The organism is Streptomyces drozdowiczii (assembly GCF_026167665.1).
Taxonomy (GTDB): Bacteria; Actinomycetota; Actinomycetes; order Streptomycetales; family Streptomycetaceae; genus Streptomyces; species Streptomyces drozdowiczii_A.
This window is the reverse complement of the sequence record NZ_CP098740.1, coordinates 5037961-5153303: the sequence shown is the minus strand read 5'-3', so window position 1 is coordinate 5153303 and position 115343 is coordinate 5037961. Positions and strand designations below refer to the sequence as shown.

Below are 115343 nucleotides of genomic sequence, written 5' to 3'. Positions count from 1 at the left end.
CATCATGTGCACGAACATGCCGGCCAGGAAGATGACCGCGGCCCAGTGGTGGATCTGCCGGACCAGCAGACCACCGCGGACGTCGAAGCTGATGTCCAGCGTCGAGGCGTACGCCTCCGACATCCGGATGCCCTGCATGGGCTCGTACGGGCCGTGGTAGACGACCTCGTTCATGCTCGGGTGGAAGAACAGCGTCAGGTACACACCCGTGAGGATGATGATGATGAAGCTGTAGAGGCAGATCTCACCGAGCATGAAGGACCAGTGGTCCGGGAAGATCTTGCGCATGTTGGCCTTGGCGAGGGAGTAGATCCCCAGCCGGCCGTCCGCCCAGTCGGCCACCCGCTCACCGGCGGGCGCCTTGCGGTTGCCCGGCGCCGCTGCGCCGGGTGTGTTCGTCGCAGTACTCATCCGCGCTCCCAGAATGCAGGACCGACGGGCTCTTCGAAGTCACCGAGCGCCTGGAGGTTGCCCTCGCTGTTCACGCCGATCCGCAGCTGCGGGAGGGCGTGGCCGGCCGGACCGAAGATGACGCGGGCGCCGTCGGAGAGGTCGAAGGTGGACTGGTGGCACGGGCAGAGCACGTGGTGCGTCTGCTGCTCGTACAGGCTGATCGGGCAGCCGACGTGCGTGCAGATCTTCGAGAAGGCGACGATGCCCTCGTGCGCCCACTCGCGCTCGCGCTTGTCCTTGATGTCGTCCGGCTCGATGCGGATGATCATCAGGGCGGCCTTGGCGATCTGCGTCTGGAAGTCCTCGTCGTGCTCCTCCAGGCCCTCGGGCATGGCGAAGGTCAGCGAACCGACGACCACGTCCTCGGGACGCAGCGGCTCCATCGTGTTCATGTTGACGAGCTGCTTGCCCTCGGCCCACAGGGTCTTGCGGAGCTTCTTCTCCGGCAGCGGACCGAGGTCGCGCAGCAGCATCACGCCGGAGAGCGGCACCAGGGCCAGCGCGCCGAACATGGTGTTGCGGATCAGCTTGCGACGGCCGAGCGCGGACTCCCGGGCGCCGTCCGCGAAGTCCGACAGGACCTTCGCCTTGACCTCGGGCGTCGCCTCGATGGCGTGCCGGTCGTCGGCGACCTCGACGTCGGACATCAGGGTGCGCGCCCAGTGGACGGCGCCCGCGCCGATCAGGAAGAGCGCCAGCCCCAGAGTCAGACCCAGGGAGAAGTTGAGCGCGCTGACATGACCGAACGGGAAGATGAAGACGATCTTGTCGACCGGGAAGATGACGTAGGAGGCGATGAAGCCCACCGTCGCCAGCATGGACAACAGGAACATGGTCGCGACGGTGCGCTCGGAGCGCTTCGCGGCCCGCTCGTCGATGTCCTGGATGCGCGGCTTGTGGGCCGGCAGCCCCGGGTCGGCGAACGGGTCGTCGTGCGCCGGTTCTACCGCGCCGTGCGCGGCGGCCTGCTCGTCGGGCAGGTTCTCTTCTGGAATCTCTTGGCTACTCATGACTTCTTGGCCTTAGCGGTGTGGGCCGCGACCCAAATGGCAACTGCGATCAGACCGCCCAGACCGAAGATCCAGCCGAACAGGCCCTCGCTGACCGGACCCAGGCCGCCGAGAGCGAGGCCGCCGGGGGACTCGGCTTCGGAGCCGTTCACGGTCTTGACGTAGGCGATGATGTCCCGCTTCTGCTTCTCGGGCATCGTCGAGTCGGGGAAGGACGGCATGCTCTGCGGGCCGGTCAGCATGGCCTCGTAGATGTGCTTCGGGCTCACGCCGTCCAGGTCCGGCGCGTACTTGCCGTTCGTCAGCGCGCCGCCCTTGCCGGTGAAGTTGTGGCACTGCGCGCAGTTGGTACGGAACAGGTCGCCACCCTTGGCGATGTCCGCACCCTCAGGGCTGACCTGGCTCTTGGTCGGGACGACCGGACCGGCGCCGAGCGACGCGACGTAGGCCGCGAGCTGGTCGATCTCGGCCTGGCTGTAGATGACCTTCTTCTTCGGTACCTGGGCGCCCGGCTGCTGCGCGGGCATGCGGCCCGTACCGACCTGGAAGTCCACGGCGGCGGAGCCCACGCCGACAAGCTGCGGCCCGTCGGAGGTGCCCTGACCGCCGGTTCCGTGGCAGCTGGCGCAACCGACGGAGTACAGCTTCTTGCCCTCGTTGATGGCGAGGGACTGGGCGGTGTCGTCGGCCTGCGCCTTACTCGCGGGCGCGAACGCGGCGTACAGCCCCCCGGTGGCCGCCAGCGCGAGGAGTAGTACGACGACCGCCGCCAACGGATGGCGTCGTCGTGCGGAGAGCTTTTTCACGGATTACCCCGGTGTCAGGATCTTCTGCGTCGATGCTGGATGTGGTTCGGGCTCGGGCCCGGTTACTTGATCATGTAGATCGTGGCGAAGAGGCCGATCCACACGACATCGACGAAGTGCCAGTAATAGGACACGACGATGGCGGCGGTCGCCTGTTCATGGGTGAACCTCTTGGCCGCGTACGTCCTGCCCAGAACGAGCAGGAAGGCGATGAGACCGCCCGTCACATGCAGACCGTGGAAGCCGGTGGTCAGGTAGAACACCGAGCCGTACGGGTCGGAGGACAGCGAGAGGCCGTCCTTCTTCACCAGCTCGGTGTACTCGAAGACCTGGCCTCCGATGAAGATCGAACCCATCACGAAAGTGATCACGAACCACGCACGGAGCTTCTTCACATCGCCCCGCTCCGCGGCGAAGACGCCGAGCTGGCAGGTGAGTGAGGAGAGCACCAGGATCGTGGTGTTCGTCGCCGAGAACGGGAAGTTCAGGGCGGACGCCATTTCCTTCCAGTGTTCCGGTCCGGTCACCGATCGCAGGGTGAAGTACATCGCGAAGAGGGCCGCGAAGAACATCAGCTCGGAGCTCAACCAGATGATGGTTCCGACGCTGGTGAGGTTCGGCCGATTGACCGACGGGTGCGCGTGCCCGGTTTCTACTGTCGTTGCTGTCGCCACGACCGACATTATGTCGGTCGCTTATCCCGCCCTCACTCCGGGGGGTGCCGTTCGGTGTGTCAGAGGGGTGTGTCCTGCCCGAACGGCCCATGGAAGGGCTGTGCGAACCGGTACTGACACGCTGTCGGGCGGAGTACGATCCGCGCATCGGACGGCTCCCGTTCCCCGGGGGCCCCGAGTGCCCCGAAGACACGGATGTCACGGAGGAACCATGCAGCCGACCGCCACGGTCCTGGTCTACAGCGACAACGCGCACACCCGTGAGCAGGTGAGGCTGGCAGCAGGGCGCAGGCCCGCTGCGGACGTGCCGCCGGTGGAGTTCCTGGAGTGCGCCACCCTGCCGGCCGTCCTGGACGCCCTGGAGCACGGGGGGATCGACGTCTGCGTGCTGGACGGCGAGACCGCTCCGGCGGGCGGTATGGGCGTCTGCCGGCAGATCAAGGACGAGATCTTCCGCTGCCCGCCGGTCCTGGTCCTCATCGGGCGCCCGCAGGACGCCTGGCTGGCCACCTGGAGCCGTGCGGACGCCGCGGTGACGCTGCCGGTGGAGCCGGTGGAGTTCGCGGACTCCCTGGCCGCCCTGCTGCGTACGCGGCTGTCCGTGGGGGCCTGAGCCCCCACGGACGGGTCGCACGGTCAGACCTGGGGGCGCAGCCGCGCCGTGCTGACCTTGTCGACCTTCGGTGCGGTGGTGTCGTTGTTCAGCGCGCTGCCCTGCTGCCACTTGGCCCAGGACAGGTTCCAGTCGCCGTAGCCGTTGTCGAAGGGCGTCATCGTCTCGCCGTCGCTGCCGACGACGCTGACGATGTCGCCCTCGCGCACGGTGTTGAAGAACCACTCGGCCTCGCTGGTGCTCATGCCGGTGCAGCCGTGGCTGACGTTGGCGTACCCCTGCGAGCCGGTGGACCAGGGCGCCGCGTGCACGTATTCGCCGCTCCATGTCACCCGGGTGGCCCAGTAGACGTCGAGGTCGTACGAGTCGGAGGAGCCGGCGGCGATCCCGATGGATTCCCCGCGCATACGTACGTACTGTTCCTTCCCGAGCACCACCTTGACGCCGTTGCGCGTGTCGAACCCGGGTTTGCCCGTGGTGACTGGGATGGTGTTGATCACCTCACCGTTGCGGAGCACCGTCATGGAGTGTTCCGAGGCGTCCGTGATGGCCTCGATGCGGTCCCCCGTGGTGATCTTGAGCGCCTTGGCGGGCGCCCCGTAGAGCGAGTTGGTGACCTTTATGCCGGTCAGGTTGGAGCTGACTTCGATGTCGGCCTTCGCCGGCCAGTACTCCTTGGGCCGGTAGTGCAGCGTCTTGTCGTCGACCCAGTACCAGGAGCCGGTGACCGAGGGCGTGGAGCGGACGCGCAGGCCGCGCTCGACGGTGGCGCGTGAGGCGTTGTCCGTGACGGGGGCGCTGAGCGTGGCCACGAGGGGCTGGCCGACGCCGTAGGTGCCCGCCTGGGGGCCGAAGGTGACCTTGAGGAACTTGGTGGCCTTGGCGGTGTCGAAGGACATCGTGCGGGTGCCGGGGGCCCCGTCGTCGTCCTCCATACGGACCTTGACGGTGTAACGGGTCCCTGCGGCCAGCGGGGCGGTGGAGTGCCACCGGTGTCCGTCGGCGTCGAGTTCGCCCGCCAGATGGCGCCCTGCGGCGTCCACGGCCGATACGTCGGTGATCCGGCCGTCGTCGGCGTCGACCCGGACCTCCAGGGGCTTGTCGGGGTCGACCTTCTTGCCGCCGTCGGGCGTGTTGAAGGAGACCTCGTCGGCGGCGTCGAACGGCTGGGCCGACAGGGGGTGACCATCGGAGTCCCCGCAGGCTGCCGCCCCGGCGACCAAGGTCGCGGCCAGCAGAGTGCAGCTCACTACGGGACGGAAGCGCGGCGTCTGGTTCATGGACTCACGCTAAGAACATTCGTCCGTTTCAGCGCGCGGGACGACTGCAAACGGGGGCCGACCACTTCGTGTCGAAGTGTCGGCCCCCTTCAGGTGGAGCGGTGTGCTACCGGCGGACCGGTCTCACTGGGTGCGGTTCTCACCGCGGTAGTACTCGAATACCCAGCCGAACAGGCCGACCAGGAGGAGCGGCGCCGAGAAGAACAGCAGCCACCAGCCGAAGACGACGCCCATGAAGGCGAAGGCACCGCCGATCGCCAGCGAGAGCGGCTGCCAGCTGTGCGGGGAGAAGAACCCCACCTCGCCGGCCTCGTCCGCGACGTCGGCCTCCTTGTTGTCCTGCGCCATCGCGTCGACCCGCCGGGCCGTGAAGGCCAGGTAGAAGCCGATCATCACGCTCAGGCCGAAGGCCAGGAGCAGCGCGGTGGTGCCGACGGGCTCCTTCGACCACACGCCGTACGTGATGGCCATGATCAGGATGAACACCGCCAGACCGAGGAACATCTTGCCCTGGATCTTCACTTGCCGGCCTCCTTGCCGCCGGCGAGGGCCTTGTCACCCTCGGCGGCGTGGTCCAGCTGCTCCAGCGCGGTGATCTCCGGGTGGTGCAGGTCGAACGCCGGGGATTCCGAGCGGATACGGGGCAGCGTGAGGAAGTTGTGCCGGGGCGGCGGGCAGGAGGTCGCCCACTCCAGCGAACGGCCGTAGCCCCACGGGTCGTCCACCTCGATCTTCTTGCCGTACTTGGCGGTCTTCCAGACGTTGTAGAAGAACGGCAGGATCGACAGGCCGAGCAGGAACGACGAGATGGTCGAGATGGTGTTCAGCGCGGTGAAGCCGTCCGCGGCGAGGTAGTCCGCGTAACGCCGCGGCATGCCCTCCGCGCCCAGCCAGTGCTGCACCAGGAACGTGCCGTGGAAGCCCACGAACAGCGTCCAGAAGGTGATCTTGCCGAGCCGCTCGTCCAGCATCTTGCCGGTGAACTTCGGCCACCAGAAGTGGAAGCCGGAGAACATCGCGAACACCACGGTGCCGAAGACGACGTAGTGGAAGTGCGCGACCACGAAGTACGAGTCGGAGACGTGGAAGTCCATCGGCGGCGAGGCCAGGATGACGCCGGTCAGACCACCGAAGGTGAAGGTGATCAGGAAGCCGATCGCCCAGAGCATCGGTGTCTCGAAGGACAACGAGCCCTTCCACATCGTGCCGATCCAGTTGAAGAACTTCACCCCGGTGGGCACCGCGATGAGGAACGTCATGAAGGAGAAGAACGGCAGGAGCACACCGCCGGTGACGTACATGTGGTGGGCCCACACGGTCACCGAGAGGCCGGCGATGGAGATCGTCGCGGCCACCAGGCCGATGTAACCGAACATCGGCTTGCGGCTGAAGACAGGGATCACTTCGGAAATGATCCCGAAGAACGGCAAGGCGATGATGTACACCTCTGGATGCCCGAAGAACCAGAAGAGGTGTTGCCATAGCAACGCGCCGCCGTTGGCCGCGTCGAATACATGGGCACCGAACTTGCGGTCCGCCTCCAGGGCGAACAGCGCGGCCGCCAGGACCGGGAAGGCCAGCAGGACCAGCACACCGGTCAGCAGGACGTTCCAGGTGAAGATCGGCATGCGGAACATCGTCATGCCGGGCGCGCGCATGCAGATGATCGTGGTGATGAAGTTGACCGACCCGAGGATCGTGCCGAAGCCGGAGAAGGCCAGACCCATGATCCACATGTCGGCGCCGACACCCGGCGAACGGACGGCGTCCGAGAGCGGGGAGTAGGCGAACCAGCCGAAGTCGGCAGCACCCTGCGGGGTGATGAAGCCGGCCACCGCGATGATCGAGCCGAAGAGGTACAGCCAGTACGCGAACATGTTCAGCCGCGGGAACGCCACGTCGGGCGCGCCGATCTGCAGCGGCATGATCCAGTTCGCGAAACCGGCGAACAGCGGCGTCGCGAACATCAGCAGCATGATCGTGCCGTGCATCGTGAACGCCTGGTTGAACTGCTCGTTCGACATGATCTGCGTGCCCGGCCGGGCCAGCTCGGCGCGCATGAAGAGCGCCATCAGGCCGCCGATGCAGAAGAAGGCGAACGATGTGACCAGGTACATCGTGCCGATCGTCTTGTGGTCAGTGGTGGTCAGCCACTTGATGACGACGTTTCCCGGCTGCTTGCGCCGGACCGGCAGCTCGTCCTCGTACGAGTCGTCTGCTGCCGCGGCACCCTGAGGTTCGTTGAGGATGCTCACAGTTTGTTCGTCTCCGCATTCCTGGCCGGGTCAGTCTGCTCGATGCCGGCCGGCACGTAACCCGTCTGGCCCTTCTTCGCCAGCTCCTTGAGGTGCGCCTGATACTGCGCCGGGGAGACGACCTTGACGTTGAAGAGCATGCGGGAGTGGTCGACGCCGCAGAGCTCGGCGCACTTGCCGAGGAAGGTGCCCTCCTCGGTGGGGGTCACCTCGAAGGCGTTGGTGTGGCCCGGAATGACGTCCTGCTTCATGAGGAACGGCACCACCCAGAAGGAGTGGATGACGTCACGGGAAGTCAGGATGAAACGGACCTTCTCCCCCTTGGGCAGCCACAGGGTGGGACCCGGGTTACCGGTGTCCACGTCCTTGTCGCCCGGGATGCCGACGTCGTAGACGCCGTCCGCACCCTTGGGGAAGTCCTTGCGGAACCTGTTCGGGATGGCGTCGAGCTCCTTGGGGACCTCGTTGCCCGTGGCGGCGGAGCCGTCCACGTTCTCGATGTAGTTGAAGCCCCAGCTCCACTGGTAGCCGACCACGTTGATGGTGTGGGCGGGCTTCGGGGAGAGCGTGAGGAGCTTCGTCTCGTCCCGGGCGGTGAAGTAGAACAGCACCGAGACGATGATCAGGGGGACCACGGTGTACAGCGCCTCGATGGGCATGTTGTACCGGGTCTGCGGAGGTACCTCCACCTTGGTGCGGCTGCGCCGGTGGAAGATGACGCTCCACAGGATCAGGCCCCAGACCAGGACGCCCGTGGCGAGCGCTGCCGCCCACGAGCCCTGCCAGAGGGAAAGGATCCGTGGGGCCTCTTCCGTTACCGGCTTGGGCATACCAAGGCGGGGGAAGTCCTTGTACGTGCAACCGGTGGCGGTCGCCAGGATCAGGCCCGCAGTCAGCACCTGCGGCAGCTTCCGCCGCATCGGGCGCCGCGACGAGCGGTCGGAGCCGTTGGGACTCACGTAGCGCCTTCCCGAGAGTCTCGCCCGCACGGTCGGCGCGGCCGTCTCGCTGGTCGGTCGCCGCCCTGTACGGGCAGGGGTTTGGATGTTTATGCGGACCAAACCCTACTGGACGCTATTTGGGGTCGCGCGGGGAGGGTGCCCAACGCGCCGCCCGACTCCCCGAAGGGGTGGAATTCGCGCCTCCGGCCGCCATCTGACGCCCCCTCCACCGGGAGGCGCGGCCGGTGGGGGCGGCGGGGGCGCTCCGGGCTAGCGTGGCCGGGTGCCTTACTTCGACGCGGCGTCCGCCGCCCCCCTGCACCCCGTCGCCCGCCAGGCGCTGCTTGCCGCGCTGGACGAGGGCTGGGCCGACCCGGCCCGGCTGTACCGCGAGGGGCGGCGCGCCCGGCTGCTCCTCGACGCGGCCCGGGAGGCGGCGGCCGAGGGCGTCGGGTGCCGTCCCGACGAGCTGACCTTCACCTCCTCGGGGACCCGGGCGGTGCATTCCGGAATTTCCGGCGCGCTCGCCGGGCGTCGGCGTGTCGGACGCCGTCTGGTGGTGTCGGCGGTCGAACACTCGTCGGTCCTCCACGCGGCGGCGGACCACGAGGACCGGGGCGGCGCCGTCCACCAGGTCCCGGTGGAGCGGACCGGCGCGGTGGACGCGGGGACGTTCGGGCGGGCGCTCACCGAGGACACCGCGCTCGCCTGCCTCCAGTCCGCCAGCCACGAGGTGGGCACCGAGCAGCCGGTGGCCGAGGTGGCCGGGCTGTGCCGGGCGGCCGGGGTGCCGCTGCTGGTGGACGCCGCGCAGTCGCTGGCCTGGGGCCCGGTGCCGGAGGGCTGGTCGCTGCTGGCGGGCAGCGCGCACAAGTGGGGCGGGCCCGCCGGGGTCGGGCTGCTCGCGGTGCGCAAGGGGGTCCGGTTCGCGCCCCAGGGGCCCCGGGACGAGCGGGAGTCGGGGCGGGCGCCGGGGTTCGAGAACCTGCCGGCGATCGTCGCGGCGGCCGCGTCCCTGCGCGCGGTGCGGGCGGAGGCGGAAGCGGAGGGGGCCCGGCTGCGGGCGCTGGTGGACCGGATCCGGGCCCGGGTGCCCGCACTGGTGCCCGATGTGGAGGTGGTCGGCGACCCGGTGCGGCGGCTGCCGCATCTGGTGACCTTCTCCTGTCTCTATGTCGACGGGGAGACTTTGCTCGGGGAGCTGGACCGGGCCGGTTTCTCCGTGTCGTCCGGTTCGTCCTGTACGAGCAGCACGCTGACGCCGAGCCATGTGCTCAAGGCGATGGGCGTCCTGTCGGAGGGGAACGTCCGCGTGTCGCTGCCCCGGGGCACCGCGGAGGAGGACGTCGACCGCTTCCTGGAGGTGCTGCCGGGCCTGGTCGCCGGGGTCCGCGAGAAGCTGGGCGCGCCGGTGGCCGCGGCCTCCTCCCCCGCTCCGGACGACTCGCTGGTGGTCGACGCGCTGGGCAAGCGGTGCCCGATCCCGGTGATCGAGCTCGCAAAGGTGATCGGAGGGGTGCCGGTGGGCGCCACGGTGACGGTGCTCTCCGACGACGAGGCGGCCCGGCTGGACATCCCGGCGTGGTGCGCGATGCGCGAGCAGGAGTACGTGGGCGAGGAGCCGGCGGACCGGGGCGCGGCCTATGTGGTCCGCCGGCTCTCCTGACGGGGCGCTCAGGCGAGGTGCGCGTGGACCTCGGCGGCGGCCTCGTGGCCGTACGCCTTGGTGAAGCGGTCCATGAAGTGGGCGCGGTGCAGGGTGTACTCCTGGGTGCCCACGGTCTCGATGACGAGCGTGGCGAGCATGCAGCCGACCTGGGCGGCGCGCTCCAGGCCGACGCCCCAGGCGAGGCCGGAGAGGAATCCGGCGCGGAAGGCGTCGCCGACGCCGGTCGGGTCGGCCTTGACGTTCTCCTCGGGGCAGCCGACCTCGATCGGCTCCTCGCCGGCCCGCTCGATGCGCACGCCCTGGGCGCCGAGCGTGGTGACCCGGTGGCCGACCTTGCCGAGGATCTCCTCGTCGGTCCAGCCGGTCTTGGACTCGATGAGCCCCTTCTCGTACTCGTTGGAGAAGAGGTACGTGGCGCCGTCGAGGAGGATGCGGATCTCGTCGCCGTCCATGCGGGCGATCTGCTGCGAGAAGTCCGCGGCGAACGGGATGCCGCGGGTCCGGCACTCCTCGGTGTGGCGGAGCATGCCCTCCGGGTCGTCGGCGCCGATGGAGACCAGGTCGAGGCCGCCCACGCGGTCGGCGACGGCCTTGAGCTCGATGAGGCGGGCCTCGCTCATGGCGCCGGTGTAGAAGGAGCCGATCTGGTTGTGGTCGGCGTCCGTCGTGCAGACGAAGCGGGCGGTGTGCAGGACCTCGGAGATCCGCACACCGCTGGTGTCGACGCCGTGCCGTTCGAGCCAGGCGCGGTACTCGTCGAAGTCGGAGCCGGCCGCGCCGACCAGGATCGGCTTGGTGCCGAGCAGGCCCATGCCGAAGCAGATGTTGGCGGCGACCCCTCCCCGGCGTACGTCGAGGTTGTCGACCAGGAAGGAGAGCGAGACCGTGTGCAGCTGGTCGGCGACCAGCTGGTCGGCGAAGCGGCCGGGGAAGGTCATGAGGTGGTCGGTGGCGATGGAGCCGGTGACTGCGATACGCACGGGGAGACGTCTCCTGCGGAGGTCGAGGGGAACGGATGTCCGCGTCCCAGGGGTGACGTGACAGTTCACGCTACCCGCTCGCGCGTGCGCCGAAGCGGAAAAACTACCCGATAGTAGGGCTTTCTTCGCGGGCTCGGTGGTGCCTACGGTGCCGTTATGTCGAACCACATCGCCCCGCGCGAGTCCGAGACCGGTCTGGCCGAGCTGCGCGGAGACTGCGCACGGATGGCTCCGCACTGGGTGGTCCCCACGAGGATCACTCCTACCCGCGTCGCCCCCGCCCTGATCCACGGGGTCACCGTGCCGCCCGCCTCGGCCCGGCTGCTCGACGCGATGGAGGACCGGCCCTAGGGACCCCGGGGGAACCAGCTGCCTCGCTGATCCGTCCCAGCCCTGTCCGCCCCACACGGCGGGCCGTGCGCCGGCCGGGCGCACGACGGCGATGCAGGCGAAGGAGCGATCCGGTGAGCACCGAGCGACCCGACAACGACGTGACCACCACCCGGCGGCGTTCCCCGCTGGTCGCGGCCTCGGTGGCGGCCGCCGTCCTGCTGGCCGGTGGCGGCGGAGCGTACTGGGCCGCGACCGCGGCGGACGGCGGCGACGACACACCGAGCACGGCGTCCGGCGGTGGCTCCACTCCCCCGCCCCTGGCCCTGGACGACGCCGGAACCCCGACCGCCCCGTCCCGCGAGGGCATCGCCCCCGGCGAGCCCGATCCGCACGGCGGCCGGCTGGTCTACCGCGCGTCCGGGAAGCTGCCGGACGGGCCGGAGAAGGCCGCCGTCCAGCGCGCCGGGGGCACGGTCACGGCCGCCGAGGTCACCCGGCTGGCGAAGGCGCTCGGCCTCTCGGGCACCCCGCAGGCGGAGGCCACCTCCTGGAAGGTCGGCTCCGACGGGGACGGCTCGGGTCCGGTGCTGCGGGTGAACAAGCAGGCGCCGGGGAGCTGGACCTTCACCCGGTACGGCTCCGGTGGCACGGACAACTGCAAGAAGGGGGCCGTCTGCGCGGTGGCCCCGGGCGGCTCCGGGCAGCCGGTGGACGAGAAGACGGCGAAGGCCGCCGCCGCGCCGGTGCTGAAGGCGGCGGGCCAGGACGACGCGGCGCTCGACGCGCACCAGCTGATGGGCTCGGCCCGGGTGGTCAACGCCGATCCGGTGGTGGACGGGCTCCCCACGTACGGCTGGGCGACCGGCATCCAGGTCGGCCCCGATGGCCAGGTGACCGGGGGCTCCGGAAAGCTGAAGGGTCTGGAGAAGGGCGACGCCTATCCGGTGATCGGGGCGGCCGAGGCGCTGAAGCGGCTCAACGCGGCGCAGCCGCCGGCCGGGGAGATCGGCGGGTGCGCCTCGCCGGCCCCGCTGTCGGACGGGGTGAGCTGCGGGGCGAAGACCGGTGCGGAGCGGCCCGCGACGACGGTGACGGTGGAGAAGGCGGTGTTCGGCCTGGCGGTGCACACGGCGGGCGGCAAGCAGTTGCTCGTACCGTCGTGGATCTTCTCGGTGAAGCCGGCCGGTGGCGCCGGTGACACGGTCACGCAGGTGGCGGTGGACCCGGAGTACCTGAAGCGGGAGCCGGTGCCGGGCACGTCCCCGTCCCCGGACGGCGACGGCACGGCGAAGGCCCGGGCGGTCCAGTCGTACAGCGCGGACGGGCGGACGCTCGCGGTGACGTTCTGGGGCGGCGCGTGCAGTACGTACACGGCGAGCGCGCGCGAGGACGGGGACGCGGTCCGGGTGACCGTGGCGGAGAAGAAGGCCGAGCCGGGCAAGGTCTGCGTGATGATCGCGAAGGAGCTGACCCGTACGGTCACGCTGGAACGGCCGCTGGACGGCCGGAAGGTCGTGGACGAGGCGTCGGGCTCCCTGGTGCCGCGCGCCTGAGCCGCCCCCTACGTACAACAACGGCGGCGGCCCCGGGACCGAAGTCCCGGGGCCGCCGCCTCGACGCTGTGGTGCGACTCAGCTGAAGGAGTCGCCGCAGGCGCAGGAACCCGTGGCGTTCGGGTTGTCGATGGTGAAGCCCTGCTTCTCGATGGTGTCGACGAAGTCGACCGAGGCGCCGCCCAGGTACGGGGCGCTCATGCGGTCGGTGACGACCTTGACACCGTCGAAGTCCTTGACGACGTCACCGTCGAGCGAGCGCTCGTCGAAGAAGAGCTGGTAGCGCAGGCCGGAGCAGCCGCCGGGCTGAACGGCGACGCGAAGCGCCAGGTCGTCACGGCCTTCCTGCTCCAGCAGGGCCTTGACCTTGGCTGCGGCGGCGTCGGACAGGAGGATGCCGTCGCTCACGGTGGTGGTCTCGTCCGATACGGACATCTGCTTCTCTCCCGGGTTGTACGGAGACTGCTTGCCGACGTTGCAACCGTCGGGGCCGCGGATTCATTCCGGGCCGAGCGCTTGCCTGTTCCCTTCATGCTCGCACACCCGTCCTGTGGGCGGATGCGTCACATTGACACTTTCAGCATCGTCAAAGTGACGTGAAGCGGCTATGATAGATAGCGTCAATTAGACGAAAAGGCTTTCTCCACAGAGAAGTCCGCAGAAGAAAGGGTGCGTGACGTGACCACGGCCCACCCCGTCCAGGATCTCGATGTTCAGCCGACGCCGCTCGCCCTGCTCCTGCTGGGCCGCGACGCCGACCCCAGGAGCGAGCGCGGTGTCGAGTGTCCCGGCGACCTGCCCTCCCCGTCCGACCCGGACCTGGTGGCCCGCGCCCGCGCGGCCAAGGAGAAGCTGGGCGAGAAGGTCTTCGTCCTGGGGCACCACTACCAGCGCGACGAGGTCATCCAGTTCGCGGACGTGACCGGGGACTCCTTCAAGCTCGCCCGGGACGCCGCGGCCCGCCCGGAGGCGGAGTACATCGTCTTCTGCGGTGTGCACTTCATGGCCGAGTCGGCGGACATCCTCACCACCGACGACCAGAAGGTCGTGCTGCCGGACCTGGCGGCGGGCTGCTCGATGGCCGACATGGCCACCGCCGAGCAGGTCGCGGAGTGCTGGGACGTGCTGACCGAGGCGGGTGTCGCCGAGCAGGTCGTGCCCGTCTCGTACATGAACTCCTCCGCGGACATCAAGGCGTTCACCGGCCGCCACGGCGGCACGATCTGCACCTCGTCCAACGCCGAGCGGGCCCTGGAGTGGGCCTTCGAGCAGGGCGAGAAGGTGCTCTTCCTGCCGGACCAGCACCTGGGCCGCAACACCGCCGTGCGGGACATGGGCATGTCCCTGGAGGACTGCGTCCTCTACAACCCGCACAAGCCGAACGGCGGTCTGACCGCCGAGGAGCTGCGGAACGCGAAGATGATCCTGTGGCGCGGCCACTGCTCGGTGCACGGCCGCTTCTCGGTCGACTCCGTCAACGACGTGCGCGCGCGCATCCCCGGCGTCAACGTGCTGGTGCACCCCGAGTGCAAGCACGAGGTCGTGGCCGCCGCGGACTACGTCGGCTCGACGGAGTACATCATCAAGGCCCTGGAGGCGGCCCCGGCCGGCTCGAAGTGGGCGATCGGCACCGAGCTGAACCTCGTCCGCCGCCTGGCGAACCGTTTCGCCCCCGAGGGCAAGGAGATCGTCTTCCTCGACAAGACGGTCTGCTTCTGCTCCACGATGAACCGGATCGACCTGCCGCACCTGGTCTGGACCCTGGAGTCCCTGGCCGAGGGCAAGGAGGTCAACCGGATCGTGGTGGACCCGGAGACGGAGAAGTACGCGAAGCTGGCGCTGGAGCGGATGCTGGCGCTGCCGTAGCGGCTGCGCGCGCTACCGGCACCGGCTTTACACGGAAGGTCCGGACGCGGCCGATTTTGTCCGGACCGGCCCGGAACCCCGTCCCCCGTATCTACGCTGCTGTCCTCATTCGGCGGCGTGGATACGGGGGACAGTCATATGGGGCAGCGCAGCAGGGCCGAGGACCTGGTGGTCGTCGTACCGGGAATCCTCGGCAGCACGCTCGCGGACGCGGACGGGCACGAGGTCTGGGGGGCCTCCGGGAAGGCCCTGGTGCGGGGCATCCGCACGTTCGGGGGTTCGGTCAAGGGCCTGACGCTCCCGGCCGGCCTGGGCGACGAGCACCCCGGCGACGGCGTACGGCCCACCGGGCTGATGTCCGATGTGCACGCGCTGCCGGGTGTGTGGAAGCCCGTGGACGGGTACACCGCCCTGCTGAACTGGCTGGAAGGCAACTTCACTCTCCAACGCCGCCTGCCGGGCGAGGCGGCCGACGTCCCGGCCAACCTGGTCGGCTTCGCGTACGACTGGCGGCTGTCCTGCCGCTACAACGCGGAACGGCTGGCCGAGCGCGTGGACGAGGAGCTGGGCCGCTGGCGCGCCTCGCGGCCCGACCGGCGGGACGCGAAGGTGGTCTTCCTCTGCCACTCGATGGGCGGCCTGGTCACCCGGAGCTACGTCGAGCAGTGCGGGGGCGCGGAGGTCACGCGCCGGGTGGTCACGCTGGGGACGCCGTACCGGGGGTCGCTGGACGCGCTGGTGTACCTGGTCAACGGGATGCGTTACGGGATCGGCCCGGTGGGCCTCGACCTCACGCCCTTCGCCCGGAGCCTGCCGTCGCTGCACCAGCTCACGCCGGATTACGCGTGCCTGGCGGCGGGTGGGGGGTCGGGGCTGCGGTACGCGCGTGAGGTCACGGGGCTGCCCGGGGTGGATGAGGAGCTGCTCCGCCAGGCGGGCCTGTTCCATGCGGATCTGCGGGCCTCGGAGGCGGGTGCGCGGTACGGGGTGGAGTACGTCCCGGTGGGCGGGGTGCGGCAGCCGACGCCGACGACGGCCGAGGTGGAGGGCGAGACGCTGCGGGCGCTACTCACCATCGACGGGGTGGACGAGGGGGGCGACGGACGGGTGCCCGACCTCTCCAGCCGCGCGGCGGGGGCGGGGCGGCATGCGTACACCCCGTGGGAGAAGCACGGCTCCCTCCAGAACAACAAGGCCGTCCGCCAGGCCCTCTACAACTGGCTCACCCCGGAGCCGCCGGTGCACCGGGGCTCGGAGGACGAGGATGTGCCGCTCTCGGTGGAGGCGCCGGAGATCCTGGTGGAGGGGAGGCGTACGAGATCCGGGCCACGGTGCCTGCGGATGTGCGGGGGCACGACCGGGTCGCGGTCTTCGCGGGGGTGGAGGGCGGTCCGGTGCGGACTATGACGAACCGGGGTGGCGGGGTGTACACCCTCCGGATCAACGGCCTGCCGGCGGGCGGGCATCGGGTGCGGATCGGGACGCGTGTTTCGGCCAATGTCGTGATGACCGCGTTGGTGCTGGTTCTGGAGCGGGGCTGACGATGACGGGTGCGGCGGCGGGGACGGCGCTTTGTGTGGTGTGCGAGGAGTACGCGGACGGGGGGAAGTTTCCCCGGCTCGTGGGGGCGGTGACCCAGATGGACGAGATCGTGGGGCTGCTGGAGGGGCTGGGGTACGAGGCGCGGAAGGTGGGGGTGGGAATCCGTCGTCGGCCGCGTTTCGGGCGGAGAGCGAGGAGTGGTCCGAGGGGTGGGTGGCCACGGGTGACGCCAAACCGGCGCTGGTCATCTGGTCGGGGCACGGGGTGCGGGTCGATGGTCAGACGCGGCTTGTGCTCTCGGACCTGAAGCCGGTCGACGACCCCGGCCAGTGGAAGGCACGGGTGACGCGGCACGGCGTCAGCGCCGACGACCTGGTCAGCGAGGCCGTGGGTTCCGGCGCCGAACACGTCCTGGTGATCATCGATACCTGTTACGCGGGTGGCGGCGCGGTCCCGGCCCTGAGGCTGGCTCTTGGGCGCTGGGAGGAGGAGTCCGCGCCACCCGGCCACGCCAAGTGGCTAGGCTTTCTCGCGAGTTGCCAGAGCCATGAGACCTCGGACGGCAGCGGGCCGCTGCTGACCGCCTTGACGAAGGTCCTGAGAGAAGGTCCGGCGGGCGACGAATACCGCTCCGCGTGGAGCGCCCACAACGCGCTCGTCAGCGGCCCGGACCTGCTGGCCGCCATCGCCACGCGGTGGGAGGGCGAGGGCCAGACACCGGTCCCCGCCACCCTCGGCGAGTGGCGCCCCGCCTTCCCCAACCCCCTCCACTCCCCCGAGGCCCCGGCCCGGCTGGTGGAGCACCTGGTGCAGGCCGCACGCGGGGTCGGCCATCGGGAGGAGGGCTGGTTCTTCACCGGCCGTACGAGGGTGCTGGGCCGGATCGTGGAGTGGCTGGACGAGGACGCGCCCGGCCTGTTCCTGGTGACCGGGCCCGCCGGTTGCGGGAAGTCCGCCGTGTTGGGCCGTATCGCCACGCTCGCGGACCCGGAGCAGCGGGAGCGGGCTGTCGCGAGCGGCGCACTGCGCGACGGTGACCCGGACCCGGGCGTCCGCGCGGAACGCACCCTCGCGGCGGTGCACCTGCGCGACCTGACCCCGTTGCAGGCGGCGGAACGGCTGGCCCATGCCCTGGGGCTGCGCCGGCCACGCAGCACGGACGCCTTCCGGGCCGAGGTCCGGGAGTTGTCGCCTCAGCCGGTCCTGGTCATGGACGGCCTGGACGAGGTGCCGGCCGAGCACACGCAGAGCGTGATCGAGGAGCTGGTGTTCCCGCTGAGCCGGTCGGTGCCGGTGCTGCTCGGGTCGCGAGAGCGGGTGTTCCGCAGTCAGAAGGAGAACCGCGAGACCCTGCCCGAGACTCTGGCCCGTCTTGTCGGGGCGGACGTGACGACCGTCGACCTCGAAGACGAACCGCACACGCGGGAGGACATCGGCGAGTACGTGCGGCGCCGGTGCGAGGCGGCGGGGATGGCGGAGGACCCGGCCAGGGAGGCCGGCGCGGCGATCGCGGAGCGGGCCACGGACATCGGCGGCGGCTTCCTGTTCGCCCGCCTGGTCAGCAGTACGGTCCTGGCACGGGCCGCGTCAGGGGAGGACGGGTCCCTGCTGACGGATCTGCCCGACTCCATCGACGCCGCGTTCGAGAACGAGCTGCGGGCGGCCCCGGTGCGCGTACGGGATGACGGCACCGAACTCCCCTCGGCGGCCTGGGACCTGCTGGCTGCGCTCGCCTGGACGGTGGGTCAGGGGATGCCTGCGGGCGGGGTGTGGGAGGCGGTGGCCGGGGCGCTGGGCGGGGGCGTCGAGTACGACGAGACCGACGTGGACTGGGCGCTGTCCGCCTTCGGCCGCTACATCGTGGAGGACGCGGAGGAGGGGCAGGCGGTGTATCGCCTGTATCACCGGGAGTTCGTGGCCCATCTCCGGCGGCGGGAGGGGCCGGGCGGGGCGGCGGCGGGTGAGGTGGTGGTGCGGACGCTGGTGGAGTTGGTCAAGCGGCAGGGGCGGGTGGGCGACTGGTCGGGGGTGGATCCGTATGTGACGCGAGGGCTGGTGCGGCATGCGGTGCAGTGTGGTGGGGCGGGGATGGAGGTGCTGCGAGGGGTAGCGGCTTGGGATGAGGAATGTGGAGTGCCTCACCTGGCCGAAGGGCTGCACGGATTGTGCTTCATTCTGTCGAACGCAGGACTACGGGACGAGGCCCTGACGTACGCGCGCGCGGCAGTCGGACTTTACAAAAAGCTCAACGAGAGCGATCCGAACACCTACCGCCCCGACCTGGCCGACTCCCTCAACAGCCTCGCGATCTGTTTCGCAGAGACCGGAGACCGGCAGGACGCACTCGCCGCCGCGCACGAGGCCGTACGCATCCGACGCACCCTCGCCGAACAACACCCCGCCACCCACACCGCCGACCTCGCCGTCGGCCTCGGCAACCTCGCCGGCCGCCTGGCCGCCGCAGGAGACCGTCAAGGCGCACTGGCACCGGCGCTCGAAGCCACCAATCTCTTGCGCGCCCTCGCCGAACAACACCCCACCACCAACGTCCCCAACCTCGCCACCTCCCTCAGTAACCTCGCCAATCACCTCGCCGACACCGGCGAACACCCAAGCGCACTGGTCGCCGCACACGAAGCCGTACGCATCCGACGCACCCTCGCCGAACAACACCCCGCCACCCACACCGCCGACCTCGCCAGCGCCCTCAACAACCTCGCCAACCACCTCACGGCTGCAGGAGACCGTCAGGGCGCACTGGCACCGGCGCGCGAAGCCGCCCATCTCTTGCGCGCCCTCGCCGAACAACACCCCACCACCAACGCGCCCAACCTCGCCACCTCCCTCGATACCCTCGCCATCTGTCTCGCAGAGACCGGAGACCGGCAGGACGCACTCACCGCCGCGCACGAGGCCGTTCGCATCCGACGCACCCTCGCCGAACAACACCCCGCCATCCACACCCCCAACCTCGCCAAGGCCCTCAACAACCTCGCCAACCACCTCATCGACGCCGGTGACCCGCGAGGCGCACTCACCGCCGCTCGCGAAGCCGCCGGCCTCTTCCGCAGCCTCGCCGAACAGGACGCCGCAGCCTTCACCCCCGATCTGGCCACCGCCCTCAACAACCTCGCCATCCGCCTCACCAGCGCCGGAGACCACCGGCGGGCCCTCGCCGCCGCCCGCGAAGCCACCGGCCTCTTCCACACTCTGGCTGAGCTAGCCGCCGCAGTCTTCACCCCCGATTTCGCCAGCTCCCTCAACATCCTTGCCATCTGCCTCGCCAACGCCGGAGAGCGGCAGGACGCACTCGCTCCCGCCCACGAAGCCGTACGCATCCGACGCACCCTCGCCGAACAACACCCCGCCACCCACACCCCCAACCTCGCCGGCGCCCTCAACAACCTCGCCATTCGTCTCTCGGAGACCGGAGACCACCAAGGGGCACTCGCCCCCGCCCACGAGGCCGTACGCATCCGACGCACCCTCGCCGAACAACACCCCGCCATCCACGCTGCCGACCTCGCAGGCTCCCTCGACAACCTCGCCAGCCACCTCGCCAACACCAAAGACCACCAGGGGGCACTCGCCGCCGCTCGCGAAGCCACCGGCCTCTTCCGCACCCTCGCCGAACAGGACGCCGCAGCCTTCACCCCCGGCCTCGCCACCTCCCTCAGCAACCTCGCTGTCCGACTCTCCATCACCGGAGACGACCAAGGCGCACTCGCCCTTGCGCGCGAAGCCGTAGACATCCGGCGCACCCTCGCCGAACAACACCCCGCCGCCTACACCCCCAACCTCGCCACCTCCCTCAACACCCTCGCCATCTGTCTCGCGGAAACCGGAGACCAGCACCACGCGCTCACCACTGCCCACGAAGCCACGAACCTCTTCCGTACCCTCGCCAAACAACACCCCGGCGCCTACCTCCCTAACCTCGCCACGTCACTGAGCAACCTCGCCAACCACTACGCCGGCGCCGGAGATCCCTCCGCCGCGGTCCGGATGTACGAGCGAGTCATCGCCGATCTCAGCACCGAGCGCCCGGCAGCCGGCCGAACTCTCGCTCTCGGGCTGGCTGAGTTCCTGATGCGGAGACAGGAGTGTTCCACCACGGCGGGCCTCCGACGTCTCGCTCAACTGGCGAACATCCCGGCCTCCGAAGCCTCGGACGAAGTGACGTTCCAAGCCCGGAACGCCCTCCGCTCGTACGTGCGGGAGCACGTCGAACACCGCGAGGAAGTCGCAGCGGTCTGGCAAGAGGAATTCTCCGTGGCGCCCCCTGCCTGGCTGACGCTCTCCCCTCAGGCGCTGGCTTCGGCCGCCGCATGGCTGTACACGTCCACCTGGGCCGACTCGTACGCCCAGTGGACCCAACACGCCGAGCTTCTGAGCAGCCCCGAAGGCGCGGTAGCCCTCACCGAGTACGCACTCCTCGGCCCCGATTCCGCAGCCGACCACGAGGCGCTCCGCCAGGAGATCCTTGCCCAAGGCGCGTACGCCGCCTATCGCCCCCGCATCCTCGGCGAGCAATTCGCCGACTGGGCAGAGGTCGACACCTGGGAGGAGTCCGAGCAGTACCTCCAAGCCCACCCCGACCTCCTCCACCTCACCCCGCCCCACTCCACCCCCGCCGCCCTCCTCCACGCAGCCCGCGCCCATGACATCCCCACGGCCTACGCCCTCGTACGCGACCGCACCGCCCTCCAGCAGTACGTCGACAACGCCCTCACCACCGGTGACTCCGAAGCCCTCCGCCACGCGGCCTCCATCGAGGACGAGGTGTACGACGACCAGCTCTCCGCCCGCACCCACCACCAGGCCGCGCTGCTCCTCGCGGGCACCCCCGAGGACGCCGACCCGGACAGCCTCGTCCCCTCGTCGCCGACGCCCCGCCCGATGTACGACACCGGCTGATCTCCGAGACCGCCGCCCTGAGCGCGGCCCACGCGACCCAGCACGCCGCGCACTGGGTGCGGATCATTCAGGCACTGGCCACCACCGGGTGACCGCTGCCGCCTCGCCCACGCTGCATGAGGAGCACCGGGGCGTGCAGCTCAGCGTGACGCACGCCCGGTTCGGGCACCTGTTGCGGCTCGACGTCCTTCCGGCCGCCCGGGCCGAGAACCTGGTGCAGTACCTGGCGGCCACGGTCCCCCACGCGCACGCGTGTGCGTACACCCGGGTCTTCTACCGCAACCTCACCGAAGGCGGCTCCGTGCTGCACAGCGCCCCGGGTCACCTCCCCGAAGCCCACTTCCTCATCGCCGCCGCCGACCGTCCCGTCCCGCCGGGCAAGCCGCTCAAGCCTCGCTGGTACCGGCCAGGGGGCCCGCCCCGCAAGCCGTGGTTTCCCCGGCTTCCGCATGCGTAAGGACGGCGGGAGCCAACCGATATCCCCGGCTCTCCGCGATCCGCAACGCGTCCTGCAACGACTCCGCCAGGCGGACCCCGGTGAACCTCAACTCGCGCGTGCCCACACCCGTTTCGGCCAACAGCGACCGCGCTTCGCGCAACACGTACTGGGCCGAGTCCAGCAGGTCCGTCTCCACCTCGTCGGCCAGCCGTGACATCCGGCTGCCCGGGTCGTCGCTGCTCAGGTAGCACGGGGTGCCGCTCTCGCCGACCCAGGGGAGCAGTCGCATCGCGTTCCCTTGCGCGTCGAACATCATGTCGCCTCCGCCTCCGTTCGGGGAGCGCTCTGGTCCCCGGTCGTACCCGCTGGTTACGGTGTGTGCCCCCATCGTCGCGCTGTGGCGGATCTCCCCAACAGGGCCGCCGCGTCCCGACGTTCCACACGGGACACACGGAAGGCCCGCTCCATGACGTTCAGGCCCCAGCCGCTTTCCCCCTTCGCCTCCACGCGCCACTACTTCGGCTCGGAGTTACGCCGCCACCGCGAGCGGGCGAACCTCTCCCTCGTACAGCTGGCGGACATCGTCAACTCCAGCAAGAGCACGCTCGCCCGCATCGAGACGGCCGAACTGATGCCACCGCCGGACATGCCCAGCTGTCTGGACATCGCCTTCGGGACGGACCAGTACTTCACGGGCCTCTACGAACTCGCCAAGCAGGACATCCATCCCGACAAGTACAAGCGGTACATGAATTTCGAGGCCCGGGCCGAGGTCATAGAGCAGTACGGCGCGCAGGCGCTGCCCGGCTTGTTCCAGACCGAGCAGTACGCCCGTGAGTTGCTCCGTCGTCAGGAACACCTGACCGCCGAGATGGTCGATGAGCGCGTCACCGCCCGCATGTCCCGACAGGAGCGGCAACAATCGTCGAATCCGCCGTTCCGGTGGGCGATCATCGACGAGTCCGTACTGCGGCGGCAGGTGGGCAGCCGGTCCTGCATGCACCAGCAACTGGCCTCGCTGTTGGAGCAGGTGGATACTCCGAACAGTAAGGTTCAGGTGATGCCGTTCAGTGCGGGGCCGCACTCGCTGCTGGGTGGCGCGCTGACTCTGCTGACCCTGCCGGACGGCACCTCGGTGGCGTACGAGGAGAGCATCGAGGCCGGTCACCTCTACGAGGACCCGGACGCGGTGAAGAAGTGGCGGCGGCAGTACGACGTACTCCGCGCCAACTCGCACTCCCTGGCCGAGTCGGCGGCAATGATCCGTACCGCGATGGAGGACTACCGACCATGACTCACTCCCTCGAGCTGAGTTCCGCCCGTTGGCGCCGCAGCAGCTACAGCAACACCAACGGGGGCGAATGCGTCGAGATCACCGACGACTTCCCCGGCCTCGTCCCCGTACGCGACAGCAAGAACCCCACCGGGCCCTCGCTCGTCGTCAACGCCGCCGCCTGGGGCGAGTTCGTCTCGTCGTTGAAGTAGGGCAGCGCCAACGGCCCGTCCCACACGCGTGTGTGGGACAGGCCGTTTCCTTATCACCCGGGGACCGGAAAGGGTCGAGTTTGTCCGGACCGGCCCTCCGCGTCCCATCCGTGCATACGCTGCTGTCCACTTCAGCGGCGTATGTACGGGAAGGCGGAGCGCCCGATGGCGGATGAGGCGGATGTGGTGGGCGGCGACGCCGTGGGGACCGCGCTGTGCGTGGTGTGTGAGACGTACGCCGACGAGCGGACCTTCCCGCGGCTGACCGGTGCGACGGCCCAGATGGAGGGGATCGTCAACCGCCTTGAGGCGCTGGGGATCGCGACCCGCATGGCCGGCGGCGGCAACCCCTCCTGGGCGGACTTCGACCGGGACCTCACCGCCTGGAGCGCGTCCGGCGCCGGGAAGCCCGCGATCATCGTGTGGTCCGGGCACGGCGTGCTGGTGGACGACGAACTCCGGTTGGCGCTGAGCGACTTGGACCTCGACGTCGAGCAAGTGGCCCGGGACGCGCGCGCCCTGCGGCACGGGGTCTCGCCCGAGACGCTGGTCAACGAGGCCGTGGCGTCCGGCGCCGACCAGATCCTGGTGCTCATCGACGCCTGCCATGCCGGGGACGCCGTGGGCCGAGGGCTGGAGAAGGCCCTGCGGCGCTGGGAGACCACCTCCGCGCCGCCCGGGCGGGTGCAGTGGTTCGGGATCATGACGAGCTGCCGGCGCGGCGAGACCTCGGACGGGGCCGGGCCGCTGCTCGACGCGCTGGCCGAGGTGCTGCGGGAGGGCCCGGCCACCAGCGAGTACCGCTCCGCGTGGAGCGCCCACAACGCCTGGGTCAGCGGGCCGGACGTGCTCGCCGCGCTCGGCGAGCGGTGGCGCGGCGAGGGGCAGACGCCGGTCCCCGCCGCCCTCGGCACCGGGCGGCCGGTCTTCCCGAACCCGCGCCATGTGCCCGGGGCGCCCGCGCGGCTGGTGGAGCACCTGGTGCTCGCGGCCCGGGGCGTCGGGTTCCGCGAGGAGGGCTCGTTCTTCACGGGCCGGAAGCGGGTCCTGCGCCGGATCACCGACTGGATCGAGGCGGACGAGGCCGGGCTCTTCCTGGTGACCGGCCCGGCCGGCTGCGGCAAGTCGGCGGTGCTGGGCCGGATCGCCACGCTCACCGACCCGGAGCGCCGCGCGGAGACCGAGGCGCAGGGCGGCCTGCGGGAGGGCGACCCCGGCCCCGGCCCCGGGCACCCGCTCGCGGCGGTGCACCTGCGGGGCCTCAGTCCGGTTCAGGCCGCCGGGGAGCTGGCCCTGCGGCTCGGGCTGCCGGAGCCGCGCAACCCGGACGACTTCCGGGGCGAGCTGCGCGAGCTGGACCGGCGTCCGGTGCTGGTCCTGGACGGCCTGGACGAAGTGCCCGTCGAGCATCTGCAGGCCATGATCGAGGAGCTGGTCTTCCCGCTCAGCCGGGCGGTCCCGGTCCTGCTCGGGTCGCGCGAGCGGGCGTTCCGCGCCCGGCTGGCGGACGACGGGCACCCGGACGAGACCCTGCCGGACGCGCTGGCCCGGCTGATCGGGGCGGCCGTCACCACCGCGGACCTGGAGGAGGAGCCGGGCACCGAGGAGGACATCGCCGCGTATGTGGCCCGCCGGTGCGAGGCGGGCGGCTTCCCGGCGGACCGGGCGCGGGAGGCGGGTGAGGCGGTCGCCGCGCGCGCCACGGCGGTGGACGGCGGGTTCCTGTTCGCCCGGCTGGTCACCGGCTCGCTGCTGGCGGAGGGGCAGGCCGCCGGGGACGACGCCTGGCAGGCCGGTCTGCCGGAGTCCATCGGGGCCGCGTTCGAGGACGACCTGCGGGCGGGCCCGGTCCGGGTCCTGGCGGACGGCACCGAACTCCCGTCCGCCGCACGGGACCTGCTGACCGCGCTGGCGTGGACGGCCGGGCGCGGGATGCCCGCCGGGGGCGTCTGGGAGGAGGTCGCCGGAGCGCTGGGCGGCCGGGCGACGCCGTACGACGAGAGCGACGTGGACTGGGTGCTGTCCGCGTACGGGCGCTACATCGTGGAGTGCGCGGAGGACGGGCAGGCGGTGTACCGCCTGTACCACCGGGAGTTCGTCTCGCACCTGGAGGCCCGGCCGGTGGCGGGCGGCGCCGAGGCCGCGGAGGTGGTGCTCGCCGCGCTCGTCGCGCATGCCGAGCGGCGCGCGGCGGACGGCGGCTGGGCGGCGGTGAACCCGTACGTGAGGCGGAGTCTCGCGCGGCACGCGTGCTGGGCGGGCGCGCCGGGGATCGAGGCGCTGCGGAAGTTCGTCAAGCGGCTCGGGCCGGACGCGGTGCCGGTCCTGGGCCATGCGCTGCACCGCTACTCGGAGCAGCTGGGGCAGGAAGGGGACCCGGCCGAGGCGTTGCGGGCGGCGCAGGAGGCGGCGGACCTCTTCCGGACGTTGGAGGAGGCCGCCCCCGGGTCCCGTACGACGGAACTCGTCCGCAGCCTGGTCAACGTCGCCAACCGGTGCGCCGACGTCGGGGACCGCGAGGGGTCGCTCCTCCCGGCGCGCGAGGCGGTCGCGCTCCTGCGGAGCCGCTCCGAGGCTGGGGACAGCGCGTCCCTGGCCGACCTCGCGCTGGCCCTCGCCACGCTCGGCAGGCGGGTCCACGAGATCGGTGACCTGGAGGGTGCGCTCGTCCTCACCGGGGACGCCGTCGTCATCTTCCGGGAGCTGTCCGAGAAGGAGCCGGCTGTCTTCCGCCCCCAGCTCGCCTCCGCGCTGAACGGCCTGGCGGTGGTGCTGACGGCACTCGGGGAGCGCCGGGCCTCCGTCTCCCCCGCGCAGGAGGCGGTGGAGATCTTCACCGACCTCGCCGCCGCGCGCCCCGACGAGCACCTGGGCCCCCTCGCCTCCTCCCTGGCGGGCCTGGCCCACGCCCTCAGGGCCGTCGGACGTCACGCGGACGCGCTGCCGCAGGCGGAGAAGGCGGTCGAGGTCAACCGGAGGGTGATCAAGCGCCATCCGGCCGCCCTGCGGGCCTCCCTGGCGGGTTCCCTGGCCAATCTGTCCGTGCACAGGGCGGACGTGGGCGACACCGCGAGGGCGCTGGCCCCCGCGAGGGAGTCCGTGGAGATCTGCCGGGAGCTCGTCGAGCGTCACCCGGACACGTTCCGGGAGCAACTGGCCGCGGCACTGCACAACCTCGCGGACCGGCTCTCCGCCGTCGGGGACCACGAGGGGGCGCTCGCGTCCGCTCGGGAAGCCGCGCGGGTGTTCGCCGGGCTCGCCAACGAGCACATGGAGGTCTTCCAGCCGGATCTCGCCCGGGCCGTGACGTCCCTGGCCAACAAGACCGCCGCCGCCGGGGACCGCGCTTCGGCGGTGCTGCTCGCGCGCCAGGCCCTGCAGCTCCAGCGCGATCTGGTCAAGCACCGGCCGACGGCCTCCCTCCCCGGGCTGGCCGGGATGCTGAACAACCTCGCGATGCACCTGACCGCCGACGGCCAACCGGCGGAGGCCCTGGCACACGTCGAGGAGGCGGCCACGCTCTACGGGCGTCTCGCAGGCGAGGACCCGGAGGCGTTCCTCCCCGAGTACGCGCTGGTCCTCAACAACGTAGCCAATCACCGTGCGGTCCTGGGCGATCTGTCGGGGGCGCTCGCGGCGGGCCGGGAGTCGGTCGCGATCCGCCGGGAACTCGCCGCGGAACAGCCCGCCGTCCACCGGCGGGAGCTGGCCGTCTCGCTCGCCAACCTCGCCGCCCATCTGAACCCGGCCGGCGAGCCGGAGGAAGGACTGTCCGTCGCGACAGAGGCCATCGCGCTCCTGCGTGAACTCGTCCCCGACGCGCCCGTCCTGCGCTCCCCGCTCGCGAGGGCCCTCGGCGCCCTGGCCGCGAACCTCAACAGCACCGGCAGCCCGAAGGAAGCCCTGGCGGCGGCCGACGAAAGTGTCGTCCTGTTGCGCCGGCTCGTGGACGAGCACAGCGGAGCGCACCGTGCCGACCTGGCGCTCGCCCTGCGGAACTTCGGCAAGCTGCGGGGGATGAACGGGGACCCCGAAGGAGCCGTGAGTACGGCCCGGGAAGCGCTGTCCGTCTGCCGCGCCCTGGCCCTGGAGAACCCGCGCGCCTTCGAGGACGATCTGGTGCAGGGGCTCGGGGAGCTGGCCCGCGCGCTCGCCCGTACCGGCGACCACGCCTCGGCGGTCGAGGCGCACGAGGAGTGCGCGGCGGAGTTCGCCGAAGCCCACCCGTCGACCGCCCGGCGCGTCGGCGTCGAGCGGAGCATCTTCCTGCTGGACTGCCCCGATCCGCTGCCCTCGGAGGGCGTACGCGCGCTCGTGTCGTTCCTCGGGCGGGACGCCGGTCTCGAACCGGAGGACGGCCCCGACCTGGTGACCGTACGGGCACGGCGTGCGCTGCGCGCCCACGGCGACCGGCAGGAGGTGCGCGAGGCGTGGGAGGCGGAGACCCACGGCCCGGCGCCCGACTGGCTCTCGCTCTCGGCGGCCACGCTGGAAGCCGTGGGCACCTGGATGTTCGCGCCCGGCTGGACCACGTCGCGCGACCTCTGGTCCCGGTACGCCGACACGCTCGCCGGGGAGGAGGCCGCGACGGCGCTCGAAGAGCTGGCGCTCCTGGACCCGGCCACCGCACAACAGCACGCCGCGCTCCGCGAGTTCGTACTCGACCACGGCGTGACCTCCGCCTACGATCCGCTGATCCTCTCGGGGCAGCTGGCGGAGTGGGTGGGCTGCGAGTCCTGGGCCGAGTCGCGGGCCTACCTCCAGGACCACCCGCGCCTCCTCCAGGTCCGGCCGTCCCCGGACACCCCGCTCTCGCACGTCGCCGTCCTGGACGTCTCCCGTGCGGAGGGGATGGACGCGGCCTACGCGCTGGTGGAGGACCGGGACGCGCTCCAGGCTTACGTGGAACGGGCGTTGGAGGACGGAGACGGCACCTCCCTGATGCACGCTGCCGCCATCGAGGGCCAGGTCTTCGAGGACCGGCTGTCCTCCTTCGCCCATGCCCAGGTGAGCATGGTCCTCTCGGGGGCCGCCCAGGGCGTCGAACCGGAGGAGCTGGCCGACCTGATCCCGCGCGCCCCGGAGGAGGTCCGGGCCCGGCTGCTGCGGGAGATCGCGGGGCTCAGCGTCCGGTACGCGGAGCCGTACGGGGAGGTGTGGCTCCGCATGATCAAGGCGCTCAGCGGGGCCGCCTGACGGTCATCCGTACACGCGAAGGGGCCCGGTCCGCACGAGCGTGCGGGCCGGGCCCCTGTGTGGGATACCGGCTGGATCAGGCCCGCGTCGGCTCCGGTTCGCCGGACTCCCGCGCCTCCGCCGGGGCCGGGGCGCCGGTCTGCGCGGACCGCTTGGCGGCCTTCTTGTTCCGGCGGCGCTCCTTGCGGAGCTCCACCATCGCGTACAGCGTCGGCACCAGGAGGAGCGTCAGCAGCGTCGAGGTGATCAGACCACCGATGACGACGACGGCCAGCGGCTGCGAGATGAAGCCGCCCTCGCCGGTGACGCCGAGCGCCATCGGGAGCAGGGCGAAGATCGTCGCCAGGGCCGTCATGAGGATCGGGCGCAGACGGTGGCGACCGCCCTCCACGACCGCCTCGACCACGCCCAGGCCCTGGGCCCGGTACTGGTTGATGAGGTCGATCAGCACGATCGCGTTGGTCACCACGATGCCGATCAGCATCAGCATGCCGATCATCGCCGGGACGCCCATCGGGGTGCCGGTGGCGACGAGCAGGCCGATCGCGCCGGTGGCGGCGAACGGGATGGAGACCAGCAGGATCAGCGGCTGGATCAGCGACCGGAAGGTGGCGACCAGCAGCATGAAGACGATCGCGATGGCCGCCAGCATGGCCAGGCCCAGGTTCTTGAAGGCGTCGTCCTGGTCCTCGGAGACACCGCCGATGGTGGCGGTGGCGCCCTCCGGGAGGTCCAGGGCCTTGATCTTCGTCTGGAGCGTGGTGCTGACCGCGCCGGTGTTGTCACCGGTGGGGCGGGCGGTGATGGTCGCGGCGCGCTGGCCGTCGATCCGGGTCATGGAGACCGGTCCGGGGACCAGCTTCACGTCCGCGATGGTGCCGAGCTTCACCTTGCCGAGCGGAAGGTCCTTCAGCTCCTGCATGGTGGTGGCCGGGTGGGCCGACTTCACGACGACGTCGCGCTCGGTGTCGTCCATGATCGCCTTGCCGGACGGGGTGCCCCGCACCGCTCCGGCGACGACCGCGCCGAGCGTGGCCTGGTCGTAACCGGCGTCGGCGGCCTTCTCGTTGGCCTTCACCGAGATCCTCGGGACGCTCTGCGCCAGGTCGCTCTGGACGTCGGTCACGTCCTTGAGCTTGGCGACCTCGGCGCGGACCTGCTCGGACGCCTTCTTCAGGGTGTCCGCGTCGGCGGCCTTCACCACGACGCTCAGGTCCTGGCTGCCGAAGCCGTCGCCCGCGCTGATGGTGGTGTCGCCGATGCCGTCGAGCTTGGCGAGACCCTTCTCGATGCGGTCCTGGGTGGCCTCGAACTCGGCGGAGTCCTTCAGGGTGACCTGGTAGGACGCCTGGTTGGAGCCGGTGCCGCCGCCGAAGGCGGCCATGAAGCCGGACGAGCCGACGGTGACCTGGTAGTCCTTGACGCCGTCGTCGTCGGCGAGAAGCTTCTCGACCTTCTTGGCCGCCTCGTCGGAGGCCGCGAGGCTGGTGCCCGGGTCGAGCTTCTGCTTGATGGACAGGACTTCCTGCTCGCCCTGGTCGAAGAAGTTCGTCTTCAGCAGGGGCGCCATGCCGAAGGTGCCGAAGAGGACGACGAGGGCGATGACGACACTGGTGATACGGCGCCGGGTGGCGAACCGCAGCACCGGGACGTAGATCTTCTGGAGGCGGCTGCGCGCCTCCTTCTCCTCGGCCTCGCGGCGCGCCTTGTCCGGGTCCTCGGCGGTGCCCTTGGGGCGCGCAGGAACCAGTACGACAGGACGGGGACCACGGTCAGCGAGACCAGCAGCGAGGCCAGCAGGGCCGCGGTGACGGTCAGCGAGAACGAGCCGAACAGCTCGCCGACCATGCCGCCCACGAGGCCGATCGGCAGGAAGACGGCGACGGTGGTGAGGGTGGACGAGGTGACCGCTCCGGCCACCTCCTTGACCGCGGTGATGATCGCCGACTGGCGCTCCTCGCCGTAGCCGAGGTGGCGCTTGATGTTCTCCAGGACGACGATCGAGTCGTCCACGACCCGGCCGATCGCGATGGTGAGCGCGCCCAGCGTCAGCATGTTGAGCGACAGGTCGCGGGTCCAGAGCACGATCAGCGCGAGGACCACGGAGAGCGGGATGGAGACCGCGGTGACCAGGGTGGAGCGCAGCGAGGCCAGGAAGACCAGGATCACGATGACCGCGAAGAGCAGGCCGAGCGCGCCCTCGGTCGTCAGGCCGGAGATCGCCTTGGAGACGGCCGGGCCCTGGTCCGAGACGACGGTCAGCTCGGCGCCGGAGCCGAGGTCCTTGCGCAGGTCCGGGAGCTTGTCCTTGACGGCGTCCGAGATGGCGACGGCGCTGCCGTCCTTGTCCATCGTCGCCATGACGGCGAGGCTCGGGCGGCCGTTGGTGCGGGTGAGGGAGTCCGCGGTGGCGGCCTCCTGCTTCACGGTCGCGATGTCACCGAGGCGGACCGGCTTGCCGGGCTTGCCCGAGGCCGGGTTCTGACCGGTGACCCGCAGGTCCTCGATCTGCTTCAGCGAGGTGAAGGCGCCGCCGACCTGGATCGTGCGGCTCTTGCCGGACTCCGAGAAGGCACCGGCCGGAACGGTCGCGCCGCCCGACTGGAGGGCCTGGGAGAGCGCGGCGGCGTTGAGTCCGGCGGCGGCGAGCTTCTTGTCGTCCGGGGTGACGGAGACCTGGAGGTCGCGCACCCCGTCGACGGAGACCTGGCCGACGCCGTCGATGTCCTCCAGGGCGGGGACGACGGTGCGGTCCAGCTGGTCGGCCAGCGCCTGCTGGTCCTTGTCCGAGGTGACGGCGAGGACGACGGTCGGGATGTCGTCCGTCGAGCCGGCGATGACCTGCGGGTCGACGTCCTCGGGCAGCTGGACGCGGGCCCGGTTCACGGCCTGCTGGATGTCGGCGACGAGCTGCTTGGTGCCCTCGTCACCGAAGTCGAAGGACGCCATGATGACGGCGTTGCCCTCGCTGGCGGTCGACGTGACGCCGGTGACGCCGTCGACGGCCTTGATGGAGTCTTCGAGCGGTTCGACGACCTGCTTCTCGACCACATCGGGGGACGCACCCTGGTAGGGGGCGAGCACCGACACCATCGGCAGTTCGATGGTGGGCAGCAGCTGCTGCTTGAGCTGCGGGATCGCGATCGCTCCGAAGACGAGCGCGACGATCGAGATCAGACCGATCAAGGCCCTTTGCGCGAGGCTGAATCTGGACAGCCAGGACATGGGTGGGTCTCTTTCTGTGGCTTACGCGGCAGGTGGGCGGGATGCCGGGGAGTGCCCGGGGGACAGATCCCGCCCACCTATACGATCGCCGATGCCCGGGACGAAAGTCCTCGGCCCCAGGGTCGCTTTCTCACGCCCCGCATACCGCAGGTGGAGTACGCCCCGGCTGCACCCTCACTCCACCCGTGGGCGCACCAGGCCCGATTCGTACGCGATTACCACGAGTTGTGCCCGGTCCCGGGCGCCCAGCTTCGCCATCGCCCGGTTCACATGCGTCTTGACGGTCAGTGGGCTGACGACCAGGCGCTCCGCGATCTCGTCGTTGGACAGCCCGCCCGCGACCAGGACCAGCACCTCCCGCTCCCGCGTGGTGAGCGCCGCCAGCCGCTCCGAGTACGCGGCCGCCCCCGGCCCCTCGTCCGCCCCGCTGCCGCCCTGCGCGAGGAACGTGGCGATCAGGCCCTTGGTCGCGGCCGGCGAGAGCAGCGCCTCGCCCCCCGCCGCGATCCGGATCGCGTTGAGGAGTTCGTCCGGCTCGGCGCCCTTGCCGAGGAAGCCCGAGGCCCCGGCGCGCAGCGACTGCACCACGTACTCGTCCACCTCGAAGGTGGTGAGCATGACCACGCGGACGTCCGCGAGCTCCGGGTCGGCGCTGATCATGCGGGTGGCCGTGAGTCCGTCGGTGCCGGGCATCCGGATGTCCATCAGCACCACGTCGGGCCGCTCGGCGCGGGCCACCTCCACGGCCTGCGCCCCGTCCGCCGCCTCGCCCACCACCCGCATGTCGGGCTCCGAGTCGACCAGCACCCGGAACGCGCTGCGCAGCAGCGCCTGGTCGTCGGCGAGCAGGACCTTGATGGCCGGTGTCATGCGTTCTCCCCCGTCCGGCCCGCCGCGCCCGGCCGACCGGGCTCCTGCGCGCGGGCCTCGACGGGCAGGATCGCATGGACGCGGAAGCCGCCCCCGTAGCGGGGACCCGCGGTGAGGGTGCCACCCAGGGCGGTGACGCGTTCCCGCATCCCGAGCAGGCCGTGCCCGCCGCCGGAGGCGGAGTCGGCGCCCGTGGTGTTCCCGCGGCCGTTGTCCAGGACCATGACCTCGGCCGTGGCCCCGACCCGTACGACGCTCACCTCGGCCCTGGCACCCGGCCCCGCGTGCTTGCGGACGTTGGTCAGCGCCTCCTGGATCACCCGGTACGCGGCCAGGTCGACGGCCGAGGGCAACGGCGGATCGCCCTCGGCAGGGCAGGCCACCTCGACGGGCAGCCCCGCCTGGCGCACGCTCTCCACGAGCTGCCCGAGGACCGCGAGGCCGGGGGCCGGTTCGGTGGGGGCCTCCGGGTCGCCGGACTGGCGGAGCAGGCCGACGGTGGCCCGGAGTTCGTTGAGCGCGGACCGGCTCGCCTCGCGGACGTGGGCGAGGGCCTGCTTCGCCTGGTCGGGGCGCTTGTCCATGACGTGGGCGGCGACCCCGGCCTGCACGTTGACCAGGGCGATGTGGTGGGCGACGACGTCGTGCAGATCGCGGGCGATGCGCAGCCGTTCCTCGGCGACCCGGCGGCGGGCCTCCTCCTCGCGGGTCCGTTCGGCGCGTTCGGCGCGCTCCCGGATCGCACCGACGAACGCGCGCCGGGAGCGGACCGCGTCGCCCGCGGCGGCGGCCATCCCGGTCCAGGCGAAGACGCCCAGGTTCTCCTGGCTGTACCAGGGCGGCGAGCCGAAGAGCATGGCGGCGGCGGTGAGCGCGGCCATGGTGAGCAGCCCGACCCGCCAGGTGGTGGGCCGGTCGGTGCGGGCGGCGACGGTGTACAGCGCGATGACGGCGCTCATCACGACGGGGGCCGGCGGGTCCGAGGTGACCAGTTCCACGACGGTCAGCGCCCCGGTGGCGGCGAGCACCGCCATCGGTTCGCGGCGCCGCCGGATCAGGGCCAGTGCGCTGAGCAGCATCAGCAGCAGGCTGCTCGCGGCGGGGGTGCGGGCGCCGAAGGTGGGCCCGTCGTGCCCGCCGGGGTCCACGAACGACGCGAAGACCATCGCCACGAGCACGCCCAGGGCGAGCGCGCCGTCCAGCGCGAGGGGTGGGCGCGCAGCCACTGGCGGATGCGCAGGACCCCGGTTCCGAGGGTGGTCACGTCTGGCTACGTTACGGTGTGCCGCGCGCCGCCCGGTCCGGCCATGACCGGCAGGACGCGCCCGTGCCCCGCGTCCGTCGGGCGGGCGCGGGGCACGGGCGGGGGTGCTGGAGGGCGGTCGGCGTCAGCCGGGGATCAGGCCGTCGTCGCTGAGCATGGCGCGTACCTCTTCGAGGGTCGCGTCCGGCGCCGGCAGGATCAGCTCGGACGGCTCCAGGGAGTCGTCGGGCAAGGGTGTGCCGAGTTCGCGCACCCGGGCCAGGAGGGCGTGGAGCGTGGTGCGGAAGCCCGGCCCGTCACCGCGCTCCATCTCGGCCAGCAGGGCGTCGTCGAGCTTGTCCAGCTCGGCGAGATGGCTGTCGGCCAGGACCGCCTGGCCCTCCCCCATGATCCGTACGATCATGACGCCGCCTCAGTTCTTGTCGAATTTGTGCGACTGGCTGTTCTGCTGCTGGGCGTCTTGCGGGCCGCCCTCGATCGCCTGCTGCGAGGAGGAGCCGCCGGCCAGCTCGGCCTTCATCCGCTGAAGCTCCAGCTCCACATCCGTACCACCGGAGATCCGGTCCAGCTCGGCGGCGATGTCGTCCTTGGCCGTGCCGGTCGGGTCGTCCAGGGCGCCGGAGGCCAGCAGCTCGTCGATGGCTCCGGCGCGGGCCTGGAGCTGCTGCGTCTTGTCCTCGGCCCGCTGGATCGCCAGGCCGACGTCGCCCATCTCCTCGGAGATGCCGGAGAACGCCTCGCCGATCCGGGTCTGCGCCTGGGCGGCCGTGTAGGTGGCCTTGATGGTCTCCTTCTTCGTCCGGAAGGCGTCCACCTTGGCCTGAAGCCGCTGGGCCGCGAGAGTGAGCTTCTCCTCCTCGCCCTGGAGCGTGGTGTGCTGCGTCTCCAGGTCGGTGACCTGCTGCTGGAGGGCGGCGCGGCGCGACAGCGCCTCGCGGGCCAGGTCCTCGCGGCCGAGCGCGAGCGCCTTGCGTCCCTGGTCCTCCAGCTTCGAGGACTGGCCCTGCAACTGGTTCAGCTGCAGCTCCAGCCGCTTGCGCGAGGTCGCCACGTCGGCGACTCCGCGGCGCACCTTCTGAAGCAGCTCCAGCTGCTTCTGGTACGAGTAATCAAGGGTCTCGCGCGGATCCTCGGCCCGGTCAAGGGCCTTGTTTGCCTTCGCGCGGAAGATCATCCCCATACGCTTCATGACACCGCTCATGGGCTTCGCGCGCCCCCTTCTGACTCAACTGGGCTCCAGCACTCCAACAGAACCCACAGTACGGGCCCTGTCTCTATTACCGCACTGTTCGGGCGTGGATGGGCTCCTCCCCAAGGACGACTGTGCGTCCGGCCCGCTCCGGCCCAGGGAGTAGGTGAGGCCCGTATCGGCCGCCCTCACACCGTCGAGGACGCGGGCCGTTGCCGGATCGTTCCCGGGCGGCCTGCGGGGATCCGCGAACGACCCCGTACCCTTGGGCCTTGTGTTCCGTAGCCGCTCCAAGGAAGAGAAGGCCCCCACCGACAAGGTGACGGCGGACCTCTCCAAGACGCCCCGCGACCCGCAGGCCCCCAAGGGTCGCCCCACCCCCAAGCGCAGCGAGGCCCAGACGCAGCGCCGTCGTGCCTCCAGTGGTGCGCCGCTCGACCGCAAGGAGGCCGCCAAGCGGCAGCGTGAGGCGCGCCGCGTGGACATGGCCAAGCAGCGGGAGGCGCTCGCCAATGGCGACGAGCGCTATCTGCCCGCGCGCGACAAGGGGCCGGTGCGCCGCTTCGTCCGCGACTTCGTGGACTCCCGCTTCTGCATCGCGGAGTACTTCCTGCCGCTCGCCGTGGTCATCCTGATCCTCAGCGTGATCCAGGTGCAGGGCATCCAGAACATCTCGCTGCTGCTCTGGCTGATCGTGATCGTGCTGATCGTGATCGACTCGATCGGGCTCGCGTTCCGCCTGCGCAAGCAGCTGAACACCCGGTTCCCGGACACCCCGAAGCGCGGCGCGGTCGCCTACGGGCTGATGCGTACGCTCCAGATGCGGCGGCTGCGTCTGCCGAAGCCGCAGGTCAAGCGCGGGGAGCGGCCCTGAGCACCGAGCCGTCCGGCCCGGTCGACGGGGTGTCCGCCGACCGGCCGGCCGTCTCCGGCTTCGCCGGGGCCTCGGCGGCCTGGACCAAGGGCCTGACGGGCCTGCGCAACACCGTGCGGCAGGAGCTGGTGGCCCGGCAGCTGGACGAGCAGATCGCGGCCCGCTTCCCGGTCGGGCAGCGGCTGCGCATCCTGGACGTCGGCATGGGCCAGGGCACGCAGGCGCTGCGGCTGGCCCGGGCCGGGCACACCGTGACCGGTCTGGAGTCCGACGCGGAGATGCTGCGGACCGCCCGTGAGGCGCTGGGCGGCGAGCCGGCCGGCATCCGCGAGCGGGTGCGGCTGATCGAGGGCAACGGCCAGGACACCGGGGTCCACTTCCTGCCCGGCAGCTTCGACGTGGTCCTCTGCCACGGGGTCCTGATGTACGTCCAGGAGCCGGACGCCATGCTGGCGGGCCTGGCCCGGATGCTGGCGCCGGGCGGGCTGCTGTCCCTGCTCGTACGGAACGCCGACGCGCTGGCGATGCGGCCGGGGATGGCCGGGGACTTCGGCGGGGCGCTGGCCGCGTTCGACTCCGACCGGTACACGAACCGGCTCGGCCTTTCCGTACGCGCGGACCGGCTGGAGGCGCTGACGGCGACGCTGGCCTCGATCGCGGCGCCGCTGCACGCCTGGTACGGGGTGCGGCTCTTCACGGACCTCGTGAGCAACGACGTGGAGCTGCCGCCGGCCGCGGAGCTGGAGCGGGTGCTTGCCGCGGAGGACCGGGCGGGGCGGACGGACCCGTATCGCGGGGTGGCGGCGCTGCTGCATCTGTGCGGCGTACGGGGTTGAAAGGACTGCCCTCAATCGCCGGACGGGCTTGGTAGCCCCCTCTGGATGCGCTCAACGGGCCACCCCTGGGGGCAAAAGTAATAATCCGGACATGGATGCCATTCACTCCCGGCGCCGTGTGCGTCGGCTGTTGCTGCCCCTGTCCGCGGGTGTCTGCGCGATCGCGCTGGTGAGCGGTTGCTCCGGGGCGAACGCCCCGGCGGCGGGGCCGGACGCGACGGCGTCCGGTTCGGCGCAGGCCGGGCCGGCCGCGAAGGCCGACGGGGATCTGCAGAGCGAGTACCAGACCGCCATCAACGACGTACTGCCGTCGGTCGTGCAGATCGACGCCTCCGAGAGCCTGGGCTCCGGTGTCGTCTACGACGCCAAGGGCCACATCGTCACCAACGCGCACGTCGTCGGCGACGAGAAGACGTTCAAGGTCACCGTGGCCACCGGCGAGAAGGTGATGAAGGCGTCGCTGGTCGCCGCCTACCCCGAGCAGGACCTGGCCGTCATCAAGCTGGACGACGTGCCCGACGGGCTGCGGCCCGCGAAGTTCGGCGACTCGGAGAAGGTCGCGGTCGGGCAGATCGTGCTGGCGATGGGCTCGCCGCTCGGCCTGTCCAGCAGCGTCACCCAGGGCATCGTCTCGGCCCTCGGCCGGACCGTGAGCGAGAGCCGCTCCGGCGGCGGCACCGGGGCGACCATCGCCAACATGGTGCAGACGTCGGCGGCGATCAACCCGGGCAACAGCGGCGGGGCCCTGGTGAACCTGGACAGCCAGGTCATCGGCATCCCGACGCTCGCCGCCTCCGACCCGCAGATGGGCGACAGCGCGGCGCCCGGGATCGGCTTCGCCATCCCGGCCTCGATGGTGCGGACGGTCGCGGACCAGATCATCAAGAACGGCAAGGTCACCGACTCGGGCCGGGCGGCGCTCGACATCACCGGCCGCACGGTCGTCAACGACGACTACCGCCCCGCGGGCGTCGCGATCGTCAGCGTGCAGAACGGCGGCGCGGCCGACAAGGCGGGGCTGCGGGCCGGCGACATCATCGTGAAGGTGGACGACACGAAGGTCACCACGATCACCTCGCTCTCCGAGGCGCTGGCCGGCCACAAGCCGGGCCAGAAGGCGAAGGTGACGTACACGCGCGGAAGCTCGCAGAAGACGGCCGAGGTCACCCTCGGCGAGATCTGAGCGTACGGAGACGGCTGCCGCCGGACGGGTCCGTGAAGGCCCGCCCGGCGGCAGCCGTGTGCCGTCAGCCGGCCGCGTCCGCCTGAAGGCTCATCGGACCGTAGATCTTCGTCCCGTCGTCGAAGAGCGTGACCTGGTCGGCGCCGCCGTCCAGGAGTTCCTTCCAGTACTCACCGATCCAGGACTCCGCGTCGCCCTGGGTCGTGAACTCCTCCGGCCGCAGGGCCGGCTCCGTCTCCGTACCGTCGGACTTCTCGAACCGCCACGTCCACGCCATGTGCGCCTCCCGGGTAAGTCGTTCCCGTCGGCAGCCTAGAGGCTGTGCGGCTGATCTTCGAGGGCCCACGTCGCGCATCGCGTGCGGCGACGCGGGAGGATCGGAACGTGGAACTGACTCTGCTCGGCACCGGAGCCCCCGACGGGCTGCCGCGGCCCGACTGCCCCTGCGCCGCCTGCGCCCTCGCCCGCTCCACCGGCAGCCGGGCCGCGACCGCCCTCCTGGTCGACGACGCGCTGCTGCTCGACCTCACGCCCGGGGCGGTGTTCGCCGCCGCCCGCGCCGGCCGCTCGCTCACCGGCGTACGCCAGGTGCTCCTGACCCACCCGCACGACGGACCGGCCGTCGAGCTGCCCGCCGGGCTGCCTCCGGCGGGCCGGGTCCCGGACGGGCGGGTGCTGACCCTGATCAGCGGGCACCGGGTGCGGGCCGTGCCGATGGACGCGCCCGGCACGGGCTACGAGGTGATCTCGCCGGAGGGCGCGCGGCTGCTGTACCTCCCGCCGGGCGGTGCGCCGGCCGGGCTGGCGGACCCGGTGGCGCAGCCCTACGACCTGGTCGCCGGGGACGTCGTCGGGCGGCCCGACGCGGTGGCGCGGCTGCGGGCCGTCGCGGCGATCGGGCCCGCCACCGAGCTGCTCGCCGTCCACCTGGACCACGACGCGCCGCCCACCCCCGAGCTGGAGCGCCGGCTCGCCGCCGCCGGGGCCCGGGCGGTGCCGGACGGCACGACGCTGACGGTCGGCGGCTTCCGCGCCCCGGCCGCGGCCCGCCGGCGCACCCTGGTCACCGGTGGCGCCCGTTCCGGGAAGTCCGTCGAGGCGGAACGGCGCCTGGAGACGTATCCGGAGGTCGTATACGTGGCGACGGGCGGCACCCGGGACGGGGACGCGGACTGGGCGGCCCGGGTCGGGCTGCACCGGGAGCGCCGGCCCGCCGCCTGGCGCACCGAGGAGACGTGCGAGCTGGCGGAGCTGCTGTCGTCGGACGGGCCGCCCCTGCTCATCGACTGCCTGTCGCTGTGGCTGACGGACGCGATGGACCGGATGGACGCCTGGGACGACGCGGCGTGGGCGGGGGGCGGCGAGCGGGCGCTGCGGGCCAGGACGGCGGAGCTGGTCGCGGCGGTGCGCGGGACGCGGCGCACGGTGGTCCTGGTGACCAACGAGACCGGCTCCGGGGTGGTGCCCGCGACGGCGGCCGGGCGGCGCTTCCGGGACGAGTTGGGCCGGCTGAACGCGGCGGTGGCCGAGGAGTGCGAGCAGGTGCTGCTGGTGGTGGCGGGCCAGGTGCTGGTGCTGCGCGGCTGACGGGTGCGGGGGAGGTCAGGGGGCCGGGGCGCGGGGCCGTACCGGGCGGGCCCGGAAAACGTGGCGGGTACTGTTCCGCAGGGAGCCCGCCGCCGGGCTCCCCGGACCACTCCCCGTATCGACCCGCGAGGCAGACCCCCGTGAATCTGGACGACTTCTCCGACCTGATCGAGCGCCCCGACGGGGGCGTACGGCGCGACGCCGAGGAACGCCGGGAGCGGTTCATCGTGCCCCCGGGCGCCCTGGGCCGGCTGGACGAGCTGGGCGAGTGGCTGTCGACCGCGCAGCAGGCCGCGCCGGTGCGGACGGTCGAGCAGCCGCGCGTGGTGCTGTTCGCGGGCGACCACGGGGTCGCCGGGCTCGATGTGTCCGGCCGCGCGGCCTCCACCGCGCACGAGCTGGTCCGGGCCACGCTGGACGGCTCGACCCCGCTGGCGGTCCTGGCCCGCCGGTTCTCCGTGCCGGTGCGGATCGTGGACGCCGGTCTGGACTGCGACCCGGAGCTGCTGCCGGAGGCTGTCGTACGGACCCGGGTGCGGCGCGGCAGCGGCCGTATCGACGTCGAGGACGCGCTGACGGCCGAGGAGGCCGAGGCCGCGGTGCGGCTCGGGATCGCGGTGGCCGACGAGGAGGCCGACTCGGGCACCGATCTGGTGGTGCTCGGCGACCTCAGCGTGGGCGGCACGACGGCGGCGGCCACGCTGATCGCGGCGCTCTGCGGCACGGATGCCTCGGTGGTGACCGGGCGCGGCGGCGCGGGGATCGACGACCTGGCGTGGATGCGCAAGTGCGCGGCGATCCGTGACGCGCTGCGCCGGGCCCGGCCGGTCCTGGGCGACCAGCTGGAGCTGCTGGCCGCCGTGGGCGGCGCGGACCTGGCGGCGATGACCGGCTTCCTGCTCCAGTGCGCGGTGCGGCGGCTGCCCGTGGTCCTGGACGGGGTGGTCGGCGCGGCGGCGGCGCTGGTCGGCCAGCGGGCCGCTTTCCGGGCGCCGGACTGGTGGCTGGCGGGCCAGCTGAGCGGTGAGCCGGCGCAGGCGAAGGCCCTCGACCGGATGGCGCTCAACCCGCTGCTCGACCACGGCGTCATCGTGGGCGAGGGATGCGGGGCGCTGCTCGCCCTTCCCTTCGTCCAGGCCGCCGCCGCGCTGGCCGCCGAGCTGCCCGAGCGGGAGCCGGAGCCGGAGTCGGCGGAGGACGGCGCGGACGACGAGAAGGACGACGCGACGGACGACGCGACGGACTGACGCGGCTGCGGACCCGTTGTGCGCGTGATGCCCCTATGATCCCGGAATGACCGTCGGTCAGGATCTGCGCCGGACGGCCCGCCGGGAGTGGGGGCCGCTGTGGTCGGCCCTGCGGGCACCGCTCGCCGCCCGTGGTCCGCGGGCCGTGCCCCTGACCCTGGCGTCGGTGGCCCTGACGGGGCTGCTCCAGGTGGTGCAGAACCGGAGCTGGGGCTACGGCCCGGTGCAGACGCTGGGCGCGGTCCGGGCCGACGATCCGCTCGGGGCGGCCCTGCTGCGTACCCCGTTGTCGCTGTTCGTACCCGCGCTGGACCTGCCGGTGTGGGGCGCGCTGGCGCAGATGCTGGTGGTGTTCGGGGTCGCGGAGGTCTGCCTCGGCCGGTGGCGGACGCTGCTGATCGCGTACGCGGCGACCCTGGCCGGGACGCTGTACGCGCGGATCGGCATCGCGGCCGGGCCGGACGCCTTCCTCGGGCTGCCCGCGTCCGACGCGCGGATCGTGGACACCGGGCCCTCGGCGGCGGTCGTCGCGCTGGCGGTCTGCGTCTGCTGCGCTTACCGGGCGTGGATCACCGGGGCGGTGGTGATCGCGGCGATGGCGGCCGAAGCCGTGCTGAAGGACAACCTGGCGGGCCGGGAGCACCTGGCGGCCATCGCGGCGGCGCTTCTGCTGTGCGCCGCAAGGGCGCTGAGGGGCGGTCAGGGCTTGGAGGGCGGGAGCGGGGCCCGGTCCGGTGCCCCGCCGATCAGGTCCTGAAACCTGCGGCGCGGGCCGACCCAGCGGACATCGTGGTGGTAGGCCCGCAGCACCGCGCGGGAGCGGGCCCGGTGCCGGTTCCGGTAGAACCGCCGCGCCCACGGCGAGGTCGGCCGGGCCAGCCGTACCGCGCCGATCAGGGCCACGAACGGGACCAGCGCGCCGACCACCGCCATCCGGGCCTTGCCCTTGAAGAGGGCGATCAGCACGAAGCAGAAGTTGACGACGACGGTGAGCACGGCCCCCAGCCGTCCCTGCTGCTGATCGTCGCTCAGATCGTCGACGCCCAGCGGCGAGAACCCGCCGAGCACCAGCAGCACCAGGGCCGCCGTGAGCACGACGACCTCCACGCTCTGCCGCCCCTCCTCGGTCCAGTACACGTCGTCCAGGTGCAGGATCAGGGCGAACTCGTCCAGCACCAGGCCCGCGCCCACGCCGAAGACGACCGCGCAGACCGACGCCGTGACGCCGTGCCGCCCGCTGCCCACCGCGCCGAAGCCGCCGACGACGCTCAGCACGACGCCGGGCACCACATGGTGGATGTGGACCCCGCCGGGCGTGATGTTGCGGAACGGCCCCTTCCCGGCCCGGATCATCCGGGTGATGAACCGGGTGATCGCGAACGTCAGCACGAAGGCGGTCAGGGCCAGGAGCAGGGGCAGCTTGCCCGGCTCCACGAAGTTCTGATTGAACCAGTGACCCATGCCACGCACTCCCACTCGTCCGCTTGTGCCCCGTTATGCGGCATTCGGTCAATCTAGCGGCCGCCCCCACCGATTAGCCTGCGCGCCGTGACCTCCCTGAACAGCCACGGCCTGCGTTTCGCCTTCGGCACCCTGACCGTGCTTCCCGTCCGCGTCACCCGCTGGGACCGGGAGGCCGCCCGGGCCGGGATGCTGTGCGCCCCCCTGGCCGGGCTGGCCGTCGGCGTCCTCGCGGCGGTCCCGGGCGCCCTGCTGCTGTGGGGCGGGGCGGGTCCGCTGCTCGCCGCGGTCGCCTCGGCCGCCGTGCCCGCCGCGCTCACCCGGGGCCTCCATCTGGACGGTCTCGCGGACACCGCCGACGGCCTGGGGAGCGGCAAGCCGGCCGACGACGCGCTGCGGATCATGAAGCAGTCGGACATCGGCCCGTTCGGCGTGATCACCCTGCTCTTCGTGCTGCTGGCCCAGGTGGCGGCCCTTCAGCGGCTGTACGCGGACGGCTGGGCGCAGGGCGCGGTGGCGGCCGTCGCCTCCGCCGTCGTCGCCCGGCTCGCGCTCACCCTGGCCTCCCGGCGCGGCGTCCCGGCGGCCCGCCCGGAGGGCCTGGGCGCGGCCGTCGCCGGTACGGTCCCGGCGGCCGGCGCCTGGACGGCCGGGCTCGTGGTGGTGGCGGGGTGCGCCGGGGCGGGGGCGCTGCTGGGCGGGTACGGGGCGCTGCGGTACGCCCTGGCCGCGGTGGCCGCGCCGGTGGTCGCCGGGCTGCTGCTGCGCCACTGCGTGCGGCGGTTCGGCGGGGTGACCGGGGACGTGTTCGGGGCGCTGGCGGAGACGGCGGCGACGGCGACGCTGGTGTGCCTGGCGCTGGGCTGAGGAGCGGCTAGGGCGTGTCCGACCCTGATCCGCCGGACACGCCCTGGGCGCAGCTCTCGCGCTCCGCGCCCAGCTCGTACTCCTTGCGCAGCGAGCTGAGCCCCAGCTTCCGGGACTGTGCGCAGAACTCCGCCGCCGGCAGCTCGTACTCCACATGGAAGACCGCCTTGCCCGCCTTCACGAACGGGGTCAGCTCCTCGCACTCCTCGTACTGCGCGCACTGCTCGTTGACCGCGAAGTCGAAGTCCCCGACCAGCTCCGGGATCTGCGGGAGGTCGTTCTTGAGGCCGACCGACATGCCGTGGCGGTGGACCAGGCGGGCGATCAGGCGGTTGTAGCGCAGCTGGTCGGCGGCGGTGAGCGGGAAGCCGCTCCTGTTGCGGTAGCCGTCCATGTTGTCCGGTTCGACCGCGTCGAAACCCTTCTTCGCGCACATCGCGATCCGGGCCTCCATCAGCGGTTCCAGGACCTCGGTGCGCCGGATGTCGAGCCAGCGCTCGCCCTTCCAGCCGTTGCCCTTCCCGAGCACGGCGGTGGGGAAGCGGGCGGCGTCCGGGCGGAACTCCTCCCAGGCGCCGGTGGAGAGGTAGCAGATGACCTTGCGGCCCTCGCGGTGCAGCGCGGCGACCTGGGCCGCCGTGCGGTCGAAGCCGTCGATGTCGTACACCGGGGCGTCCACCGAGGTGTCGAGCCTGCCGGACAGCTGCCACTGCCAGTCCGTGCCGGGCGCCGGCCGCCAGCGCGCCGGCGAGGGCCGCGCGGAGGCGGTCGCCTTCCCCGCCGGGGCCTCGTCATGCCCCGAGGAGCACCCCGTGAGCGTCGTGAGCAGCATGAGTGCGGTGACGGCGAGAGCGCCGCGCGCCCCGCTCGTCCGTGCGGCCGTCCGGTCGCGCATCGTCCCCCAGGTCCACCGGGACGATCTTCCCGGGAGCACCACCGTACGACGGCTACGGCTTGCCGCCGTGAGCGGGCGGCGAAGGCGCGCGTAGGCTCATTCACGGCACATTGCGGCCGCGTCTACGATGCGCCGGGCACGGTCGGCCCACCCACTCGACCGAGAAGAACTCAACGGAAGCGAGATTTCACCACCGTGACTGCTCTCACTCTCAGCACTGCCGGTGCGGCGACGCTGCGCGCCGACGCCCTCGTCGTGGGCGTCGCCAAGGGCGCTGGATCCAAGCCTGGCGACCTGGTCCTCGCACCGGGCGCCGAGGCCGTGGACAAGGCGTTCGGCGGAAAGCTCGCCGCCGTCCTGGCGACCCTGGGCGCCTCGGGTGCCGAGGGCGAGCTGACGAAGGTCCCCGCCCCCGAGGGCCTGAAGGTCCCCGTCGTCATCGCGGCCGGCCTCGGCAAGGCCCCGGAGAAGGACGGCGCGTACGACGCCGAGACGCTGCGCCGGGCCGCCGGTGCCGCCGCCCGTTCCCTGGCCGGCTCGAAGAAGGCCGGCTTCGCGCTGCCCGTCGGGTCCGTCGAGGACGCCGAGGCCGTCGCGGAGGGCGCCCTGCTCGGCGCGTACGCCTTCACCGCCTACCAGGCCGGCGAGAACAAGCTGGCCCCCAAGGACGCGAAGCCCGCCGGTGCCAAGCAGGCGCTGGCCGAGGTCGCCGTGCTCGGTGCCAAGCCGCGCGACAAGGCGTTCAAGGCCGCCGCCGAGCGCGCGATCGCCCTCGCCGAGGAGATCAACCGCGCCCGCGACCTGGTCAACACCCCGCCCAACGACCTGTACCCCGAGTCCTTCGCCGCCGTGGCCACCGCCGCCGGCAAGGAGCACGGCATCAAGGTGCAGGTGCTGGACGAGAAGGCGCTCGTCAAGGGCGGCTACGGCGGCATCCTCGGCGTCGGCCAGGGCGCCGAGCGCGGCCCGCGCCTGGTGAAGCTCGCCTACACGCACCCGAAGGCGGAGAAGACCCTGGCCCTCGTCGGCAAGGGCATCACCTACGACTCGGGCGGCATCTCGCTGAAGCCGGCCGGTCACAACGAGACGATGAAGTGCGACATGGCCGGCGCCGCCGCCGTGTTCGCGACCGTCGTCTCGGCCGCCCGTCTGGGCCTGCGCGTCAACGTCACCGCCTGGCTGGCGCTCGCCGAGAACATGCCGTCGGGCAGCGCCACCCGCCCGGGCGACGTCCTGCGCATGTACAGCGGCAAGACCGTCGAGGTCCTCAACACCGACGCCGAGGGCCGGCTCGTCATGGCCGACGCGCTGACCCGCGCCTCGGAGGAGAACCCGGACGCGATCGTCGACGTGGCGACCCTGACCGGCGCGATGGTGCTGGCCCTGGGCAACCGCACCTTCGGCATCATGTCCAACGACGACGCCTTCCGTACCTCGATCCACGAGATCGCGGAGGAGGTCGGCGAGGCGTCCTGGCCGATGCCGCTCCCGGCCGACCTGCGCAAGGGCATGGACTCCCCGACCGCCGACATCGCCAACATGGGCGAGCGGATGGGCGGCGGCCTGGTGGCCGGTCTGTTCCTGAAGGAGTTCGTGGGCGAGGGCATCGCCTGGGCCCACCTGGACATCGCGGGCCCCGCCTTCCACGAGGGCGCCCCCTACGGCTACACGCCCAAGGGCGGCACCGGCTCCGCCGTCCGCACGCTGGTGAAGCTGGCGGAGCGCACCGCCGCCGGCGACCTCGGCTGACCGTTCGCGGCACGCCCCGTACGGCCCCGGGCATACGTCCGGGGCCGTAGGTGTTTGCCCCCGGGAGGGACGATCGACCGTCCCGGACACGGGCCCCGCGTCCCGCCCACCGTCAACAAGTGCGAAGATGGGTTCTCGGCAGGACAGGGCCCCCACCACAGGGCCGAAGACAAAGCGGCCGCACACCAGCCGACCGGCCGGTAACACCCCGAGGACGGGGCCCGGCGTACGGCGCACATGCATGGAGGACGTGACGTGGCGAACGACGCCAGCACCGTTTTCGACCTAGTGATCCTCGGCGGTGGCAGCGGCGGGTACGCCGCGGCCCTGCGCGGAGCGCAGCTGGGCCTGGACGTCGCTCTGATCGAGAAGGGCAAGGTCGGCGGCACCTGCCTGCACAACGGCTGCATCCCCACGAAGGCCCTGCTGCACGCCGGCGAGATCGCGGACCAGGCCCGTGAGTCCGAGCAGTTCGGTGTGAAGGCCACCTTCGAGGGCATCGACATGGCGGCCGTCCACAAGTACAAGGACGACGTGATCTCCGGCCTGTACAAGGGCCTCCAGGGTCTCGTCGCCTCCCGCAAGGTGCACTACATCGAGGGTGAGGGCCGGCTCTCCTCCCCCACCTCGGTGGACGTGAACGGCCAGCGCATCCAGGGCCGCCACGTGCTCCTGGCGACCGGCTCCGTGCCGAAGTCGCTGCCGGGCCTGGAGATCGACGGCAACCGCATCATCTCCTCGGACCACGCGCTGAAGCTGGACCGCGTCCCGAAGTCCGCGATCGTGCTGGGCGGCGGCGTCATCGGCGTCGAGTTCGCCTCGGCGTGGACCTCCTTCGGCTCCGAAGTGACGATCATCGAGGGCCTGAAGCACCTCGTCCCGGTCGAGGACGAGAACAGCTCGAAGCTCCTTGAGCGCGCCTTCCGCAAGCGCGGCATCAAGTTCAACCTCGGCACCTTCTTCCAGAGCGCCGAGTACACGCAGGACGGCGTCCGCGTGACCCTCGCCGACGGCAAGACCTTCGAGGCGGAGGTGCTGCTGGTCGCGATCGGCCGCGGCCCGGTCTCGCAGGGCCTCGGTTACGAGGAGGCCGGGGTCGCCATGGACCGCGGCTACGTCCTGGTCGACGAGTACATGCGGACCAACGTGGAGACGATCTCCGCCGTGGGCGACCTGGTCCCGACGCTCCAGCTGGCGCACGTCGGCTTCGCCGAGGGCATCCTCGTCGCGGAGCGGCTGGCCGGCCTCAAGACCGTCCCGATCGACTACGACGGTGTCCCCCGGGTCACGTACTGCCACCCCGAGGTCGCCTCCGTCGGCATCACCGAGGCCAAGGCCAAGGAGCTGTACGGCGCGGACAAGGTCGTCGCGCTGAAGTACAACCTCGCGGGCAACGGCAAGAGCAAGATCCTCAAGACCGCGGGCGAGATCAAGCTCGTCCAGGTCAAGGACGGTGCCGTGGTCGGCGTCCACATGGTCGGTGACCGTATGGGCGAGCAGGTCGGCGAAGCCCAGCTGATCTACAACTGGGAAGCGCTGCCGGCCGAGGTGGCCCAGCTCATCCACGCCCACCCGACGCAGAACGAGGCGATGGGCGAGGCGCACCTGGCGCTCGCCGGCAAGCCGCTGCACTCCCACGACTGACCGTCGACCGGGCGCGACGACCGACCACTTCCGCATTTTCGTAAGGAGCAACTGAAACCATGTCGGTTTCCGTAACCCTTCCGGCGCTCGGCGAGAGCGTCACCGAGGGCACTGTCACCCGCTGGCTGAAGGCCGAGGGCGAGCGCGTCGAGGCCGACGAGCCGCTGCTCGAGGTCTCGACCGACAAGGTCGACACCGAGATCCCCGCCCCCGCCTCCGGCGTCCTGTCGTCCATCAAGGTCGCCGAGGACGAGACCGTCGAGGTCGGCGCCGAGCTGGCCATCATCGACGACGGCTCGGGCGCCCCGGCCGCCGAGTCCGCTCCGGCGGCCGAGCCGGCCGCGGCCCCCGCCCCGGCCGCCGCCGAGGCCCCGACCGCGCCGTCCACCGAGACCGAGGCCCCGGCCCAGGCGCCGAGCGCCGAGGCCACCACCGGCGCCTCCTCCGCCTCCGGCACCGACGTCACCCTGCCGGCGCTCGGCGAGAGCGTCACCGAGGGCACCGTCACCCGCTGGCTGAAGGAGGTCGGCGAGGAGGTCGCGGAGGACGAGCCGCTGCTCGAGGTCTCCACGGACAAGGTCGACACCGAGATCCCCGCCCCGGTCGCCGGTGTGCTGCTGGAGATCGTGGTCGGCGAGGACGAGACCGCCGAGGTCGGCGCCAAGCTCGCCGTCATCGGCGCGCCCGGCGCCGCTCCGGCCGAGGCCCCGGCCCCGGCTCAGCCCGCCCCGGCCCAGGAGGCTCCGGCCGAGCCCGCCCCGGCCCCCGCGCCGGAACCGGCTCCGGCTCCGGCCCCCGCCGCGCCCGCTCCGGCTCCGGCCGCTCCGGCTCCGGCGCCCGCCGCCCAGGCCCCGGCTCCGGCGGCTCCCGCCCCGGCCCCGGCCGCCCCGGCGCAGGCTCCGGCCGCCGCCCCGGCCGCGACCTCCGGTGACGACGGCGCGTACGTCACGCCGCTGGTCCGCAAGCTCGCCGCCGAAAACGGCGTCGACCTGGGCTCGGTCAAGGGCACCGGCGTCGGTGGCCGCATCCGCAAGCAGGATGTCGTCGCCGCCGCGGAGGCCGCCAAGGCCGCCGCCGCTGCCCCGGCGCCCGCCGCCGCCGCTCCGGCCGCCGCCAAGGCGCCGAAGCTGGAGGCGTCCCCGCTGCGCGGCCAGACCGTCAAGATGACCCGCATGCGCAAGGTCATCGGCGACAACATGATGAAGGCGCTGCACTCGCAGGCCCAGCTGACCTCGGTCGTCGAGGTCGACGTCACCAAGCTGATGAAGCTGCGCGCCAAGGCGAAGGACGGCTTCGCGGCCCGTGAGGGCGTCAAGCTCTCCCCGATGCCGTTCTACGTGAAGGCCGCCGCCCAGGCGCTGAAGGCCCACCCGGTCATCAACGCCCGGATCAACGAGGACGAAGGCACCATCACGTACTTCGACTCGGAGAACATCGGCATCGCCGTGGACGCCGAGAAGGGCCTGATGACCCCGGTCATCAAGGGCGCGGGCGACCTCAACATCGCCGGTATCTCGAAGAAGACCGCCGAGCTGGCCGGCAAGGCCCGCGGTGGCGGCCTGACCCCGGACGACATGTCCGGTGCCACCTTCACCATCAGCAACACCGGCTCGCGCGGCGCGCTGTTCGACACCGTCATCGTGCCGCCGAACCAGGCAGCCATCCTGGGCATCGGCGCCACCGTGAAGCGTCCCGCGGTCATCGAGACCGAGGAGGGCACCGTGATCGGTGTCCGCGACATGACGTACCTGTCGCTCTCCTACGACCACCGTCTGGTGGACGGCGCGGACGCCGCCCGCTACCTGACCGCGGTCAAGGCGATCCTGGAGGCCGGCGAGTTCGAGGTCGAGCTCGGCCTGTAACCAGCCTCACGATCGGCGCCCCCGTCCGGAACCCTTCCGGGCGGGGGCGCCGCCGTATTGTCTAGACACCACCGGTCGCCCCGGCCACCGAGCCCGGTGCAGGCGTACCGGTCTGTCCGAAGGAGCCCGTCATGACCCCGCCCGTCGTCCACTCGCTGCGCGAACAGATCCGCGAGCACATCGTGGAGGGGATCGTCAGCGGGCGCTGGAAGCCGGGCGAGCGGATCGTGGAGCGGCGCATCGCGACCGAGCTGGAGGTCAGCCAGACGCCCGTGCGCGAGGCGCTGCGGGAGCTGGAGACGCTGCGGCTGATCGAGTCGGCGCCCAACAAGGGCGTCCGGGTCCGCAACCTCACCGCGGCGGACCTGGAGGAGAGCTACCCCGTACGGGCGGGCCTGGAGCAGATCGCGGCCGAGCTGGCGGCCCCCGGGCTCGGCGAGGACTGCTCGCTGCTCGCCCCGCATGTCGCGGCGCTGTACGAGGCGGACCGGCTGGCGGACGGCGAGGCCCAGGTCAGGCACACGGTCGGCTTCCACCGCGCGATGGTGCGGGCGGCGGGGAACGCGGTGCTGCTGCACACCTGGGAGGGGCTGGGCATCGAGGTGTTCACCGCCCTGTCGATCCGCTGGCTGGGGACGGTCCAGAAGTCGTACGCGGAGGAGCACGAGGCGCTCATCGACGCGTTCCTGCGCAAGGACCCGGACATCGGGACGCTGGTGAAGGCGCACGTCCTGGGGTGCGCGCCGCGCGCCTGAGGCGCTGCGCAAGTGTCGGCCCCGGCGCTCTTCCGTGCAGGTCAGCGCCCGTTTTGACGGGTAAATCCCGTCACTCGGTGCCCCATTTCATGGCACCGCATGCCACTTTCTTCATATCGAGAAGTTTTGCCGTTCATCCTTTGATCGATCATCGATCGGCGATTTACAGTTCACTCCGCGGGCCCACCGGCCCCATCGCCCTGTCCTGCCAGTCAGGGACTTCTCCACCCCCCTCCTCACCGGAAGGCGGCGATCATGACCGACCCCGTAGGAAAGCTTCCGAGCGAGCTCGACCAGCTCCCGGACCGCGACCCGGAGGAGACCGCTGAATGGGCGGCCTCCCTGGATGCCGTCACCAAGGCCGCGGGCCCGCACCGTGCCGCGTACCTGATGCGGCGCTCGCTCCAGCACGCCGAGGGCGCCGGTCTCGCGCTGCCCAAGCTGCTGGAGACCGATTACGTCAACTCCATCCCGACCGCCGCGGAGCCCGACTTCGACGGTGACCTGGAGATGGAGTCGAAGATCACCGCGTGGAACCGCTGGAACGCGGCCGCGATGGTCACCCGTGGCGCGCGCTTCGGCGTCGGCGGCCACATCGCCACCTTCGCCTCGGCGGCCTGGCTGTACGAGACCGGCTTCAACCACTTCTTCCGCGGCAAGGAGGGGGACGGCTCCGGCGACCAGCTGTACGTGCAGGGCCACGCCTCCCCCGGCATCTACGCCCGCGCCTTCCTCGACGGCCGGCTCAGCGAGCAGCAGCTCGACAACTTCCGCCAGGAGTCCGGCGGCAACGGCCTGCCCTCCTACCCGCACCCGCGCCGGCTGCCCTGGCTGTGGGAGTTCCCCACGGTCTCCATGGGCCTCGGCCCGCTCTCGGCGATCTACCAGGCGCGCTTCAACCGCTACCTCGCCAACCGCAACATCAAGGACACGTCGAACTCGCACGTCTGGGCCTTCCTGGGCGACGGCGAGATGGACGAGCCCGAGTCGACCGCCGCCCTCGCCCTCGCGGCCCGCGAGAAGCTCGACAACCTGACCTTCGTCATCAACTGCAACCTGCAGCGCCTCGACGGTCCGGTCCGCGCCAACTTCCGCGTCGTGCAGGAGCTGGAGGGCGCCTTCCGGGGCGCCGGCTGGAACGTCATCAAGACGCTCTGGGGCAACGCCTGGGACGAGCTGTTCCAGCTCGACACCACGGGCGCGCTGGTCCGCCGCCTCCGCGAGGTCCCGGACGCGCAGTTCCAGACGTACGCCACCCGCGACGTCGCCTACATCCGCGAGCACTTCTTCGGCGCCGAGCCCGCCCTCGCCGAGCTGGCGAAACTGCTCACCGACGCGAAGATCGCCGAGTGCTTCTACACCTCGCGCGGCGGCCACGAGGCCCGCAAGGTGTACGCGGCGTACCGCGCGGCCGTCGAGCACAAGGGCGCGCCGACCGTGATCCTCGCCCAGACGGTGAAGGGCTACACGCTCGGCAAGGGCTTCGAGTCCAAGAACGCCAACCACCAGATGAAGAAGCTGACGATCGACGAGTTCAAGGGCATGCGCGAGCTGCTCGGCCTCCCGATCCCGGACAGCGCCTTCGCCGACGGCCTGGTGCCCTACGGCCACCCGGGCGCCGACTCCCCCGAGGTCCGCTACCTCCAGGAGCGCCGCGCCGCCCTCGGCGGCCCCGCCCCGGCCCGCCGGGTGCACGCGGTGGCGCTGCCGCAGCCCGAGGAGCGCGCGTTCGCCGCGCTCAAGAAGGGCTCCGGCAAGCAGGAGATGGCCACCACCATGGCCTTCGTCCGCCTGGTCAAGGACCTGATGCGGGACAAGCAGACCGGCAGGCGCTGGGTGCCGATCGTCCCCGACGAGGCCCGCACCTTCGGCATGGAGTCGCTGTTCCCCTCGGCCGGCATCTACTCGCCGCTGGGCCAGACGTACGAGCCGGTCGACCGCGACCAGCTGATGTACTACAAGGAGGCCAAGGACGGCCAGATCCTCAACGAGGGGATCACCGAGGCCGGCGCCATGGCCGACTTCATCGCCGCCGCCACGTCGTACGCGACGCACGGCGAGACGATGATCCCGTTCTACATCTTCTACTCGATGTTCGGCTGGCAGCGGACGGGCGACCAGTTCTGGCAGCTCGCCGACCAGCTCGGCAAGGGCTTCATCGTCGGCGCCACCGCCGGCCGTACGACCCTGACGGGCGAGGGCCTCCAGCACGCGGACGGCCACTCGCACCTGATCGCCGCCACGAACCCGGCGTCGCTCAACTACGACCCGGCGTTCGCGTACGAGATCGCGGTGATCGTCAAGGACGGTCTGCGGCGGATGTACGGCCAGGCCGCCCCCGGCGAGGACTCGAACGTCTTCTACTACCTGACGGTCTACAACGAGCCGAAGCCGCAGCCCGCGATGCCGGAGGGCGTCGAGGAGGGCATCGTCAAGGGCCTGTACCGCTTCAAGGAGGGCACGCCCGCAGCGGCGGACGCGCCGCGCGCCCAGCTGCTGGCCTCCGGCACGGCGATCCACTGGGCCCTGGAGGCCCAGGAGCTGCTGGCCGCCGACTGGGGTGTCACGGCCGACGTCTGGTCCGCGACCTCCTGGGGCGAGCTGCGCCGCGAGGCGCTGGAGTGCGACGAGGCGCTGCTCCGCGGTGAGCAGCGGGTGCCGTACGTGACGCAGGCGCTGGAGGGCGCTCCGGGTCCGGTCGTCGCGGTCAGCGACTGGATGCGCGCGGTGCCGGACCAGATCAGCCAGTGGGTGGAGCAGGACTACACCTCGCTCGGCACGGACGGCTTCGGCCTCTCCGACACGCGTGACGCGGCCCGCCGCCACTTCGGCGTCGACGCCCCGTCCGTCGTGGTCGCCACGCTGGCCCAGCTGGCCCGGCGCGGCGAGGTGCCGGCGACCGCCGTCAAGGAGGCGCGGGACCGGTACGGTCTCTGAGCGTGATCAGGCCCGTCCGGCGCGAGGCTTCGGCCTCGATCGCCGGACGGGCTTGTCGTCCGTTCACAATGGGCGCATGCGTGCTGCCCGGCTGATCCGAATGGTGCTGCTCCTCCAGGCCCGCCCCGGCATGACCGCCGCCGAGCTGTCCCGGGAGCTGGAGGTGTCCGAGCGGACCGTCACCCGGGACGCGCAGGCGCTCTCCGAGGCCGGGGTCCCGGTGTACGCGGAGCGCGGCCGGGCCGGCGGCTACCGGCTCGTCGGCGGCTACCGCACCGGGCTGACCGGTCTCGCCCGTGACGAGGCGGAGGCCCTGTTCCTGTCCGGGCTGCCCTCGGCCCTGCGCGAGATGGGACTCGCGGACGCCGCTTCGGCCGCCCGGCTGAAGGTGTCGGCGGCCCTGACGCCCGCGCTGCGGGACGCCCCGGCGGGGGCGGGCCGGCGCTTCCATCTGGACGCCCCCGGCTGGTACCAGGAGCCGGTCACCCCGGAGCTGCTGCCCGCCGTGGCCGAGGCCGTGTGGCGCGACCGGCTGCTCCTGGCCCGGTACCGGCGGGCCGGCCGGGACTCCGACGTCGAACGGGAGCTGGCCCCGTACGGGCTCGTGCTGAAGGCGGGCGTCTGGTACCTCTGCGCCCGCGCGGACGACGACACGCGGGTGTACCGCATCGACCGGTTCACCGCCGCCACCGTTTCGGACACCCCTTTCGTCAGGGACGAGGGTTTCGACCTGCCCGCGTTCTGGGAAGAGCGGTCCGCCGCCTTCGCCCGCTCCCTGCTGCGTACGGAGATCACGCTGCGGCTGTCGGAGGCGGCCGCGCGCCGGCTGCCGCACGTCGTGGACCGGGCCGCCGCCACGGAGGCGCTGGAGGCGGCGGGGCCGCCCGCCGCCGACGGCCGGGTCACGGTCACCCTGCCGGTGGAGTCCCTGGACGTCGCCTACGGCCAGCTGCTGGGCCTCGGACCGGAGTTGGAGGTGCTGGCCCCGGCCGGGCTGCGGGAGAGGTTCGCGACCGCCGCGGCCAGGCTGCACGCGCTCTACGGGGGCGCGCCCTGACGGCTTCGTACCGATGTCTGGGCGTGCGTCGGCCGCGCTCAGGGCAGATGCTGGACCCGTGATGGACGAGACCGAATTCTGGGAGCTGATCGACAGCACGCGCGAGGCCGCCGACGGCGACCCCGAGGACCATGCCGATCTGCTGGTCGACAAGCTGGTGCTGCTCGACCCCGAAGCGGTGCTGGACTTCGCCCGGCACTTCGAGGCCCGCTACAACCGCGCCTACCGCTGGGACCTGTGGGGCGCCGCCGCCATCCTGCTCGGCGGCGCGAGCGACGACGCCTTCGACTACTTCCGCTGCTGGCTGATCGGCCGGGGCCGGGAGGTCTTCGAGGGCGCCGTGCACGACCCGGACGCCCTGGCCGAGCTGCTCGACTCCTTCGACGAGGAGCTGGACGGCGACGGCGAGGACCTGGGGTACGCGGCGGACGAGGCGTACGAACAGCTCACCGGCGTTGTCGCGCCCGACCTCGGCCTGCCCCCGCAGCCCGACGAGCCGGAGGGCACCCCGCTCGACCCGGACGACGACGCGGCCCTGGCGGCCCGGCTGCCCGCCCTGTGGGAGCGGTTCGGCGTCACGGGCTGAGCGGGCGGCCCATCATCACGTCGTCCACGTACCGCCCGTTCAGGAAGAACTCGCCCGGCAGCACGCCCTCGACGGTGAAGCCCTCCGCCTCGTACAGCGCGCGGGCGGGCGCGTTGTGGCCGAGGACCCGCAGGGTGATCCGGTTCGCCCCCTCGCCGCGCGCCGCCGCGCAGGCCGCGCGGACCAGGGCGCGTCCGACGCCCCGGCCGCGCGCCCAGTGGGCCACGGCGAGGCCCTGGATCTGCCGGACGTGCGCGTTGCAGGCCAGCGGGGTCGGCGGCACGACGCGTATGTACCCGGCCGGCGCCCGCTCCCCCGCCTCGTTCACCGCCTCCGCCACCAGGATGTCCCGGGGCGGGTGCCGCTCGTCGAAGAACGGCGCGTACGGCGGCTGCGGGGGCGGCTGGACCGCGTGCAGCGTCGACCAGGTGGCGCGGTCCAGCTCGCCGAGCGCGGACTCGTCCGTGAGAACGGCGCGGCGGACGACGGGTGCGGTGGATGCGGCGGAATCGGTCATGGCCGCCACTGTGCCATGGCCGTGTACGGCGGCCCCGGTGGGGCAGGATGGACGCCATGCCGCACTCCCGTATCGCCGTCAGCGGATCGACCGGACTCATCGGAGCGGCGCTGGTGCGCTCGCTGCGGGCCGACGGGCACGAGGTGGTGCGCCTGGTGCGCCGCCCGGCCCGGGACGGTGACGAGGCGGAGTGGGACCCGAAGCGGGGTTACGTGGACGTGGCCGGGCTCGTCGGCTGCGACGCGGTCGTCCATCTCGCCGGGGCGGGGGTCGGCGACCACCGCTGGACCGAGGCGTACAAGAAGGAGATCCGGGACAGCCGGGTGCTGGGCACCGCCGCGATCGCGGACGCCGTCGCCTCGCTCGACACCCCGCCCGCCGTGCTGCTGTCCGGCTCCGCGATCGGCTTCTACGGGGACACCGGCGACCGCCCGGTCGACGAGGAGGCGCCGCCCGGGGACGGGTTCCTGCCGTCGGTCTGCGTGGAGTGGGAGGAGGCCACGGCGGCGGCCGAGGAGGCCGGGGTGCGCACGGTGCACGCCCGCACCGGCCTGGTGGTCGCCCGGGAGGGCGGTGCCTGGGGGCGGCTCTTCCCGCTGTTCCGGGCGGGGCTCGGCGGCCGGATGGGCGACGGGCGGCAGTACTGGAGCTTCATCGCGCTGCACGACCACATCGCGGCGCTGCGGCACATCCTGGACACCCCGGAGCTGTCCGGGCCGGTGAACCTGACCGCCCCGACACCCGTCACCAACGCCGAGGTGACCGCCGCGATGGGCCGGGTGCTGCGGCGGCCGACCCTCTTCACGGCGCCCGCACCGGCCCTGCGGCTCGCGCTCGGCGAATTCGCCGGGGACGTGCTGGGCAGTCAGCGGGTGCTGCCCGCGCGGCTGCTGGGCTCCGGCTTCTCCTTCGCCTTCCCCTCCGTCGACGCCGCCATCCGCGCCGCCCTGCGCTGACGGACCGTCCGGGCAGCCCGGTTTTTTTCGGACGGGCGTGCGACCCCGTGCATCGGTGCTCCGGTCCGCGCGCGACTGCGCGGGATCGGGCCACTCTCCTAGCCTCCTGACGAACTCACGCATTCCGGTGGGCGGTTGAGGGCATGAGCCCCCCACCACTTGCGCCGAACCGGGGAGGGTACGTGCTCAGCACGGCACACCACGCGGACGTCGTCATCATCGGGGCCGGGATCGCCGGCCTGTCGGCGGCCCACCGACTGACCAGCGCCGGGGTCAGTGTCAGCGTCCTGGAGGCCGGCCCCGGCGTCGGCGGCCGGATGGCCACCGACGAGGTGGACGGCTTCCGCCTCGACCGGGTCGGCCCGCTGCTCAACACCGCGTATCCGGAGCTCCGCACCACACCGGGGCTCGACGGACTCGTCCTGCGCACCTTCGATCCCGGCGTCCTCGTGCACAGCGAGGGCCGCCGCCACCGGACCGGCGAGACCCGCCGCGTGCCGGGCGCACGCGGCGCACGGGGCGCGCTCAAGGCGGCGCGCGCCCTCGCGCACGCCCCCCGGCCGCCGCGCCCGGGCGCCCTCACCGGGGTCATGGGCGACGCGATCGACCACGCCCGGCTCGGCGTGGCCCTGGCCCGGCTCGCCGCCACACCGCCGGCCCGCGTCCTCGCCCGGCCCGAACGCGCCGCGCTCGACGCCCTGGCCGGCCGGCTCTCCTCCCGTACGCTGGGCGGCTTCGTACGCCCGCTGCTCACCGCGCTGCTCAGCGACCCGGACCTCACCACGTCCAGCCGGTGCGCCGACCTCGCCCTGCGGACGTACGCGAGCGGACGGCTGTGCGTACCGGAGGGCGGGGCGGGTACGCTGCCGGCGCTCCTCGCCGCTTCCCTGCCGCCGGGCACCGTACGCACCGGGGTGCATGTCACCTCCGCCGACATCACCTCCGTACGCACCAAGGAGGACGGCGAACTGGGCTGCCGGTCCCTGCTGGTGGCCACGGGGGCGAGCGCCGCCGCCGAACTGCTGCCGGGCCTGCGGCTGCCGTCCTTCCACCCCGTGACGGTGCTCCATCACACCGCGCCCGCTCCCCCGCCCACCGGTGCCTCGCTCCTCCTGGACGCCGACCGGTCGGGCCCCGTCTCGCACACCGCCGTGATGAGCGAGGTCGACCCGGCCCGCGCCCCGGAGGGCCGGACGCTGATCAGCTCGACGGTCCTCGGCACCCCGCCGGACGACCTGGACCGCACGGTCCGCGCCCACCTCGCCGCGCTGTACGGCGTGCCCACCGACGACTGGGAGCTGCTGGCCGCCCACCACGACCCGGAGGCCGTCCCCGCGATGCCCGCCCCGCACGACCCGCACCGCCCGGTCCGGCTCCTCGGGGGCCTGTACGTCTGCGGCGACCACCGGGACACCGGCACCGTCCAGGGCGCCCTGGCCTCGGGCGCCCGCGCCGCCGCGTCGATCCTCCACGACCTCGGCATCCGCCCGGCCGCCGGGGAGGCTGCCGCGCTCCCCGAGGCGGCCTGAGCTGCGGCAGCCCAGGGGGTCTCACCCGAGCGCGGCGACCCGTTCCCGGTAGCCGCGCACGGCGGCGGCGTCGCGGTAGGGCTCCAGCCGCCGTTCGAAGTCCCGGACGTACTCCGTGGCCCGGGCCGAGCGCATCTCGGTCGCCTGCTGGGCGGCCTCCGCGCCCAGCCGGCACGCCTGGTCCAGCTCGCCGAGCCCGAGCCGGGCGGACGCCAGCACCACCCGGCAGAACAGCCTGCTCCGGGCGTACGCGGGGGCGCGCAGCTGGAGCGCGCGCTCCGCGTACTGCGCGGCGGAGCGGTACTGCTGGAGGTCGCGGTGGCAGTGCCCGAACTCGTCGGCGAGCTGCGCCTCGTCGAAGTGGCGCGCCCAGTGCGGGACCTCGTCGCCGGGGCGGGCCGCCTCCAGCGCGCGTTCCGCGCGGGCGAGCGAGGCCGTGCACGCCTTGGAGTCCCCGAGCACCGCGTGGCCGCGCGCCTCCACCGCGTGCAGCAGGGCCATGACGGTGTGGGGCGCGGCCGAGCCGACGCCCTGCTGGGCGACGCGGGCGAGCTGGACCGCTTCCCGGCCGTGGGCGAGATAGACCGCCTGGCGGCTCATGGTGATCAGCACATAGCTGCCGTAGGCCCGGTCGCCGGCCGCCTGGGAGAGGCGGAGCGCCTGGACGAAGTAGCGCTGGGCGAGCCCGTGCGCCGCGATGTCGTACGAGGTCCAGCCGGCCAGCCTGGTCAGGTCGGCGGCGGCCGCGAAGAGCCGCCGTCCGGTCGCCTCGCCGTAGGTGCCGCGCAGCATCGGCTCCGTCTCGTGCTCCAGATACCGCACGAGGGCCTGTCGGGCGTGCCCGCCGCCGTAGGCGTGGTCGAGCGTACGGAAGAGCTCGGCCACCGAGCGCAGGGCGGCCACGTCCCCCTCGCCGACCCGGAGCCCCGAGCCCCGCTCGGTCTGCCGCTGCCGGGGCACGCCGGGGCCGCCCGTCGCGCCGCCGGGCGGTGCCGGTGTCCCGCCGGGCCGCGAGGGCACCGGTCCGCGCACGCTGTGCCGCCCGCCCTGCTCGGGCACGGCGGTCAGGGCTCCGGCGGCGGGGAGCTGGGCGCCAACCGGCCGCGAGGCCCCGGCCCTGCTGGGCGCCGGCCGGCCGACCCACTCGTCGGCCCGCCCGATCAGCCAGTCCCGGCTGGGCACGACGAGACCGGCCGGGGTGAAGGCGATCTTCCGCAGCTCGGTGTGGCTGCCGGAGTCCTTGCGCCAGAGCCCGCTGACGATGTCGACCGCCTCGGCGGGGGTGGCGGCGAACTCCAGGCCGGCGTAGACCGGGGCGCAGGCGTCGAGGCCGAGGTCCTGCGCGGAGAGCCGGCGGCCGAGGCGCCGGGTGAAGACCTCGGCGATGAGCGCGGGGGTGGTGCCCCGGGGCTGCTGGCCGCGCAGCCAGCGGGTCACGGAGGTCTTGTCGTACCTCAGGTCGAGTCCGTGTTCGAGGCCGAGCTGGTCCACCCGGCGGGCGAGGCCGGCGTTGGAGAACCCGGCCTCGGTGATGAGCGAGGCGAGCCGGCGGTTGGGCGTGCGCTGCGCAGGTCGTTCCGACATCAGCTCTAGGGTCTCCTGCCTTCCGGGCCGGGCAGCCCTCTGACGAACGGCGCGAATTTAACTGGCGGCGGGGCGGCCCCAGGACCCTTCGCTCCACATTCATCCGATCGTGTGAGGATTGTGGACGGCGCTGACGGGAAGACCTGCCCGGCCCATGCGCCGACGCCGGTCGTACAGTGACTGGGGCGCGATTCGTGCAGGGTGACGTGGTTCCGGGAAACCCCCGGCCCCGGCACCGCGAGGAGAGAGGCTGCCGCCGTGAGTGAGCTCCGGTTCGTCCGTATGGGATTCGGCGAGAACGCCGTCGACTACCAGGAGGCGTGGCAGAAGCAGCGCGAGGTGCACGCGGCACGGTTCGAGGACACCGTTCCGGACACCTGCCTGCTCCTGGAACACCCGCCCGTCTACACCGCGGGCAGGCGCACGGCGGACAGCGAGCGCCCCCTCGACGGCACCCCCGTCATCGACGTGGACCGCGGCGGCAAGATCACCTGGCACGGCCCCGGCCAGCTCGTCGGCTACCCGATCCAGAAGCTCCCGCGCCCCGTGGACGTCGTCGCCCATGTGCGCCGCCTGGAGGAGGCGCTGATCCGCACCGCCGCCGAGTTCGGCGTCGTGACCAGCCGGGTCGAGGGCCGCAGCGGCGTCTGGGTCCTGGGCGACCCGGTCGAGCAGCGCCCCGCGCTCGGCGGCCTCACGCTCGACTTCGACCCGCGCCTGGCGGACGAGGAGTTCGACCCCCGGCTCAACGGTCCGGAGTACGCCCCGTCCAACGCCGGGCAGCGCCGCGAGGACCGCAAGCTCGCCGCGATCGGCATCCGGGTCGCCAAGGGCGTCACGATGCACGGCTTCGCGCTCAACGTGAACCCGGACAACACCTGGTTCGACCGCATCGTGCCCTGCGGCATCCGGGACGCCGGTGTCACCTCGCTCAGCTACGAGCTGGGCCGCGAGATCACGATCGACGAGGTCCTGCCCGTCGTCGAGAAGCACCTCCGGGACATCCTGGAGAACGCCGAGCTCGCCCCCCGTACGATCGAGCGCACCGGCGACGCCATGGCCACGGCGTGACCCACGGAACGCGGTTCCGGGAATAGGCCCCGCCTGCCCCAGGTTGGGCAGACGTACAACCGAATGAACTACGGGCGTACCCTGGTGTTCGCCGAAGAATCCAATGCAGTGAAAGCAAAGGGGAGTGCCGGAGTGTCTGTCGCACCCGACGGGCGCAAGATGCTGCGCCTTGAGGTCCGGAACAGCCAGACCCCCATCGAGCGCAAGCCCGAGTGGATCAAGACCCGGGCGAAGATGGGCCCCGAGTACAACCAGCTGCAGAAACTCGTCAAGAGCGAGGGTCTGCACACGGTGTGCCAGGAGGCCGGCTGCCCCAACATCTTCGAGTGCTGGGAGGACCGCGAGGCCACGTTCCTCATCGGCGGTGACCAGTGCACCCGGCGCTGTGACTTCTGCCAGATCGACACGGGCAAGCCGCAGGCGCTGGACCGGGACGAACCCCGCCGCGTCGGCGAGTCCGTCGTCACGATGGACCTGAACTACGCCACCATCACCGGCGTCGCCCGCGACGACCTGGAGGACGGCGGTGCCTGGCTGTACGCGGAGACCGTGCGCCAGATCCACGCGCAGACGGCGGACCGGGAGGCCGGCCGCACCAAGGTCGAGCTGCTGATCCCCGACTTCAACGCCGAGCCCGCCCAGCTCGCGGAGGTCTTCTCCTCGCGCCCCGAGGTGCTCGCGCACAACGTGGAGACGGTGCCGCGCATCTTCAAGCGCATCCGCCCGGGCTTCCGCTACGAGCGGTCCCTGGAGGTCATCACCCGCGCCCGCGAGGCCGGCCTGGTCACCAAGTCCAACCTGATCCTCGGGATGGGCGAGACCCGCGAAGAGGTCAGCGAGGCGCTCCAGGACCTGTACGACGCGGGCTGCGAGCTCATCACGATCACGCAGTACCTGCGGCCGTCGGTGCGCCACCACCCCGTCGAGCGCTGGGTGAAGCCGCACGAGTTCGTGGAGCTGAAGGACGAGGCCGACGCCATCGGGTACTCCGGCGTCATGTCCGGACCGCTCGTCCGCTCCTCGTACCGCGCGGGCCGTCTCTTCCAGCAGGCGATGGACCGGCGCGAGGCCGAGGCCCCGGTGCCGTCCGCGTAATCCGTATCCCGCCCGACGCGGTCCGTCCCGTCCCCGCAGGTCCGAGAGGCCCGGGGCGCGGACGGACCGCGTCGGCGTGCGCGGGGCCCGTATCAAGGTTTCATTGGTGTTTGACCGACCGGTCACGCGCTGGTAACACCGAACGGTGACCCTGGATACACGAGCGGTGCGGTGACAGAACCGCCACCCGTCTCCAGTCCGCGCAGCACACGTACATCGTTTCCGAGGGGACTTGCCACGATGCAGGCCGCGCCGGTACGCGCCACCGTCATCCCGACCGTCACCAACACCCTCCGCGCCGTGGAGTCGCTGCTGCTCAGCGGCGGCCAGCGCACCGCCCGCCGCAACGCCTGGACGGCCGTCCTGGAGGACCGCCGCCGGGCGAAGGACCGGGCCGCGTCCGGCTACGTGCCGGAACGGGAGGCCGTGGCCGCCCGTCGTTCGAAGGCCACGTAAACTTCATTGCATGGCGAGGAAGGCAAACACCACTGAAGGCGCGGACAGCGCCGAGAACGCGGGGCGGCTCAAGCAGATCGCTCTGACCTACAAGATGACCAAGCGGACCGACTCCAAGATCGGTCTTGTGGTCGCGGGTGTGGGAATCGTCACCTTCGGTGTCATCCTCGCGATCGGTTTCCTGATCGATCACCCGATCTACTTGGGCATCCTGGGCTTCGTGCTCGCGCTCCTCGCGATGGCGATCGTCTTCGGACGCCGCGCCGAGCGGGCCGCCTTCGGGCAGATGGAGGGCCAGCCGGGCGCTGCGGCGGCGGTCCTGGACCGTGTGGGCCGGGGCTGGACGACGACCCCGGCGGTCGCGATGAACCGCAGCCAGGACGTCGTGCACCGCGCCGTCGGCAAGGCGGGCATCGTGCTGGTCGCCGAGGGCAACCCGAACCGGGTGAAGAGCCTGCTCGCGGCCGAGAAGAAGAAGATGGCCCGCATCGTGGTGGACGTCCCCGTCCACGACATCATCGTCGGCAACGGCGAGGGACAGGTGCCCCTGAAGAAGGTCCGCACCAAGATGCTGAAGATGCCCCGCGTCCTGACCGGCCCCCAGGTGACGGCCGCCAACGACCGGCTCCGCGCGATGGGCGACCTGATGAGCAACATGCCGCTCCCGAAGGGGCCCATGCCGAAGGGCATGCGGATGCCGCGCGGCGGCAAGATGCGCTGACGACGCGTACGGAATTGTGAAGAGGGCGGGCCGTGATCGGCCCGCCCTCTTCACGTTCTCTGCTTTGCGTTCTCTGCTTTGCGTTCTCCGCGGCTCAGACGCGGATCTGGACCGCGCGGGCCAGGCGGTCGTGGAGGCCGCGGCCGTCGCGGTCCCAGACGAGGGCCGGGATCGCCAGGCAGAGCAGGACGCTGCGGACGAGGACCCGGACGAGGCCGAGGCGGCCGCCGTCCTCGGCGACGACCCGGGTGCCCATGAGGCGCTTCCCGGGGGTGCAGCCGATCGTGCCGACGGTGAGCACGCTCATGACGAGGAAGATGCCGAGCGCCCAGTTGCCGGACGCCTGCTGGTCACCGCGAGCGAACAGCCCGTATGCGATCAGCATGCACAGGGCCCAGTCGATGAAGAGGGCCCCGAAGCGCCGGCCCAGCGGGGCGATGGCCCCGGGACCCTGCTCGGGGAGGCCGAGCCGCTTGCCCCGGTAGCCGAAGTCGGCGCCCATGTCCTCGGCGGCCGCACGCGGCCCGGAGAGCCACGATCCGATTGCTTGCCTATTGTCCACCCGACCACGGTACTGCGCCCGGCCGCGCGCCTTCCCCCGCGGGTGCCGTCCCACGCGTCGTCCCACTCCTCGGACGCCCTTCCGATACGGCCGTGAGGCCCGTAAGGCCAGGCCAAAGGGGCGGTCCGGGGCCCGTACGACCGCTCCTCGCAGCCGCGCCGGTTAACTTCGGCGAAACAAATGGGTCATGCTTGAGAAATCCGGTCTGCCTATGGTCGGGTCCAGCGTGTGCCACCGCACTGGTCACACAACGAGCTGCAACCCCGTCCCTCCCGGGCCGGGAGTAGGAGGAGTTGGATGTTCCAGAACGCCGACGACGCGAAGAAGTTCATCGCCGACAACGACGTCAAGTTCATCGATGTCCGGTTCTGCGACCTGCCCGGTGTGATGCAGCACGTCACCGTGCCGGCGGCGACCTTCAACCCGGCCGACGAGCTTGCCTTCGACGGCTCGTCGATCCGCGGCTTCCAGGCCATCCACGAGTCCGACATGTCGCTCCGCGCGGACCTGTCGACCGCCCGCGTCGACCCCTTCCGCCGCGACAAGACCGTCAACATCAACTTCTTCATCCACGACCCGATCACCGGCGAGCAGTACAGCCGTGACCCGCGCAACGTGGCCAAGAAGGCGGAGGCGTACCTCGCCTCCACCGGCATCGCCGACACCGCGTACTTCGGTCCCGAGGCCGAGTTCTACGTCTTCGACAACGTCCGCTTCCAGACGTCGGCGAACGAGAGCTTCTACCACATCGACTCCGAGGCCGCCGCCTGGAACACCGGTGCGGTCGAGAACAACCGCGGTTACAAGGTCCGCTACAAGGGCGGCTACTTCCCGGTCTCCCCGGTCGACCACCACGCGGACCTGCGCGCCGAGATGTCCCTGGAGCTGCAGAAGAGCGGCCTGGAGATCGAGCGCCAGCACCACGAGGTCGGCACCGGCGGCCAGGCGGAGATCAACTACAAGTTCAACACGCTGCTCGCCGCGGCCGACGACCTGATGCTCTTCAAGTACATCGTGAAGAACGTCGCCTGGCGCAACGGCAAGACCGCGACCTTCATGCCGAAGCCGATCTTCGGCGACAACGGCTCGGGCATGCACGTCCACCAGTCCCTGTGGTCCGGCGGCGACCCGCTGTTCTACGACGAGCAGGGCTACGCGGGCCTCTCGGACACCGCCCGCTACTACATCGGCGGCATCCTCAAGCACGCCCCGTCGCTGCTGGCCTTCACCAACCCGACGGTGAACTCCTACCACCGCCTGGTGCCCGGCTTCGAGGCCCCGGTCAACATGGTGTACTCGCAGCGCAACCGCTCCGCCGCGATGCGCATCCCGATCACGGGCTCCAACCCGAAGGCGAAGCGCGTCGAGTTCCGCGCCCCGGACCCGTCGTCCAACCCGTACCTGGCCTTCTCGGCGCTCCTGATGGCCGGCCTGGACGGCATCAAGAACAAGATCGAGCCGGCCGAGCCGATCGACAAGGACCTGTACGAGCTGGCCCCCGAGGAGCACGCCAACGTCCAGCAGGTCCCGACGTCCCTCCCGGCCGTCCTGGACGCCCTCGAGGCGGACAACGAGTACCTCCAGGCCGGCGGCGTCTTCACGTCCGACCTGATCGAGACGTGGATCGACTACAAGCGCACGCACGAGATCGCCCCGATCCAGCTGCGCCCGCACCCGCACGAGTTCGAGCTTTATTTCGACCTGTAAATCGCGGCTTCGTCAGAGCAAGAGCCCTGCCACTCCCTTCGGAGAGCGGCAGGGCTCTTCGCCTTTCCCCCGCTGATCGCCGAGTACGGCTCCGCTGTCACCACCGCGAAGATCTCCCGTGCCGCGGCGCTCTCGCCCGCGCACGCGATCCGTGAGCGCTCGACGCGGTCGACCTGGCCCAAGCGCTGCCCGAGCGGCTGGTGGAGGCGCCGAGGCGCTTCAGGCGCACAGGTCCGGGATGGGCGCGATCCTGGGGTCGCTGGGGCACGGTGGGGGCAAGCACCCCGGCGCGGTGCGCGGTGCGGGGCGCCATGAGCCGTCGGCCCGTATCCGCGCGGCCGTGGCGGAGTTGCTGGAGCCCGCTCAGTGCCCGCCCGTCAGTTCGCCGCTCAGGGTGCGGTGCAGGGTCGCGCTCGGCTGGTTCAGGCCCACGATCTCGACCGTCTTGCCGCGCGCGGCGTACTTCGTTTCGATCGCGTCCAGGGCCGCGACCGACGAGGCGTCCCAGATGTGGGTGGCCGTGAGGTCGATGACGATCCTGTCGGGGTCGGTGGCGTACGCGAAGCGGGTGACCAGGTCGTTGGAGGAGGCGAAGAAGAGTTCGCCGGTGACGGAGTAGACGACCTGGCTGCCGTCCGGGTCCACGACCGCGGTGACGTCGGCCAGGTGCGCGACGCGGCGGGCGAAGATCACCATCGCGGTGACCGAGCCGACGACCACGCCGATCGCCAGGTTGGACGTGGCGACGACGATGGCGACCGTGATGACCATGACCGCGGTCTCGCCCACCGGCATGCGGCGCAGGGTCTTCGGGGCGATGGAGTGCCAGTCGAACGTGGCGAAGGAGACCATCACCATCACCGCGACCAGCGCCGCCATCGGGATGTCGGAGACGATCGGGCCGAAGACGATGCAGAGGACCATCAGGAACGAGCCCGCGAGGAACGTGGAGAGGCGGGTGCGGGCTCCGGAGACGCGGACGTTGATCATCGTCTGGCCGATCATGGCGCAGCCGCCCATGCCGCCGAAGAAGCCGGTGACGATGTTGGCGACGCCCTGGCCGACCGACTCGCGGGTCTTGTTGGAGCGGGTGTCCGTGATGTCGTCGACCAGCTGCGCGGTCATGAGGGATTCCATGAGGCCGACCAGCGCCATCGCCAGGGCGTAGGGGGCGATGGTCGTCAACGTGTCCAAGGTGAATGGCACGTCGGGCAGGCCGGGCACGGGGAGCGAGGAGGGCAGGTCGCCCTTGTCGCCGACGGCCGGGACCGCGATTCCCGCCGCCAGGGTGATCGTGGTGAGGACGACGATGGAGACCAGGGGCGCCGGGATCACCCGGGTGACCTTCGGGAAGAACACCATCAGCAGCAGGCCCCCGGCGATCAGCGGGTAGACCGGCCACGGCACGTCGTGCATCTCGGGCACCTGGGCCATGAAGATCAGCATCGCCAGGGCGTTGACGAAGCCGGTCATCACGGAGCGCGGCACGAACCGCATCAGCTTGGCGACGCCCAGGGCGCCCAGCGCGATCTGGAAGAGGCCCGCCAGGATCACGGTGGCGACCAGGTAGCCGAAGCCGTGCTCGCGGTTGACCGGGGCGATCACCAGGGCGACCGCGCCCGTCGCGGCGGAGATCATCGCGCGGCGTCCGCCGACGATCGAGATCGTGACCGCCATCGTGAAGGAGGCGAAGAGCCCGATCGCGGGGTCCACCCCGGCGATGATCGAGAACGAGATCGCCTCGGGGATGAGGGCCAGCGCGACGACGAGTCCGGCGAGCACCTCCGTACGCCACACCTTGGGGTCGGAGATCCAGTCGGGCTTGAGGGTCCGCAGGCGGAACGGGGACGCGGGCGCGGTGGAGGAGGACAAGAAGGCGTACCTGTCGGTCGGGAGGGCTTCCACCGGGGTCCGCGGTGGCCGGGCGTGGAACCTGCACACGCGTACGCGCGCGTCCTCGGGCGCCAGACAACTGTACACACCCGGCCGTATCCGTAGCCGGGCAGCCGGACGGACGCCGAGGGGTCGCGGTGCGGGGCCGTAGCGCGGAGGCTGGGGGGATGAGTGAGCAGGCTCCTCCCGGCGGTCCGGTCCCGCCGCCTCCGCGGCGGCGGATGTGGCCGTGGGTGCTGCTGCTGGTCGCCGTGGTGCTGGCCCTCGCCGCGGGGGCGGTCATGGCGGTGCTGTCGGACGTGCTGCGCTCGGAGGGCTCGCGGAAGGTGCACATCCGGTACGAGGTGACGGGGACCGCGCGCGATGTGGTGCTGACCTACAGCACCTGGCGGGGCGAGGAGCTGTCGACCGGGCGGCTGGCGCTGCGGTCGCTGCCGTGGGCCGGGGAGCTGGACTCGAAGGGCTTCATGAGCGGCGGCTCGTTCGTGGTGAGCGTGGGCCGGGGCGGCGGTGACGTGTCGTGCGCGGTGACGGTGGACGACGGCACGCGGCGTACGGACTCGGCCTCGGGTGCGTACGCGACGGCGCGCTGCGACGGGTACTGAGAGGGCGGGCCCCGGAAGGCTTCCGGGGCCCGCCCCGCGTCGGTCGGCCTGCGTCGGTCAGCGGCCGTAGCGGATCAGCGCGCGGACCATGCGGCAGGTGATGTCGGACGGCGGGTGGATGCCGAGGCGCGCCGCGGTCGTGCGTATGCGGGCGTTGTTCGCGCTGGACGGGAGGTAGACGCCGGTGTCGAGCAGGGCGATGGCGAGGCGCATCGCCTTCAGCCGGCGGTTGTGGGAGACGTACCACTCACGGGGGCGGCCGGCGGGGAGCGGCTTCTTGGTCAGGGGCTGGTGCAGGGGCTTGTCGAGCGGCTTGGTCGTGACTGCGGCAACGGCCATGGGCAACCTCCTGGCACGGTGGCGGAACGCTTCGGGAACCCTCCCGAACTGCCTCCCATTCTACCGGCCCGCACTGACAATCGCCCCTGGCCAGAGGGGTTTTCGGCCTCTCCTGGGAGGCCCGTCCCGTACCTTTGGCCCCATGGAGATCTGGATCAATCCCGCGTGTTCCAAGTGCCGCAGCGCGGTGCAACTGCTCGACGCCGAAGGGGCCGACTACACGGTCCGCCGCTACCTGGAGGACGTGCCGTCGCCGGACGAGATCCGGGCGGTGCTCGACCGGCTCGGCCTCGAACCGTGGGACATCACGCGGACCCAGGAGGCGGACGCGAAGGAGCTGGGCCTGAAGGACTGGCCGCGTGCGGCGGATGCCCGGGAGCGCTGGATCACCGCGCTCGCCGAGCACCCGAAGCTGATCCAGCGGCCGATCATCACGGCGGAGGACGGCTCGGCGGTCGTGGGCCGCACGGAGGAGGCGGTCCGGGACGCGCTGGGGCGTAGGCCCTAGGCGAGGAACTCGCCCATCCTGCGGTTGAGTTCCGGGGCCGTCGGGGCGTGCAGGGGCAGCGCGTGGTGGGAGACGTCCGAAAGGACGGCCGTCTCCGCCGCCGGCAGGAGCCGGTGCGCGGCGGCGGCCACCTTGTCGGCGTCGTGGGCGCGGCTGTCGCCGGCCAGCAGGATCAGCGTCGGTACGGCGAGGGCGCGCAGGGCCTCCGGCTCGGGGCGGGGGCCGGTGACCGGGCGGACCGCGGGGAAGCCGGCCGCCGCCTCCCGCAGCCGCAGCCAGTGCGGGTCGAGCGCGGCGCCGCCGGTCTCCCAGGCCAGGAAGGCGCGGACGCGGGCGGCGTTCGGGCGGAGCAGCATCGGCAGGGCGCGGAGCAGGTAGCCCGGGCGGAAGCCGCCGAAGCAGTTGGTGGGGTCGAGGAGGATCAGCTTCCGGAGCCGGTCGGGCGCGTGCAGGGCGTAGTGGAGGGCGATCCAGCCGCCGTACGAGTGGCCGGCGAGGGCGACCGGTCCGGTGGCGCCGAGGCCGTCGAGCAGGGCGTCGAGCCAGCCGCGGAGGTCTTCGACGCTGCGGATGGGGCGCTCCCCCGCGGTGCTGCGGCCCGGTTCGCCGATGAGGTCGGCGGCGTGGACGCGGTGGGTGCGGCCGAGGGCGGCGGCCTGGGCGTACCAGGCGGTGGAGGTCGCGCCGCCGCCGGGCAGGAGCAGCAGGGGCGGGGCGTCCTCTGGGCCGTAGCTGTTGAGGTGGGTGGTGCCGTAGGGGGTGGGGACCGTGGTCGGCGTGGTGCCGGGCGGCCAGGTGGCGGCGACGGTGTCGTCGTAGGCGGTGAGGAAGGCCGCGTCGGCGCTCGTCGTGGGCGGGGTGGGTGTCATGGGTGCTCCCTGGACTCCGTACGCCTGGATATTATCTCGCTGAGCGAGACAATAGCGGGAGGTGCCGGGGATGAGTGAGCAGGGGCCGGAGTTGGAGATCGTCCATCTGCTGCGGAAGGTGACGGCCGAATTCGCGCTGCGGCAGGCGGAGTTCGCGGCCCGGAACGGGATGCATCCGACGGATGTACGGGCTCTGGTGTGCCTGCTCGACGCGGAGCGCGAGGGGTCCGGGGTCACCGCCGGGCGGCTGGGGGCGGAGCTGGGGCTCAACTCGGCGGGCACCACGTCGCTCATCGACCGGCTGGAACGGCTGGGGCATCTGACGCGGACGCGGGACGAGCGGGACCGGCGGCGGGTGCTGCTGCGGGTGACGCCGCAGGCGGTGGAGCTGGGCTGGGCGGCGTTCGGCCCGGCGATCGGGAGCGCGGTGGCGCTGCTGCGGGAGTTCGACGCGGCGGAGGTCGCGGCGGTGCGGCGGTTCCTGGGCGGGTTCCTGGCGGCGGTGTCGGAGGAGGGCGGCGGCGCGGGGGCCACCGGTGGGGCGGGGGCCACCGGTGGGGCGGGGGCCGGTCGTTGACCCCGCCCCGCCCGGCCGTCAGGCGCCGTGGACCTGGGCCTCCGCCTCCGCCAGGAGTTCCGTCAGCCGGAGCCCGAACCGTACGTCGCAGGGGTGGGCCTCGCCCGTGCGCACCGAGGTGACCAGCGCGTCCACCGCCGCTGCGAAGGCGTCCACCGCCCCGTCCCACCTGGGCAGTTCGGCCACACCGTGCTCGCCCCGGAGGACGACCTCGACCCCGGCGGCGGCCACCGGCGCGCCGAGGGTCAGGGTGACCGTGCTGGACGCCCCCGAGGTGTGGCGCAGGATCAGGTGGTGGGCGTCGGCGGGGCCGCGGGCGGCGGTCAGCTCGGTGACGTCGCCCAGGACCGGGAGCAGGACCGAGAGGGCGTGCGGGCCGACGTCCCAGAGGCCGCCGCGCTCCCGGCGCCAGGGGGACGCGGCGTAGTCGCTGTCGGTGCCGGGGGCCCAGAGCGCGGCGATCCACTCGGCGCGGGCGGTGAACCAGTCGCCCGTGGCGGCCTGTTCGGCGATCCAGGCGGCGGGCCGCGGGGCGAACCTGAGCGTGCAGAACACGACGGAGGCGACCCGGGCCTGCTCGGCGGCCTCGGCGACCTCGCGCGCACCGGCGACCGTGGTGGCGACCGGCTTGTCCAGGATCAGGTGGCAGCCGGCCGCGGCGGCGCGGGCGGCCAGCGGGGCCTGCACGTCCGGCGGCAGCGCGAAGGCGACGGCGTCGCTGGTGGCGAACAGCTCGTCGAGCCCGGCGTCACCGGAGAACGCCGGGGCACCGTGCGCGGCGGCCAGCTCACCGGCCGCCTCGGCCCGGCGGCCCCACACACCGCTGAGTACGACGCCGGGGTGTGCGGCGAGGGCGGGGGCCTGGGTGTTGCGGGCCCAGGGGCCGGTACCGGCCAGGCCGATGCGCAAGGGGGTCTCGAGTGTCGTCATGGGTCCAGTGTGCCGGGTGGGGGCGGTGGGGCCGCAACGCCTGAACAGCCGGTTTCCGTGGAGGGGTCGCTCCCGGCGCGGTGGAGTCCGGCCAGCAGGGCGGCGGTCTCGCGGTCGGCCGGAAGGAACGCCTCCAGGCGCAGTTCGGCGACGGTGACGTCGGTGGCGGTGCCGAAGTGGGTGAGCGTGGTGATCAGTGTCAGCTCGCGGTCGTCGGCCGGGTCGGGTGGCCTCAGGCGCAGGGGTACGGCGAAGCCGAGGTGGTGCGGTGCGTCGCGCGGGCGGGGCGGGGCGAGGCCGGTGAGTTCGGCGGCCAGGCTGCGGAGCCGGTCGTCCGGGTTGCGCACGCTCTCGGCGTGGACGCGGTCGACGATGTGCCAGGCCCACGCGTCGAGGTTGACGATGCGTGGCGCGAGGCCCTGCGGGTGCAGCAGGACCCGGGGGACGCTCACCGGGGGGCGCAGCAGGTGCGGGGCCACCCCGGCGGTGAGGGTGCGGAAGGCGGCGTTGGCCAGGACGAGGTCGCCGTGGCGGTCCACGACGACGGCCGGGTAGGGCAGGTGGCCGTCCAGGATGCGTTCGAGGGCGGTGCGGATCGGTGCGAGCCGGGGGTCGTCCAGGTCCGTCTGCGGGTACACCGGGGCGAATCCGGCCGCGAGGAGCAGGTCGTTGCGCTCGCGGATCGGCACCTCCAGGGATTCGGCGAGCCGGATGATCATCGACCGCCCGGGGGTCGAGCGCCCGCTCTCGATGAAGCTGAGGTGCCGCTGGGTGGTCCCGGCGCGGGTGGCCAGTTCCAGCTGGCTGACGCGTCGCCGGGTGCGCCACCCGCGCAGCGCTCCGGCGAGGCCGCCTCCGGCCGGTTCGGTGATCACCCCTCCTGTGTATACCGCCCGGGCGCCGCTCGGCGATTCCCTACGGGGAATTGCCGCCCGCACACCCGTGACAGCAGGGTCGTCGCCACACACCGTTCAACCGCAGACCGAGGGGATCGCCCATGACCGGCATCGACGTCCACGAGCTCACCGACCGCTACGTCGCCGTCTGGAACGAACCCGACGCGGAGCGCCGCCGCGCCGCCGTCCGCGAGCTGTGGTCCGCCGACGCGGTCCACGTACTGCGGCCTCCGCAGGAGATCCGGGAGGCCGCCGAGGGGCTGGGCTTCGACCGGCTCCTGCTGGAGGCGTGCGGGCACGAGGCGCTGGACGTCCGGGTGACGCGCGCCCACGAGGAGTTCGTCGCGCCCGGCACCTTCGTCTTCCGGTCGCGCGGCAACGCCGACCGGCTCCACGACGTCGTCAAGTTCACCTGGGAGATGGCGCCCCGCGACGGGGGCGAGGCCGCCGGCGTCGGGCTGGAGGTCCTCGTGCTGGGCCCCGACGGCCGCATCGTGAGCGACTACCAGTTCATCGAGGGGTGACCGCGACACGCCGGAGACACCGGGGAAACCTCGGTAACACGGGGTTCACACGAGGGCAACGGTCGGGAAATCGCGGCTTGCGAAGCTGCGGCGCATAGACCGCAGCACCCGCAAAGGATGGCTTCCGTGACGTTCAAGGCTGAGTACATCTGGATCGACGGCACCGAGCCGACCGCCAAGCTCCGCTCCAAGACGAAGATCATGTCCGGCAGCCCGTCGTCCGACGTGGCCGCGCTGCCCATCTGGGGCTTCGACGGATCGAGCACCAACCAGGCCGAGGGCCACGCCTCGGACCGGGTGCTGAAGCCGGTCTTCAGCTGTCCGGACCCGATCCGCGGCGGCGACGACATCCTGGTCCTGTGCGAGGTCTTCGACATCGACATGACCCCGCACGCGTCGAACACGCGGGCGCTGCTGCGTCCGGTCGCCGAGCAGTTCGCCGGGCAGGAGGCGGTCTTCGGCATCGAGCAGGAGTACACCTTCTTCGACGGCCACCGTCCGCTCGGCTTCCCGGAGGGCGGCTTCCCGGCCGCGCAGGGCGGCTACTACTGCGGCGTCGGCTCGGACGAGATCTTCGGCCGGGAGATCGTGGAGAAGCACCTCGACAACTGCCTGAAGGCGGGTCTGGGCATCTCCGGCATCAACGCCGAGGTCATGCCGGGCCAGTGGGAGTTCCAGGTGGGCCCGCTGTCCCCGCTGGAGGTCTCCGACCAGCTGTGGATCGCCCGCTGGCTGCTCTACCGCACCGCCGAGGACTTCAACGTCTCCGCGACCCTCGACCCGAAGCCGGTCAAGGGCGACTGGAACGGCGCGGGCGCGCACACCAACTTCTCCACGAAGGCGATGCGCGAGGGCTACGACGCGATCATCACGGCCTGCGAGTCGCTGGGCGAGGGCTCGAAGCCGATGGACCACGTCAAGAACTACGGCGCCGGCATCGACGACCGCCTGACCGGTCTGCACGAGACCGCCCCGTGGAACGAGTACAGCTACGGCGTCTCCGACCGCGGCGCCTCGGTGCGCATCCCGTGGCAGGTCGAGCAGGACCGCAAGGGCTACATCGAGGACCGCCGCCCGAACGCCAACGTCGACCCGTACGTCGTCACGCGGCTGATCGTGGACACCTGCTGCTCGGCGCTGGAGAAGGCCGGCCAGGTCTGATCCGCTCCCCGTACGAGAAGGGCGCCCACCGCACGCGCGGTGGGCGCCCTTCGTTGTCGGTGCCGTGTGCCAGGCTGGGCGCATGCTCAGCTTGCTCAGCGTCAAGGTCGAGACCGAGAACCAGCAGACCCACAGCCGTGTTTCCGCCGAGAAGCTGGCGGACCTCGTGCACCGCATCGGCGCGCGCGGGGACAACTTCCTGGTCGTCCAGCGGATACCGGACATCCCCGGCACCTTCGTCCAGGTGTGGCACGAGGCGGGCGGGGGCTACGAGTTGGAGCACCGTACGGGCACGGCGACGAGCCACGTCCGTACCGTCGTCGACTCCCCGGACCGGGTCGCCGCGCTGATGACCCGCTGGGCGCGCGAGGAGCCCGGCTGGGACGCGGGGACCGACTGGGAGAGCGCCGGGATACCCGAGCCGGAGCCCGTGCCGGAGCTGGCCAAGAAAATCCGGGAGCAGGTGGAGCCCCGGGTCCGGGAGCTGCTGCGCGGCGGTTACGGGACGGTGCGGACGCTCACCGAGGCGGCCGAGGACTACCTCGTGAAGGACGGGGTGCGGCCGGTCTCCCGGGCCCAGGCGCGGGAGTTGGCGGAGCGGCTGTGGCTGGAGCGGGTCGAGGAGCAGCGGGGCTGGACGGATGTGACGGACCCGGACCGGCTGGAGGGGGCGTTCGCCCGGCTCGACCGGGGCGGCATCACGGCCCGGGAGAACTTCACCTGCTGCCGCTCCTGCGGGATGGGCGAGATCTGGGCGGCCGGGCGCGAGGACGCCCGGGGCTTCGTCTTCTTCCACGGCCAGGGTACGGAGAGCGCGGCGGCAGGGCACGGCCTCGCGCTGTACTACGGCGGGTTCGACGATTCCGCGGAGACGACCACCGCGGTGGGCCGCGAGGTGGTGGCCGCGCTGGGCGAGGCCGGGCTGACAGTGGAGTGGGACGGCTCCCCGGACCAGGCGATCCGGCTGACCGGCCTGGACTGGCGCAAGCGGCTGGTGGGTTAGGGACTGGTGGGTTAGGGGCTGGTGGCGGGAGCTGTCGCCTTGCTCACCTCGTCGCACGAAGGGGCGCGAGGCCACGCGTTCTCTGCTTCAATGGGGGCATGGCCAGCTACCCGCACCCCTCGACCGGTCGCAGCGACCTCGAGCCGTTCTGGCCCTCCCGTCAGCACCACGACTTCGACCGGGTGTGTTGCCGCGCGCTGAACGCGCCGGCCCTCTAAAGCCCTCACCCGGCCTTCGGCCCGCGCGCACGCAGCAAGTCCGTCCACCGACGACTCCCTCGCGCGAAAGAGCTGACCCCTCATGGCGAACACCCGTACCTTCTCCGCTGCCGCTGCGACCGCCTCCGTCCCTCCCTCCTCCCCCAACCGGCACCGGCTCCGAGCCGTCGCCCCCGACGAGGTCGTCCAGCAGGCCGACGTCTCGGCGCTCCTGACGCCGGGCGCGACCTGGCTGCCCGCGCCCCAGCACACCCTGCCCAGCCTGCCGGGCCGCCCGCCGATGGTCGGCTACCTGGTGCTCGTGCCCGCCGACCAGCAGCCGGCCTTCGCGGCGGCCGCCGCGCAGTACGCGGTGCCGGAGCCGCCCCCGGAGCCGGCGGCGGGCCCGGTGGCCATCGACTCCGTACAGCGCTCCGCGTCCGTCAACGGGCGCCCGCTGGACCTCACCTACCTGGAATTCGAGCTCCTGGCCCACCTGGTGGCCCACCCGCACCGCGTCCACACCCGCGACCAGTTGGTGACCACGGTCTGGGGCTACGGGCATGTGGGCGACGGCCGCACCGTCGATGTCCATGTGGCCCGGCTGCGCCGCAAGCTGGGCGCCGAGCACCGCCGCTCGATCCAGACCGTGCGCCGCGTCGGGTACAAGTACACGCCCTGACCCACGGCGAAAGGGGCGGGCCCCGGTACCGGTCAGCACGACCGGTACCGGGGCCCGCCCGCGTACGCCCCGCTCAGCGCAGTCCGGAACCGACCGGCGCCGAGGCAGGCACCGGGGCCTCCGCGGGCTCGCCGTGGTCCAGGCCGGGCAGTCGGCCGAGGCCGCGCGGGGTGCGCCAGTTGCGCTCGCCGAGCAGCGCCATCACGGAGGGCAGCAGCACCATCCGTACGAGCGTGGCGTCCAGCAGGACCGCGACCGCCAGCCCGACGCCCATCTGCTGCATGTCCTGCATGGACAGGGTCGCGAAGACCGAGAACACCGCCACCATGATCACGGCCGCGCCGGTCACCGCACCGGCCGTGCGGCGGATACCCTCGTCGATCGCGGCCCGGTTGCCGATCCCCCGGCCGTGCGCCTCGCGGATCCGGGAGACCACGAAGACGTGGTAGTCCATCGAGAGCCCGAACAGGACGACGAGGACGAACAGCGGCATCCAGGACTCGACCGCGCCGACGCCCTCCGAGCCGATGAGCCCGGCGCCCCAGCCGTGCTGGAAGACCGCGGTCATCACCCCGTACGCGGCGGCCACGGAGAGCAGGTTGAGGGCGATGGACGTCACGGCGATCACGTACGAGCGGAAGCAGAACAGCATCAGCAGGAACGTCACGGCGGTGATGAAGAGGAAGACGGGGGCGATTCCGCGCTTCAGCTGGTCGTTGAAGTCGACGGACGCGGCCACCTCGCCGGTGACGTAGGCGTGGGCGCCGCTGGAGCCGAAGGCGGCGGGCAGGCGGTCGTCGCGCAGGGTGCTCAGGCCCTTCTCGCCGCCGGGCAGCGGGACCTCGAACTCGGCGATGTTGCGCGCCCGGTGCACGGTGACGTGGTCGAAGCCGGCGAGGGCCTTGCGGACGGCCGGAGCGGTGATGTCGTCGGCCTCCACGACGACCTGGGCCGGGGCGGGGCCGCCGGGGAAGGTCTCGCTGATGTGGCGGTAGGCGACGGACAGCGTGGAGTCCGAGCCGAACTGCTTCTCCAGGCCCAGGGATTCGGTCTTCATGCCGATCGCGGGCGCAGCGAGCACCAGCAGCACGGCGACGGAGGCGGCGGCGAAGAACTTGGGGCGGTCGAGGACGGGGCGCAGGACCCGGCCCGCGATGCGGCCGCTCTCCCCCTTCCCCCGCTTGCCGCGCCGGTTCAGCAGCGGCACGCGCCCGGCGTCGATGCGGTCCCCAAGCCAGGACAGCAGGGCGGGCAGCACGGTGACGGAGCCGAGCATGGCGATGCACACGACGGTGATGGTGGCGAGCGCGAAGCCCTTGAAGAGCATGAGTCCGGACAGGAACATGCCGGCCATGGCGACCATGACGGTGAGCCCGGAGACGAGGACGGCCCGGCCGCTGGTGGCGGCGGCGATGCGCAGGGCGGTCTCGGCGTCGCGTCCGGCGGCCCGCTCGTCGCGTTCGCGGCGCAGGTAGAACAGGCAGTAGTCGACGCCGACGGCGAAGCCCATCAGGAACATCACGGAGTACGTGGTCTGGAACAGGTGGAGCTGGTGGCTGGCGAGCGAGAGCAGTCCGAAGGCGGCCATGCACGCGGTGAGCGCGAGCCCCACGGGCAGCAGGGCGGCGACGACGGCGCCGAAGGCGACCAGCAGGATGCCGAGGGCCAGCGGCACGGCGGTGAACTCGGCCTTCTTGAAGTCGTCCGCGAGCAGGTCGCCGAGCCACTTGCCGGCGCTGGCGTCCCCGAACTGGCTGACGGTGACGCCGGGTTGCCTCTCCTCGACCCCGGCGACGGCGTCCAGCACGGGCTGCACCCGGTCGGGGGCGGTGTCCGGGTCGCCCTTCATCTCGAAGGTGATCAGCGCAATCCTTGCGGTCCTTCGAGGCGACCGGGGCCGCGAGCCCGGTGACCTCGCCGGTGTCCCGGAGGGCGGCGGTCAGCTCGCGGGCGGCGGTGCGCCAGCCGTCCGGTGCGGCGGACGACACCATGACGAGTTCTCCGGCCCGGTGGCCGAGCCCCGCGTCGGAGAGGATCCGCTCGGCGCGGGCCGAGTCGCCCGCGCCGTTCTCGGCGTCGGTCATCTCGACCATGCCCGAGGCTCCGCCGATGCCCGCGGCGAGTACGACGAAGAGCAGCCAGCCGAGAACGGCCGTCTTGCGGTGGTGTGCGCTCCACACACCGATACGTGCCGCGAGGTTACGCCTCATGGCGGGTTCGCCCCCTGTTGGTGGAAGTCCGACGATGCCCCTCGAATCTAGGAACGCCGGATCATGCGCCCCAGAACGGTGGAACACCCGGTCGCGCGGCACATAGGGCGAGGTGGCGGGGGTGGTGCTGGGTACACCCCCACCGGGTGGGAAACCGGCTGCCCGGCACCGGTCGCGCCGGGTCAGACTGGGTCCGACACGGGGCCGGCAGAAGGGCCCGGCGAGGGGAAGAGGACCGGGATGGACGCGATACGGGGACGGATCGGGTCGGCGCTGCTGGCCGCGTGGCGCGGGCTGGTGGTGTCGTTCGCCGCCCTCGCGGGCTCGTGCACGCTGTTCGTACTGGCGCTGCTCTCGATCACGATGATCCCGCTGGGCATCGGCCTGGTGACCACGCCGTACGTCCTGGAGGCGGTCCGCAAGCACGCCAACCAGCGCCGGCTGCTCGCGATCACCTGGTCGGACGTGCGCATCCCGGTCCCGTACCGGCCGTTTCCGAAGGATGTGCGGAGCGGGTTCACCGGGCGGGTGGAGCGGACCACGCTGATGCTGAAGGACCCGGCGACCTGGCGGGACATGCGCTGGATGCTGGTCGACATGACGGCCGGCTATACGGTGGCGATCCTGGCGGCGGCGCTGATGGTCTACCCGGTGGAGGGCCTTGTGCTGGCGGCCGGCCTGTGGCGGGTCTTCACGGACGACCGGTACTGGTACGGATTCGTGCCGGTCGACAGCCAGGCGACGGGGCTGGCGGCCGCCGCGCTCGGGGCGGCGGTCTTCGCGCTCGGGGTGCTGGTGAGCGAGCGGCTGCTGCGCGCGCACTTCGTGCTGGCCCGGTCGGTGCTCGCGCCCACCCAGGAGCAGGAACTCGCCCTGCGCATCGACCGGTTGACCGAGACCCGGCACGAGGCGGTGGACACGGCCGCCTCCGAGCTGCGGCGCATCGAGCGCGATCTGCACGACGGGGCGCAGGCCCGGCTGGTCGCGATGGGGATGAACCTCGGCACCGTCGAGGCGCTGATCGAGAAGGACCCGGCGCAGGCGAAGCAGCTCCTGGCGATGGCCCGGGCGTCCTCGGCCGAGGCGCTGACCGAGCTGCGCGACCTGGTCCGGGGCATCCACCCGCCGGTGCTCGCGGAGCGGGGGCTCGGGGACGCGGTGAAGGCGCTGGCGCTGCGGCTGCCGATTCCGTGCGACGTGGACGTGGAGCTGGGCGGCCGGGCGGAGGCCCCGGTGGAGTCGGCGGCGTACTTCGCGATCAGCGAGGCGCTGACGAACGCGGCGAAGCACTCGGGGGCCGACCGGATCTGGGTGGACCTGCGCCACAGCGACGGATCGCTGCGGTGCACGGTCACCGACAACGGGAAGGGCGGTGCCTCGGTGGGTGCGGGCTCGGGGCTGAGCGGTATCGAACGGCGGCTCGGTACATTCGACGGCATCATGGCCGTCAGCAGCCCCGCGGGCGGTCCCACCATGGTGACCATGGAGATCCCTTGCGAGTTGTCCTAGCCGAAGATCTCTTCCTGCTGCGCGACGGCCTGGTGCGGATGCTGGAGGCGTACGACTTCGAGATCGCGGCCGCCGTCGAGACCGGGCCGGAACTCACCAAGGCCCTCGCCGAGTTGGAGCCGGACGTCGCCGTGGTCGACGTCCGGCTCCCGCCGTCCCACACGGACGAGGGGCTTCAGTGCGCGCTGGCGGCGCGGCGCGCGCGGCCGGGGCTGCCCGTGCTCGTACTCTCGCAGCACGTCGAGCAGTTGTACGCGCGCGAGCTGCTGGCGGACGGCAACGGCGGGATCGGGTATCTGCTCAAGGACCGGGTGTTCGACGCGGACCAGTTCATCGACGCGGTGCGCCGGGTCGCGGCGGGCGGTACGGCGATGGATCCGCAGGTCATCTCGCAGCTGTTGACGCGGCGTTCGCAGGACAAGCCGATGGGCGGGCTGACGCCGCGCGAGCGGGAGGTCATGGAGCTGATGGCCCAGGGCCGGTCGAACGCGGCGATCGCCTCGCAGATGGTGATCACGGAGCGGGCGGTGGCCAAGCACACCTCGAACATCTTCGGGAAGCTGGGCCTGCCGCCGTCCGACGACGACAACCGCCCCGTTCTGGCCGTCCTGGCGTATCTGGACCGGGGCTAGCGGCCGGTCAGGTGCAGGGTGGTGGCGCCCAGGTGCGGCTTCGCCCGGGATTCCAGCACCTTGACGCGGACCGCCGTGGCGGTGACGGCCTCGGGCAGCGGCAGGATGCGTTCGTGGCCGATGGTGGTGCCCTCGGCGATCCGCTGCCAGGCGCCGTTCACCCTGGCCTCGACGGCGAACTTCTCCACGCGCTGGCCGTGTTGGATGTCCTCGCGGACGGCGACGCGGTCGAAGGTGTACGGGCCCGGGTGCTGCTTGCGTACGTCGGTGCCGTAGATCCGGCGTACGTCGGCACCGAGGGCGGTCAGCCGGGTGACGTCCTCGGCGGCGATGCGGCCGTCGGGGGCGGGCGGGACGTTGAGCAGGAGCGAGGCGTTGCGGCCGACGCTCTTCTCGTAGAGGTTCATCAACTGCGCTGCGGTCTTGGGCTGTTCGTCCTCGTGGTAGAACCAGCCGGGCCGGTTGGAGACGTCCGCCTCGGCCGGGTACCACTGGAGGTAGTTGACCGACGGGTCGAGGAGCTTGGCGCGGGAGCCGATGTCGGGGTCGGTGGAGTCGTTGGGCAGCGAGCCGAGCCCGGTCCACGGGTCGGTGATGTGCGGGGTGACGCTCCACTCGGTCTCGCGGGCGGTGCCGTTCTCGTTGCCGACCCAGCGCACGCCCTGGGGGCCCTGGAAGACGACGGTGTTCGGCGACAGCGCCTTGACCATGTCGAACCACTGCTTGACGTCGTACTTCTGCGTGATGCCGGACCCGGACCAGGGGTTGGCGCCGTCGAGCCACAGCTCCTCGACGGGGCCGTACTGGGTGAAGATCTCGTAGAGCTGGTTGAGGTAGTACGCGTCGTAGTCGTCGGCCCGGACCTTGAAGGTGGGCAGCTTGCCGCTCCTCACGCGGGCGGCGCGGTCGTCGCCGGGGACGAGCGTGGGGATGGTGCGGGCGGTGACGGGGCTGCCGTTGCCGAAGCGGCCCCGGCCGGCCGGGGCGCGGTCGCCGTCCTCCAGGGCCATCCGCTCGGGCAGCGAGAGCGACTGGCCGGCCGCCTCCTTGGCGCGGATCTTCTCGACCCACTCGGCGTGCCAGGCGTGCGGGAGTTCGGCGCCGTCCGAGGGCGAGAGGTAGAAGCCGACCTTGAGCCCGGCCTTGCGGGCGGCCTTCACATAGGCGGCGACGACGTCCGGGCTGCCGGGGCTGAGGGCGACCGAGTGGTCGGTGTAGCGGCTGGGGTAGAGGACGAAGCCGTCGTGGTGCTTGACGGTGAGCATGACCTGCTCGGCACCGGCGGCCTTGTAGGCGCGCATCCACTGGTCGGCGTCGATCGCGGCGGGCGCGAAGAGCTTCTCGTCCTCGGTGCCCGAGCCCCATTCGCGGCCGGTGAAGGTGTTCATGCCGAAGTGCGTGAAGGCGGTGACCTCCCGCTGCTGCCAGGCGAGTTGGCCGGCGGTGGGGACGATGTTCGCCGCCTTCTCGATGATCCGCGCGGGGCTGTCGCAGTCCTCCACCGTCATCTGCGAGGCCGGTTTCACGGGCCCCCGGCACGCACCCGCCGCCCCGGACGGCCGGGGCGCGGCCTGCTGCGCGGTGGCGGTTACGGGGATGAGCGCGGCGGCCGCCGCCAGCGCGAGCGCGCTGAGCACATGGGTGCGTCGTGCCATGGTTCCCTCTCCTTCACGACCAGCGAGTGGTCGGATCTCTCGGGTGCCGACGCGTGCATGGTGCCGCAGAGAGGGGCCCACCGAAAGGGTGCGGACTCCATACGTCCTATGTCTGGTGAGAGAAGTCCAAGTCGCCGGGACCGCGCTCAGCCGTTGAACCAGGCCGCCACATCGAGCCGGAAGGCGCCGTCCGGGGCCATGGTGCGCAGGTCGTCCTCCAGGGCGCGGACCCGTTCGGCACCGAGGACCCGGACCCATTCCGCGCGCAGCCGGTCGAAGCCCTCGGCGGACCGCCGGAGCACGTCGACGCCCCGCGCGGTCAGCAGGACGAGTTTGCGGCGCCCGTCGGCCGGATCGTCGGCGCGTTCCACGTAACCGAGGCTTTCCAGCCGGTCGACGGTCTTGCCGGCCGCCTGCTTGGAGACGCCGAGGCGGCGGCCGATCTCGCTGGCGGTCGCCCCCTCGACGCCCACGGCCTGGAGGGCGTAGCCGTACGCGGGCCGCATGTCCGGGTGCCCCTGCTCGGCCAGCTCGCGGTGGAGCGCGTCGATGACCGTACGGAAACCGGCGAACAGCAGAAGGGGCAGCTCGAAGCCCCTTCCGGCCTCCTCGGGACGCACTTCCCCACGGCCGCCCGTCCGCTCAGCCATTGCGAAACTCGACAACCTGGTTTACGTTTTTTTCGTCAATCATGTTGTCGAGTTTAGCCGAGAGGTCCCACCATGCCCGCGACCGCCTTCCCCGACCACACCCTCGAATCCGCCCCCGCCGCCGCCCGATCCGGCCTCACCGCCATCGCGCGGAAGCAGGGCTTCCTGCCGTCCGCCGCCGCCCGCATGGCCACCTCCCCCGAGGTGCTGAGCGGCTTCCTCCGGATGAACGCGCTCTTCGAGTCCACCACCCTGGACAAGCTCTCCCGCGAGGTGCTGAGCATGACCATGGCCACCCGGAACGGCTGTCACGTCTGCGTGGCGATCCACACCGGGATCCTCACCGCCCTGGACGCCGAGCCCGCACTCCTCGCCGCCCTCCGCGAAGGCACCCCGCTGCCGGACGAACGCCTCGAAGCCCTGCGGCAGTTCATCCTGGACGTCCTCGCCACGAACGGGGCCGTGGACGACGCGGCGGTCGAGGCGTTCACGGCCCACGGCTACACCGCGCGCAACGCGCTGGAGGTGACCCTCGGCATCGCCACCTACACCCTGTCCACCTTGGCCAACCGGATGACGGGCGCGCCGGTCGACGGCCCGCTGGCCCGGTTCGCCTGACGCCTGCGGCGCCCCGGCGGAGGGCCCCGGCGGACGGGCCCGGAGTGACCATCGCACCATTCGCTCGTTCAGCTGAATGTGCGCCCACCGTCAGAGCTACCGCAGGCCGTCGCCCCGGTCGACGCGGAACAGGCAGAGGCCGCGCTGGTCGAGCACTACCCGCGGCTGGTGCGGATCGGCTACCTCCTGCTGCCGCCCTCACCGGGCCGCGCCCGGCGGGTGTTCGCCGCCCACGCCCTCGCCCAGCGCTCCCTCCAGGCCGCCCACCGCGCCGGTGCGGCCACCGTCCCCCGGCCTCGCCGCACCGGCGACGCCGACCCCGCCTACACCTACGTGCGGCGCCAGGTGCTGCGCCGGGCCCTGGCGGCCGGGCGCCCCCGGCGGCTGCCGTTCCGGCCGCGCCGCGCCGCCCTGCCGCCCGTCCTGCCCTCGGCGTGGGGCCTGCGGCTGCTCCCGCACCCGGGCGGCGCCGGTGAACTCGCCCTGGAACGCGAGCTGGCGGCGCTCACCGCCCCCGCCCGGGCCGCGTTCGTCCTGCGCGGCCTGGAAGGGCTCGCGGACGGGGAGGTCCGGCGGGAGCTGGCCGCCGCCGGGGTCGCCGATCCGCACGCGGCGCTGACCGAGGCGGACGGGGTGCGGGCGGGCCACGCGCTCCTGGCCTCCCCGGAGTTCGACCCCTGCTCGCTCCAGGCCCGGCCGCCCGATCTGCCGGGCCGCCGCAGACGCGTCCGCACCGCGCTCGCGGCCGGCGCCGCGCTGTTGGTGTGCGGGGCGCTGCTCGGGCTGCCCGGCGGCGGCTGGGGCCACGGCGGACTGACCGCGCCGCCGTACGCGCGCAATCCGGCGTCCGAAGCGGCCCTGGACCCGGGGGCGCTGCGCCGGGTGCCCGCGACGTACTGGCGCCGCTCCGCGCGTACGGACTTCACCTCCTGGCCCACGCGCGGCGACCGCACCCAGGACACCCGGCTGCTGCGGCGGGCCCTCGCGGTGTGGGCCCGGCCGGGCGCCGGGGTCCGGACGTCGGCGACGCCGGGCACGCCCACGGGCCCGCCGATGGGCGCCCCGCAGCTGTTGTACGCGGGTGAGGTCGGGGACTCCGCGGTGGTGCTGTTCCACGACGGGCTGCGCGTCGTGCGGTACGCCGAGCCGCGCAACGCCGACCCCGCGTTGGGCGCCGCCCTCGACTTCGCCCGGGTGGACGGGGCGGACGAAGGGTCGTCGGGCGCGCTGGTGGTGGCCAGGACCGGGGAGGGGGTGCGCTATCTGACGGCGCCCTGGGTGCGGGAGGCCCGGGTGCGGGACCTGCGCGCGCCGGACCGGTCGCCCCGCCCGCTGGACCGCTCCCCGGACGGGGTGACCGGCCCGCTGGCCGACCCGGCGGCGGGGTCCGGCTGCCGGTCCTGGGAGGCCGTCGAGCTGACCGGGGGCTCGTCGGTGCGGCTGGTCACGGATCTGGGCGAACTCGCCCCGGCCCGGCTGACCTCGGGCGCCCCGGGCAGCCCGCACGACGTCACGGGGCGGGCCGAGCGGGAGAGCTGGGCGCGCACCGCGTGTCTGCTGCGGGCGGTCCGCTCGCACGGGGTGCGGTCGGTCAACTCCTGGGCCTACGCCCGGCAGCCGCTGCCCGAGGACGGGGGCACGGCGCGCTGGCTGTGCACCCGGGCGGAGACCTGGCGGGGGGCGGGGAGCAGGGTCATCGCGGAGTTCCAGGCCCCGTCCGCCCGTCCGGCAGCGACCGGAGCGGTCGCGGCGCGGGGGGAGGATGCGCCGGAGTGCGGGGCGCGGACGCCCAGAGTGCTGGCGGGCGTGCTGTGGCAGTCGCCGGGCGGGCGCTGGTACGTCCTGGCGGCGGGGAGCGGGCAGTTCGCGTCGCTGGCCACGTCGGGCGGGGTGTCGGGGAGCGCCCCGGGGCGGCTGCTCGCGGTGCCCGCCGCCGAGGGGGCCCGGCCCCGGCTGGAAGGACGGCTGAAGGACGGCAGCCGGGTGGGCGCGCTGCACTAGGGCCTCTCACGGGCCGGGAATTCGGCGCACACCCCTGTTCCCCGGGCCTACCGCTCAGTATTTTGACACCATGTCTAACACGCAGCCAGCGGCGGTCGCGGCGGAGCGGACCGCCCTCAAGGCCCGCCGGGTCAGCTTCGCCTGGGACGGGACGCCCTTGCACTGGGTGCCGGGCGACCCGTTCACCACGCACACCATCAATGTGCTCCACCTCCTGCTGCCCGCCGGGGAGCGCTGGTTCATCCACGTCTACCGCCAGGTGCTCCCGTACATCCACGACGAGGAGCTGCGGCAGGACGTCATCGGCTTCATCGGCCAGGAGGCGATGCACTCCCAGGCCCACGACGACGTGCTTCCGCACCTCAAGGAGCTGGGGCTCGACCCGACGCCGTACACCGCGCAGGTCGACTGGCTCTTCGAGAAGCTGCTCGGCGACAGGACCCTGCCGCCGGGCCGGGCGCGGAAGTGGTGGCTGCTGGAGCGGGTGGCGACGATCGCCGCGATCGAGCACTACACCGCGTTCCTGGGCGACTGGATCCTCAACGCCGACGAGCTGGACCGGCGCGGGGCCGACCCGACCATGCTGGACCTGCTGCGCTGGCACGGCGCGGAGGAGGTCGAGCACCGCTCGGTCGCCTTCGACGTGTTCATGCATGTGGACGGCGGATACCGGCGGCGGGTGCGGACCTGGGCGACGGCGTTCTCGGCGCTGCTCTTCCTCTGGCAGCGCGGCACCCGGTTCTTCATGGAGAACGACCCGAGCCTGCTGGACGGCAAGGCGTCCTTCGGGCAGTTCTACCGCAGCGGCCGGCGCGGCACCCTGCCCAGCACCCCGTCCATGCTGCGGTCGATCCCGCGCTATCTGAGCCGTACGTACCACCCCTCGCAGGAGGGCAGCACGGCCCAGGCCGTCGACTACCTCACCCGCTCGCCCGCCGCCGTCGCGGCCGAGGCCCGTACGACGGAAGCCCGCTGACCATGCCGCGTTCCTTGCCCCTCCCCGCCTGCGTACGGTCGCCGTGGCGGCCGGAGCCGCGCTGCTCGCCCGGCGGGCGATGCGCCGGCGCATCCAGAAGTCCCCGCTGTGGCCGCTGCCCGCGCTGGACGAGCCCATATCCGGCCGGAACACGCGCCGTTCGACCACCGGACGGCGGCTGCTGGTCACCGGGCGGACCAGCCCCGCCGAGGGCGTCGTCCAACTCCGCCTGGAGGGGCCGGAGCTGCCCGCCTGGGAGCCCGGCGCCCATCTCGACCTGGTGCTGCCCTCCGGCCTGGTCCGGCAGTACTCGCTGTGCGGGGACCCCGCCGACACCGGCGCGTACACCGTGGCCGCGCGGCTCGTCGAGGACGGGCGGGGCGGCTCCCGCGAGGTGCACACCGCGCTCCACGAGGGCGCCGAGGTGGAGGTGCGCGGCCCGCGCAACCGCTTCCCGCTCGCCGACGCCCCCGCCCACCTCCTGATCGCCGGCGGCATCGGCATCACCCCGGTCCTGCCGATGGTCCGCCGACTGGCCGGCGAGGGCGCCGACTGGCGGCTGCTGTACGGGGGCCGGAGCCGGGCCACGATGCCGTTCCTGGAGGAGGTCGAGAAGCTGGGCGCCGACGGGGGCCGGGTCACGGTCGTCCCGCAGGACGAGGCGGGCCACCCGGACATCGCCGCCGCCCTCGCGGACACGGCCGAGGGCACGGCGGTCCACTGCTGCGGCCCGCAGCCCCTGATGGACGCGGTCGCCGCCGCGCTGCCGCCCGGCCGCACCCTGCACCTGGAACGCTTCACGGCGGCGGGTCCCGACCCGGCCGGTGGGGCCCCGTTCGAGGTGGAGCTGCGCCGCTCGGGGCTGACGGTCCCGGTCGCGGCGGACCAGTCGGTGCTGGCCGCCGTGCGCGCCGAGCTGCCGCATGTCGCGTACTCCTGCGAGCAGGGCTTCTGCGGTACGTGCCAACAGCGCGTCCTCGCGGGCGAGGTGGAGCACCGCGACGACCTGCTGACGGACGCGGAGCGCGCCGACTCCATGCTCATCTGCGTCTCCCGGTGCCGGGGCGGGGGCCGGCTGGTGCTGGACCTCTGAACCGGCCGGACCCACCGGTCGGTACGCTGGGGGCATGACGACCGGGGTGCGGCGCAGGATGGGCGTCGAGGAGCGCAGGCAGCAGCTGATCGGCGTCGCGCTGGAGTTGTTCAGCCACCGGGCGCCGGACGAGGTGTCGATCGATGAGATCGCGTCGGCGGCCGGGATCTCGCGGCCCCTGGTCTACCACTACTTCCCGGGCAAACAGAGCCTGTACGAGGCGGCGTTGCGCCGGGCGGCCGACGAGCTGGCAGCCCGCTTCATGGAGCCGCACGAAGGGCCGCTGGGCGCCCGGCTGCTGCGGGTGATGGGCCGGTTCTTCGACTTCGTGGACGAGCACGGGCCGGGGTTCGCCGCGCTGATGCGGGGCGGTCCGGCGGTCGGCTCGTCCACGGCGAACGCCATGATCGACGGGGTGCGCCAGGCCGCCTGCGAACAGATCCTGGCCCACCTGGACGTCGAAGAGCCCCCGGCCCGCCTGGTGTTGGTCGTACGGTCCTGGGTGTCGCTCGCCGAGTCGACGGCGCTGATCTGGCTGGACGGGCGCCGGGTGCCCCGGGCGGAGCTGGAGTTGCAGCTGGTGCACGACTTCGCCGCGCTGGCCGCCGTGAGCGCGGCGTACGACGAGGAGATGGCCGGGATCGTGCTGCGGGTGCTGGCGCAGGAGCCGGCGGACGGGCCGTTCGGGGACCTGCTGACCCGGCTCTCCACACTGGCTCCGGCCGTTCCGGCGGTGCCGGCGCAGCGGTTGCCTTAGGGCCTTTCGTTTGGATCAGGCTGGATCAGGATCCGGGTCTCAGCGCCCGCGGGACCGTACGGACACGAACGGCTGGGGCTCCGCGCCCTCGGCGGTCGAGGTGCCGACCACCGTGAGCCCTGCCCGGCCCCCGGTCACCGCGTTGGCGAAGTTCTCCACGGGGGTCGCCGGGTCCGTCGGGTCCGCCGCCACGGGCTGCAAAAGTGCCAGGTCCTTCCAGTGGTTCCGGCTCCCGGGCTGCCAGGCCCACGCCAGCGCGTCGCGCCGGTCCCCGAGGGTCTGACCCACGACCGCGATGCCGCCTCCGGGGCGTGTGGTGACGCCGTGGAGCCGGGCGGGCACGTCCGGCACGGCGAGCCGGTGCCAGCCCGTGGCGTCGTGACGGGCGACCAGGGCGCGCGTCGATCCGTCCTCGGGCGACCAGTCCTCGCCGACCAGCCACACCGTGCCGTCCTCGGACACCGCGAGCTTCTCGGCCTGGCCGGGGACGTCCGTGACGCCGGGGGCGTCCACCCGCTGCCAGGCGGAGCCGTCGTAGTGCAGCAGCAGCGGGCTGCCGGTGTCACCGTCGTAGCCGGTCGCCCAGACGTCGTCGTCGACGACCGCCTGGACCCCGTTCAGGTACCAGTAGTCGCCGGGCAGTTCGGGGAGGGGCACGTCGCGCCAGGCCGTCCCGTCGAAGTGGCGGACGATCCCGGCGTTCCGGTACTCGATGTTCCAGCCCCCTTCGCCTCGTTCCAGGTGCGGGAGACCTCGATCTGCGCGATTCCGGCGGCCCAGGCCCCGCCCGGCCGGGCGTCCACGTCCAGCAGCGAGCCGGCATCCGACTTCTCGGGCAGCTCCACCGGCACGACCTGCCAGCGCTCGCCGTCGAAGTGCTGGGTGTACACCTTCCCGTCGAGGGCGGCGGAGTCGTCGCCGACGAGCCACACGTCACAGCCGCCGTTCACGTCCATGGCGTTGACTCGGCTGCTGACCTCCCCGGCGGCCGCGGTCGCCGACGGCACGGGCGTCCACGCCGCCCCGGGCGCGGCGCGTTCGGCCACGACGGGCCGGAAGCGGGTCACCTTGCCCTCGGTGCGGATGGTGAACCCGGCCGCCCAGGTTCTCCCCCGCCCCATGTCCGCGACGTCGAGGAGGGTGGTGTCGCTGTACGGTGCCGCCTCGGCCGCCCAGGCGTGCCCGGCCGCGTCCCATGCGAAGGCGGGCGCGGGCGCGGACAGGGCGACGGTCAGGGCGGCCGTGGCCACGGCGACGTGGAGCAGCGGGCGGCGGCTGGGCTTCAGCACAGGGTGGTTCCTTCCGGAGACGGTCTCACCCGGTAAGTGCCGTGGTCCGCCCGCCGGGTTGCACCCGGGCCGCTCAGACCTTGCGGTAGGAGGCGTCCAGGTCCCGGGCCTCCGCCGAGAGGTGCGGCGTCGCGCCGGTGACCGTGCCGAGGTGGGCGCGCAGGAGTTCCAGGACGGCCTCGGTGAGCCGGGCCTTGGTCTCCGGGGTGCGGCCGGGCAGCAGCGAGATGTCCACATGCACGAGTACGTCGCCGGCCGGCGCGTCCGCCACCACGGTCTCCTCGGCCCGCCGGAAGCGGGTCTTGCAGGCGGCGATCTTGGTGTCGACGGTCTCGGCGACGATCGGGTGCAGCGCGAGGGCGAACGCGGGGCGGTCGAATGCCTCGGCCAGCTCGGCGGAGTAGTCGACGGTGATCTGCGGCATGACGGGCTCCCGGACGGGCGGAGAGTGGGCGGACGGCGCCCAGCCTCCCCGTACCGGCGAGGGCGCACAACAGGTATCCGCTAGGTGAGCAGTTCGCCGTGCAGGGCCAGGGCGAGGCCCGCCTCCGCGCTGTCGGCCCGGCCCTGTTCGAAGGCGCGCCGGTATGCGGCGTCACCGACCGCCTCCCGGGCGCGCCGTTCGCAGGTCTCGCGGACCGGGCCCAGCTCGGGGGTGCCGCGCTGGGGGTGGCCGACCATGCGCCAGTAGACCTGTCCGGTGCCGTAGACGCGGGCGGCCCTGGCGCCCTCGCCCTGGGCGGCGATGGCGGCGGCCAGGACGTCCAGGCCGAGCGCGATGCCGAAGCGGTCGCGGAGCCGGTGCTTGCCGGCGAGCATGGCGCGGGCGTGCGCGGCGGCGGGTGCGGCGCGGCCCTGGAGCAGGGCGATCAGGGCGAGTTGGTAGTCCACGTAGGACCGGGTCCAGCACTCGTCCTGGGCCTCGCAGGCCGCCCGCAGCACCACGGCGGCGGACGCGGCCTCCTCCAGGCGGCCGAGCCCGGTGAGGGCGAAGACGGTGATGAGGTGGCAGCGCAGCCGGTAGGCCGCTTCGAGCCGGGTCCCGGACGCGGTGGTCCGGAGCACCCGCCGCGACGCGCGGAGGCCCTTCTCGGGCTCGCCGGTCATCAGGTGGGTGAGTCCGCGCAGATATGCGGCGGCGAGGATGCCCTCGTCGGTGCCGTCGGCGGCGGCCTCCCGGACGCACTCGCGGCCGATGCGCTCGGCGGCCGGGTAGTCGCCCTGGAGCAGGACGCAGATGCCGAGCACCCAGAGCGCCCGGGTGCGGTGGGGGCCGTCGGCCGGTCCGCTGTCCAGGGCGCGCTGGGCGTAACCCCGGGTCTGCGGGAGGTGGCCGCAGCAGCACCAGAAGAAGCCGATGCGGCCGGCCATCTCCTGGGCGGCGGCCGGGTCGTGGGCGAGGAGGTGGTCGAGGGCGGCGCACAGGTCGGCGTGGGCGTCGGCGATGCGGTGGTACCAGAGGATCTGGTCGTCGCCGGTCCAGCCGGCGTGGGCGTTGCGGGCGAGGCTCAGGAAGCAGGCGGCGTGCCGGTCGGCGGCGGCCCGTTCCTCGCCCAGCTCCACGAGCCACATCCGGCCGTACTCGCGCAGGGTGTCGAGCATGCGGTGGCGGGTGCCCTCGCGGCTGACGACGGACTTGGCGGCCAGGCCGCGCAGGGCGGTGCGGACGCCGTCCTCGGTGAGGGGGCCGCCGGCGCAGACGGTGACGGCGGTCTCCTCGTCGAAGTCGCCGCGCAGCACGGTGAGCCGGGCCCACAGCAGCCGTTCGAGCGGGGTGCACAGCTCGTGGGACCAGCCGATGGTGGTGCGCAGGGTGCGGTGGCGGACCGGGCGGAGCGTGGTGTCGGCGAAGACGTCGAGCCGGGAGCCGAGGCGCTGGGCGATCTCCTGGACGCTCTGCCGGCCGACCGCGGCGGCGGCCAGCTCGATGGCGAGCGGGATGCCGTCGAGGCGGCGGCAGATGTCGGCGGCTGCCTCGGCGGTGCCCGGTTCCCGGAAGGGGGTGGCGGGGGCGGCGGCCGTGGCGCGTTCCCGGAAGAGGGTGAGGGCGTCGGCGGCGCCGTCGACGGGCAGCGGGTCGACCTCGATGAGCTGTTCGCCCCGGGTGTCCAGGGGCTGGCGGCTGGTGGCGAGGACGGTGAGCCCGGGCGCGGTGGTCAGGATCTCGCCGAGGAGGTGGGCGCAGGCGGGGCGCAGGTGCTCGCAGGAGTCCAGGACGAGCAGCAGCTGCTTGTCGGCGAGCCATTCGCACAGCACGTCGATGGGCGGGCGCAGGGTGTGGTCGCTGAGGCCGACCGCGTCGGAGACGGTGGCGAGGAGGAGTTCGTCGTCGTGCAGCGGGGCGAGGTCGGCCCACCGGACGCCGTCGCGGTAGCCGGGGGCGGCGCGGCGGGCGGCGCGGAGGGCGAGCCGGGTCTTGCCGACGCCTCCGGTGCCGGTGAGGGTGGTCAGCCGACCGGTGGCGAGGGCGTGTTCGAGCCCGGTCAGCTCGGCCGTCCGTCCGACAAAGCTGGTGGTCTCCTCGGGGAGATTGCTGGCCATCGTCACCGTCGCTGCACAGGTGGATTGAGAGGCGTGCGCCCGGGGGTGTGTGGAGCGACACCCCCGGGCGGGTGCCCATACGGTAGTCCTGTGACGGTCAGCGCAGGGTGAACACCGCCACCGTGCGTCCCGGAACGGTGAAGCTGCCCGAACTCCGCTCGTACGAGGACTTCTTGACGGTAGAATCCGCGCCCTTCGCCTGGACGTGGTGCAGGGCGTAGTCCTTCCCGGCCAGCGCGGCCACCTTCTGGGTGGTGGTGCCGGGCGCGGCGTTGAAGACGACGACGAGGTTGCCGAGGCGCATGGTGATCACGCCGGGGGTCTCGTCCTTGCCGGAGAGCGGGAAGGAGAGCCGGGACTGCACCTGTGCGGCACTGGCCAGGTCGAAGTCCTGCTCGGTGGTGCGGATGGTGAGCAGGTCCCGGTACGCGGCCGAGGCGCCGTTGATCTGGGCGCAGCCCGGGTTGACCGCGGCGCTGGCCAGCAGGGGCTTCGCGTACGGCCACTTGGCCTCGTTGTCCGCGGCCGGCGGCAGTCCGCGCCCGAAGCCGTTGCCGGCCCGGCAGTCCCAGTGCAGGGCGTTGAACCAGTCGCCGCTGTCGAAGGAGTTGCGGTCCAACGACTTGGAGCGCAGCAGGTCCGTGCCGGCCTGGGAGAGCGCGGGGCCCTGCGAGAGGGTCGCCGTCGCCATGGCCAGGACCTGCATGCGGGCCCGGTCGGCGGCAGGGGTGCCCGCCGGGAGCTTGAACGCGAGCGCGTCGTACAGGGTCTCGTTGTCGTGGGCGTCGGCGTAGGCGAGGGCGTCACCGGGGGCGGCGGCGTAGGCGGCCGGGGCGCCGTTGTAGTCGACGCCGGAGCCCTTGACGGTGTTCCCGGCGGTGTCGGTGAAGGTGTAGTCGGCGAGGTTGCCGGTGAGGCCGACCTTGATCAGGTCCTGGTAGTGGAGCAGGCGGGCCTTCTGCTCGGCCCGCGTGCCGTTGGCGGTGGAGGTGTTGGGGTCGGTGTAGAGGCCGGTGGCGAAGCCCTGGACGCCGGGGTCCTCGTCGAACGGGGAGCCGCCGCGTACGGCGTCGCGGGCCCGGTCGGAGAAGGTGGCGATGCCGGTGCCGGCCATGTTCTTCTGGGTGGCCTGGACGAAGCGGGCGTCGTCGGCGATCTCGCCGAAGTTCCAGCCCTCCCCGTACAGGATGATCTTCTTGCCGTCCACGCCGTCCTTGGCGAGGGTCAGCGCGTCGAGGGCCTTGCGGACGGCCAGGATGTTGGCCTTGGGGTGGTGGCCCATCAGGTCGAAGCGGAAGCCGTCGACCTTGTACTCCTTGGCCCAGGTGACGATCGAGTCCACGACGAGCTTGCCCATCATGGTGTTCTCGGGGGCGGTGTTGGCGCAGCAGGTGGAGGTGGCGACGGTGCCGTCCTCCAGGAGCCGCTGGTAGTAGCCGGGCACGATCCGGTCGAGGACGGACTTGGCGTCCTGGCCGGAGGCGACGGTGTGGTTGTAGACGACGTCCATGACGGTGCGCAGTCCGGCGCCGTTGAGCCCCTGGACCATCTGCCGGAACTCGACCGTGCGCTCGGTGCCGTCCGGGTCGGAGGCGTAGCTGCCCTCGGGGACGGTGTAGTGCAGCGGGTCGTAGCCCCAGTTGAAGGCGTCCTTCGCGGCGGCCTTCGCCACGCACGCCTGCTGTTCGGCGGAGTCGGGGGCGTAGACGGAGAGGTCGCAGGCCGGCTTCCGCTGGTCCTTCTTCTTCTCGGGGATGGTCCCGATGTCGAAGGCGGGCAGCAGGTGGACGTAGCTGGTGCCGGAGTCCGCGAGCTGCTTGAGGTGCTTCATGCCGTCGGAGCGGGTGTCGGTGAAGGCCAGGTACTCGCCGGGGTGCTGGGAGGTGGGGTCCGCGATGGAGAAGTCGCGGATCTGGAGCTCCTGGATCTGCGCGTCGCGCAGCGGCACGGCGGCGGGCTTGCGCAGGGAATTCCAGCCCTTGGGGGCGAGCTTCGGGTCCGCCAGGTCCACGACGAGGCTGCGGGCGGAGTCGGTGGTGAGGGCGGTGGAGTAGGGGTCGGTGACCTTGTTGGTGACGAGCTTCTGGACGGTGGGCGCCCAGACGTTCACGACGTACCGGTAGGGCTTGCCGGTCCAGCTCTTCTTCCCGGTGACGGACCAGACGCCGGTGCGGTCGTCGCGCCGCATGGGGACGGTCTTCCCGTCGAGTTCGAGCGCGACGGTACGGGCGGTGGGCGCCCACACCGAGAGGGTGGGGGTGCCGTGGCGGAAGACCGGGCCGAGCGCGGCACCGCTCGCCTTCGCGCCGTAGAGGTCGTCGAGCACTCCGGCGCTCTGCACCCCGGTGGCGGCGAGCAGGGCCCCGTTGGCGGCGCGCTGGGTGGCGATGAGCTGGCCGCGCAGGGCGTCGCGGACGCGGGCGCGGTCCCGGGCGTCGACGGTGAAGGCGGGGTAGTCCTTGAGGTGCGGGTACTTCGCCTTCTGGGCGTCGGTGAGCGCGGACGGGGTGAGGCGCAGCCACTGGCCCTCGTCGCTGAGGGCGCCGTCCCGGACGGTGATGCCGCCCTTCTCGGCGTACACGAGCTGCTGACTGGTGGCCTCGGTGGCCTTCACCTTCCAGACGACCGTGTCGGCGTCGATCCACTGCGCCTCGGCCTTGGTCAGGTCGGGCGTCGGTACGCCACCGGCCTGCGGGAGCAGATAGCCGCCCTGGCCGCCGAGCAGCCACACCTCGTGGCCGTACGTGGCGAGGTCGAGGGACTGGTCGCTGGGGAGGTCCTTCTCGTCGCCCCGGTGCAGGATGTAGCTGAGCGAGGTGGCTCCGTCGGTGAGCGGGACCTCGAAGGTGAGCCCGGAGGCGTCCTTCTTCACGGGCTGGAGCGGCTTGGCCCAGTCCGTGGGCTCCTCGGCGCCGGTCCAGGTGTGCAGCCCCCAGCCGTCGTAGTCGCCGTCGGCGCGGTAGTAGTGCAGGACGGCCTTGGTGGTGTCCTGCTCCGGATAGGCCCCGTCCGGCGCGGTCTCCGCCTGGCCGTCCTCGCCCTGCGCGATCCACACCTCACCGGTCTTCGCCAGGTCCACGGTGCGCTCGGGCCCGTCGGCGGTGCCGGACTTCTCGACGGTGTACGGGACGGTGGCGGCGCCCTCGGGCACCTTGAGCCACGCGAACGCGCCGTAGGCGTCGCGCCCGGCGAAGGCGGCGGTGGTCCCGCCGGACTTGGCCTGCCAGCCGTCGTAGTCGCCGTCGGCGCGCCGGTAGTGGACGACGGCGTAGTCCCGCTCGACGGCGACGGGCTTGGCGGGGGCGGGCGCCTGTCCGGCGGTGGAGGAGGCGGTGGCGCTCGCCGTGCGGCCGGTGCGGTCCACCACGACGGCCTTGTAGCGCAGCGGTGTTCCGGCGGCGGTCCTGTCGCTCAGCGTCTGGGTGACCTTGTACGGGGCGTGGTCGGCGGTGCCGAGCGTGGTCCACTTGCCGTTGCCGGTCTGGGCGGCGAAGACGACCCGGTTGAGCGAGCCGCCGTCCACGTCGGCGGTCAGCTCGACGGTGCCGGTGGCGCCCGCGGCGGGGGCCTTCAGGGTGACGGAGGGCTTGGTCGCCGGGGCCGCGAGGGGCTCGGCCGCGCGGAGCACGAGGCTCGACAGGGCCGGGACCGTGACGGTGACCTTCTTGTCGGCGCCGCTGCGGACCGTACCGGAACCGCCGTACAAGGTACGGAAGTCCATGCGGGCGGACCCGGTGGGCAGCTCGACGGTCTTCGCGGAGGTGCCGTTGTTGGTGGCGACCAGGTACTCGTCGCCGCGCTTGGCATCGGTGCGCGAGAAGGCGTACACCGAGCCCTCCGCGTACCGCTCGGTCTGCACGCCGTCCCGCAGCGCCGGGTTGTCCCGGGTCAGCTTCGAGAGGGCGGCGATGGTGCGGTAGAGCGGGTGGGTCTCGTCGTACGCGTCGGAGGCGTGGGTGCGGTCGGTGCCCAGCTCGTCGTCGTCCAGGTAGTCGGCGGTCTTCGAGGCGAACATCGTCTGGCGGGCGTCCTTGTCGCCGCCGGCGCCCGTGAAGCCCTGCTCGTCACCGTAGTAGATGACGGGGTTGCCCCGGCCGAGGAACATCAGCTCGTCGGCGAGCTGTGCGCGCTTCACCAGCTCCGCGTCACCGGCCTCCGGGTTGTCCTGCTTGAGGAAGGTCCCGATGCGGCCCATGTCGTGGTTGCCGAGGAAGGTCACCTGCTCGTAGGCGTTGGCCTTGTCGGTGGTGTACCGGTAGTCGTCGCCGTAGACGGCGGCGAGTTTCGAGGCCGGGGCGCCCTGCGAGGCGTACTGGCGGGCCGCCTCCTGGAACGGGAAGTCGAGCGTGGCGTCCAGCCGCCCCTGGGTGACGTACGGCGAGGTGACGGCGGTGTCCGAGGAGTAGACCTCGCCGAACATGAAGAAGTCCTTGCGGCCGTGGGTCGCCGCGTACGCGTCGAGCGCGGTGGCCCACTGGGTCCAGAAGTCCATGTCGACGTGCTTGACGGTGTCGATCCGGAACCCGTCGATGTCGAAGTCCCGGACCCACTTCTCGTAGATCTTCTCCATGCCGGAGACGACCTCGGGCCGCTCGGTCCACAGGTCGTCCAGACCGGAGAAGTCGCCGTACGTGGTGGACTCCCCGGCGTAGGTCGAGTCGCCCCGGTTGTGGTACATCGTCGGGTCGTTGAGCCAGGACGGCGTCTTGCCGCCGCCGCTCACCGGCTTGTACGGGAAGGAGTCGGCGTCCACCTTCGCCATGCCGGCGGCGTCGTCGAAGGGGCGGCCGTCGCGGTCGAGGTAGGGGTAGGCGCCCTTGGACCGGTAGCCGTAGGTCTTCTCGGCGTAGTCGACGGTGTCGGCGGTGTGGTTGGTAATGACGTCGAAGAAGACCTTCATGCCCTTGCGGTGGGCCTTGTCGATCAGCTTCGTCAGGTCGGCGTTGGTGCCGAAGTGCGGGTCGACCTGGGTGAAGTCGGTGATCCAGTAGCCGTGGTAGCCGGCCGATGCGTCCTTGCCGGTGCCCTGGACGGGCCGGTTCTTGAAGATCGGCGCGAGCCAGATGGCGGTGGTGCCGAGCCCCTTGATGTAGTCGAGCCGGTCGGTCAGCCCCTTGAGGTCGCCGCCCTGGTAGAACCCCTTGTCGGTGGGGTCGTAGCCGGTCTCCAGGCGCGAACCGGTCAGCCCGCCCCGGTCGTTGCGGGTGTCCCCGTTGGCGAACCGGTCGGGCATCACGAAGTAGAACTGCTCGCGGGTCAGGTCGTGCCGGGTGGCCTGCGCGGCCAGCTTGGCGTCCGAGGGCGCGGCGGGCGGCCGGGCCGCGGCGGCGGGCAGCGCGGGCACCAGGGCCGCGCACAGGGCGGCCGCGACGACGGCGGTCGCCGTTCTGCGTGCGGGCACGCGCGGGTACGGACGTTTCACTCGGGCTCTCCTCGGAGGGGTACGGGGGTGTGCGGGGCCGGACGGGCCGCGTGGGGGACGGCCCGTCCGGCGGGGGGGGTGGGGGGTCTCAGCCGCGCCAGACGTCCGAGGTCAGCGTGACCTTGCCGGAGGACGGCACCGTGGCCGTGCGGTTGGCCCCGCTCTCCCAGGTGACGTTGCCGCTCGCGTCCTTGCGGATGTACTTGTACTCGAACGCGGTGCCCGGGGGCAGGGCCACGTCGAGCTTCCAGACCGGGTACGTCGCCGGGTCGAGCTTCAGGGCGCTGCCGGTGTTCCAGTTGCCGAGGGCGGACTGGTTGCCGGTGACGTAGATGTTCTGGCCGAGCTGGGTGGTGGCGTTGACGCCGAAGGAGGCGCCGGAGGTGCCGGTCCCCGTGCCCGGGTCGGTGGTGCCGGAGGAGCCGCCGCAGGTGCGGGCGCCGGTGTGCAGGGCCAGGGCGGTGTTGGCGCCCAGGGTCGCGGTGAACTGGCCGGAGCCGTTGACCGTGACGCCCTTGCCGGACTGGACGTCGCAGTAGTCGCCGGCGGGCAGCGAGGTCTGGAACGTACGGGTCAGCGAGGAGCCCTCGTGGTTGATCGCCACGTATGCCTTGGAGCCGCGCCCGAAGGCGATCCGGTCGCCGCCGTTGTCCCACCAGTCGGTGACGGCCTCACCGCGCGCGGTGTTGCGGAAGCCGACCATGGAGGAGATCTCGCGCCAGGCGTGCTGGCACTTCCAGCCGTCGCTGTAGCAGGCGTTCACCGTGCCGCCGTTGGGCGGTCCGGCGTCCTTGTCGGACCACTCGTAGCCGGAGTGGACGTCGGGCGAGCCGTAGGGCCAGGCCAGCATGAACACGCTGGCGAGGGTGTAGTTGGCGCCGTCCTTGTAGTTCAGCGTGTCGCCGCCCCGCTCGGTGTCGTGGTTGTCCACGAACACGGCGGCCTTCGAGGAGGGCATGAAGCCCCAGCCCTCGCCGAAGTTCTTCAGGTTGGCGAGGTTCTCGTTGTTGAACACCTGCTTGAGGCCGCGGGCGTAGCGGAACTCCTGGACGTCCCCGTTCCCGGTGTACTCGTCGGGCGAGACGGCCTCGCCGGCCCCGTAGATCGCCTCCTGCTTCCAGTAGACGCCCGGGTTGCTCAGCCGGGACTTGATGTTGGCGAGGTCACCGGCGGGCATGTGCTTGGCGGCGTCGATACGGAATCCGTCGACGCCCAGCGAGAGCAGGTCGTTGAGGTAGCCGGCGATCTTGCCGCGTACGTAGTCCTCGCCGGTGTCCAGATCGGCGAGCCCGACCAGCTCGCAGTTCTGGACGTTGGCGCGGTCGCCGTAGTTGCTGATCTGGGCGGTGCAGTCGTCCATGTCGGCCGAGGAGTAGAGGCCGGGGTAGTTGTACTTGGTGTACGAGGTGCCGCCCGTGCCGGTGCCCGAACCGCTGGTCATGTGATTGATGACCGAGTCCGCGACGACCTTGACGCCCGCGCTGTGGCAGGTGCTGACCATGCGGGCGAAGGCCGTACGGTCCCCGAGCCGCCCGGCGATCTTGTAGCTGACCGGCTGGTACGAGGTCCACCACTGGCTGCCCTGGATGTGCTCCTGGGGCGGCGAGACCTGGACGAAGCCGTATCCGGCCGGGCCGAGGGTGTCCGTACACGCCTTGGCGACGGAGTCGAACTTCCACTCGAAGAGGACGGCGGTGACGTCCTTGGTGCCCGGGGCGGATGCCTCGGCCGTCGTGGCGGGGACCACGAGGGCGGCGGCTCCCGCGACGAGGGCGAGCGCGGCAGACAGGGGTCTGCTGGCCATGTTTTCCTCCTGCGGTGGGGGGAAATGCGGGTGACGGTTCAGCCCTTACGGCAACGCGCCCTGCCCTCAAGGCTCCTGAAGGTTCTTGCTGCAAGAATGCAAACCTTGCCACAGCGAGACCGTACGAGCCCGGCAGGTCCCGGTCAACCCTTTGGACACCGCCCGCTCACATCCATGAAATACCGCGGATTTCTTCCTGCAAGGACTTACGCAAGACATTGCAGCCCTGTTACGTTTCTCCCGACTCCGGTCCGGTCGGCCGGGGGTCCCGTTACCCCGGGCCCCACGCGCCCGGGCGGCCGGGCCGGTCAGGAACACGAGAGGCACCGGCGGTCACACCTCCCCGCCGGCCCAATCCGGGTCGACCTCCGGTGCCTCTCCTGTGTCAGCCCGCCCCCGGCCCCTTCCCGGCCCGGGGCTAGGCTCGCCCCATGTGGCCAGGAGAGCAGTCGCACCCCGATCAGCCCAACACGCCGGGCCCGCAGCCCGGTTCGCCCCAGGCGCAGCCCGGCCGGTCCACCCCCGACTGGCACGCCGCGCCCACGATGGGCATGAGCGCCCCCGAGCCGCCCCGCCCCCGCCGCAACCGGACCACGGTCGCCGTGGTGGCCGCGTCCGCCGCGGTCGTCGTGGCCTGCGCGGCCGTGGGCTATCTGACCCTCCGCGACGACGGGAACGACGAGGCCGGTCCGCAGCCGACGCCCACCGCGTCCGCGAGCGCGTCGGCGAGCGACGGCGGCACGGACCGGGGCGCCGGAGGCGGCGGCTCGGCCCCGCTCGTCCCCGGGTGGAACACCGTGGTCAACGGCAAGCGCGGCATCACCTTCGACGTGCCCGCCTCCTGGAAGCGCCAGTCCGCGGACTGGGTGAGCTACGTCACGGAGAACGACGACCCGAAGGAGAAGCCGCTGGTCGCGATGATGGCCCCGGCGATCCTCAAGGAGAAGTGGTGCACCTCCGACGACGACAAGGACGGCACCCCCGAGGAGTTCTCGCTCGCTTCGGTCGGCACCACCGGGGAGCAGGGCGCCAAGAGCGCGGCCGAGGCCGCCGAGGACACCGCCGAGACCTGGGTCTACGGCCTCTACACCCAGCCCGACCGCTCGCGTCTGACGGTCGGTGAGCCCGAGTCGTTCCGTACGAAGTCGGGCGTCGAGGGCAGCCTCGTCACGGTCACGTCGTCCGGGACGCCGAAGAAGGGCAAGTGCGACACTGACGGCAAGGCGGTGACCTTCGCCTTCAAGAACGCGGAGGGCAAGTTCGTCTCGTGGACCTACGTAGGCGCCCACGGCGTCCCGGACGAGGTCTCCGACGCGACGATCCGCCAGATCCTCTCCACCGTACGCCTCTTCAAGGACGGCGACGGCGACGACTGACCTGCCCCGAGGGCCGGGTCCCCCTCCGGACCCGGCCCTCTTCGTGTGCCCGCTCAGGCGCTGCGCAGCGCCGCCGTCGAGCCCCGGACCACCAGCTCCGGCTGGAACACGTACTCCGTGCGCTGTACGGGGCTGCCGCCGATCTCCTCCAGCAGCGCGCCTACCGCGGCCGCCGCCATCGCCTGGACCGGCTGGCGGACCGTGGTCAGCGGCGGGTCGGTGAACGCGATGAGCTGCGAGTCGTCGAAGCCCACCACGGACACGTCGCGCGGCACGTCGAGCCCGCGGTCCCGGGCCGCGCGGACCACGCCCAGCGCCATCAGGTCGCTGCCGCAGACGATCCCGGTGCACCCCCGGTCGAGCAGCGCGCCCGCCGCGACCTGGCCGCCCTCGACGCTGAACAGCGTGGAGCAGACGAGGAGTTCGGCTTCCGCGCGGTCCAGGCCGAGCACCGAGACCGCGGCGTCCACGAAGCCGTCCCGCTTCCGGCGCGAGGGCACATAGCGCTGCGGCCCTATGGCCAGGCCCACCCGGCGGTGGCCGAGTTCGGCGAGGTGGCTCACGGCCATCCGCACGGCGGCGGTGTCGTCGGGCGAGACGAACGGGGCGCTGATCCGCTCGTTGTACCCGTTGATCAGGACGAACGGCACCCCGCGCTCGGTCAGCGCGGCGTAGCGCGCCGGGTCGGCCGAGGTGTCGGCGTGCAGCCCGGACAGGAAGACGATGCCGCCGACGCCGCGCTCGACCAGCTGCTCGACCAGCTCGTCCTCGGTGGCGCCGCCGGGCAGCTGGGTGCAGAGCACCGGCGTGTAGCCGTGCCCGGCGAGCACCTGCTCCACGGACTGGGCGAACGCCGGGAAGATCGGGTTGGTCAGCTCGGGGGTGACCAGACCGATCAGCCCGGCGCTGCGCTGCCGCAGCCGCACGGGCCGTTCGTAGCCCAGGATGTCGAGCGCCGCGAGCACCCGCTGACGCGTGGTGTCCGCGACGCCCGGCTTGCCGTTGAGGACCCGGCTGACGGTCGCCTCGCTGACGGACGCCTGGCCGGCGATGTCCGACAGCCTGAGCGCGCCGCCCGCACCGGGGCCCCTCGGCAGGGGGACGGTCGTCACACCGTCCACCACACCGTGGTGTCGGCGGGCAGCTCGACCGTGTCGCCGTCGGCCCGGACCGGCGCGCTGGACAGCAGGACCGTGCCCTGTACGGGGATGCGGACCGGCGCGCCCGTGGTGTTGACGGTGCAGACGAACCCGGGGCGCGCGAAGGCGAGCAGCCCCGCCGGGGCGTCCAGCCAGCGCACCTCGGCGCCCGCGCCGAGCCCGGGGTGGGCCCGGCGGGCGGTGATCGCGGCCCGGTACAGCTCCAGCGTGGAGCCGGCCGCGCCGGTCTGCGCCTCGACACTCAGCTCGCCCCAGCCGGTGGGCTGCGGGAGCCAGCTGCCGCCCGCGCCGAAGCCGTACGAGGAGCCCTCGCGGGTCCACGGGATCGGGACGCGGCAGCCGTCGCGGAAGCCGTCCTGGCCGTCGGCCCGGAAGAACGACGGGTCCTGGCGGGCCTCGTCGGGCAGGTCGGTGACGTCCGGCAGGCCCAGCTCCTCGCCCTGGTAGACGTAGGCGGAGCCGGGCAGCGCCAGCATCAGGAGGCTGGCCGCGCGGGCCCGGCGCAGGCCCAGCTCGCGGTCGCCGGGGGTGCGGATCTGGGTGCCGAGGCCCGCGGGGTTGGCGAACCGGGTGGCGTGCCGGGTGACGTCGTGGTTGGAGAGCACCCAGGTGGTGGGGGCGCCGACCGGGCGCATGGCGTCGAGCGAGGTGTCGATGACCTCGCGGAGCGCGGCGGCGTCCCAGGCGGTGGCCAGGTACTGGAAGTTGAACGCCTGGTGCATCTCGTCGGGGCGCACGTAGTTGGCGGTGCGCTCGACGGTGGGCGTCCACGCCTCGGCGACGGCGATCCTGTCGCCGGGGTACTCGTCCAGGATGGTGCGCCAGCTGCGGTAGATCTCGTGCACCCCGTCCTGGTCGAAGAACGGCATGACATCGTTTCCGAGCAGCTTCAGCTGGTCGTGGGTGCCGAGGTCGGGCAGCCCCTCGGCCTTGACCAGGCCGTGCGCGACGTCCACGCGGAAGCCGTCGACGCCCATGTCGAGCCAGAAGCGCAGGATCGAGCGGAACTCGTCGGCGACCGCCGGGTGATCCCAGTTGAAGTCGGGCTGCTCGGGCGCGAAGAGGTGGAGGTACCAGTCGCCGGGGGTGCCGTCCGGGTTCACCGTGCGGGTCCAGGCGGGGCCGCCGAAGATGGACTCCCAGTCGTTGGGCGGGAGTTCGCCGTCGGTGCCCTTGCCGGGGCGGAAGTGGTAGCGGTCGCGCAGCGCGGAGCCGGGGCCCTCGGTGAGCGCGCGCTTGAACCACTCGTGCTGGTCGGAGGAGTGGTTGGGCACCAGGTCGACGATGATCCGCAGGCCCAGGTCGTGGGCGTCGCGGATGAGCGCGTCGGCGTCCAGGAGGCTGCCGAACATCGGGTCGATGGCCCGGTAGTCGGCGACGTCGTACCCGGCGTCCGCCTGCGGGGACGCGTAGAACGGGCTGAGCCAGACCGCGTCGACGCCGAGTTCCTTGAGGTACGGGAGTCTGCCGCGTACGCCTGCGAGATCGCCCATGCCGTCACCGTTGCCGTCGGCGAAGCTGCGCGGATAGACCTGGTAGATCACCGCGTCCTGCCACCAGCCGGTGCGGTGGCCGGCGGCGTCGTCGGACGTGCCGGTGGAGGGGGCAGCGAGGTGCTGGGTCATGTCGTCCCTGGGGTGTCTGGGTGGGGGGTGGCGCCGGGACCGGGTCGGGATTCCGGCGCCACCGTGACTGGTGCGTGCGTGCGGGTCGTACGGGCGGTACTCAGCCCTTGACGGCTCCGGCGGACATGCCGGTGACCAGGTGCTTCTGGGCGAACAGGAACACCAGGGCCGCGGGTATCGCGATCAGTACGGACGCGGCGGTCATCGGGCCCCACTGGGCGCCGTACTGGTTGACGAACAGCTGGAGGCCGCCCGCGAGGGTGAGGTTGTCCTCGCCGACCATGAAGGCGGAGGCGTACGCCACCTCGCCCCAGGCGGTGATGAAGGAGTAGAACGCGGTGACCGCGAGGCCCGGCTTGGCCAGCGGCAGGATGAGCCGCCAGAAGGTGCCGAACGGGGTGAGGCCGTCGACCTGCCCCGACTCGTCGATCTCGCGCGGGATGGTGTCGAAGAAGCCCTTCATCATCCAGGCGCAGAACGGCACCGAGATGGTCAGGTACGTGATGACGAGACCGGCGGGCTTATTGAGCAGCCCCATGCCGGCCATGATGTTGTAGATCGGCACGATGAGGACGGCGACCGGGAACATCTGGGTGACCAGCAGCGTCCACATCAGCCCGCGCTTGCCGGGGAACCGGAAGCGGCTGACGGCGTAGCCGGTGGAGGCCGAGACGATGACGCCGATGAGCGTGGTGAGGCCCGCGACGATCAGCGAGTTGCCGAACCAGGTCAGGAACTTCGTGTCCTTGATGAGGTTCGTGTAGTTCTCGAACGTCGTGTCCTTGAAGAAGTCCGTGGTGGTGGCGAACTCGGCGGGCTTCAGCGAGGTGAGCAGGACCCACAGCACGGGGAACACGGCGATCACGGACGCGACGATCAGCGTGAGGTGCAGTGCGGTGGAGGCCAGCGGCGAGCGCTCGCCGCGCCGCCGGACCTTGGTGGTGGGGGCGGGTGCGGTGGTCACCAGTCGTCTCCCTGGGTGCGCAGGACTCGCCGGTAGACCGCGGCGAAGATCAGCAGGAGTACGAGGATCAGCACGCCCCACGTCGAGGACTGCGCGAAGTCGCGCGGGCTGATCTCGAAGGAGAACTTGTACGCCTGGGTGACCAGGATCTGGGTGGCTTCGCCGGGTCCGCCGCGGGTGAGCAGGAAGATCACCGGGAACATGTTGAAGGTCCAGATGGTGGAGAGCAGGATGACGGTCGTGGAGACCGGCCGCAGTCCGGGCAGCGTGACGTGGCGGAAGCGCTGCCAGGCGGTGGCGCCGTCCATCTCCGCGGCCTCGTACTGCTCGCTGGGGATGGACTGGAGGCCGCCGAGCAGGGCGACCATCATGAACGGCACGCCGAGCCACACGTTGACGACGATGACGGAGACCTTGGCGATGGTCGGGTCGCCCAGCCAGTCGATGCCGTCGATGCCGCCGCCGGCGAGGATCTTGTTGAGCAGCCCGCGGTCCTGGTTGTAGAGGAACCGCCAGGCGAAGACGGAGACGAAGCCGGGGATGGCCCAGGGCAGGATGAGCGCCATCCGGTACGCGGAGCGGCCGGCGATCCTCCGGTTGAGGATGTTGGCCAGGGCCATGCCGAGGCCGAAGGTGATGGCCACGCAGGAGACCGTCCACACCAGGGTCCACCCGAGCGTGCCGAGGAACTGGTTGCCGGTGAGCGCGTCGGCGTAGTTGTCCAGGCCGACGAACTCGTACGTGGCGGGCAGGTGGTTGACCCCGATGGACCGTGCGACGTTGCGCTCGTTGGCGTCGGTCAGCGACAGGTAGATGCCGCGGACCAGGGGGTAACCGATGATCACGCCGATCACGACGACGACCGGGGCCACCATCGTCCAGGCGTACCAGTGCGTCGACAGGGCCCGCCGTATCCGTCCCGGCGGCGGGGGGTTACCAGTACCGCGGCTCCGGCCGCGGGCGACGTCGTCGCCCGCGGCCTTCACCACCGACTGGCTGGTGTGGACAGCCATCAGCCGGCCTGCCTTCCTGAGTTACTTCCAGCCCTTGAGGAGCTTGCGGTAGGAGTCGCCGGTCGCCTTGACCGCCTTCTCCGGGGTCGTCTGACCGGTGAGGACCTTGGTGTACTCGGTGACGAGCGGCGCGAAGAGGCTGCCGGTCTCCGGGATCCAGGGGCGCTCGACGGCGCTCTCGACGACCGGCTTGAAGAAGCCGACGATCTCGTTGTTGACGACCGGCTCCTCGGCGTAGGCGGAGGTACGGGTCGGCAGGAGGTTCAGCTCCTTGGTGACCTGGGCCTGCGTCTTGACGGAGGTCATGTAGTCGACGAAGGCGTAGGAGGCGTCCAGGTTCTTGGAACCGGCGTAGACGGCCAGGTTGTGGCCGCCCTGCGGGGCGCCCTGCGCGGCGGAGCCGGACGGGACCGGGGCGACGCCCAGATTGGCCTTGTCCTTGAACTCCTTGCCGGTGTAGGTGTCGGCGACGGCCCACGGGCCGTTGATCATCATCGCGACGTCGCCGTTCTTGAACGACGCCTGCATGTTCTCCCAGCCGTCCGTGGCGTCCGTCTTGGCGGCGCCCGAGTCGACCAGGTCCTTGACGACCTTCATGGCCTTGACACCGGCGGCGTCGTCGATGGTGACGGTCTTGTCGGCGGCGTTGACCATGTCGCCGCCCTCGCCGTACAGGAAGGACAGGAACCAGTAGGCGTCGTCGCCGCGCAGGTAGAAGCCGGTCTTGCCGGTCTTCGCCTTGATCTTCTTGGAGACGGTCTTCAGCTCGTCGATGGTGGTGGGGACCTCGACGCCGGCCTCCTTGAACATCTTCTTGTTGTAGAAGATGCCCATGGAGTCGATCACCTGCGGCACCGCGTACGTCTTGCCGTTGTACTTGGTGGACGCGGCGGCCTGCTTCAGGAAGTCGTCCTGCTTCTGCAGGGCGGCGGTGCCGTCCAGCGGGGCCAGGTAGCCGAGGTCCGCGAACTCGGGGTCCAGGCGACCTCGGAGCGGATCACGTCGGGGGCGCCGGAGCCGGCCTGCGCCGCGTTCTTGAACTTGTTCTGCGCGTCACCGAAGGGCACGTTGACGTACTTGACGTCGACCTTCGGGTGCAGCTTCTCGAAGCCCTCGGCGATCTTCTTGAAGACCTTGTCCTCGCTGCCCGCGGTGGAGGTGTCCCACCACGTCACGGTGCCGGAGAGCTCGCCCGAGCTCTTGGAACCGCCGTCGGACTTGTCGTCGCTGCCGCAGGCGGTCGCCGCGAGCGCCAGGGCCGCGACCAGGGCGGTGGCCGTTATGCCACGTCGCATCTGAACTCCTTCAACTGCCGTACCGCTCCGTCGCGGCGCCGGGTCGACGTGAACGTAACAAGGATGAAAGACGACCGAAAGAGTTTGCGGAAGATTTCTGCAAGCTCCGGCGATCGTTACATTGGCGTGTCCGCAAGGTTGCCGTCAAGCCACTTGACGAAACTCCCCGATCCCTGCCACACCAGGCTCACCAGCCCCGATTCCGCAGTGCGACGATCCGACCGCAGCCGGCAAACCGGGCCCGCAAGACCTTGCAAGACGTTGCCGCCGGAAGCCGCGGAGCGCGGCTCGGGGCGTACCGAGGCGGCCGGTCCCGCCCGAATCCTGCGCATGGTGGGCAATCCGACCCGCTCCCGGTACAGTCCAATGCCATGACCGCACGGCTTGCCGATATCGCAACTCAGGCGGGGGTCAGCGAAGCGACGGTCAGCCGTGTACTGAACGGCAAGCCCGGGGTAGCCGCTGCCACCCGCGAATCCGTCCTCGCGGCGCTCGACGTACTCGGCTACGAACGGCCCGTACGGCTGCGCAGGCGCAGCGCGGGGCTCGTCGGCCTGATCACGCCCGAGCTGGAGAACCCGATCTTCCCGGCGCTCGCCCAGGTCATCGGGCAGGCGCTGACCCGGCAGGGCTACACCCCGGTCCTCGCGACCCAGACCCCGGGCGGCTCCACCGAGGACGAGCTGACCGAGATGCTGGTCGACCGGGGCGTCTCCGGGATCATCTTCGTCTCCGGGCTGCACGCCGACACCTCCGCCGACATGGGGCGCTACGAGCAACTGCGCGCCCAGGGCGTGCCCTTCGTGCTGGTCAACGGCTTCTCGCCCAAGGTGCAGGCACCCTTCATCTCGCCGGACGACCGGGCCGCGATGCGGCTGGCGGTGACGCATCTGGTGTCGCTCGGCCACACCCGGATCGGGCTGGCGGTCGGCCCGAAGCGCTTCGTGCCGGTGCTCCGCAAGATCGAGGGCTTCCACGCCACGATGCGCGAGCAGTTGAACCTCACGGCGGACGAGGTCGAGGAGCTGATCCAGCACTCCCTCTACACGCTGGAGGGCGGCCAGGCCGCCGCCTCCGCGCTGATGGAGCGGGGCTGCACGGCGGTGGTGTGCGCGAGCGACATGATGGCGCTCGGCGCGATCAGGGCCGCCCGCCGGCTCTCCCGCGAGGTCCCGCGCGAGCTGTCCGTCGTGGGTTACGACGACTCGCCGCTCATAGCGTTCACCGATCCGCCGCTGACCACGATCCGCCAGCCGGTGACGGCCATGGGCCAGGCCGCGGTGCGCACGCTCCTGGAGGAGATCGGCGGCACGCCCGCCCCGCACAGCGAGTTCGTCTTCATGCCGGAGCTGGTCGTACGCGGCTCCACCGCGGCGGGCCCCGGCCAGGACAGTGCCGCCCCCGCCGCCCTTCCAGGGTCGCACGCGGAGGCGTAACCGGCCCGTCGCCCGCCCCTGGGCCGGTCCCGCCGGACGTGCAACTCGCGCCCCGCCGGAGGATCATCGGGCAGAGAAGGCAAATCTGGCAGACTCTGTGCCTATGGGTGAATTGAGCGTGAAACGACAGGAAGGCCGCACGGAGGCCACCCCGTCACCCATCGTGAACGAGGCGGCTCCCGAGGCGAACACCAAGCAGTCCGGTCGCGCACACGGGCTCGGCAGAGCGCTCGACAGACCACTCGCTCACGTCGCGTCCCGGCTGCGCTCCCCCCGGTCACCCCGGCGGCCCCGCCTCTGGTTCGAAATCCTGCTCGTCGCGATGAGTTACTGGGTGTACTCGCTGGTGCGCAACGCGGTCCCGGAGCAGAAGGCGGCCGCCCTCGCCAACGCGGACTGGCTGTGGTCGGTCGAACGGTTCCTCGGCATCGCGGTCGAGCAGTCCGTCAACCACGCGGTCAACTCGGTGACATGGCTCATCGTGTCGATGAACTACTACTACGCGACGCTGCACTTCATCGTCACGATCAGTGTGCTCGTATGGTTGTTCCGTCGGCATCCCGGCCGGTACGCGGCAGCCCGGCTGGCCCTGTTCGCGACCACGGCCGTCGCGCTCCTCGGCTACTACCTGTACCCGTTGGCACCGCCCCGCCTGATGAACGGCGGCCACTTCATCGACACGGTCCTGGTCCACCAGACCTGGGGTTCGATGGCGTCGGGCAACTTCAAGAACATGTCGAACCAGTACGCGGCGATGCCGTCGATGCACATCGGCTGGTCCCTCTGGTGCGGCCTGACCGTCTTCGCCCTGGCCTCGGCCCCGTGGGCCCGCATCCTGGGGCTGCTGTATCCCACGGTGACCCTGATGGTCATCGTGTCGACGGCGAACCACTTCTGGCTGGACGCGGTGGGGGGCATGGCGTGCCTGGCGTTCGGTTACGCGGTGTCGTACGCGTGGTACGGGTCGCTGCCGCACCGGCTGCCCAGGTGGATCCCGCGCAAGTCCGGCCGCCCGCGCCTCAGCGCGCTCGGGGCGCAACCCCACCGCGAGCCTGCGGCGACCCGACGCTAGCCCCCCGGGGCTCCGCCCCGGACCCCGCTCCTCAATCGCCGGAGGGGCTGGGTTTTCGCGCCCCACCGGCTCAGCCGCCGTAGAACCGTTCCTCCACGACGGCCCGCGCCCGCCGCGTCACCCGGCGGTAGTCGTCGAGCATGTCCCCGACGTGCCCCTCCTCGTACCCCAGGTACCGCCCCACGGCGGTCAGCTCGCGCGGGACCGAGGGGAACGTGTCGCCGGGACGCCCCCGTACGAGCATCACCGCGTTGCGGACGCGGGTCGCGAGGACCCACGCCTCGTCCAGGGTCTGGGCGTCCTCCTCCGGGATCAGGTCCGCCGCGCACGCCGCGGCCAGCGCGGCGCGGGTGCGGGTGGTGCGAAGGCCCGGGATCTCGTGGCCGTGCCGCATCTGCATCAGCTGGACCGTCCACTCGACGTCGCTCAGCCCGCCGCGCCCCAGCTTCGTATGGAGCGCCGGGTCCGCCCCGCGCGGCAGCCGCTCGGACTCCATCCGGGCCTTGAGCCGCCGGATCTCGCGGACGGCGTCCTCGCCGAGCCCGTCCGCCGGATACCGCAGGGGGTCGATCAGCTCCACGAACTCCGCGCCGAGGTCCAGGTCCCCCGCCATCGGCTCGGCCCGCAGCAGGGCCTGGCTCTCCCAGCCCAGGGACCAGCGCCGGTAGTACGCGTCGTACGACTTCAGGGTGCGTACGAGTGGCCCGTTCTTGCCCTCGGGGCGCAGGTCGGGGTCGATGAGGAGCGGCGGGTCCGCGGTGGGCAGCTGGAGGAGGCGCCGCATCTCGGAGACCACGCGGTTCGCGGCCCGCCCCGCCTCCTGCTCGTCCACGCCCTCCCGGGGCTCGTGGACGAAGAGGACGTCCGCGTCGGAGCCGTATCCCAGCTCGTGCCCGCCGAACCGCCCCATGCCGATGACGGCGAACCGGGTCGGCAGGATGTCCCCCCACTCCGCGCGGACGGCGGCCCGCAGCGCACCGGCGATCGTGACGGCGTTCAGGTCCGTCACGGCGCTGCCGACCCGGTCCACGAGGGCCCCGGGGTCGGACTCCGCGGGGCTGTCCTCCGTACCGTACGAGCCGATGAGGTCGGCGGCCGTCGTGCGGAACAGCTCGCGCCGGCGCACCCCGCGCACCACCGCGACGGCCGTCTCCGCGTCGTCCGCGCGGCCGACGGCGGCCAGCACCTCCTGCTCCAGGTGGACCCGGCTGCGCGGGGCCAGGCCCTGCGGGTCGCCGAGGATGGAGACGGCCTCGGGGGCGCGCAGCAGCAGGTCCGGGGCGAGGCGCCCGGCCGACAGGACCCGGGCGAGGTTCTCGGCGGCGGCCCCCTCGTCGCGCAGGAGCCGCAGATACCAGGGGGTCTTGCCGAGCGCGTCGGACACCTTGCGGAAGCCGAGGAGCCCGGCGTCCGGGTCGGCGGAGTCCGCGAACCAGCCGAGGAGCACGGGCAGCAGGGTGCGCTGGATGGCGGCCTTGCGGGAGACCCCGGACGACAGCGCCTCCAGGTGGCGGAGGGCGGCGGCCGGGTCCTCGTAACCGAGGGCTACGAGCCGGGCGGTGGCGGCCTTGGTGCTGAGCCGGGACTCGCCGGGCGCGAGCTGGGCGACGGCGTCGAGCAGCGGCCGGTAGAACAGCTTCTCGTGCAGCCGCCGCACCACGGACGCGTGCCGCCGCCACGCCTGGTTCAGCTCAGCGATGGGGTCGGTGCGCAGCCCGAGGGAGCGGCCGAGGCGCCGCAGGTCGGGCTCCTCGTCGGGGACGAGGTGGGTGCGGCGCAGCCGGTAGAGCTGGATGCGGTGCTCCATGGCGCGCAGGAAGCGGTAGGCGTCGTCCAGCTGGACGGCGTCGACGCGCCCCACGTAGCCGCCCTCGGCGAGCGCCCCCAGCGCCTCCAGGGTCGATCCGCTCCGCAGGGCGGGGTCGCTGCGGCCGTGCACGAGCTGGAGGAGTTGCACGGCGAACTCGACGTCCCGCAGCCCGCCCGGCCCGAGCTTCAGCTCCCGGTCGACGCGGTCGGCGGGGATGGTGTCCACGACCCGGCGGCGCATCTTCTGCACGTCGGGGACGAAGTTCTCCCGGTCCGCGGCCTGCCAGACGAGCGGCGAGACCGCCTCGACGTACTCCTCGCCGAGCGCCCGGTCCCCGGCGACCGGCCAGGCCTTCAGGAGCGCCTGGAACTCCCACGTCTTGGCCCAGCGCTGGTAGTACGCGAGGTGCGAGGAGAGCGTGCGGACGAGGGGGCCGTTGCGGCCCTCGGGGCGGAGGTTGGCGTCGACGGGCCAGATGGTGCCCTCGACGGTGGTGTCGGAGCAGATCCGCATGAGGTGCGAGGCGAGCCGGGTCGCCGCCTGCATGGCCCCGCTCTCCTCGGCGCCGTCGGCGGGTTCCGCGACGAAGATGACGTCCACGTCGGAGACGTAGTTCAGCTCGTGGCCGCCGCACTTGCCCATCGCGATGACCGCGAGGCGGCACTGCGCGGCGTCGTCGGGGGCGGCGGCCGAGGCGATACGGAGGGCGGCGCGCAGGGTCGCGGTGGCGAGATCGGCCAGCTCGGCTGCGGTCTCCGCGACGTCCGTGGTGCCGCAGACGTCCCGGGCGGCGATGGACAGCAGGCACCGCCGGTAGCCGACGCGCAGGGCGTCCGGCCCGTCCGCCCCGGCCAGCTCCTGCTCGAACTCGGCGACCCCGGGGTGCAGGTCGGCGGCCTCGTACGTGACGAGGGCCTGCCAGTCGCGCGGGTGCCGGGCCAGATGGTCCCCGAGCGCCTCGGAGGAGCCGAGCACCCCGAGCAGCCGGTCCCGCAGGGGCTTCGCGGTGACCAGGGTGTCCAGCAGGATCTGCCGCTCCCCCGCCTCCTCCGCCTCCACCAGCCGGACGAGGCCGCGCAGCGCGAGGTCGGGGTCGGCGGTGGCCCCGAGCGCGTCCAGGAGCACGGAGTCGGTGCGTACGGAGGCGAAGTCCGGCAGGTCGAGCAGCCGCTCGGCGGCGGACGGGTCGGTGAATCCGTGCCGCAGCAGTCGGGTGAACGTACTGCTCCTGCGCCCCGGCACCATGGTCATCCCGCGCTCTCCCGCTCGCCGCCCGATCAGCTCCCAGCCTTCGGAGTTTAGGCGGTACGGGCGCGGCGTGCGGGGAGCGTCCCGGTGAGGACGGTCGCGTACCGCTCCTCGCAGGAGTCGACGCGCGTCACGAGCCCGCTGTCCGCCAGGACCCCGGCGGCGGTCTCCGCCTGCCGCTCGCTCGTCTCGACGAGGAGGCTGCCGCCCGGGGCGAGCCAGCGCGGCGCCTCGGCCGCGACCCGGCGCAGGACGTCGAGGCCGTCGCCGCCGCCGTCGAGCGCGACGAGCGGTTCGTGGACGCGGGCCTCGGCGGGGAGGAGGGCGACATCGCCGGTCGGTACGTACGGCACGTTGGCGAGGAGCACGTCGACGCGCCCGCGCAGGGTGCCGGGCAGGGGCGCGAAGAGGTCGCCCTCGTACACCCGCCCGCGCTCCCCCACGTTGCGCCGGGCGCAGCGTACGGCGGCGGGCTCGACGTCGGAGGCGTGCAGCTCGACCCGGTCCAGGGCGGCGGCGAGCGCGGCGCCGAGCGCGCCGGAGCCGCAGCACAGGTCGACCACGACGGCCGGGTCCGGGGCGAGGGCGACGGCCCGGTCGATCAGGAACTCGGTGCGGCGGCGGGGGACGAAGACGCCGGGGTCGACGGCGATCCGGAGCCCGGCGAACTCGGCCCAGCCGAGGACGTGTTCCAGCGGGTGCCCGGCGGCGCGCCGTGCGGCCATGGCTTCGATGTCGGCGGGGCGGGCGGCGGTGGCGGCGATGAGCCCGGCCTCGTCCTCGGCGAAGACGCAGCCGGCGGCGCGGAGGGCGGCGGCGAGGGAGGAGAGGTCGGACGGTGACAGCGGGACCGGCATGGTGCGGAGCCTTTCGGAGGAACGCCGAGGGGTGCTCCGCGACAGGCCCTATTTCCGGTCGGCCACGCGTTCGCGGGAGGGGAGCACCCGGGTCGATACAGCGGTAATGGGTCCCACCTCCTTGGTCGTGTCCCCGTGCGGGGATGCGAAAGACTACCGCAGGTTTCAGCGCCTTCCGGGCCGGTACTCGTTGCCGCCGTTGACGAAGCTGTTGTGGACGGCGACCGAGTTGTTGGCGGCGCGGACGTTGCGTATCTCCGCGCTGTGCTGCCGCTCGATCTCCTGGCCGTCGAAGTTGTGCGTACGCCGCCGGTGGCGCAGGTTGACCTTCACGATCAGGCAGACGATGGTGCTCAGGAGCAGCCCGAACACAATGAGAACCGCGTGCATGGTGTCCCCCCGTTCCCCGGGTCACGGCGGCCCGCAGGACGCGTGATCTTCCGCCCATTGTCGGGTACGGGCGGGGGGTGGTCCAGGGTCCGGCCCGTCAAGTGCGCTTGGTGGGTTCGTCGTTGACAGGCGGTGGGCGAGGTCGCGGCGGGAGAGCGCACCGGTCTTGCGCATGGCGCGGGCGATGTGCTGCTCCACCGTCCGGGGGACAGGTGGAGCGTCGCGGCGATCTCCCGGTTGGTCAGGCCGGTGGCCGCGAGCTGGGCGACCTCCGCCTCCCGGGGGGACAACTCGTCGGCGTGCGAGGGGCGTCCGGGCGGGCGCCCCTTCTTCACCGGACGCTGGGTGCGGAGCAGGGCCCTGACCCGGGCCGCGTCCCAGACGGCGCCCAGCTCGGTGAAATTCCGGGCGCAGGTCTCCAGTTCGGCGACCGCCGACAGGATGGAGGGGGGCGCGGCGGTGTCCCCGCCCTCGTCTCCCGGGCCGGCATCCGCTTCGGCGGCCACGAGCACACAGCGCGCGGCACCCTCCGCGGTCAGTGCCCGGCTGTAGGGGTGAGGCATGACCTCGTACGCTGCCGCGGCCTCCTGGTACAGCCTCGCGGCCCGCAGGAGCCGGTCCCGGTCCCGCTCCTCCCCGGCGGGCGCTTCCGTCTCGGTCAGGACGGCCCTGCCCCAGATCAGTGCGGCCTGGGCGGCGGGCGCGTCACGTCGGCCCACGCCCTCGGAGAAGGTGCGGACCATGGTGTGCGCCGCGGTCGTGTCGCCCGCGCGTGCCACCGCCTCCACGGCCCACGGCAGGAGTTCCGGACCCCACGTCCACACCCCCTTCTCGGCGAGGGCCGTCCAGGCGGCGCGTGCCCGCTCCGCCGCGGCTTCCACCTCCTGGCGGGCCAGGGCGAGGCGGATCGCGGCGCCGGCCGCCGTCGCGGCCAGCGGCACGGGCAGGTTCTCGGGCCGGGTCGTCCCGCGCTGGGACAGCCAGGGCCCCGCCTCTCCCCAGTCGCCCTGGGCGAGGGCGAGCATGCCTCGTACGACGTAGGCGTCGGAGGCGAGGAACGGCATGTCGGCGGTCGCCGCGACGAAGTCCTCGCACCGCTCGGCCAGGCCGGTCCATTGACCTGTCCACCACTCCTGGAGCAGCCGCGCCCCCAGCGCCGTGTGCTCCTGGTAGGGCGCGCCACTGCGCGCGGCCAGGTCGAGCCCTTCCGCGAGCAGGGCCTCCGCCCGGTCGTGGAAGCCGAGCCAGACCGCAGAGTTCGCCGCGTTGCACAGGCCGCGCGCGGCCTGCCGGGCGCAGGCGGGGTCCGTGTCCTTGCCGGACAGTTCCCTGACCAGTTCCCACGCCCCCGGGTCGGCGCAGCTCAGGGCGAGGTCGGCGTGGTTGGCGAGGACCGCCGTGCGCATGGCCTCGTCCCCGCCGGCGTCCGCGAGGGCGACGGCCTTGGCCATCCACTCCCGGGCGGCCTCGATGTGGTCGCCCGGTACGAAGGTGCTGGACAGTGCCGCCATGGCGCGGGCGGCCAGGACCGGCCGGACCTCGCACAGTTCGGCGGCGGCGGTCTCCAGCACCTGGCGTCCCTCGGGCCCCCGGCCCATCTGGTTGGCCAGCATCAGGCCGAGGTCGAGACGCAGCTCTCCGCGGACGGCCGGGGGGAGGGAGGCGTCCCGCACGATCTGCGCGAGCACGTCGACGGTCTGGTCCGAGCGCAGGCCGGTCACCGCGCTGCGGGCGAGGAGCGGCGCGAGGCGGGCCCGGCTCCGCGGGGGCAGACCGGGCGTGGCCAGGGTCCTTTCCAGCAGTGTGACGGCCTGCTGGTGGCGCCCGGCCGCGGCGGCGGCCCCGGCCGCCTTCTCCACCGCGCCGAGCCACTTGCGGGTCTCGCCGGCCGCCCTGTGGTGTTCGGCGACGTCCGCCCAGGGCACGGGCTGCCTGCCGCGCAGTACGGCCGCCGCCCGGGCGTGCAGGTCCTGGCGGACGGGGCCGGGCACGGAGGCCCGTACGGCCGGTGCGGCCAGCGGGACGGCGAAGCCGTAGCGGCCCTCGGCCGGCTCCGCGAGGGCCGCCGCCTCCAGGGCCCGGAGCAGCGCGCCGGTCCCGGCCGCCGCTCCGAGCCCCGACACCGCGATCAGTTCGTCCCTGGGGGCGGGCGCGCCGAGGACGGCTGCCGCCCAGACCACCGGCCGGTGCTCCGGGGGCAGCGTGTGTGTCCGGCTCAGCACGAGTTCCGCGAGGCGGGTCGGCACACCGGCCGCCTCCACCTCGGCGGCCGTGCCGGTGAACGGCGGTTGCCGCTCCCGCAGTACGGCGAGGAGGTCGACGACCACTCGGGGCACTCCGCCGGTGAGCTCGTGGAGTCTGCGCGCCGCCTCGGCCGTGCAGCTCCCGCCCAGCGCTTCCGAGGCGGCGCGGTGGACGCGTTCCTCGTCCCAGGGCGCCAGCCGGTGCCGGAGCACGGTGAGCCGGGAGGGGTACGTCACCGGCGGGCCGCCCAACGGCAGTCCGGGGACGGGGAGTTCCTCGGGTCGGTAGGCCACGGCGGCGGCGGAGCCCGGCTCCAGTCCGCCGAGGACGCGGCGGAGTCGGCGCAGTTCGTCCTCGCCGGCCCGGTGGACGTCGTCGACCAGCCACAGGGTGGGCGCCCGCCGGGGCCCGTCCTCGCCGGGAGGTCCGGTACCGGCTCCGCACCGCCACCGCACGCGGGCCGTGTGCGCCGTCGCGGGCAGGTCGGCCAGGGCCTGGAGCAGGTGGCTCTTGCCCTCACCGGCGGCGCCCTCAACGAACAGCAGGACCGGCTCGGCATGCTCGTCGGTGAGGGCGCGGGCCAGGGGCCGCAGGGCGGAACCGCGCGTCTGGACCACGGCGTCACCCTCGCTCTCGTTCTGCCGGACGGTGCGGAGACGGGGCGCCCGGCACCGCGCCGCCGGTGCCCGCACCGTACCAAGGCCGTGGCGGAGGCGGGGGTCCGCCGGAGTTCAGTCCGCCCAGCCCCACTCGACGCCGTAGACGCCCGGTGCCGCCTTCATGGGCAGCAGGTGCGTCGTATGGAGGCCGTCGAGGGCCGCGAGCTGCCGGCCGGGCTCGGCGCCGAGCCGTCTGCGGTAGTGGTGCCAACACCTCGACGGCACGGCCGAGGGGTGGAAGCGGACCTGGAGCAGATAGCTCTGCAAGGGGGTGGTGACCCGGGATTCGTGCTGGTGGGAGACGCCCTCGGTCGCGGCGGTACGCACGGTGTACTCGACGACCGCGGTCTCGTTCCTGACCAGTCGGCGGCCGAAGGGGATCTCGGCGACGACACAGTTCGCCTCCGCCCGGAACCAGGTGCGCGGGGCCGGGCCCGAGGGGACGGTGACGTCGAAGGCGTCGCCCCGCGCGCCGTCCAGGGCGTGGACGACCGTCAGGTGGCGCGCGTCCCGGTGGGCCGCTCTGACCGCGACGGTGACGCGGATCTCGTCGAC

Annotated in this window: 91 protein-coding genes and 6 pseudogenes (2 of these 97 only partly in view); 51 read left to right on the top strand and 46 right to left on the bottom strand. The window is 72.3% G+C overall.

Annotated features, from left to right (window positions below):
• From qcrB to ctaE, 4 genes are all read right to left on the bottom strand, one after another.
• On the bottom strand, positions 1-411 hold the start of the coding sequence (gene qcrB / locus NEH16_RS23420) for a cytochrome bc1 complex cytochrome b subunit (RefSeq protein ID WP_073968141.1). The gene continues 1236 nt to the left of window position 1, outside the view; the window shows 411 of its 1647 coding nt (coding positions 1-411); the start codon lies at positions 409-411; the stop codon falls past the left edge of the window.
• Positions 408-1463, bottom strand: coding sequence for a cytochrome bc1 complex Rieske iron-sulfur subunit (gene qcrA, locus NEH16_RS23415; protein ID WP_073968140.1), 1056 nt, complete (start codon positions 1461-1463; stop codon positions 408-410). The genes qcrB and qcrA overlap by 4 nt, the downstream gene beginning before the upstream one ends.
• A complete protein-coding gene (gene qcrC / locus NEH16_RS23410; RefSeq protein WP_073968139.1) occupies positions 1460-2269 on the bottom strand; it encodes a cytochrome bc1 complex diheme cytochrome c subunit in 810 nt (269 codons plus the stop codon). Before qcrC ends, qcrA begins: the two co-directional genes overlap by 4 nt.
• Before the next feature lie 62 nt (positions 2270-2331).
• Entirely contained in the window at positions 2332-2952 is a 621-nt protein-coding gene (ctaE, locus tag NEH16_RS23405; RefSeq protein WP_026171689.1) for an aa3-type cytochrome oxidase subunit III, read from the bottom strand.
• A gap of 202 nt (positions 2953-3154) precedes the next feature.
• Between ctaE and NEH16_RS23400 the strand changes: the two genes are divergently transcribed.
• Positions 3155-3556 carry a hypothetical protein gene (locus NEH16_RS23400; protein ID WP_073968138.1) on the top strand — a complete coding sequence of 134 codons (402 nt, stop codon included), beginning with the start codon at positions 3155-3157 and terminating at the stop codon, positions 3554-3556.
• Positions 3557-3579: 23 nt separating this feature from the next.
• Here NEH16_RS23400 and NEH16_RS23395 read toward each other — a convergent pair whose 3' ends face one another.
• From NEH16_RS23395 to ctaC, 4 genes are all read right to left on the bottom strand, one after another.
• Positions 3580-4836 carry a L,D-transpeptidase gene (locus NEH16_RS23395; RefSeq protein WP_073968137.1) on the bottom strand — a complete coding sequence of 419 codons (1257 nt, stop codon included), beginning with the start codon at positions 4834-4836 and terminating at the stop codon, positions 3580-3582.
• Between the two features lie 123 nt (positions 4837-4959).
• Positions 4960-5358, bottom strand: coding sequence for a cytochrome c oxidase subunit 4 (locus NEH16_RS23390; protein WP_265544771.1), 399 nt, complete (start codon positions 5356-5358; stop codon positions 4960-4962).
• The gene (gene ctaD, locus NEH16_RS23385) at positions 5355-7091 is read right to left on the bottom strand and encodes an aa3-type cytochrome oxidase subunit I (protein WP_265544769.1); all 1737 of its coding nucleotides are present in this window, start codon (positions 7089-7091) and stop codon (positions 5355-5357) included. Before ctaD ends, NEH16_RS23390 begins: the two co-directional genes overlap by 4 nt.
• Complete coding sequence (gene ctaC, locus NEH16_RS23380) at positions 7088-8050, bottom strand: aa3-type cytochrome oxidase subunit II (protein WP_265544767.1); 963 nt, start codon at positions 8048-8050, stop codon at positions 7088-7090. The genes ctaD and ctaC overlap by 4 nt, the downstream gene beginning before the upstream one ends.
• A gap of 265 nt (positions 8051-8315) precedes the next feature.
• Between ctaC and NEH16_RS23375 the strand changes: the two genes are divergently transcribed.
• On the top strand, positions 8316-9698 hold the full coding sequence (locus tag NEH16_RS23375) for a cysteine desulfurase/sulfurtransferase TusA family protein (protein ID WP_265544766.1): 1383 nt from the start codon (positions 8316-8318) through the stop codon (positions 9696-9698).
• A gap of 8 nt (positions 9699-9706) precedes the next feature.
• Here the strand turns inward: NEH16_RS23375 and NEH16_RS23370 are convergent, their stop codons facing one another.
• Positions 9707-10681 carry a carbohydrate kinase family protein gene (locus NEH16_RS23370; RefSeq protein WP_265544765.1) on the bottom strand — a complete coding sequence of 325 codons (975 nt, stop codon included), beginning with the start codon at positions 10679-10681 and terminating at the stop codon, positions 9707-9709.
• Positions 10682-10837: 156 nt separating this feature from the next.
• On the opposite strand from NEH16_RS23370, the gene NEH16_RS23365 reads away from it, so the two are divergent.
• Both NEH16_RS23365 and NEH16_RS23360 read left to right on the top strand, forming a co-directional pair.
• Positions 10838-11032 (top strand): hypothetical protein, encoded by a 195-nt coding sequence (locus NEH16_RS23365; protein ID WP_265544762.1) that lies wholly within the window; start codon positions 10838-10840, stop codon positions 11030-11032.
• Positions 11033-11145: 113 nt separating this feature from the next.
• On the top strand, positions 11146-12567 hold the full coding sequence (locus tag NEH16_RS23360; protein WP_265544761.1) for a hypothetical protein: 1422 nt from the start codon (positions 11146-11148) through the stop codon (positions 12565-12567).
• A 78-nt stretch (positions 12568-12645) separates the two neighbouring features.
• Here NEH16_RS23360 and NEH16_RS23355 read toward each other — a convergent pair whose 3' ends face one another.
• Positions 12646-13002: an iron-sulfur cluster assembly accessory protein gene (locus NEH16_RS23355; RefSeq protein WP_018103583.1), complete on the bottom strand. Its 357-nt coding sequence runs from the start codon at positions 13000-13002 to the stop codon at positions 12646-12648.
• 234 nt (positions 13003-13236) lie between these two features.
• Between NEH16_RS23355 and nadA the strand changes: the two genes are divergently transcribed.
• The 5 genes from nadA to NEH16_RS23330 all read left to right on the top strand — a co-directional run bounded on the left by nadA (position 13237) and on the right by NEH16_RS23330 (position 21349).
• Positions 13237-14433 carry a quinolinate synthase NadA gene (gene nadA / locus NEH16_RS23350; RefSeq protein WP_199879173.1) on the top strand — a complete coding sequence of 399 codons (1197 nt, stop codon included), beginning with the start codon at positions 13237-13239 and terminating at the stop codon, positions 14431-14433.
• 138 nt (positions 14434-14571) lie between these two features.
• Entirely contained in the window at positions 14572-15840 is a 1269-nt protein-coding gene (locus tag NEH16_RS23345) for a lipase/acyltransferase domain-containing protein (protein ID WP_265544752.1), read from the top strand.
• Positions 15837-15974, top strand: a complete 138-nt coding sequence (locus NEH16_RS23340) for a hypothetical protein (RefSeq protein WP_265544751.1) — start codon at positions 15837-15839, stop codon at positions 15972-15974. Before NEH16_RS23345 ends, NEH16_RS23340 begins: the two co-directional genes overlap by 4 nt.
• A 214-nt stretch (positions 15975-16188) precedes the next feature.
• On the top strand, positions 16189-20892 hold the full coding sequence (locus NEH16_RS23335; RefSeq protein WP_265544750.1) for a tetratricopeptide repeat protein: 4704 nt from the start codon (positions 16189-16191) through the stop codon (positions 20890-20892).
• 133 nt (positions 20893-21025) lie between these two features.
• A complete protein-coding gene (locus NEH16_RS23330) occupies positions 21026-21349 on the top strand; it encodes a hypothetical protein (protein ID WP_265544748.1) in 324 nt (107 codons plus the stop codon).
• Here NEH16_RS23330 and NEH16_RS23325 read toward each other — a convergent pair.
• Positions 21279-21647: a hypothetical protein gene (locus NEH16_RS23325; RefSeq protein WP_265544746.1), complete on the bottom strand. Its 369-nt coding sequence runs from the start codon at positions 21645-21647 to the stop codon at positions 21279-21281. The two genes, NEH16_RS23330 and NEH16_RS23325, sit on opposite strands and share 71 nt — an antisense overlap.
• A gap of 150 nt (positions 21648-21797) precedes the next feature.
• On the opposite strand from NEH16_RS23325, the gene NEH16_RS23320 reads away from it, so the two are divergent.
• The 3 genes from NEH16_RS23320 to NEH16_RS23310 all read left to right on the top strand — a co-directional run bounded on the left by NEH16_RS23320 (position 21798) and on the right by NEH16_RS23310 (position 28012).
• A complete protein-coding gene (locus tag NEH16_RS23320; protein ID WP_265544744.1) occupies positions 21798-22625 on the top strand; it encodes a helix-turn-helix domain-containing protein in 828 nt (275 codons plus the stop codon).
• The gene (locus tag NEH16_RS23315) at positions 22622-22816 is read left to right on the top strand and encodes a DUF397 domain-containing protein (protein WP_265544743.1); all 195 of its coding nucleotides are present in this window, start codon (positions 22622-22624) and stop codon (positions 22814-22816) included. The genes NEH16_RS23320 and NEH16_RS23315 overlap by 4 nt, the downstream gene beginning before the upstream one ends.
• A gap of 165 nt (positions 22817-22981) precedes the next feature.
• Complete coding sequence (locus tag NEH16_RS23310) at positions 22982-28012, top strand: tetratricopeptide repeat protein (RefSeq protein WP_265544741.1); 5031 nt, start codon at positions 22982-22984, stop codon at positions 28010-28012.
• A gap of 76 nt (positions 28013-28088) precedes the next feature.
• Here NEH16_RS23310 and NEH16_RS23305 read toward each other — a convergent pair.
• From NEH16_RS23305 to NEH16_RS23285, 5 genes and pseudogenes are all read right to left on the bottom strand, one after another.
• Positions 28089-31237: pseudogene (locus NEH16_RS23305) on the bottom strand (efflux RND transporter permease subunit).
• Positions 31238-31411: 174 nt separating this feature from the next.
• Complete coding sequence (locus tag NEH16_RS23300) at positions 31412-32107, bottom strand: response regulator (RefSeq protein WP_073965550.1); 696 nt, start codon at positions 32105-32107, stop codon at positions 31412-31414.
• Positions 32104-33371, bottom strand: a pseudogene (locus NEH16_RS23295) (sensor histidine kinase). The gene NEH16_RS23300 and the pseudogene NEH16_RS23295 overlap by 4 nt, the downstream one beginning before the upstream one ends.
• A gap of 124 nt (positions 33372-33495) precedes the next feature.
• A complete protein-coding gene (gene pspAA / locus NEH16_RS23290; protein WP_073965548.1) occupies positions 33496-33774 on the bottom strand; it encodes a PspA-associated protein PspAA in 279 nt (92 codons plus the stop codon).
• A 9-nt stretch (positions 33775-33783) separates the two neighbouring features.
• Positions 33784-34560, bottom strand: a complete 777-nt coding sequence (locus tag NEH16_RS23285) for a PspA/IM30 family protein (protein WP_073965547.1) — start codon at positions 34558-34560, stop codon at positions 33784-33786.
• Between the two features lie 274 nt (positions 34561-34834).
• On the opposite strand from NEH16_RS23285, the gene NEH16_RS23280 reads away from it, so the two are divergent.
• The 3 genes from NEH16_RS23280 (at position 34835) to NEH16_RS23270 (ending at position 37453) form a co-directional block, all read left to right on the top strand.
• The gene (locus tag NEH16_RS23280) at positions 34835-35434 is read left to right on the top strand and encodes a DUF3043 domain-containing protein (RefSeq protein WP_073965546.1); all 600 of its coding nucleotides are present in this window, start codon (positions 34835-34837) and stop codon (positions 35432-35434) included.
• 101 nt (positions 35435-35535) lie between these two features.
• Positions 35536-36270: a class I SAM-dependent methyltransferase gene (locus tag NEH16_RS23275; RefSeq protein ID WP_265547344.1), complete on the top strand. Its 735-nt coding sequence runs from the start codon at positions 35536-35538 to the stop codon at positions 36268-36270.
• A 91-nt stretch (positions 36271-36361) separates the two neighbouring features.
• A complete protein-coding gene (locus NEH16_RS23270) occupies positions 36362-37453 on the top strand; it encodes a S1C family serine protease (protein WP_265544737.1) in 1092 nt (363 codons plus the stop codon).
• 64 nt (positions 37454-37517) lie between these two features.
• Here the strand turns inward: NEH16_RS23270 and NEH16_RS23265 are convergent, their stop codons facing one another.
• Positions 37518-37730 (bottom strand): hypothetical protein, encoded by a 213-nt coding sequence (locus NEH16_RS23265; protein ID WP_073863269.1) that lies wholly within the window; start codon positions 37728-37730, stop codon positions 37518-37520.
• 107 nt (positions 37731-37837) lie between these two features.
• Between NEH16_RS23265 and NEH16_RS23260 the strand changes: the two genes are divergently transcribed.
• The 3 genes from NEH16_RS23260 (at position 37838) to NEH16_RS23250 (ending at position 41044) form a co-directional block, all read left to right on the top strand.
• Complete coding sequence (locus NEH16_RS23260) at positions 37838-39040, top strand: bifunctional adenosylcobinamide kinase/adenosylcobinamide-phosphate guanylyltransferase (RefSeq protein ID WP_265544734.1); 1203 nt, start codon at positions 37838-37840, stop codon at positions 39038-39040.
• 140 nt (positions 39041-39180) lie between these two features.
• Positions 39181-40287 carry a nicotinate-nucleotide--dimethylbenzimidazole phosphoribosyltransferase gene (locus tag NEH16_RS23255; RefSeq protein WP_265544733.1) on the top strand — a complete coding sequence of 369 codons (1107 nt, stop codon included), beginning with the start codon at positions 39181-39183 and terminating at the stop codon, positions 40285-40287.
• A gap of 46 nt (positions 40288-40333) precedes the next feature.
• Positions 40334-41044: a hypothetical protein gene (locus NEH16_RS23250; RefSeq protein ID WP_265544731.1), complete on the top strand. Its 711-nt coding sequence runs from the start codon at positions 40334-40336 to the stop codon at positions 41042-41044.
• On the opposite strand, the gene NEH16_RS23245 is transcribed toward NEH16_RS23250, so the two are convergent.
• Positions 40987-41748 carry a hypothetical protein gene (locus tag NEH16_RS23245; RefSeq protein WP_265544730.1) on the bottom strand — a complete coding sequence of 254 codons (762 nt, stop codon included), beginning with the start codon at positions 41746-41748 and terminating at the stop codon, positions 40987-40989. The two genes, NEH16_RS23250 and NEH16_RS23245, sit on opposite strands and share 58 nt — an antisense overlap.
• Before the next feature lie 87 nt (positions 41749-41835).
• Here NEH16_RS23245 and NEH16_RS23240 point away from each other — a divergent pair, with 87 nt between their 5' ends.
• A complete protein-coding gene (locus tag NEH16_RS23240; protein WP_265544729.1) occupies positions 41836-42615 on the top strand; it encodes an adenosylcobinamide-GDP ribazoletransferase in 780 nt (259 codons plus the stop codon).
• Positions 42616-42622: 7 nt separating this feature from the next.
• Here NEH16_RS23240 and NEH16_RS23235 read toward each other — a convergent pair whose 3' ends face one another.
• Positions 42623-43510, bottom strand: a complete 888-nt coding sequence (locus NEH16_RS23235) for an endo alpha-1,4 polygalactosaminidase (protein WP_265544727.1) — start codon at positions 43508-43510, stop codon at positions 42623-42625.
• Positions 43511-43705: 195 nt separating this feature from the next.
• On the opposite strand from NEH16_RS23235, the gene NEH16_RS23230 reads away from it, so the two are divergent.
• From NEH16_RS23230 to NEH16_RS23200, 7 genes are all read left to right on the top strand, one after another.
• On the top strand, positions 43706-45259 hold the full coding sequence (locus NEH16_RS23230) for a leucyl aminopeptidase (RefSeq protein ID WP_073965538.1): 1554 nt from the start codon (positions 43706-43708) through the stop codon (positions 45257-45259).
• 255 nt (positions 45260-45514) lie between these two features.
• Complete coding sequence (lpdA, locus tag NEH16_RS23225) at positions 45515-46903, top strand: dihydrolipoyl dehydrogenase (RefSeq protein ID WP_265544726.1); 1389 nt, start codon at positions 45515-45517, stop codon at positions 46901-46903.
• A gap of 59 nt (positions 46904-46962) precedes the next feature.
• A complete protein-coding gene (gene sucB / locus NEH16_RS23220; RefSeq protein WP_265544724.1) occupies positions 46963-48765 on the top strand; it encodes a 2-oxoglutarate dehydrogenase, E2 component, dihydrolipoamide succinyltransferase in 1803 nt (600 codons plus the stop codon).
• 131 nt (positions 48766-48896) lie between these two features.
• On the top strand, positions 48897-49520 hold the full coding sequence (locus tag NEH16_RS23215) for a GntR family transcriptional regulator (RefSeq protein ID WP_073965535.1): 624 nt from the start codon (positions 48897-48899) through the stop codon (positions 49518-49520).
• Positions 49521-49775: 255 nt separating this feature from the next.
• Positions 49776-52457 (top strand): pyruvate dehydrogenase (acetyl-transferring), homodimeric type, encoded by a 2682-nt coding sequence (gene aceE / locus NEH16_RS23210; RefSeq protein ID WP_265544721.1) that lies wholly within the window; start codon positions 49776-49778, stop codon positions 52455-52457.
• A gap of 76 nt (positions 52458-52533) precedes the next feature.
• Positions 52534-53514 (top strand): helix-turn-helix transcriptional regulator, encoded by a 981-nt coding sequence (locus tag NEH16_RS23205; RefSeq protein ID WP_265544720.1) that lies wholly within the window; start codon positions 52534-52536, stop codon positions 53512-53514.
• Positions 53515-53575: 61 nt separating this feature from the next.
• Positions 53576-54100, top strand: coding sequence for a DUF4240 domain-containing protein (locus NEH16_RS23200; RefSeq protein WP_073965532.1), 525 nt, complete (start codon positions 53576-53578; stop codon positions 54098-54100).
• Here the strand turns inward: NEH16_RS23200 and NEH16_RS23195 are convergent.
• Positions 54090-54617, bottom strand: coding sequence for a GNAT family N-acetyltransferase (locus NEH16_RS23195; RefSeq protein WP_073965531.1), 528 nt, complete (start codon positions 54615-54617; stop codon positions 54090-54092). The two genes, NEH16_RS23200 and NEH16_RS23195, sit on opposite strands and share 11 nt — an antisense overlap.
• 56 nt (positions 54618-54673) lie before the next feature.
• Here NEH16_RS23195 and NEH16_RS23190 point away from each other — a divergent pair, with 56 nt between their 5' ends.
• Positions 54674-55573 carry a TIGR01777 family oxidoreductase gene (locus tag NEH16_RS23190; protein ID WP_073965609.1) on the top strand — a complete coding sequence of 300 codons (900 nt, stop codon included), beginning with the start codon at positions 54674-54676 and terminating at the stop codon, positions 55571-55573.
• Between the two features lie 182 nt (positions 55574-55755).
• A complete protein-coding gene (locus tag NEH16_RS23185) occupies positions 55756-57102 on the top strand; it encodes an NAD(P)/FAD-dependent oxidoreductase (RefSeq protein WP_265544717.1) in 1347 nt (448 codons plus the stop codon).
• Positions 57103-57123: 21 nt separating this feature from the next.
• On the opposite strand, the gene NEH16_RS23180 is transcribed toward NEH16_RS23185, so the two are convergent.
• A complete protein-coding gene (locus tag NEH16_RS23180; protein ID WP_265544716.1) occupies positions 57124-58686 on the bottom strand; it encodes a regulator in 1563 nt (520 codons plus the stop codon).
• Positions 58687-58944: 258 nt separating this feature from the next.
• On the opposite strand from NEH16_RS23180, the gene lipB reads away from it, so the two are divergent.
• The 4 genes from lipB to NEH16_RS23160 all read left to right on the top strand — a co-directional run bounded on the left by lipB (position 58945) and on the right by NEH16_RS23160 (position 62029).
• Positions 58945-59757 (top strand): lipoyl(octanoyl) transferase LipB, encoded by an 813-nt coding sequence (gene lipB, locus NEH16_RS23175; protein WP_265544715.1) that lies wholly within the window; start codon positions 58945-58947, stop codon positions 59755-59757.
• A gap of 159 nt (positions 59758-59916) precedes the next feature.
• The gene (gene lipA, locus NEH16_RS23170) at positions 59917-60852 is read left to right on the top strand and encodes a lipoyl synthase (protein ID WP_073965527.1); all 936 of its coding nucleotides are present in this window, start codon (positions 59917-59919) and stop codon (positions 60850-60852) included.
• Positions 60853-61092: 240 nt separating this feature from the next.
• Positions 61093-61308, top strand: a complete 216-nt coding sequence (locus NEH16_RS23165) for an SCO2195 family GlnR-regulated protein (RefSeq protein ID WP_265544713.1) — start codon at positions 61093-61095, stop codon at positions 61306-61308.
• Between the two features lie 10 nt (positions 61309-61318).
• Positions 61319-62029, top strand: coding sequence for a DUF4191 domain-containing protein (locus tag NEH16_RS23160; protein WP_073965525.1), 711 nt, complete (start codon positions 61319-61321; stop codon positions 62027-62029).
• A 94-nt stretch (positions 62030-62123) separates the two neighbouring features.
• Here the strand turns inward: NEH16_RS23160 and NEH16_RS23155 are convergent, their stop codons facing one another.
• On the bottom strand, positions 62124-62591 hold the full coding sequence (locus NEH16_RS23155) for an RDD family protein (RefSeq protein WP_073965524.1): 468 nt from the start codon (positions 62589-62591) through the stop codon (positions 62124-62126).
• 297 nt (positions 62592-62888) lie between these two features.
• Between NEH16_RS23155 and glnA the strand changes: the two genes are divergently transcribed.
• Together glnA and NEH16_RS23145 are read left to right on the top strand one after the other, a co-directional pair.
• Positions 62889-64298 carry a type I glutamate--ammonia ligase gene (gene glnA, locus NEH16_RS23150; protein WP_265544711.1) on the top strand — a complete coding sequence of 470 codons (1410 nt, stop codon included), beginning with the start codon at positions 62889-62891 and terminating at the stop codon, positions 64296-64298.
• A gap of 72 nt (positions 64299-64370) precedes the next feature.
• Positions 64371-64659: pseudogene (locus NEH16_RS23145) on the top strand (TetR family transcriptional regulator); the annotation flags it as partial.
• Positions 64660-64661: 2 nt separating this feature from the next.
• Here the strand turns inward: NEH16_RS23145 and NEH16_RS23140 are convergent.
• Positions 64662-66170, bottom strand: a complete 1509-nt coding sequence (locus NEH16_RS23140; RefSeq protein WP_265544710.1) for a SulP family inorganic anion transporter — start codon at positions 66168-66170, stop codon at positions 64662-64664.
• 188 nt (positions 66171-66358) lie between these two features.
• Here NEH16_RS23140 and NEH16_RS23135 point away from each other — a divergent pair, with 188 nt between their 5' ends.
• Positions 66359-66796 carry a hypothetical protein gene (locus NEH16_RS23135; protein ID WP_265544709.1) on the top strand — a complete coding sequence of 146 codons (438 nt, stop codon included), beginning with the start codon at positions 66359-66361 and terminating at the stop codon, positions 66794-66796.
• Between the two features lie 57 nt (positions 66797-66853).
• Here the strand turns inward: NEH16_RS23135 and NEH16_RS23130 are convergent, their stop codons facing one another.
• A complete protein-coding gene (locus tag NEH16_RS23130; RefSeq protein WP_073965512.1) occupies positions 66854-67135 on the bottom strand; it encodes a hypothetical protein in 282 nt (93 codons plus the stop codon).
• A 142-nt stretch (positions 67136-67277) separates the two neighbouring features.
• On the opposite strand from NEH16_RS23130, the gene NEH16_RS23125 reads away from it, so the two are divergent.
• Complete coding sequence (locus NEH16_RS23125; RefSeq protein WP_265544708.1) at positions 67278-67643, top strand: arsenate reductase family protein; 366 nt, start codon at positions 67278-67280, stop codon at positions 67641-67643.
• Here the strand turns inward: NEH16_RS23125 and NEH16_RS23120 are convergent.
• Positions 67640-68512 (bottom strand): alpha/beta fold hydrolase, encoded by an 873-nt coding sequence (locus NEH16_RS23120; RefSeq protein ID WP_265544707.1) that lies wholly within the window; start codon positions 68510-68512, stop codon positions 67640-67642. The two genes, NEH16_RS23125 and NEH16_RS23120, sit on opposite strands and share 4 nt — an antisense overlap.
• Positions 68513-68582: 70 nt before the next feature.
• On the opposite strand from NEH16_RS23120, the gene NEH16_RS23115 reads away from it, so the two are divergent.
• Positions 68583-69089 carry a MarR family transcriptional regulator gene (locus tag NEH16_RS23115; protein ID WP_265544705.1) on the top strand — a complete coding sequence of 169 codons (507 nt, stop codon included), beginning with the start codon at positions 68583-68585 and terminating at the stop codon, positions 69087-69089.
• Between the two features lie 18 nt (positions 69090-69107).
• Here the strand turns inward: NEH16_RS23115 and NEH16_RS23110 are convergent, their stop codons facing one another.
• Together NEH16_RS23110 and NEH16_RS23105 are read right to left on the bottom strand one after the other, a co-directional pair.
• Positions 69108-70019, bottom strand: coding sequence for a Gfo/Idh/MocA family protein (locus NEH16_RS23110; protein WP_265544702.1), 912 nt, complete (start codon positions 70017-70019; stop codon positions 69108-69110).
• Positions 70016-70894, bottom strand: coding sequence for a helix-turn-helix domain-containing protein (locus NEH16_RS23105; protein WP_265544701.1), 879 nt, complete (start codon positions 70892-70894; stop codon positions 70016-70018). Before NEH16_RS23105 ends, NEH16_RS23110 begins: the two co-directional genes overlap by 4 nt.
• A 122-nt stretch (positions 70895-71016) precedes the next feature.
• Between NEH16_RS23105 and NEH16_RS23100 the strand changes: the two genes are divergently transcribed.
• From NEH16_RS23100 to NEH16_RS23085, 4 genes are all read left to right on the top strand, one after another.
• Positions 71017-71439, top strand: coding sequence for a hypothetical protein (locus tag NEH16_RS23100; RefSeq protein WP_265544699.1), 423 nt, complete (start codon positions 71017-71019; stop codon positions 71437-71439).
• A 126-nt stretch (positions 71440-71565) separates the two neighbouring features.
• Complete coding sequence (gene glnII / locus NEH16_RS23095) at positions 71566-72600, top strand: glutamine synthetase (RefSeq protein WP_265544697.1); 1035 nt, start codon at positions 71566-71568, stop codon at positions 72598-72600.
• A gap of 91 nt (positions 72601-72691) precedes the next feature.
• Positions 72692-73603 (top strand): DUF6891 domain-containing protein, encoded by a 912-nt coding sequence (locus tag NEH16_RS23090; RefSeq protein ID WP_265547340.1) that lies wholly within the window; start codon positions 72692-72694, stop codon positions 73601-73603.
• A 300-nt stretch (positions 73604-73903) separates the two neighbouring features.
• On the top strand, positions 73904-74482 hold the full coding sequence (locus NEH16_RS23085) for a winged helix-turn-helix domain-containing protein (protein ID WP_073965504.1): 579 nt from the start codon (positions 73904-73906) through the stop codon (positions 74480-74482).
• Positions 74483-74555: 73 nt separating this feature from the next.
• Here NEH16_RS23085 and NEH16_RS23080 read toward each other — a convergent pair.
• Positions 74556-76692 (bottom strand): annotated as a pseudogene (locus NEH16_RS23080) (MMPL family transporter).
• 240 nt (positions 76693-76932) lie between these two features.
• Here NEH16_RS23080 and NEH16_RS23075 point away from each other — a divergent pair.
• Both NEH16_RS23075 and NEH16_RS23070 read left to right on the top strand, forming a co-directional pair.
• Entirely contained in the window at positions 76933-78201 is a 1269-nt protein-coding gene (locus tag NEH16_RS23075; protein ID WP_265544696.1) for a sensor histidine kinase, read from the top strand.
• Positions 78186-78833 (top strand): LuxR C-terminal-related transcriptional regulator, encoded by a 648-nt coding sequence (locus NEH16_RS23070; protein ID WP_265544695.1) that lies wholly within the window; start codon positions 78186-78188, stop codon positions 78831-78833. The genes NEH16_RS23075 and NEH16_RS23070 overlap by 16 nt, the downstream gene beginning before the upstream one ends.
• Here the strand turns inward: NEH16_RS23070 and NEH16_RS23065 are convergent.
• Together NEH16_RS23065 and NEH16_RS23060 are read right to left on the bottom strand one after the other, a co-directional pair.
• On the bottom strand, positions 78830-80488 hold the full coding sequence (locus NEH16_RS23065; RefSeq protein WP_265544694.1) for an alpha-L-fucosidase: 1659 nt from the start codon (positions 80486-80488) through the stop codon (positions 78830-78832). The genes NEH16_RS23070 and NEH16_RS23065 overlap by 4 nt on opposite strands.
• Before the next feature lie 146 nt (positions 80489-80634).
• Positions 80635-81138, bottom strand: coding sequence for a MarR family winged helix-turn-helix transcriptional regulator (locus NEH16_RS23060; protein ID WP_265544693.1), 504 nt, complete (start codon positions 81136-81138; stop codon positions 80635-80637).
• 72 nt (positions 81139-81210) lie between these two features.
• On the opposite strand from NEH16_RS23060, the gene NEH16_RS23055 reads away from it, so the two are divergent.
• From NEH16_RS23055 to NEH16_RS23035, 5 genes are all read left to right on the top strand, one after another.
• Positions 81211-81756: a carboxymuconolactone decarboxylase family protein gene (locus tag NEH16_RS23055; RefSeq protein WP_265544692.1), complete on the top strand. Its 546-nt coding sequence runs from the start codon at positions 81211-81213 to the stop codon at positions 81754-81756.
• 78 nt (positions 81757-81834) lie between these two features.
• Complete coding sequence (locus NEH16_RS23050; protein WP_265544689.1) at positions 81835-83757, top strand: hypothetical protein; 1923 nt, start codon at positions 81835-81837, stop codon at positions 83755-83757.
• 70 nt (positions 83758-83827) lie between these two features.
• Entirely contained in the window at positions 83828-84733 is a 906-nt protein-coding gene (locus tag NEH16_RS23045; protein WP_073965494.1) for a metal-dependent hydrolase, read from the top strand.
• A 43-nt stretch (positions 84734-84776) separates the two neighbouring features.
• Positions 84777-85826, top strand: a complete 1050-nt coding sequence (locus NEH16_RS23040; RefSeq protein WP_430523767.1) for a PDR/VanB family oxidoreductase — start codon at positions 84777-84779, stop codon at positions 85824-85826.
• 34 nt (positions 85827-85860) lie between these two features.
• Positions 85861-86583: a TetR/AcrR family transcriptional regulator gene (locus NEH16_RS23035; protein WP_265544686.1), complete on the top strand. Its 723-nt coding sequence runs from the start codon at positions 85861-85863 to the stop codon at positions 86581-86583.
• A 39-nt stretch (positions 86584-86622) separates the two neighbouring features.
• Here the strand turns inward: NEH16_RS23035 and NEH16_RS23030 are convergent, their stop codons facing one another.
• The 6 genes from NEH16_RS23030 to NEH16_RS23005 form a co-directional block, all read right to left on the bottom strand.
• Positions 86623-87240 (bottom strand): hypothetical protein, encoded by a 618-nt coding sequence (locus NEH16_RS23030; RefSeq protein ID WP_265544684.1) that lies wholly within the window; start codon positions 87238-87240, stop codon positions 86623-86625.
• Positions 87201-87872: a hypothetical protein gene (locus tag NEH16_RS23025; protein WP_265544683.1), complete on the bottom strand. Its 672-nt coding sequence runs from the start codon at positions 87870-87872 to the stop codon at positions 87201-87203. The genes NEH16_RS23030 and NEH16_RS23025 overlap by 40 nt, the downstream gene beginning before the upstream one ends.
• Before the next feature lie 73 nt (positions 87873-87945).
• Positions 87946-88296 carry a 5-carboxymethyl-2-hydroxymuconate Delta-isomerase gene (locus NEH16_RS23020; protein ID WP_265544681.1) on the bottom strand — a complete coding sequence of 117 codons (351 nt, stop codon included), beginning with the start codon at positions 88294-88296 and terminating at the stop codon, positions 87946-87948.
• An 80-nt stretch (positions 88297-88376) separates the two neighbouring features.
• Positions 88377-90413, bottom strand: coding sequence for an ATP-binding protein (locus NEH16_RS23015; protein WP_265544678.1), 2037 nt, complete (start codon positions 90411-90413; stop codon positions 88377-88379).
• Between the two features lie 97 nt (positions 90414-90510).
• Positions 90511-95835: a pullulanase-type alpha-1,6-glucosidase gene (gene pulA, locus NEH16_RS23010; RefSeq protein ID WP_265544677.1), complete on the bottom strand. Its 5325-nt coding sequence runs from the start codon at positions 95833-95835 to the stop codon at positions 90511-90513.
• An 88-nt stretch (positions 95836-95923) separates the two neighbouring features.
• On the bottom strand, positions 95924-97639 hold the full coding sequence (locus NEH16_RS23005) for a carbohydrate-binding module family 20 domain-containing protein (RefSeq protein ID WP_265544675.1): 1716 nt from the start codon (positions 97637-97639) through the stop codon (positions 95924-95926).
• 545 nt (positions 97640-98184) lie between these two features.
• On the opposite strand from NEH16_RS23005, the gene NEH16_RS23000 reads away from it, so the two are divergent.
• Positions 98185-99015, top strand: a complete 831-nt coding sequence (locus NEH16_RS23000; protein WP_374215641.1) for a hypothetical protein — start codon at positions 98185-98187, stop codon at positions 99013-99015.
• Positions 99016-99068: 53 nt separating this feature from the next.
• On the opposite strand, the gene NEH16_RS22995 is transcribed toward NEH16_RS23000, so the two are convergent.
• From NEH16_RS22995 to NEH16_RS22975, 5 genes and pseudogenes are all read right to left on the bottom strand, one after another.
• Entirely contained in the window at positions 99069-100139 is a 1071-nt protein-coding gene (locus tag NEH16_RS22995) for a LacI family DNA-binding transcriptional regulator (RefSeq protein ID WP_265544673.1), read from the bottom strand.
• Positions 100124-101800 carry a glycoside hydrolase family 13 protein gene (locus NEH16_RS22990; RefSeq protein WP_265544671.1) on the bottom strand — a complete coding sequence of 559 codons (1677 nt, stop codon included), beginning with the start codon at positions 101798-101800 and terminating at the stop codon, positions 100124-100126. The genes NEH16_RS22995 and NEH16_RS22990 overlap by 16 nt, the downstream gene beginning before the upstream one ends.
• 100 nt (positions 101801-101900) lie before the next feature.
• The gene (locus NEH16_RS22985) at positions 101901-102767 is read right to left on the bottom strand and encodes a sugar ABC transporter permease (protein WP_265547337.1); all 867 of its coding nucleotides are present in this window, start codon (positions 102765-102767) and stop codon (positions 101901-101903) included.
• Complete coding sequence (locus NEH16_RS22980) at positions 102761-103777, bottom strand: carbohydrate ABC transporter permease (RefSeq protein WP_073965481.1); 1017 nt, start codon at positions 103775-103777, stop codon at positions 102761-102763. The genes NEH16_RS22985 and NEH16_RS22980 overlap by 7 nt, the downstream gene beginning before the upstream one ends.
• A gap of 21 nt (positions 103778-103798) precedes the next feature.
• Positions 103799-105072: pseudogene (locus NEH16_RS22975) on the bottom strand (extracellular solute-binding protein).
• A gap of 371 nt (positions 105073-105443) precedes the next feature.
• Between NEH16_RS22975 and NEH16_RS22970 the strand changes: the two are divergent.
• Positions 105444-106508, top strand: coding sequence for a LacI family DNA-binding transcriptional regulator (locus NEH16_RS22970; RefSeq protein ID WP_265544668.1), 1065 nt, complete (start codon positions 105444-105446; stop codon positions 106506-106508).
• A 163-nt stretch (positions 106509-106671) separates the two neighbouring features.
• The gene (locus tag NEH16_RS22965; protein ID WP_265547335.1) at positions 106672-107580 is read left to right on the top strand and encodes a phosphatase PAP2 family protein; all 909 of its coding nucleotides are present in this window, start codon (positions 106672-106674) and stop codon (positions 107578-107580) included.
• A gap of 70 nt (positions 107581-107650) precedes the next feature.
• Here the strand turns inward: NEH16_RS22965 and NEH16_RS22960 are convergent, their stop codons facing one another.
• From NEH16_RS22960 to NEH16_RS22940, 5 genes and pseudogenes are all read right to left on the bottom strand, one after another.
• Positions 107651-110641 (bottom strand): bifunctional [glutamine synthetase] adenylyltransferase/[glutamine synthetase]-adenylyl-L-tyrosine phosphorylase, encoded by a 2991-nt coding sequence (locus tag NEH16_RS22960; protein WP_265544666.1) that lies wholly within the window; start codon positions 110639-110641, stop codon positions 107651-107653.
• 47 nt (positions 110642-110688) lie between these two features.
• Positions 110689-111495 carry a putative protein N(5)-glutamine methyltransferase gene (locus NEH16_RS22955; protein ID WP_265544665.1) on the bottom strand — a complete coding sequence of 269 codons (807 nt, stop codon included), beginning with the start codon at positions 111493-111495 and terminating at the stop codon, positions 110689-110691.
• A gap of 165 nt (positions 111496-111660) precedes the next feature.
• Positions 111661-111885, bottom strand: coding sequence for a hypothetical protein (locus tag NEH16_RS22950; RefSeq protein WP_265544664.1), 225 nt, complete (start codon positions 111883-111885; stop codon positions 111661-111663).
• A gap of 21 nt (positions 111886-111906) precedes the next feature.
• Positions 111907-114746: pseudogene (locus NEH16_RS22945) on the bottom strand (LuxR C-terminal-related transcriptional regulator).
• A 114-nt stretch (positions 114747-114860) separates the two neighbouring features.
• Positions 114861-115343, bottom strand: the 3' portion of a protein-coding gene (locus tag NEH16_RS22940) for a hypothetical protein (protein ID WP_265544663.1). It continues 426 nt past the right edge of the window; only the last 483 of its 909 coding nucleotides appear in the window; its start codon lies beyond the right edge, outside the window; it ends in the stop codon at positions 114861-114863.

Coding starts and splice junctions, on each gene's coding strand:
- NEH16_RS23285 (WP_073965547.1), bottom strand. CDS start 34,560: ATGAAGCGTATGGGGATGATCTTCCGCGCGAAGGCAAACAAGGCCCTT.
- NEH16_RS23065 (WP_265544694.1), bottom strand. CDS start 80,488: ATGGCACGACGCACCCATGTGCTCAGCGCGCTCGCGCTGGCGGCGGCC.
- aceE (WP_265544721.1), top strand. CDS start 49,776: ATGACCGACCCCGTAGGAAAGCTTCCGAGCGAGCTCGACCAGCTCCCG.
- NEH16_RS23300 (WP_073965550.1), bottom strand. CDS start 32,107: ATGACACCGGCCATCAAGGTCCTGCTCGCCGACGACCAGGCGCTGCTG.
- NEH16_RS23130 (WP_073965512.1), bottom strand. CDS start 67,135: ATGGCCGTTGCCGCAGTCACGACCAAGCCGCTCGACAAGCCCCTGCAC.
- NEH16_RS23000 (WP_374215641.1), top strand. CDS start 98,185: ATGGGCATGAGCGCCCCCGAGCCGCCCCGCCCCCGCCGCAACCGGACC.
- NEH16_RS23325 (WP_265544746.1), bottom strand. CDS start 21,647: ATGATGTTCGACGCGCAAGGGAACGCGATGCGACTGCTCCCCTGGGTC.
- NEH16_RS23085 (WP_073965504.1), top strand. CDS start 73,904: ATGGCGAACACCCGTACCTTCTCCGCTGCCGCTGCGACCGCCTCCGTC.
- NEH16_RS23180 (WP_265544716.1), bottom strand. CDS start 58,686: ATGTCGGAACGACCTGCGCAGCGCACGCCCAACCGCCGGCTCGCCTCG.
- NEH16_RS23235 (WP_265544727.1), bottom strand. CDS start 43,510: ATGCGCGACCGGACGGCCGCACGGACGAGCGGGGCGCGCGGCGCTCTC.
- NEH16_RS23200 (WP_073965532.1), top strand. CDS start 53,576: ATGGACGAGACCGAATTCTGGGAGCTGATCGACAGCACGCGCGAGGCC.
- NEH16_RS23250 (WP_265544731.1), top strand. CDS start 40,334: ATGACCGTCGGTCAGGATCTGCGCCGGACGGCCCGCCGGGAGTGGGGG.
- NEH16_RS23190 (WP_073965609.1), top strand. CDS start 54,674: ATGCCGCACTCCCGTATCGCCGTCAGCGGATCGACCGGACTCATCGGA.
- NEH16_RS23005 (WP_265544675.1), bottom strand. CDS start 97,639: ATGGCCAGCAGACCCCTGTCTGCCGCGCTCGCCCTCGTCGCGGGAGCC.
- NEH16_RS23310 (WP_265544741.1), top strand. CDS start 22,982: ATGGCGGATGAGGCGGATGTGGTGGGCGGCGACGCCGTGGGGACCGCG.
- NEH16_RS23045 (WP_073965494.1), top strand. CDS start 83,828: ATGTCTAACACGCAGCCAGCGGCGGTCGCGGCGGAGCGGACCGCCCTC.
- NEH16_RS23015 (WP_265544678.1), bottom strand. CDS start 90,413: ATGGCCAGCAATCTCCCCGAGGAGACCACCAGCTTTGTCGGACGGACG.
- NEH16_RS23270 (WP_265544737.1), top strand. CDS start 36,362: ATGGATGCCATTCACTCCCGGCGCCGTGTGCGTCGGCTGTTGCTGCCC.
- lipA (WP_073965527.1), top strand. CDS start 59,917: ATGCTGCGCCTTGAGGTCCGGAACAGCCAGACCCCCATCGAGCGCAAG.
- NEH16_RS23365 (WP_265544762.1), top strand. CDS start 10,838: ATGTCGAACCACATCGCCCCGCGCGAGTCCGAGACCGGTCTGGCCGAG.
- NEH16_RS23115 (WP_265544705.1), top strand. CDS start 68,583: ATGAGTGAGCAGGGGCCGGAGTTGGAGATCGTCCATCTGCTGCGGAAG.
- NEH16_RS23060 (WP_265544693.1), bottom strand. CDS start 81,138: ATGGCTGAGCGGACGGGCGGCCGTGGGGAAGTGCGTCCCGAGGAGGCC.
- NEH16_RS23395 (WP_073968137.1), bottom strand. CDS start 4,836: ATGAACCAGACGCCGCGCTTCCGTCCCGTAGTGAGCTGCACTCTGCTG.
- NEH16_RS23160 (WP_073965525.1), top strand. CDS start 61,319: ATGGCGAGGAAGGCAAACACCACTGAAGGCGCGGACAGCGCCGAGAAC.
- NEH16_RS23355 (WP_018103583.1), bottom strand. CDS start 13,002: ATGTCCGTATCGGACGAGACCACCACCGTGAGCGACGGCATCCTCCTG.
- NEH16_RS22950 (WP_265544664.1), bottom strand. CDS start 111,885: ATGCACGCGGTTCTCATTGTGTTCGGGCTGCTCCTGAGCACCATCGTC.
- NEH16_RS23035 (WP_265544686.1), top strand. CDS start 85,861: ATGACGACCGGGGTGCGGCGCAGGATGGGCGTCGAGGAGCGCAGGCAG.
- NEH16_RS22955 (WP_265544665.1), bottom strand. CDS start 111,495: ATGCCGGTCCCGCTGTCACCGTCCGACCTCTCCTCCCTCGCCGCCGCC.
- NEH16_RS23135 (WP_265544709.1), top strand. CDS start 66,359: ATGAGTGAGCAGGCTCCTCCCGGCGGTCCGGTCCCGCCGCCTCCGCGG.
- sucB (WP_265544724.1), top strand. CDS start 46,963: ATGTCGGTTTCCGTAACCCTTCCGGCGCTCGGCGAGAGCGTCACCGAG.
- pspAA (WP_073965548.1), bottom strand. CDS start 33,774: ATGATCGTACGGATCATGGGGGAGGGCCAGGCGGTCCTGGCCGACAGC.
- NEH16_RS23340 (WP_265544751.1), top strand. CDS start 15,837: ATGACGAACCGGGGTGGCGGGGTGTACACCCTCCGGATCAACGGCCTG.
- NEH16_RS22980 (WP_073965481.1), bottom strand. CDS start 103,777: ATGGCTGTCCACACCAGCCAGTCGGTGGTGAAGGCCGCGGGCGACGAC.
- qcrA (WP_073968140.1), bottom strand. CDS start 1,463: ATGAGTAGCCAAGAGATTCCAGAAGAGAACCTGCCCGACGAGCAGGCC.
- NEH16_RS23205 (WP_265544720.1), top strand. CDS start 52,534: ATGCGTGCTGCCCGGCTGATCCGAATGGTGCTGCTCCTCCAGGCCCGC.
- NEH16_RS23215 (WP_073965535.1), top strand. CDS start 48,897: ATGACCCCGCCCGTCGTCCACTCGCTGCGCGAACAGATCCGCGAGCAC.
- NEH16_RS22990 (WP_265544671.1), bottom strand. CDS start 101,800: ATGACCCAGCACCTCGCTGCCCCCTCCACCGGCACGTCCGACGACGCC.
- NEH16_RS23110 (WP_265544702.1), bottom strand. CDS start 70,019: ATGACGACACTCGAGACCCCCTTGCGCATCGGCCTGGCCGGTACCGGC.
- NEH16_RS23055 (WP_265544692.1), top strand. CDS start 81,211: ATGCCCGCGACCGCCTTCCCCGACCACACCCTCGAATCCGCCCCCGCC.
- NEH16_RS23120 (WP_265544707.1), bottom strand. CDS start 68,512: ATGACACCCACCCCGCCCACGACGAGCGCCGACGCGGCCTTCCTCACC.
- NEH16_RS22960 (WP_265544666.1), bottom strand. CDS start 110,641: ATGACCATGGTGCCGGGGCGCAGGAGCAGTACGTTCACCCGACTGCTG.
- NEH16_RS22970 (WP_265544668.1), top strand. CDS start 105,444: ATGACCGCACGGCTTGCCGATATCGCAACTCAGGCGGGGGTCAGCGAA.
- NEH16_RS23165 (WP_265544713.1), top strand. CDS start 61,093: ATGCAGGCCGCGCCGGTACGCGCCACCGTCATCCCGACCGTCACCAAC.
- NEH16_RS23195 (WP_073965531.1), bottom strand. CDS start 54,617: ATGACCGATTCCGCCGCATCCACCGCACCCGTCGTCCGCCGCGCCGTT.
- ctaE (WP_026171689.1), bottom strand. CDS start 2,952: ATGTCGGTCGTGGCGACAGCAACGACAGTAGAAACCGGGCACGCGCAC.
- NEH16_RS23265 (WP_073863269.1), bottom strand. CDS start 37,730: ATGGCGTGGACGTGGCGGTTCGAGAAGTCCGACGGTACGGAGACGGAG.
- NEH16_RS23345 (WP_265544752.1), top strand. CDS start 14,572: ATGGGGCAGCGCAGCAGGGCCGAGGACCTGGTGGTCGTCGTACCGGGA.
- NEH16_RS23100 (WP_265544699.1), top strand. CDS start 71,017: ATGACCGGCATCGACGTCCACGAGCTCACCGACCGCTACGTCGCCGTC.
- NEH16_RS23320 (WP_265544744.1), top strand. CDS start 21,798: ATGACGTTCAGGCCCCAGCCGCTTTCCCCCTTCGCCTCCACGCGCCAC.
- NEH16_RS23245 (WP_265544730.1), bottom strand. CDS start 41,748: ATGGGTCACTGGTTCAATCAGAACTTCGTGGAGCCGGGCAAGCTGCCC.
- NEH16_RS23020 (WP_265544681.1), bottom strand. CDS start 88,296: ATGCCGCAGATCACCGTCGACTACTCCGCCGAGCTGGCCGAGGCATTC.
- NEH16_RS23125 (WP_265544708.1), top strand. CDS start 67,278: ATGGAGATCTGGATCAATCCCGCGTGTTCCAAGTGCCGCAGCGCGGTG.
- NEH16_RS23075 (WP_265544696.1), top strand. CDS start 76,933: ATGGACGCGATACGGGGACGGATCGGGTCGGCGCTGCTGGCCGCGTGG.
- glnA (WP_265544711.1), top strand. CDS start 62,889: ATGTTCCAGAACGCCGACGACGCGAAGAAGTTCATCGCCGACAACGAC.
- NEH16_RS23315 (WP_265544743.1), top strand. CDS start 22,622: ATGACTCACTCCCTCGAGCTGAGTTCCGCCCGTTGGCGCCGCAGCAGC.
- NEH16_RS23400 (WP_073968138.1), top strand. CDS start 3,155: ATGCAGCCGACCGCCACGGTCCTGGTCTACAGCGACAACGCGCACACC.